The organism is Streptomyces sp. HUAS MS02 (assembly GCF_055702265.1).
Genome location: NZ_CM146747.1, coordinates 9,575,139 through 9,687,715 on the forward strand (window position 1 = coordinate 9,575,139; position 112,577 = coordinate 9,687,715).

Annotated in this window: 101 protein-coding genes and 6 pseudogenes (1 of these 107 only partly in view); 68 read left to right on the forward strand and 39 right to left on the reverse strand. The window is 71.1% G+C overall.

What is annotated here, in order from left to right:
* The first annotated feature begins 350 nt into the window (after window positions 1-350).
* From ACZ9QC_RS41360 to hypE, 22 genes are all read left to right on the forward strand, one after another.
* Window positions 351-1,316, forward strand: a complete 966-nt coding sequence (locus tag ACZ9QC_RS41360; protein WP_472917830.1) for a D-2-hydroxyacid dehydrogenase family protein — start codon at window positions 351-353, stop codon at window positions 1,314-1,316.
* 89 nt (window positions 1,317-1,405) lie between these two features.
* A complete protein-coding gene (locus ACZ9QC_RS41365; protein WP_472917831.1) occupies window positions 1,406-2,095 on the forward strand; it encodes a M24 family metallopeptidase in 690 nt (229 codons plus the stop codon).
* A 114-nt stretch (window positions 2,096-2,209) separates the two neighbouring features.
* The gene (locus tag ACZ9QC_RS41370) at window positions 2,210-2,659 is read left to right on the forward strand and encodes a spore-associated protein (RefSeq protein ID WP_472917832.1); all 450 of its coding nucleotides are present in this window, start codon (window positions 2,210-2,212) and stop codon (window positions 2,657-2,659) included.
* A gap of 169 nt (window positions 2,660-2,828) precedes the next feature.
* Window positions 2,829-3,797: a TIGR01777 family oxidoreductase gene (locus ACZ9QC_RS41375; protein WP_472917833.1), complete on the forward strand. Its 969-nt coding sequence runs from the start codon at window positions 2,829-2,831 to the stop codon at window positions 3,795-3,797.
* A gap of 142 nt (window positions 3,798-3,939) precedes the next feature.
* Entirely contained in the window at window positions 3,940-4,557 is a 618-nt protein-coding gene (locus ACZ9QC_RS41380; RefSeq protein WP_472917834.1) for a TOPRIM nucleotidyl transferase/hydrolase domain-containing protein, read from the forward strand.
* 116 nt (window positions 4,558-4,673) lie between these two features.
* Window positions 4,674-5,015, forward strand: a complete 342-nt coding sequence (locus tag ACZ9QC_RS41385) for a DUF6400 family protein (protein WP_472917835.1) — start codon at window positions 4,674-4,676, stop codon at window positions 5,013-5,015.
* Window positions 5,002-5,259: a hypothetical protein gene (locus tag ACZ9QC_RS41390; RefSeq protein ID WP_230218358.1), complete on the forward strand. Its 258-nt coding sequence runs from the start codon at window positions 5,002-5,004 to the stop codon at window positions 5,257-5,259. Before ACZ9QC_RS41385 ends, ACZ9QC_RS41390 begins: the two co-directional genes overlap by 14 nt.
* A gap of 174 nt (window positions 5,260-5,433) precedes the next feature.
* Window positions 5,434-7,251 (forward strand): hydrogenase maturation protein, encoded by a 1,818-nt coding sequence (locus ACZ9QC_RS41395; protein ID WP_472921957.1) that lies wholly within the window; start codon window positions 5,434-5,436, stop codon window positions 7,249-7,251.
* Between the two features lie 63 nt (window positions 7,252-7,314).
* Window positions 7,315-8,403, forward strand: a complete 1,089-nt coding sequence (locus ACZ9QC_RS41400) for an NADH-quinone oxidoreductase subunit B family protein (protein WP_472917836.1) — start codon at window positions 7,315-7,317, stop codon at window positions 8,401-8,403.
* Between the two features lie 85 nt (window positions 8,404-8,488).
* Window positions 8,489-10,273 (forward strand): nickel-dependent hydrogenase large subunit, encoded by a 1,785-nt coding sequence (locus ACZ9QC_RS41405; protein ID WP_472917837.1) that lies wholly within the window; start codon window positions 8,489-8,491, stop codon window positions 10,271-10,273.
* The gene (locus ACZ9QC_RS41410; protein WP_472917838.1) at window positions 10,270-10,803 is read left to right on the forward strand and encodes a hypothetical protein; all 534 of its coding nucleotides are present in this window, start codon (window positions 10,270-10,272) and stop codon (window positions 10,801-10,803) included. The genes ACZ9QC_RS41405 and ACZ9QC_RS41410 overlap by 4 nt, the downstream gene beginning before the upstream one ends.
* Window positions 10,800-11,456 carry a DUF5947 family protein gene (locus ACZ9QC_RS41415; protein WP_472917839.1) on the forward strand — a complete coding sequence of 219 codons (657 nt, stop codon included), beginning with the start codon at window positions 10,800-10,802 and terminating at the stop codon, window positions 11,454-11,456. Before ACZ9QC_RS41410 ends, ACZ9QC_RS41415 begins: the two co-directional genes overlap by 4 nt.
* Complete coding sequence (locus ACZ9QC_RS41420; RefSeq protein WP_472917840.1) at window positions 11,453-12,145, forward strand: DUF6084 family protein; 693 nt, start codon at window positions 11,453-11,455, stop codon at window positions 12,143-12,145. The genes ACZ9QC_RS41415 and ACZ9QC_RS41420 overlap by 4 nt, the downstream gene beginning before the upstream one ends.
* A complete protein-coding gene (locus ACZ9QC_RS41425; RefSeq protein WP_472917841.1) occupies window positions 12,142-13,623 on the forward strand; it encodes a hypothetical protein in 1,482 nt (493 codons plus the stop codon). The genes ACZ9QC_RS41420 and ACZ9QC_RS41425 overlap by 4 nt, the downstream gene beginning before the upstream one ends.
* Complete coding sequence (locus tag ACZ9QC_RS41430) at window positions 13,620-14,165, forward strand: hydrogenase maturation protease (protein ID WP_472917842.1); 546 nt, start codon at window positions 13,620-13,622, stop codon at window positions 14,163-14,165. The genes ACZ9QC_RS41425 and ACZ9QC_RS41430 overlap by 4 nt, the downstream gene beginning before the upstream one ends.
* An 11-nt stretch (window positions 14,166-14,176) precedes the next feature.
* Window positions 14,177-14,281 carry a DUF6893 family small protein gene (locus ACZ9QC_RS41435; RefSeq protein WP_472917843.1) on the forward strand — a complete coding sequence of 35 codons (105 nt, stop codon included), beginning with the start codon at window positions 14,177-14,179 and terminating at the stop codon, window positions 14,279-14,281.
* Window positions 14,282-14,426: 145 nt separating this feature from the next.
* On the forward strand, window positions 14,427-14,825 hold the full coding sequence (locus ACZ9QC_RS41440; protein ID WP_472917844.1) for a hydrogenase maturation nickel metallochaperone HypA/HybF: 399 nt from the start codon (window positions 14,427-14,429) through the stop codon (window positions 14,823-14,825).
* Window positions 14,826-14,828: 3 nt separating this feature from the next.
* A complete protein-coding gene (gene hypB / locus ACZ9QC_RS41445; RefSeq protein ID WP_472917845.1) occupies window positions 14,829-15,656 on the forward strand; it encodes a hydrogenase nickel incorporation protein HypB in 828 nt (275 codons plus the stop codon).
* Window positions 15,653-18,079 (forward strand): carbamoyltransferase HypF, encoded by a 2,427-nt coding sequence (gene hypF / locus ACZ9QC_RS41450; RefSeq protein ID WP_472917846.1) that lies wholly within the window; start codon window positions 15,653-15,655, stop codon window positions 18,077-18,079. The genes hypB and hypF overlap by 4 nt, the downstream gene beginning before the upstream one ends.
* A gap of 31 nt (window positions 18,080-18,110) precedes the next feature.
* Window positions 18,111-18,455 carry a HypC/HybG/HupF family hydrogenase formation chaperone gene (locus tag ACZ9QC_RS41455; RefSeq protein ID WP_472917847.1) on the forward strand — a complete coding sequence of 115 codons (345 nt, stop codon included), beginning with the start codon at window positions 18,111-18,113 and terminating at the stop codon, window positions 18,453-18,455.
* Window positions 18,452-19,579, forward strand: coding sequence for a hydrogenase formation protein HypD (hypD, locus tag ACZ9QC_RS41460; protein ID WP_472917848.1), 1,128 nt, complete (start codon window positions 18,452-18,454; stop codon window positions 19,577-19,579). The genes ACZ9QC_RS41455 and hypD overlap by 4 nt, the downstream gene beginning before the upstream one ends.
* Window positions 19,572-20,654, forward strand: a complete 1,083-nt coding sequence (gene hypE / locus ACZ9QC_RS41465; protein WP_472917849.1) for a hydrogenase expression/formation protein HypE — start codon at window positions 19,572-19,574, stop codon at window positions 20,652-20,654. The genes hypD and hypE overlap by 8 nt, the downstream gene beginning before the upstream one ends.
* A gap of 64 nt (window positions 20,655-20,718) precedes the next feature.
* Here hypE and ACZ9QC_RS41470 read toward each other — a convergent pair whose 3' ends face one another.
* The 3 genes from ACZ9QC_RS41470 to ACZ9QC_RS41480 all read right to left on the reverse strand — a co-directional run bounded on the left by ACZ9QC_RS41470 (window position 20,719) and on the right by ACZ9QC_RS41480 (window position 22,975).
* Entirely contained in the window at window positions 20,719-21,084 is a 366-nt protein-coding gene (locus ACZ9QC_RS41470) for a hypothetical protein (protein ID WP_472917850.1), read from the reverse strand.
* 112 nt (window positions 21,085-21,196) lie between these two features.
* Window positions 21,197-21,898 carry a hypothetical protein gene (locus ACZ9QC_RS41475; RefSeq protein ID WP_472917851.1) on the reverse strand — a complete coding sequence of 234 codons (702 nt, stop codon included), beginning with the start codon at window positions 21,896-21,898 and terminating at the stop codon, window positions 21,197-21,199.
* Window positions 21,899-22,084: 186 nt separating this feature from the next.
* On the reverse strand, window positions 22,085-22,975 hold the full coding sequence (locus ACZ9QC_RS41480; RefSeq protein WP_472917852.1) for a calcium-binding protein: 891 nt from the start codon (window positions 22,973-22,975) through the stop codon (window positions 22,085-22,087).
* Window positions 22,976-23,454: 479 nt separating this feature from the next.
* Here ACZ9QC_RS41480 and ACZ9QC_RS41485 point away from each other — a divergent pair, with 479 nt between their 5' ends.
* The 4 genes from ACZ9QC_RS41485 to ACZ9QC_RS41500 all read left to right on the forward strand — a co-directional run bounded on the left by ACZ9QC_RS41485 (window position 23,455) and on the right by ACZ9QC_RS41500 (window position 32,126).
* Window positions 23,455-27,723: a HAMP domain-containing protein gene (locus ACZ9QC_RS41485; RefSeq protein WP_472917853.1), complete on the forward strand. Its 4,269-nt coding sequence runs from the start codon at window positions 23,455-23,457 to the stop codon at window positions 27,721-27,723.
* Window positions 27,724-27,799: 76 nt separating this feature from the next.
* Entirely contained in the window at window positions 27,800-30,328 is a 2,529-nt protein-coding gene (locus tag ACZ9QC_RS41490) for a SpoIIE family protein phosphatase (protein ID WP_472917854.1), read from the forward strand.
* A gap of 106 nt (window positions 30,329-30,434) precedes the next feature.
* On the forward strand, window positions 30,435-30,971 hold the full coding sequence (locus ACZ9QC_RS41495) for an ATP-binding protein (protein WP_472917855.1): 537 nt from the start codon (window positions 30,435-30,437) through the stop codon (window positions 30,969-30,971).
* Window positions 30,972-31,190: 219 nt separating this feature from the next.
* Window positions 31,191-32,126 carry an anti-sigma factor RsbA family regulatory protein gene (locus ACZ9QC_RS41500; RefSeq protein WP_472917856.1) on the forward strand — a complete coding sequence of 312 codons (936 nt, stop codon included), beginning with the start codon at window positions 31,191-31,193 and terminating at the stop codon, window positions 32,124-32,126.
* 29 nt (window positions 32,127-32,155) lie between these two features.
* Here ACZ9QC_RS41500 and ACZ9QC_RS41505 read toward each other — a convergent pair whose 3' ends face one another.
* Window positions 32,156-32,899 (reverse strand): DUF4232 domain-containing protein, encoded by a 744-nt coding sequence (locus ACZ9QC_RS41505; protein WP_472917857.1) that lies wholly within the window; start codon window positions 32,897-32,899, stop codon window positions 32,156-32,158.
* Window positions 32,900-33,165: 266 nt separating this feature from the next.
* On the opposite strand from ACZ9QC_RS41505, the gene ACZ9QC_RS41510 reads away from it, so the two are divergent.
* From ACZ9QC_RS41510 to ACZ9QC_RS41520, 3 genes are all read left to right on the forward strand, one after another.
* On the forward strand, window positions 33,166-33,591 hold the full coding sequence (locus ACZ9QC_RS41510) for a hypothetical protein (protein ID WP_472917858.1): 426 nt from the start codon (window positions 33,166-33,168) through the stop codon (window positions 33,589-33,591).
* Between the two features lie 108 nt (window positions 33,592-33,699).
* Window positions 33,700-34,215, forward strand: a complete 516-nt coding sequence (locus tag ACZ9QC_RS41515) for a hypothetical protein (protein ID WP_472917859.1) — start codon at window positions 33,700-33,702, stop codon at window positions 34,213-34,215.
* Complete coding sequence (locus tag ACZ9QC_RS41520) at window positions 34,212-35,345, forward strand: hypothetical protein (RefSeq protein WP_472917860.1); 1,134 nt, start codon at window positions 34,212-34,214, stop codon at window positions 35,343-35,345. The genes ACZ9QC_RS41515 and ACZ9QC_RS41520 overlap by 4 nt, the downstream gene beginning before the upstream one ends.
* Window positions 35,346-35,409: 64 nt before the next feature.
* Here the strand turns inward: ACZ9QC_RS41520 and ACZ9QC_RS41525 are convergent, their stop codons facing one another.
* Window positions 35,410-38,352 carry an nSTAND1 domain-containing NTPase gene (locus ACZ9QC_RS41525; protein ID WP_472917861.1) on the reverse strand — a complete coding sequence of 981 codons (2,943 nt, stop codon included), beginning with the start codon at window positions 38,350-38,352 and terminating at the stop codon, window positions 35,410-35,412.
* Between the two features lie 135 nt (window positions 38,353-38,487).
* Here ACZ9QC_RS41525 and ACZ9QC_RS41530 point away from each other — a divergent pair, with 135 nt between their 5' ends.
* From ACZ9QC_RS41530 to ACZ9QC_RS41540, 3 genes are all read left to right on the forward strand, one after another.
* The gene (locus ACZ9QC_RS41530; protein ID WP_472917862.1) at window positions 38,488-39,771 is read left to right on the forward strand and encodes a tryptophan dimethylallyltransferase family protein; all 1,284 of its coding nucleotides are present in this window, start codon (window positions 38,488-38,490) and stop codon (window positions 39,769-39,771) included.
* 47 nt (window positions 39,772-39,818) lie between these two features.
* Window positions 39,819-41,192 (forward strand): tryptophanase, encoded by a 1,374-nt coding sequence (locus ACZ9QC_RS41535; protein ID WP_472917863.1) that lies wholly within the window; start codon window positions 39,819-39,821, stop codon window positions 41,190-41,192.
* A 446-nt stretch (window positions 41,193-41,638) separates the two neighbouring features.
* On the forward strand, window positions 41,639-42,268 hold the full coding sequence (locus ACZ9QC_RS41540; RefSeq protein ID WP_472917864.1) for a class I SAM-dependent DNA methyltransferase: 630 nt from the start codon (window positions 41,639-41,641) through the stop codon (window positions 42,266-42,268).
* A 25-nt stretch (window positions 42,269-42,293) separates the two neighbouring features.
* Here the strand turns inward: ACZ9QC_RS41540 and ACZ9QC_RS41545 are convergent, their stop codons facing one another.
* The 3 genes from ACZ9QC_RS41545 to ACZ9QC_RS41555 form a co-directional block, all read right to left on the reverse strand.
* Complete coding sequence (locus ACZ9QC_RS41545; protein WP_472917865.1) at window positions 42,294-43,736, reverse strand: FG-GAP and VCBS repeat-containing protein; 1,443 nt, start codon at window positions 43,734-43,736, stop codon at window positions 42,294-42,296.
* A 106-nt stretch (window positions 43,737-43,842) separates the two neighbouring features.
* Window positions 43,843-45,009, reverse strand: a complete 1,167-nt coding sequence (locus ACZ9QC_RS41550) for an NAD(P)/FAD-dependent oxidoreductase (protein WP_472917866.1) — start codon at window positions 45,007-45,009, stop codon at window positions 43,843-43,845.
* A 35-nt stretch (window positions 45,010-45,044) separates the two neighbouring features.
* A complete protein-coding gene (locus ACZ9QC_RS41555; RefSeq protein ID WP_472917867.1) occupies window positions 45,045-45,758 on the reverse strand; it encodes a GntR family transcriptional regulator in 714 nt (237 codons plus the stop codon).
* A 131-nt stretch (window positions 45,759-45,889) separates the two neighbouring features.
* Between ACZ9QC_RS41555 and ACZ9QC_RS41560 the strand changes: the two genes are divergently transcribed.
* Window positions 45,890-46,789, forward strand: coding sequence for an aminoglycoside phosphotransferase family protein (locus ACZ9QC_RS41560; RefSeq protein ID WP_472921958.1), 900 nt, complete (start codon window positions 45,890-45,892; stop codon window positions 46,787-46,789).
* 18 nt (window positions 46,790-46,807) lie between these two features.
* Here the strand turns inward: ACZ9QC_RS41560 and ACZ9QC_RS41565 are convergent, their stop codons facing one another.
* Window positions 46,808-48,388, reverse strand: coding sequence for a TIGR03086 family metal-binding protein (locus ACZ9QC_RS41565; RefSeq protein WP_472917868.1), 1,581 nt, complete (start codon window positions 48,386-48,388; stop codon window positions 46,808-46,810).
* Window positions 48,389-48,460: 72 nt separating this feature from the next.
* Complete coding sequence (locus ACZ9QC_RS41570) at window positions 48,461-49,465, reverse strand: hypothetical protein (RefSeq protein WP_472917869.1); 1,005 nt, start codon at window positions 49,463-49,465, stop codon at window positions 48,461-48,463.
* A 122-nt stretch (window positions 49,466-49,587) separates the two neighbouring features.
* Between ACZ9QC_RS41570 and ACZ9QC_RS41575 the strand changes: the two genes are divergently transcribed.
* The 5 genes from ACZ9QC_RS41575 (at window position 49,588) to ACZ9QC_RS41595 (ending at window position 53,902) form a co-directional block, all read left to right on the forward strand.
* Window positions 49,588-50,988 carry a M1 family metallopeptidase gene (locus ACZ9QC_RS41575; RefSeq protein WP_472917870.1) on the forward strand — a complete coding sequence of 467 codons (1,401 nt, stop codon included), beginning with the start codon at window positions 49,588-49,590 and terminating at the stop codon, window positions 50,986-50,988.
* 103 nt (window positions 50,989-51,091) lie between these two features.
* Window positions 51,092-51,247 carry a hypothetical protein gene (locus ACZ9QC_RS41580; RefSeq protein ID WP_472917871.1) on the forward strand — a complete coding sequence of 52 codons (156 nt, stop codon included), beginning with the start codon at window positions 51,092-51,094 and terminating at the stop codon, window positions 51,245-51,247.
* An 8-nt stretch (window positions 51,248-51,255) separates the two neighbouring features.
* Complete coding sequence (locus tag ACZ9QC_RS41585) at window positions 51,256-51,789, forward strand: AAA family ATPase (protein WP_472921959.1); 534 nt, start codon at window positions 51,256-51,258, stop codon at window positions 51,787-51,789.
* Window positions 51,790-51,878: 89 nt separating this feature from the next.
* The gene (locus ACZ9QC_RS41590) at window positions 51,879-52,358 is read left to right on the forward strand and encodes an SMI1/KNR4 family protein (RefSeq protein ID WP_472921960.1); all 480 of its coding nucleotides are present in this window, start codon (window positions 51,879-51,881) and stop codon (window positions 52,356-52,358) included.
* 155 nt (window positions 52,359-52,513) lie between these two features.
* Window positions 52,514-53,902, forward strand: a complete 1,389-nt coding sequence (locus ACZ9QC_RS41595) for an erythromycin esterase family protein (RefSeq protein ID WP_472917872.1) — start codon at window positions 52,514-52,516, stop codon at window positions 53,900-53,902.
* A gap of 260 nt (window positions 53,903-54,162) precedes the next feature.
* On the opposite strand, the gene ACZ9QC_RS41600 is transcribed toward ACZ9QC_RS41595, so the two are convergent.
* The 3 genes from ACZ9QC_RS41600 to ACZ9QC_RS41610 all read right to left on the reverse strand — a co-directional run bounded on the left by ACZ9QC_RS41600 (window position 54,163) and on the right by ACZ9QC_RS41610 (window position 57,141).
* The gene (locus tag ACZ9QC_RS41600) at window positions 54,163-55,227 is read right to left on the reverse strand and encodes a protein-ADP-ribose hydrolase (RefSeq protein WP_472917873.1); all 1,065 of its coding nucleotides are present in this window, start codon (window positions 55,225-55,227) and stop codon (window positions 54,163-54,165) included.
* 141 nt (window positions 55,228-55,368) lie between these two features.
* Window positions 55,369-56,130 carry a nuclear transport factor 2 family protein gene (locus ACZ9QC_RS41605; RefSeq protein ID WP_472917874.1) on the reverse strand — a complete coding sequence of 254 codons (762 nt, stop codon included), beginning with the start codon at window positions 56,128-56,130 and terminating at the stop codon, window positions 55,369-55,371.
* Between the two features lie 144 nt (window positions 56,131-56,274).
* Window positions 56,275-57,141 (reverse strand): SDR family oxidoreductase, encoded by an 867-nt coding sequence (locus ACZ9QC_RS41610; protein ID WP_472917875.1) that lies wholly within the window; start codon window positions 57,139-57,141, stop codon window positions 56,275-56,277.
* Window positions 57,142-57,234: 93 nt separating this feature from the next.
* On the opposite strand from ACZ9QC_RS41610, the gene ACZ9QC_RS41615 reads away from it, so the two are divergent.
* Window positions 57,235-58,191, forward strand: a complete 957-nt coding sequence (locus ACZ9QC_RS41615; protein ID WP_472917876.1) for a helix-turn-helix domain-containing protein — start codon at window positions 57,235-57,237, stop codon at window positions 58,189-58,191.
* On the opposite strand, the gene ACZ9QC_RS41620 is transcribed toward ACZ9QC_RS41615, so the two are convergent.
* The 4 genes and pseudogenes from ACZ9QC_RS41620 to ACZ9QC_RS41635 form a co-directional block, all read right to left on the reverse strand.
* A complete protein-coding gene (locus ACZ9QC_RS41620) occupies window positions 58,179-59,639 on the reverse strand; it encodes an aldehyde dehydrogenase family protein (RefSeq protein ID WP_472917877.1) in 1,461 nt (486 codons plus the stop codon). The two genes, ACZ9QC_RS41615 and ACZ9QC_RS41620, sit on opposite strands and share 13 nt — an antisense overlap.
* Before the next feature lie 103 nt (window positions 59,640-59,742).
* Window positions 59,743-59,910 (reverse strand): hypothetical protein, encoded by a 168-nt coding sequence (locus ACZ9QC_RS41625; protein WP_472921999.1) that lies wholly within the window; start codon window positions 59,908-59,910, stop codon window positions 59,743-59,745.
* Between the two features lie 95 nt (window positions 59,911-60,005).
* A pseudogene (locus ACZ9QC_RS41630) lies at window positions 60,006-60,209 on the reverse strand (alcohol dehydrogenase catalytic domain-containing protein); the annotation flags it as partial.
* A gap of 180 nt (window positions 60,210-60,389) precedes the next feature.
* Window positions 60,390-61,286, reverse strand: a complete 897-nt coding sequence (locus ACZ9QC_RS41635; RefSeq protein ID WP_472917878.1) for an IclR family transcriptional regulator — start codon at window positions 61,284-61,286, stop codon at window positions 60,390-60,392.
* Between the two features lie 110 nt (window positions 61,287-61,396).
* Between ACZ9QC_RS41635 and ACZ9QC_RS41640 the strand changes: the two genes are divergently transcribed.
* From ACZ9QC_RS41640 to ACZ9QC_RS41650, 3 genes are all read left to right on the forward strand, one after another.
* On the forward strand, window positions 61,397-61,582 hold the full coding sequence (locus ACZ9QC_RS41640) for a hypothetical protein (protein WP_472917879.1): 186 nt from the start codon (window positions 61,397-61,399) through the stop codon (window positions 61,580-61,582).
* A gap of 139 nt (window positions 61,583-61,721) precedes the next feature.
* Complete coding sequence (locus ACZ9QC_RS41645; protein WP_472917880.1) at window positions 61,722-63,224, forward strand: aldehyde dehydrogenase family protein; 1,503 nt, start codon at window positions 61,722-61,724, stop codon at window positions 63,222-63,224.
* Window positions 63,225-63,690: 466 nt separating this feature from the next.
* Entirely contained in the window at window positions 63,691-64,416 is a 726-nt protein-coding gene (locus ACZ9QC_RS41650) for a FadR/GntR family transcriptional regulator (protein WP_472917881.1), read from the forward strand.
* 32 nt (window positions 64,417-64,448) lie between these two features.
* Here ACZ9QC_RS41650 and ACZ9QC_RS41655 read toward each other — a convergent pair whose 3' ends face one another.
* Window positions 64,449-65,384, reverse strand: coding sequence for an aminoglycoside phosphotransferase family protein (locus ACZ9QC_RS41655; protein ID WP_472917882.1), 936 nt, complete (start codon window positions 65,382-65,384; stop codon window positions 64,449-64,451).
* 549 nt (window positions 65,385-65,933) lie between these two features.
* On the opposite strand from ACZ9QC_RS41655, the gene ACZ9QC_RS41660 reads away from it, so the two are divergent.
* From ACZ9QC_RS41660 to ACZ9QC_RS41670, 3 genes are all read left to right on the forward strand, one after another.
* Complete coding sequence (locus ACZ9QC_RS41660) at window positions 65,934-66,728, forward strand: alpha/beta fold hydrolase (RefSeq protein ID WP_472917883.1); 795 nt, start codon at window positions 65,934-65,936, stop codon at window positions 66,726-66,728.
* Between the two features lie 323 nt (window positions 66,729-67,051).
* Complete coding sequence (locus ACZ9QC_RS41665) at window positions 67,052-67,672, forward strand: hypothetical protein (protein WP_472921961.1); 621 nt, start codon at window positions 67,052-67,054, stop codon at window positions 67,670-67,672.
* On the forward strand, window positions 67,669-68,406 hold the full coding sequence (locus ACZ9QC_RS41670; protein WP_472917884.1) for a hypothetical protein: 738 nt from the start codon (window positions 67,669-67,671) through the stop codon (window positions 68,404-68,406). The genes ACZ9QC_RS41665 and ACZ9QC_RS41670 overlap by 4 nt, the downstream gene beginning before the upstream one ends.
* A 15-nt stretch (window positions 68,407-68,421) precedes the next feature.
* On the opposite strand, the gene ACZ9QC_RS41675 is transcribed toward ACZ9QC_RS41670, so the two are convergent.
* A complete protein-coding gene (locus ACZ9QC_RS41675) occupies window positions 68,422-69,426 on the reverse strand; it encodes a helix-turn-helix transcriptional regulator (protein ID WP_472917885.1) in 1,005 nt (334 codons plus the stop codon).
* A gap of 229 nt (window positions 69,427-69,655) precedes the next feature.
* On the opposite strand from ACZ9QC_RS41675, the gene ACZ9QC_RS41680 reads away from it, so the two are divergent.
* Both ACZ9QC_RS41680 and ACZ9QC_RS41685 read left to right on the forward strand, forming a co-directional pair.
* The gene (locus ACZ9QC_RS41680) at window positions 69,656-70,354 is read left to right on the forward strand and encodes an alpha/beta fold hydrolase (RefSeq protein ID WP_472921962.1); all 699 of its coding nucleotides are present in this window, start codon (window positions 69,656-69,658) and stop codon (window positions 70,352-70,354) included.
* A 625-nt stretch (window positions 70,355-70,979) separates the two neighbouring features.
* Entirely contained in the window at window positions 70,980-71,426 is a 447-nt protein-coding gene (locus ACZ9QC_RS41685; protein ID WP_472917886.1) for a hypothetical protein, read from the forward strand.
* A 148-nt stretch (window positions 71,427-71,574) separates the two neighbouring features.
* Here the strand turns inward: ACZ9QC_RS41685 and ACZ9QC_RS41690 are convergent, their stop codons facing one another.
* From ACZ9QC_RS41690 to ACZ9QC_RS41700, 3 genes are all read right to left on the reverse strand, one after another.
* Window positions 71,575-71,760 (reverse strand): hypothetical protein, encoded by a 186-nt coding sequence (locus ACZ9QC_RS41690; protein WP_472917887.1) that lies wholly within the window; start codon window positions 71,758-71,760, stop codon window positions 71,575-71,577.
* Between the two features lie 131 nt (window positions 71,761-71,891).
* Window positions 71,892-72,917 carry an aminotransferase class I/II-fold pyridoxal phosphate-dependent enzyme gene (locus tag ACZ9QC_RS41695; protein ID WP_472917888.1) on the reverse strand — a complete coding sequence of 342 codons (1,026 nt, stop codon included), beginning with the start codon at window positions 72,915-72,917 and terminating at the stop codon, window positions 71,892-71,894.
* On the reverse strand, window positions 72,914-74,290 hold the full coding sequence (locus ACZ9QC_RS41700; protein ID WP_472921963.1) for a radical SAM protein: 1,377 nt from the start codon (window positions 74,288-74,290) through the stop codon (window positions 72,914-72,916). Before ACZ9QC_RS41700 ends, ACZ9QC_RS41695 begins: the two co-directional genes overlap by 4 nt.
* Window positions 74,291-74,531: 241 nt before the next feature.
* Here ACZ9QC_RS41700 and ACZ9QC_RS41705 point away from each other — a divergent pair, with 241 nt between their 5' ends.
* The gene (locus ACZ9QC_RS41705) at window positions 74,532-75,452 is read left to right on the forward strand and encodes an RCC1 domain-containing protein (RefSeq protein WP_472917889.1); all 921 of its coding nucleotides are present in this window, start codon (window positions 74,532-74,534) and stop codon (window positions 75,450-75,452) included.
* A 236-nt stretch (window positions 75,453-75,688) separates the two neighbouring features.
* Here the strand turns inward: ACZ9QC_RS41705 and ACZ9QC_RS41710 are convergent, their stop codons facing one another.
* Entirely contained in the window at window positions 75,689-77,413 is a 1,725-nt protein-coding gene (locus ACZ9QC_RS41710) for an acyl-CoA dehydrogenase family protein (protein ID WP_472917890.1), read from the reverse strand.
* Window positions 77,414-77,650: 237 nt separating this feature from the next.
* Complete coding sequence (locus ACZ9QC_RS41715; RefSeq protein WP_472917891.1) at window positions 77,651-78,208, reverse strand: PadR family transcriptional regulator; 558 nt, start codon at window positions 78,206-78,208, stop codon at window positions 77,651-77,653.
* A gap of 438 nt (window positions 78,209-78,646) precedes the next feature.
* Between ACZ9QC_RS41715 and ACZ9QC_RS41720 the strand changes: the two genes are divergently transcribed.
* The 6 genes and pseudogenes from ACZ9QC_RS41720 (at window position 78,647) to ACZ9QC_RS41745 (ending at window position 83,200) form a co-directional block, all read left to right on the forward strand.
* Complete coding sequence (locus ACZ9QC_RS41720) at window positions 78,647-79,129, forward strand: hypothetical protein (RefSeq protein WP_472917892.1); 483 nt, start codon at window positions 78,647-78,649, stop codon at window positions 79,127-79,129.
* A 701-nt stretch (window positions 79,130-79,830) separates the two neighbouring features.
* Window positions 79,831-80,271, forward strand: coding sequence for a VOC family protein (locus tag ACZ9QC_RS41725; RefSeq protein ID WP_472917893.1), 441 nt, complete (start codon window positions 79,831-79,833; stop codon window positions 80,269-80,271).
* A 639-nt stretch (window positions 80,272-80,910) separates the two neighbouring features.
* Window positions 80,911-81,144, forward strand: a pseudogene (locus ACZ9QC_RS41730) (peptidoglycan-binding protein); the annotation flags it as partial.
* A 165-nt stretch (window positions 81,145-81,309) separates the two neighbouring features.
* Window positions 81,310-81,549, forward strand: a pseudogene (locus ACZ9QC_RS41735) (M23 family metallopeptidase); the annotation flags it as partial.
* A 357-nt stretch (window positions 81,550-81,906) separates the two neighbouring features.
* Complete coding sequence (locus tag ACZ9QC_RS41740; RefSeq protein ID WP_472917894.1) at window positions 81,907-82,041, forward strand: hypothetical protein; 135 nt, start codon at window positions 81,907-81,909, stop codon at window positions 82,039-82,041.
* Between the two features lie 286 nt (window positions 82,042-82,327).
* Window positions 82,328-83,200, forward strand: coding sequence for an LLM class F420-dependent oxidoreductase (locus ACZ9QC_RS41745; protein WP_472917895.1), 873 nt, complete (start codon window positions 82,328-82,330; stop codon window positions 83,198-83,200).
* Window positions 83,201-83,490: 290 nt separating this feature from the next.
* On the opposite strand, the gene ACZ9QC_RS41750 is transcribed toward ACZ9QC_RS41745, so the two are convergent.
* From ACZ9QC_RS41750 to ACZ9QC_RS41760, 3 genes are read right to left on the reverse strand one after another with little or no spacing between them, the layout of a single operon-like run.
* A complete protein-coding gene (locus tag ACZ9QC_RS41750; protein WP_472917896.1) occupies window positions 83,491-84,186 on the reverse strand; it encodes a 3-oxoacid CoA-transferase subunit B in 696 nt (231 codons plus the stop codon).
* The gene (locus ACZ9QC_RS41755; protein ID WP_215455433.1) at window positions 84,183-84,878 is read right to left on the reverse strand and encodes a 3-oxoacid CoA-transferase subunit A; all 696 of its coding nucleotides are present in this window, start codon (window positions 84,876-84,878) and stop codon (window positions 84,183-84,185) included. The genes ACZ9QC_RS41750 and ACZ9QC_RS41755 overlap by 4 nt, the downstream gene beginning before the upstream one ends.
* The gene (locus ACZ9QC_RS41760) at window positions 84,875-86,080 is read right to left on the reverse strand and encodes a thiolase family protein (protein WP_472917897.1); all 1,206 of its coding nucleotides are present in this window, start codon (window positions 86,078-86,080) and stop codon (window positions 84,875-84,877) included. The genes ACZ9QC_RS41755 and ACZ9QC_RS41760 overlap by 4 nt, the downstream gene beginning before the upstream one ends.
* Window positions 86,081-86,151: 71 nt before the next feature.
* Between ACZ9QC_RS41760 and ACZ9QC_RS41765 the strand changes: the two genes are divergently transcribed.
* The gene (locus ACZ9QC_RS41765; RefSeq protein ID WP_472917898.1) at window positions 86,152-87,090 is read left to right on the forward strand and encodes a LysR substrate-binding domain-containing protein; all 939 of its coding nucleotides are present in this window, start codon (window positions 86,152-86,154) and stop codon (window positions 87,088-87,090) included.
* Here the strand turns inward: ACZ9QC_RS41765 and ACZ9QC_RS41770 are convergent.
* The gene (locus ACZ9QC_RS41770) at window positions 87,071-87,340 is read right to left on the reverse strand and encodes a heme-binding protein (protein ID WP_472921964.1); all 270 of its coding nucleotides are present in this window, start codon (window positions 87,338-87,340) and stop codon (window positions 87,071-87,073) included. The two genes, ACZ9QC_RS41765 and ACZ9QC_RS41770, sit on opposite strands and share 20 nt — an antisense overlap.
* A 301-nt stretch (window positions 87,341-87,641) precedes the next feature.
* On the opposite strand from ACZ9QC_RS41770, the gene ACZ9QC_RS41775 reads away from it, so the two are divergent.
* Window positions 87,642-88,034: a hypothetical protein gene (locus ACZ9QC_RS41775; RefSeq protein WP_472917899.1), complete on the forward strand. Its 393-nt coding sequence runs from the start codon at window positions 87,642-87,644 to the stop codon at window positions 88,032-88,034.
* Window positions 88,035-88,179: 145 nt separating this feature from the next.
* Here ACZ9QC_RS41775 and ACZ9QC_RS41780 read toward each other — a convergent pair whose 3' ends face one another.
* From ACZ9QC_RS41780 to ACZ9QC_RS41790, 3 genes are all read right to left on the reverse strand, one after another.
* On the reverse strand, window positions 88,180-89,562 hold the full coding sequence (locus ACZ9QC_RS41780; RefSeq protein WP_472917900.1) for a hypothetical protein: 1,383 nt from the start codon (window positions 89,560-89,562) through the stop codon (window positions 88,180-88,182).
* Window positions 89,559-90,365 (reverse strand): ABC transporter ATP-binding protein, encoded by an 807-nt coding sequence (locus tag ACZ9QC_RS41785; protein WP_472917901.1) that lies wholly within the window; start codon window positions 90,363-90,365, stop codon window positions 89,559-89,561. The genes ACZ9QC_RS41780 and ACZ9QC_RS41785 overlap by 4 nt, the downstream gene beginning before the upstream one ends.
* Before the next feature lie 98 nt (window positions 90,366-90,463).
* Window positions 90,464-90,640 carry a hypothetical protein gene (locus ACZ9QC_RS41790; RefSeq protein ID WP_472917902.1) on the reverse strand — a complete coding sequence of 59 codons (177 nt, stop codon included), beginning with the start codon at window positions 90,638-90,640 and terminating at the stop codon, window positions 90,464-90,466.
* A gap of 153 nt (window positions 90,641-90,793) precedes the next feature.
* Here ACZ9QC_RS41790 and ACZ9QC_RS41795 point away from each other — a divergent pair.
* The 6 genes and pseudogenes from ACZ9QC_RS41795 to ACZ9QC_RS41820 all read left to right on the forward strand — a co-directional run.
* Window positions 90,794-91,442 (forward strand): annotated as a pseudogene (locus tag ACZ9QC_RS41795) (transposase family protein); the annotation flags it as partial.
* A gap of 114 nt (window positions 91,443-91,556) precedes the next feature.
* A complete protein-coding gene (locus ACZ9QC_RS41800; protein ID WP_472921965.1) occupies window positions 91,557-92,060 on the forward strand; it encodes a SigE family RNA polymerase sigma factor in 504 nt (167 codons plus the stop codon).
* 620 nt (window positions 92,061-92,680) lie between these two features.
* The gene (locus tag ACZ9QC_RS41805; RefSeq protein WP_472917903.1) at window positions 92,681-92,905 is read left to right on the forward strand and encodes a hypothetical protein; all 225 of its coding nucleotides are present in this window, start codon (window positions 92,681-92,683) and stop codon (window positions 92,903-92,905) included.
* A gap of 640 nt (window positions 92,906-93,545) precedes the next feature.
* Window positions 93,546-94,811, forward strand: a complete 1,266-nt coding sequence (locus ACZ9QC_RS41810) for an alpha/beta fold hydrolase (protein ID WP_472917904.1) — start codon at window positions 93,546-93,548, stop codon at window positions 94,809-94,811.
* 29 nt (window positions 94,812-94,840) lie between these two features.
* Window positions 94,841-95,935 (forward strand): alpha/beta hydrolase family protein, encoded by a 1,095-nt coding sequence (locus ACZ9QC_RS41815; RefSeq protein ID WP_472917905.1) that lies wholly within the window; start codon window positions 94,841-94,843, stop codon window positions 95,933-95,935.
* Between the two features lie 206 nt (window positions 95,936-96,141).
* Complete coding sequence (locus ACZ9QC_RS41820) at window positions 96,142-99,348, forward strand: S8 family peptidase (RefSeq protein ID WP_472917906.1); 3,207 nt, start codon at window positions 96,142-96,144, stop codon at window positions 99,346-99,348.
* Window positions 99,349-99,448: 100 nt separating this feature from the next.
* Here ACZ9QC_RS41820 and ACZ9QC_RS41825 read toward each other — a convergent pair whose 3' ends face one another.
* A complete protein-coding gene (locus tag ACZ9QC_RS41825; protein WP_472917907.1) occupies window positions 99,449-99,895 on the reverse strand; it encodes a hypothetical protein in 447 nt (148 codons plus the stop codon).
* Window positions 99,896-100,501: 606 nt separating this feature from the next.
* Between ACZ9QC_RS41825 and ACZ9QC_RS41830 the strand changes: the two genes are divergently transcribed.
* Window positions 100,502-101,362, forward strand: a complete 861-nt coding sequence (locus tag ACZ9QC_RS41830; RefSeq protein ID WP_472917908.1) for a hypothetical protein — start codon at window positions 100,502-100,504, stop codon at window positions 101,360-101,362.
* Here the strand turns inward: ACZ9QC_RS41830 and ACZ9QC_RS41835 are convergent.
* Window positions 101,355-104,267 carry a helix-turn-helix transcriptional regulator gene (locus ACZ9QC_RS41835; protein WP_472917909.1) on the reverse strand — a complete coding sequence of 971 codons (2,913 nt, stop codon included), beginning with the start codon at window positions 104,265-104,267 and terminating at the stop codon, window positions 101,355-101,357. The two genes, ACZ9QC_RS41830 and ACZ9QC_RS41835, sit on opposite strands and share 8 nt — an antisense overlap.
* 487 nt (window positions 104,268-104,754) lie before the next feature.
* On the opposite strand from ACZ9QC_RS41835, the gene ACZ9QC_RS41840 reads away from it, so the two are divergent.
* Both ACZ9QC_RS41840 and ACZ9QC_RS41845 read left to right on the forward strand, forming a co-directional pair.
* Entirely contained in the window at window positions 104,755-105,060 is a 306-nt protein-coding gene (locus tag ACZ9QC_RS41840; protein ID WP_472917910.1) for a DUF6355 family natural product biosynthesis protein, read from the forward strand.
* 293 nt (window positions 105,061-105,353) lie between these two features.
* The gene (locus ACZ9QC_RS41845) at window positions 105,354-106,274 is read left to right on the forward strand and encodes a hypothetical protein (RefSeq protein WP_472917911.1); all 921 of its coding nucleotides are present in this window, start codon (window positions 105,354-105,356) and stop codon (window positions 106,272-106,274) included.
* 36 nt (window positions 106,275-106,310) lie between these two features.
* Here ACZ9QC_RS41845 and ACZ9QC_RS41850 read toward each other — a convergent pair whose 3' ends face one another.
* The 3 genes from ACZ9QC_RS41850 to ACZ9QC_RS41860 all read right to left on the reverse strand — a co-directional run bounded on the left by ACZ9QC_RS41850 (window position 106,311) and on the right by ACZ9QC_RS41860 (window position 108,445).
* Window positions 106,311-106,475, reverse strand: a complete 165-nt coding sequence (locus ACZ9QC_RS41850) for a hypothetical protein (RefSeq protein ID WP_472917912.1) — start codon at window positions 106,473-106,475, stop codon at window positions 106,311-106,313.
* A 155-nt stretch (window positions 106,476-106,630) separates the two neighbouring features.
* Window positions 106,631-107,380: an SDR family oxidoreductase gene (locus ACZ9QC_RS41855; protein WP_472917913.1), complete on the reverse strand. Its 750-nt coding sequence runs from the start codon at window positions 107,378-107,380 to the stop codon at window positions 106,631-106,633.
* A gap of 159 nt (window positions 107,381-107,539) precedes the next feature.
* Window positions 107,540-108,445, reverse strand: a complete 906-nt coding sequence (locus ACZ9QC_RS41860) for an AraC family transcriptional regulator (protein ID WP_472917914.1) — start codon at window positions 108,443-108,445, stop codon at window positions 107,540-107,542.
* A gap of 297 nt (window positions 108,446-108,742) precedes the next feature.
* On the opposite strand from ACZ9QC_RS41860, the gene ACZ9QC_RS41865 reads away from it, so the two are divergent.
* The gene (locus ACZ9QC_RS41865; protein WP_472917915.1) at window positions 108,743-109,762 is read left to right on the forward strand and encodes an alpha/beta hydrolase; all 1,020 of its coding nucleotides are present in this window, start codon (window positions 108,743-108,745) and stop codon (window positions 109,760-109,762) included.
* Window positions 109,763-109,873: 111 nt separating this feature from the next.
* Window positions 109,874-110,011, forward strand: a pseudogene (locus ACZ9QC_RS41870) (Tn3 family transposase); the annotation flags it as partial.
* A gap of 77 nt (window positions 110,012-110,088) precedes the next feature.
* Here ACZ9QC_RS41870 and ACZ9QC_RS41875 read toward each other — a convergent pair.
* Window positions 110,089-111,390 carry an MFS transporter gene (locus ACZ9QC_RS41875; RefSeq protein WP_472917916.1) on the reverse strand — a complete coding sequence of 434 codons (1,302 nt, stop codon included), beginning with the start codon at window positions 111,388-111,390 and terminating at the stop codon, window positions 110,089-110,091.
* Entirely contained in the window at window positions 111,387-111,875 is a 489-nt protein-coding gene (locus ACZ9QC_RS41880; protein ID WP_472917917.1) for a MarR family winged helix-turn-helix transcriptional regulator, read from the reverse strand. The genes ACZ9QC_RS41875 and ACZ9QC_RS41880 overlap by 4 nt, the downstream gene beginning before the upstream one ends.
* A gap of 260 nt (window positions 111,876-112,135) precedes the next feature.
* Between ACZ9QC_RS41880 and ACZ9QC_RS41885 the strand changes: the two are divergent.
* Window positions 112,136-112,276 (forward strand): annotated as a pseudogene (locus ACZ9QC_RS41885) (IS5/IS1182 family transposase); the annotation flags it as partial.
* 163 nt (window positions 112,277-112,439) lie between these two features.
* Here the strand turns inward: ACZ9QC_RS41885 and ACZ9QC_RS41890 are convergent.
* Window positions 112,440-112,577, reverse strand: the 3' portion of a protein-coding gene (locus ACZ9QC_RS41890; RefSeq protein WP_472917918.1) for an NAD(P)H-dependent oxidoreductase. Its footprint extends 642 nt past the window's final position; only the last 138 of its 780 coding nucleotides appear in the window; the start codon falls outside the window, past its right edge; it ends in the stop codon at window positions 112,440-112,442.

A 112,577-nucleotide genomic window follows, 5' to 3' on the forward strand; every position in this document is an offset into this window, starting at 1 on the left:
GAGACGCCCGGCCGGGTCCGCGCTCGATGCGGTGTGCCTTGCGCAGGGAGCCGAACAGGTCGGCGGCACACAGGACTTGGGGGGACTCGTGCGTGGCGACGCCGCTTCCCACCGTCCGAGGAACTGAGCCCGTCTTCGACAGATCTCGCCCAGGGCGGGCACGTGACCCGAGGGACCGACGCTGCGCACGAGGCGGCGGTCCCGTCGTTCCCGCCGATCGCGGGGAACAGCGGCTCCCGGCGCACCTACCGCCCGGTGGTCACCTCTCGGCCACCCCACCCCGGCGCGCGCTCCGACTGCCGCCCGCACCCGCGCCCTTGGAGGGGCACCGCGAAAGGCAGACTGTCCGCATGACCCTCCACTGCATCGTGCTGGACGACTACCAGGACGCCGCCCTGACCCTGGCCGACTGGAGCCCTCTCGACGGCCACGTCGAGGTCCGCGCGCTCCGCGAGCACATCGCCGACCGGGACCGGCTCGTGGCCGAACTCGCCGACTGCGAGATCGTCGTGGCCATGCGGGAGCGCACCCCTTTCGACGCCGACCTCCTGCGCCGACTGCCCCGGCTCCGCCTGCTGATCACCACGGGCATGCGCAACGCCTCCATCGACCTCGCGGCGGCCCGGGCCCAGGGCGTGACCGTCTGCGGGACGGCGAGCAGCCCCACCCCGCCCGTCGAACTGACCTGGGCACTTCTCCTCGGCCTCGCCCGGCAGGTCACCGTCGAGAACCGCGCCCTGCGCGAGGGCGGCCCCTGGCAGTCCACCGTCGGCCAGGACCTGCACGGCCGCACCCTCGGCCTGCTCGGACTCGGCAAGATCGGCACCCGGGTGGCCCGCGTCGCCACCGCCTTCGGCATGGAGGTCCTGGCCTGGAGCGAGAACCTCACCGCCGAGCGGGCGGCCGAGGCGGGTGCTCGACTCGCCGCGGACAAGAAGGATCTCCTCGGCCGCAGCGACTTCGTCTCCGTCCACCTCGTCCTGTCCGACCGCACCCGGGGCCTGCTGGGGGAGCCGGAACTGCGCGCCATGCGCCCGCACGCCCACCTCGTCAACACATCCCGCGCCGCCATCGTCGACCGGACGGCACTGCTGCGCGCCCTGCGCGAGGGCTGGATCGCCGGCGCCGGCCTCGACGTCTTCGACAGCGAGCCCCTCCCCGCGGACGACCCCTTCCGCACCCTCCCCAACGTCCTCGCCACCCCGCACCTCGGCTATGTCACCGAGCGCAACTACCGCACCTTCTACGCGGAAGCCGTGGAGGACATCACCGCCTTCCTCGCCGGCGCCCCCGTCCGGCAGCTGGCGGGCGCGTAGCCACCGGCACGAACGCTGCCAACGGCTCACCCGAGGCCGGTCGGTGGAACCCCGTTGCCGACGGCGATCTCTCTCACTACGGTCGGCCCATGGCGGACGACGAGCCCACACGCGCGGCACGGCTGCTGGATGCCCAGGCGAAGGCGGTACGGCTCTTCGCGGAGTTGGAGGAGCGCGGTCTCGTCGCCCCCGGCGAGGGCGAACGCGCGGTCAGCGACCGGATCCGGGACCTGGCGAACGAACTGTTCGGCACCACCCGGCACTGGCACAAGAGGATCGTGCGCTCCGGCCCGAACACCCTGAAGCCCTACCGGGAGAACCCGCCGGACCGGGTGATCACCGCCGACGACATCGTGTTCGCCGACGTCGGTCCGATCTTCGAGGAGTACGAGGCCGACTTCGGCCGGACCTTCGTCCTCGGCGACGACCCCGTCAAGCACCGCCTCCGCGACGACCTGCCCCGCGTCTTCGCGGCGGGCCGGACGTTCTTCGAGGCCGACCCGGACATCACCGGAGCGCGGCTGTACACCGAGGTGGAGCGGCTCGCCGCGGGGGCCGGGTGGGAGCTGGGCGGCTGGCACGCCGGCCACCTGGTCGGCGAGTTCCCGCACGAGCGGATCGACGGCGCGGACGTGGAGTCGTACATCACCCCCGCCAACACCACACCGCTGCGCCGCACCGACAAGGCCGGACGCCGCTGCCACTGGATCCTGGAGATCCATCTCATCGACCCCGCAGGCGAGTTCGGCGGCTTTCACGAGGAATTGCTCACCCTCTGACCGGGCCTTCCGCCCCCTCCGCGAACCCCGATGGCAGACCGGGGCAACCATCCGCGCCTCTCGCGGGTCACATCCAGTGAGAGCAAAGCGCTCTCATGGCTACAAGGGGGAAATATGCGAAAGGTAAGCAATCTCGTGACAGTGGGGGCGTTAGCCGCCCTGGCGGTGGGCGCCTCGACCGCGTTCGCCACGACGGCCTCCGCCGCACCCAACGTCACCCCGCAGGGTGTCTGCGGCAAGGCCTACAAGACGGTGAACTCGGCGCCCGTCGGTTCGCTGGGCACCGTCTACCTGACCTACAACTCCTCGAACGGCGAGAACTGCGTCGCGACCATCCGCAAGAACCCGGGCACGCTCAAGCCCATGTCCACATGGATCTACGTCCCCGCCACCGACGAGTACGCGGGCGACGCCGACGACTACTCCTCGTACGCGGGGCCGGCCTACGTCTACGGCAAGGGCTTCTGCGTGAGCTGGGGCGGCAGCATCGACAACGTGTACGTGTCGGTGGAGAACTCCAACTGCGGTTCCCTGAAGGAGACGCGGGTCACCGAGATCCGCTGATCCGACCGATCCACTGACTCGACCGGTCAGTGGAGCCGCCCGTCACCGAGCCGTGAGTTCCCGAACCGGCCGCCTCTCCTGAGACGCACCTGGCGCGGGGACTCACGGCGCGTTGTTGAACACGTTCAAAAAGGGCTACCCTGAGGTCGAACCGATCGAGGGGGCTCAGATGAAGGTGGTACTGCCCGGGGGAACCGGACAGGTCGGTGCCGTTCTCGACCGTGCGCTGACAGCAGCGGGTCACCAGGTCACCGTGGTCACCCGGCGCCCCACGCGGGCCCACGACATCGGCTGGGACGGGGCCACGCTCGGCCCCTGGGCCACGGCGATCGACGGCTGCGACGTCGTGATCAACCTGGCCGGACGCAGCGTCTCCTGCCGCTACACCCCTGAGAACCTGCGGGCCATGATGGACTCCCGGGTGGATTCGACGCGGGTCGTCGGCGAGGCGATCGCCGCCGCCGCAAGGCCACCGCGCGTCTGGCTCCAGATGAGTACGGCGACGGTCTACGCCCATCGCTTCGACGCACCCCACGACGAGGCGACCGGCACCATCGGCGGCTCCGAGCCCGGAGTACCCGACTACTGGGCGTACAGCGTCGAGATCGCGCAGAACTGGGAGCGGGCGCAGGCCGAGGCGCCGACCCCCGCGACCCGCAAGGTGGCCCTGCGTTCGGCCATGGTGATGAGCCCGGACCGGGGCGGTGTGTTCGACGTGCTGTCACGACTGGTGCGGCTCGGGCTCGGCGGCCCGGTGGCCGGTGGCGCGCAGTACGTCTCCTGGATCCAGGACGAGGACTTCGTGCGGGCCGTGGAGTTCCTGATCGCCCGGGACGACCTCGACGGGCCGGTGAACCTCGCCTCGCCCGACCCCCTCCCGCATCGCGCGTTCATGCGGCAGCTGCGCACGGCCTGGCACGTCCCGGTGGGACTGCCGGCGACCCGCTGGATGGCGGAGCTGGGTGCGTTCGCCCTGCGCTCGGACACGGAACTGCTGTTCAAGAGCCGCCGCGTCGTGCCGGGCCGGCTGCTCACCGCCGGGTTCTCCTTCACGCACCCCGACTGGGAGAGCGCCGCGGCGTCCCTCGTGCGGCGGGCCCGATCGGGACGATCCGCCGTGCCCCGCCGGGAATCATGACGGGCTCGTGGTCCGCCGGTTCTGCTCCCGGTACCTGCTGACCGGACGCCCACGGTCCGGGAGCGGATCGCCGCGCATGAAGGCGGACAGCACCCCGAATATCGCGTGCGGTGGCGTCGGTCGGCGTAGCAGACTCCCAGGCATGGTGGACATGCGCGTGTTCCGGGACGAGGTCACCCGCTGGGCGGGCGGTGGCACCGGCGGATCGGCGAGAGAACTGGCGGAACCGCTCGGGGTGCACACGGTCGTCCTGCTGGAAGGGCTGAGCGACCTCGCCGCCGTCGAGGCGCTGGCCGAGCGCCGCGGCCGGGACCTGGCCGCCGAGGGGGTGTGCGTCCTGTCGATGGGCGGGGCGATGAGCGTCGGCCGCTATGCCGCGCGCCTCGGACCCTCCGGCCTCGGCCTGCGTCTCGTCGGTCTGTGCGACGAGCGCGAGAAGCCGTTCTTCGACCGGGGCCTCGCCCCGGACTCGACTCCGCGCCACGCCGTCTTCGTCTGCTCGGCGGACCTGGAGGACGAACTGATCCGCGCTCTGGGCCCCGAGCGGGTCGAGGAGATCGTCCACGCCGAGGACGAGTCGCGCCCCTGGCACACCTTCCTGCAGCAGCCCGCACAGCACGGCCGCCCCCGGCACCAGCAGCTGCGGCGCTTCATGAGCACCAGGAAGGGGCGCAAGATCCGCTACGGCCGCCTCCTGGTCGAAGCCCTCACCCCCGAGCAGGTACCCGCCCCGCTGAACGATCTCTTCGCACGCCTCTGAGGCGGGGGCACCGTGCCCCGCGGACCGGTCCGAGCCCGCCCGCGCGCCCCGGACCTGCTGTGACTTCGCCCACCTACTCTTGCCCGGGCCCGCTGGGCCTACCTACGTTCGGTCGCATGTCCCCCCTTGACCGCGCCCTTCCCGGCGGACCGGACGAGCCCGATCCGGACGAGCCCGAGGCGGTGGGCCATCCCATCGCGGACGGCCCCGACGCCTCCCCGACGGTCGATCTGGACATCGACCTGACCTCGCACGAGATGCTCCGGCGCGCTCATGTCCTGGAGGCCCTCGGCCCGGACTGGGACCCTGTCGCGGCCCTGCGCGACGAGCAGGCGGCGAACCGACTGCTCTACTCCGGCCTCGACGCCGACCAGCGGCGGGTCTACGACGAACTGGTCGCGGCCGGTGTGCTGCCGGGCGACGGGCCGGAAGACGGCGGCGGTCATGCTGCCGCTTGACCCGCAGGCCGACATCGGGCGCCGCGCCTGGGTGGCCTGCCCGAACTGCGCCGACCACCAGGGGTGCGCCACCTGCGAGCAGGGCCGCACCTGCTCCGCGCACTGGCGCTATCTGCTCTCCAACGTCGGCAGCCTGCTGCACCTGCAGTGCCCGTCGTGCACCCACATCTGGGCCCACGAGACCCACTTCGGCGCCACCCGCACCCCCTGGGAGCGCATCCGCAGCGGCCTGCGACGCCACTGACCCGCCCCCGCCGCTGAACCGACGGGACGGGGCCGGCCAGGTGGGGCCGGACGGCGCAGGGGCGCCCGCTTTCGGATGACCTCACCGTCTGTCGCCGGGGACGGCGCAGGGCCGTGGCCGAGGATCTCGGTCGGCGGTCATCCCTGCCTGCCGTTCGTCCGCCCGGAGGCAGCCGTGCACATCCTGCTCCTAGCCAGCGCTTTCAACAGCCTGACCCAGCGCGTCCACGCCGAGCTGCGCGACCGGGGCCACACGGTGGCGGTCGAACTGGCCGTGCCCGACAACCCCCTGCCGCAGGCCGTACGTCGTCACGCACCGGAACTCATCGTCGCGCCCATGCTCAGGACAGCGATCCCCGAGGAGGTGTGGTCGGCACACACCTGCCTCGTCGTCCACCCCGGGCCCGTGGGCGACCGGGGACCGTCCTCCCTGGACTGGGCGATCCACGAGGGCGCCGACCGGTGGGGCGTCACCGTCCTCCAGGCCGACGCGGAGATGGACGCCGGTGACGTGTGGGCCTCCGTGCCCTGCCGGGTTCCTCCGGTGGCCAAGAGCGAGCTGTACCGGGGTGAGATCGCCGACGCCGCGATCGAGGCCGTGCTGCTCGCGGTGGAGCGCTTCGCCGACGGCACGTACGTACCGCTGAAGCAGGCCGCGTCGGGCACCGCCGACGCCCACACGCGTGCCACTGTGGGCGGAGCCGCACCCTCCGGCCCCCGCACCCGTCCCCACCTCGACCAGAGCGTCCGCCGCATCGACTGGGACGAGGACTCCACCCGGGACGTCCTGCGCAAGCTGCGGGCGGCGGACTCGCAGCCCGGCGTCCTGGACGTGCTGCTCGGCGGGGAGTGGTACCTGCACGGCGGCCACGCCGAGGGGGTACTGCGCGGGCGCCCTGGGGAACTGCTGGCCACGCGCGCCGGGGCGATCTGCCGGGCCACCAGGGACGGTGCCGTGTGGATTCCCGAGCTGCGGCCCCGGAGGGTGCCCGGACAGCCGCCCACCTTCAAGCTGCCCGCCGTACTGGCTCTCGGCGACCGGCTGCCGCCGCTGCCCGAGCGCGCCCTGCCCTGCCTGCCCGAGAACCCGCGGCGCACCTGGTCGGACATCCACTACCGGGAGGAGGGGAACGTCGGCCACCTGTCGTTCTCCTTCCCCGGCGGTGCGATGAGCACCGAGCGGTGCCGCCGTCTCCTGGACGCCTACCGCGAGGCGTGCGCACGGCCCACGACGGTGCTGGTGCTGGGCGGTCAGCGGGACTTCTTCTCCAACGGGATCCACCTGGGCGTCATCGAGGCCGCCGACGACCCCGCCGCGGAGTCCTGGGCGAACATCAACGCCATCGACGACCTGGTCGAGGCGGTCCTGACGACGACCGACCGGCTGGTGGTCGCGGCGGTCGCGGGCAACGCCGCCGCCGGAGGCGTGATGCTCGCCCTGGCGGCCGACGAGGTGTGGTGCCGCTCGGGCGCCGTACTGAACCCGCACTACCGGCTGATGGGCCTGTACGGCTCGGAGTACTGGACCCTCACCCTGCCGCGCCGCGTGGGCGCGGCGACGGCCGGCCGACTGATGGATGAGGCCCTGCCGCTGAGTCCGGCGAGCGCGCTGCGGCTCGGGCTCGTCGACCGGGTCGTCGACCGAGGCCCCGACGCCTTCGCGGGCGAGGTCGCCGGCCTCGCGGCACGGCTTGCCGCTCTTCCGGCGACGGCGTCACGGATCTCCGCGAAGAAGACCGAGCTGGACCGGCTGGAGAGCACGACCCCCCTGGCCGGCTTCCGCGAGCGGGAGCTCACCCTGATGCGCCGGACCTTCGACGACGCGGACGCCCCGTACCACGCGCTGCGCCGTTCCTTCGTCCGCAAGGAGCGGCCCTCGCGCACCCCGCCGCACCTGGCGGCGGCCCGGGTTGCGCGAACCGTCCCGATGCCCGCCGCCGACGACGTCACCGGAACGGCCCCCTCTGTCGTCCCGTCGCGGTTCGACGGCTGATACCAAGAAGAACGACGGCCGAATTACAGGCTTTCATCCCTTACCTCCCCAGGAGGCGGTCCCATGACTGAGGCGACGCCGGGCACACTCGATGCCGCAGACACGGGCGCTGCGCCCGCCGACGAAACGCCCACGATCCACATCCTCTGGATCAACGCGGGCCTGAGCTGCGACGGCGACTCGGTCGCGTTGACGGCGGCCATGCAGCCCAGCATCGAGGAGATCGTGCTCGGTGCGCTGCCGGGGCTGCCGAAGATCGCCGTGCACTGGCCGCTCATCGACTTCGAATGCGGCCCCATCGGCGGCTCGGACACCTTCATCGAGTGGTTCTTCAAGGGCGAACGCGGCGAGATCGACCCGTTCGTGCTCGTCGTGGAGGGCTCCATCCCCAACGAGGCGATCAAGCCCGAGGGCTACTGGTGCGGCTTCGGGGACAACCCGGAGACCGGTCAGCCGATCACCACCAGCGAGTGGATCGACCGCCTCGCCCCCAAGGCACTGGCGGTCGTCGCCATCGGCACCTGCGCCACCTACGGCGGCATCCACGCCATGGCGGGCAACCCGACCGGCGCCATGGGCGTGCCGGACTACCTCGGCTGGGACTGGAAGTCCCACGCCGGCATCCCCATCGTGTGCGTCCCGGGCTGTCCGATCCAGCCGGACAACTTCTCCGAGACCCTCACCTACCTGCTCTACCAGGCCGCTGGCGCCGCCCCCATGATCCCGCTGGACGACAAGCTGCGCCCCACCTGGCTGTTCGGAGCCACCGTGCACGAGGGCTGCGACCGCGCCGGCTACTACGAGCAGGGCCAGTTCGCGATGTCGTACGACTCGCCGACCTGTCTGGTCAAACTCGGCTGCTGGGGGCCGGTCGTCAAGTGCAACGTGCCCAAGCGCGGCTGGATGAACGGCATCGGCGGCTGCCCCAACGTCGGCGGCATCTGCATCGCCTGCACCATGCCCGGCTTCCCGGACAAGTTCATGCCGTTCATGGACGAACCCCCCGGCGCCAAGGTGTCCAGCGGAGCCAGCGGGGCGTACGGCGCCGTGGTCCGCAGACTGCGGTCGATCACCGCCAGGACCGTGGACAAGGAGCCCAAGTGGCGCCGTACCGGCGAGAAGATCACCACCGGCTACCGGCCCCCGTGGTGAGCGACCCCCAGGAACAGCCGGCTCCCCTCCCCGCGCACCCCACCCCAACTCCCGCGCAGTGACGCAACGAAGGGCATCCACCCAGATGGCACCGAAGACGAAGACGGCCGACGACGGCAGTGGCCTGGTGGAGATGGCCTGGGACCCGATCACCCGGATCGTGGGCTCCCTGGGCATCCACACGAAGATCGACTTCAAGCAGAAGCGGGTCGCCGAGTGCTACAGCACGTCGTCGGTCTTCCGTGGCTACAGCGTCTTCATGCGCGGCAAGGACCCCCGCGACGCCCACTTCATCACCAGCCGCATCTGCGGCATCTGCGGCGACAACCACGCCACCTGCTCCGTGTACGCCCAGAACATGGCGTACGGCGTGAAGCCCCCGCACCTCGGTGAGTGGATCATCAACCTCGGTGAGTCGGCGGAGTACATGTTCGACCACAACATCTTCCAGGAGAACCTGGTCGGGGTCGACTACTGCGAGAAAATGGTCAAGGAGACCAACCCCGGTGTCCTCGAACTGGCCGAGCGCACCGAGGCCCCGCACGCCGCCGAGCACGGCTACCGCACGATCGCCGACATCATGCGCTCGCTCAACCCCCTGGAGGGCGAGTTCTACCGCGAGGCGCTCCAAGTCAGCCGCTACACGCGCGAGATGTTCTGCCTGATGGAGGGGCGCCATGTGCACCCCTCCACGCTCTACCCGGGCGGCGTCGGCACCATCGCCTCCGTCCAGCTCTTCACCGACTACATGAGCCGCCTCATGCGCTACGTCGAGTTCATGAAGCGTGTCGTACCCCTGCACGACGACCTGTTCGACTTCTTCTACGAGGCCCTGCCGGGCTACGAGGAGGTCGGCCGCCGCCGCGTCATGCTCGGCTGCTGGGGCGCGCTCAACGACCCCGAGTACTGCGACTTCACCTACGCCAACATGACCGACTGGGGACGGAAGATGTTCGTCACCCCCGGCGTCGTCGTGGACGGCAAGCTCGTCACCAACGACCTGACCGAGATCAACCTCGGTATCCGCATCCTCCTCGGCAGTTCGTACTACGAGGACTGGCAGGGCCAGGAGCAGTTCGTCACCCACGACCCGCTCGGCAACCCGGTGGACCCGCGCCACCCGTGGAACCAGCACACCATCCCGGCCCCGCAGAAGCGGAACTTCGACGACAAGTACAGCTGGGTCATGTCCCCGCGCTGGTTCGACGGCAAGGACCACCTCGCCCTGGACACCGGCGGCGGCCCCATCGCCCGCCTGTGGTCCACCGCCCTGTCCGGGCTCGTCGACATCGGCTACATCAAGGCCACCGGCCACAGCGTGGTCATCAACCTGCCCCGCACCATGACCAAGCCGGAGACCACCTTCGAGTGGCGGATCCCGAAGTGGTCCAACGCCCTCGAACGCAACCGCGCCCGCACCTACTTCCAGGCCTACGCCGCAGCAGTCGCCCTGCACTGCGCGGAGAAGGGCCTCGCGGAGGTCCGCGCCGGACGCACCCAGACCTGGGAGAAGTTCGAGGTCCCCGACCAGGGCATCGGCGTCGGCTTCACCGAGGCGGTCCGCGGCGTCCTCTCCCACCACATGGTGATCCGCGACGGCAAGATCGCCAATTACCACCCGTACCCGCCGACCCCCTGGAACGCCAGCACCAGGGACACCTTCGGCACCCCCGGCCCGTACGAGGACGCCGTGCAGAACACGCCCATCTTCGAGGAGAACACCCCGGAGAACTTCAAGGGCATCGACATCATGCGCGCCGTCCGCAGCTTCGACCCCTGTCTGCCCTGCGGCGTCCACATGTACGTCGGCGACGGCAGGACCGTGAAGTCGATGCACGTCCCCACCGGCCTGAGCGGACTGGGCGGATGAGCGCGCCGACGGCGACGGCGCCGGTGACCGCGGAGCAGACCGGACGCAGGGTCGAGGAGGTGCTCGACCGCCTCGCCGAGAGCGGCGACCCGGCCGTCACCGCGGCCGCCGAGGAACTCGTCCGTGCCCTCATGGACTTCTACGGGGCCGGCCTGGCCCGCATCCTCCACCTGCTGTCCTCCGCGCCGGGCGACCCGTCGGCACGGCTGCTCGGCGACGAACTCGTCGCGAGCCTCCTGGTCCTGCACGACCTGCACCCCGAGGACCGCGACACCCGGATCGCCCGCGCCCTCGACACCGTCCGTGAGCACACCCTGGACGTCATGGACCTCGACGAACCGACCGGCACGCTCCGGGTGCGCGCCCGGGCGTCCGGCGGCTGCGGCTGCGGCTCCGCCGCGGACGCCCGGCAGGCGGCGGAGGCGGCCCTCGTCTGCTTCGCACCCGAGGTCAGGGCCGTCCACGTGGAGACCGCCCCCGTGGAACCCCCGCTCCTGCAGATCGGCTCGGCGCCGACGGGGGCCCGATGACCACGACGACCGCCCCCACGCCGAACGCCGGTCCCGGCGCGGGCCTGCGGCGGTTCCGCACCGAGCGTCCACCGCGCCAGGAGCGGTGCGAACTCTGCGCGGTGGTCGTGCCCGAGGACCACCGCCACCTCGTCGACACCGACAGACGCGCCCTCGTCTGCGCCTGCGGCCCCTGCGCGCTGCTGATGGAACAGCCCGGCGCCGCCGCGGGCCGCTTCCGCGCCGTCCCCGCCCGCTACCTCACCGACCCCGCACACCACCTGGACGACACGGCCTGGGAGGCGCTGCAGATCCCGGTCGGCGTCGCCTTCCTCTTCCGCAACGCGGCGCTGGACCGGCTGGTCGCCCTCTACCCGAGCCCGGCCGGAGCCACCGAGAGCGAACTCGAACCGGCGACCTGGGAAACGGTCCTCGCCGGCAGCCGCCTCGCCGACCTCCTCGAACCCGACGTGGAGGCACTGCTGCTGCACCGCACCGACGGCCGCGGCGAGTGCCACCTCGTCCCGATCGACATCTGCTACGAACTCGTCGGCCGCATGCGCCTGCTCTGGCAGGGCTTCGACGGCGGAGCCGAGGCCCGCGCCGCCCTGGACACCTTCTTCGCGGACGTCGCACGACGCGCCCGGCCCGTGGACGAGGCGGTGCGGCCATGACGGAGTTCTCCTTCGCCTGCACCGGCGTCCGCGCCGACCGGTACGCCGCCGGACCCACGCTCGTCTTCCGGCTGCGCGTCACCGCCGCCGACAACGCCCATGTGCACGCCGTCGCCCTGCGCTGCCAGATCCGCATCGAACCGGCCCACCGTACCTACGAGCCGGCCGAGGCCGACGGGCTGACCGACCTCTTCGGCGAGCGCTCACGCTGGGGCAGCACCCTCCAACCGGTGCAGTTCGCCCAGGTCGCGCTCATGGTGCCCAGCTTCACCGGGGAAGCCGATGTCGACCTCGTCGTGCCCTGCACCTACGACATGGACATCGCCGCCACCCGCTATCTCACCGCCCTCACCGACGGCGAGGTCCCCCTGCTGATGCTGTTCTCCGGCACGGCGTTCACCGGCACCGGCGGCTTCCGGGTCGAACCCGTCCCATGGGACCGCGAGGCCGCCTTCCGCATGCCGGTCGCCACCTGGCGGGAGATGATCGAGCAGCACTTCCCCGGCTGCGGCTGGATCCGGCTGCCCCGCGACACCATGGACGCCCTCCTCGCCTACCGATCCCGGCACGCGCTGTCCTCCTGGGAGGCGACCCTCACCTCCCTGCTCGACGACAGCCGCGCGGCCGAAGCCCCCGCGAGGGACCCGCTGCGCGCCCTCACCGGCAGCACCGGAAGGACCGACACGTGACCCTCACCGCGTTCGCCGCCGAGACCGAGGAACGGTTCGCCCTCGCCCGGCAGGTGGCCGACGCCGTCCTCTTCGAAGGCTATGTGCTCTACCCGTACCGCGCCTCGGCGGCCAAGAACCGGCTGCGCTGGCAGTTCGGGGTGCTCGTGCCGCCCGCCTGGGGCGCCGAGTGCGACGAACACGACTTCCAGCACACCGAATGCCTGATGGAACCGAGGGCGGGCGCGACCCTCTCGGTGGAGGTGCGCTTCCTGCACGCCCGGCGGCGCACGGTGCAGCGGGCGCGCCCGGACGGCGGCTTCGACACCGTCCCCGAACTCGACCTCGACGACCGCGTGCTGGTGCCCTGGGACGAGGGCGTCGAGGAACGCGTCGAGGTGATCGCGCCGGTGGACGCGCTCCTCGGCGACGGCGTCACCCACCCCTTCCACCTCCCGGCCCGGGAGGACACCGCGCCGGTCCTGGACGCGGCCGGCCGTACCGTCGGCCGACTCCTCCGGCGCCGCGAGGAGATCCACGGGACGGTACGGCTGTCCGCCCGCGAACTCGACGGCCCCTACCGGACGTTGCGCCTGACCGCGGTCGTCGAGAACACCAGCGGCTGGACCCCGCCCGAAGGACACGGCGCCGACCGGGACGCCGCGCTGCCGCACTCCCTGGTGGCCACCCACCTGCTCATGGCCCTCAGCGCCGGATCGTTCCTGTCGATGACCGATCCCCCCGAGTGGGCCAGGGACGCGGTCGCCGCCTGCCGCAACCTGCACACCTGGCCCGTACTCGCCGGGGAACCCGGCCGCGCCGACCTCGTGCTGTCCTCACCGATCATCCTGGACGACCACCCGGCCATCGCTCCGGAGAGCCCCGGCGCGCTCTACGACGCCACCGAGATCGACGAGATCCTCGCACTGCGCACCGCGGCCCTCACCGACGAGGAGAAGCGCGAGGCCCGGGGCACCGACGATCGGGCCGCCGCCGTCATCGAGTTGGCCGACTCGATGCCGCCCGAGGTCCTGGAACGGCTGCACGGCGCGGTACGGAGCCTGCGCGAGATCACTGTCCCCGACCCCGCCGCCCCGGGCCCCGGCCTCCCGGACACCGTCGCCCTCGGCCCCGCGTTCGGCGCCGGTGTCGACGGCTTCCCCGACGAGTACGGGGTGCCTCGGCCGGACACGCCCTGGTGGGACCCCGCGAGCGACGCGGGCTACGACCCGACGCGGGACCGCGTGGTCGTCGACGGCCGGTCGGTGGGCAAGGGCAGCCGTGTCGAACTGCGCCCGGGGCTGCGCCGCACCGACGCCCAGGACATCTTCCTGCGCGGCCGCACGGCCGAGGTCGAGGCGGTGCTCCACGACGTCGACGGCGGGGTGCACCTGGCGGTCACGGTCGAGGGCGACCCGGGCGCCGACATCCGGCGCGAGCAGGGACGGTACCTGTACTTCCAGCCCGACGAGGTCACCCCGCTGGAGGACGACGCATGAGCGGCTCCACGCGCTCCGGGCCCAGAACCCTCGTCGCCGGCATCGGCAACATCTTCCTCGGCGACGACGGCTTCGGCGTGGAGACCGCCCGCCGCCTCGCCGAGCGCGACCTGCCCGGCCACACCGAGGTCGTGGACATCGGTGTGCGCGGGGTGCACCTCGCCTACCAGCTCCTGGACGGCTACGACACCCTCGTCCTCGTCGACGCCACGGCACGCGGCGAGGCCCCCGGCACGCTGTACGTGATCGAGCACGACGACACGGCGCCGGACCCGTCGCCGGGCACCCCCGCCCTCGACGGCCACCGGATGACCCCCGACACCGTCCTGGCGCTGCTGCGCACCCTCTGCGCCGGGACCGGCGGCGAGCCACCCCGCCGCGTCCTGGTCGTCGGATGCGAACCGGCCTCGGCGGACGAGCGCATCGGACTGAGCGCACCGGTGTCCGCCGCCGTGCCGGAGGCCGTCCGGCTGATCGAAGAGCTGCTGCGGAACGGCGAGCCGTCCGTGGCACGGGCCTCAACCGCTGAGGCTCCGACATGAGGAGAGACGGGATGAAGAAGATCGTCATCGGAGGAGCGGCCATGGCCGCCCTGGTCGCCGTCGCCGCCGAGCTCCTGCCGGACCTCAGGCGCTACCTGCGCATCCGACGGATGTGAGGCACGGCCGTCGGTGGGTGCGCCGAGCGGTTGCGTCGAACGGCGTACCCGCCGTGCCGTGACGGCGCGGCGGGCCGCGGGATCCGCGCGCGCACACCTGTAATGAACCCCGGCGCAAGGCAGGCTGCGGAAGGACCACAGACCCATGCACGAGATGTCCGTCGCGCTGGCCGTCGTCGACCAGGTCGCGGAGGCAGCCGGCCGGGCCGGAGACGTCACGGCGGTGCGTGCGGTCCGGCTCCAGGTGGGCGAACTGGCTGGCGTCGTTCCCGACTCCCTCGCCTTCTGCTTCGAACTGGCCTGCGCCGGAACCCTGTTGGACGGTGCCGAACTGGTCACCGAGGAGGTGCCGGGGCGGGCCCGCTGCACCCCCTGCGCCCACGAGTGGGCCGTCGGCATGCCTCCCCGACTCACCTGTCCCGCGTGCGGCGGTACGCGAACCGAACTGCTGGCGGGCCGCGAACTGCAGATCGTAGACGTGCGCTGGGAGGACGGCGGCCCCGCGCGTCCGTCCCCCCGCGAACCGATCTCCGAGGAGAGCTGAACCATGTGCCGTGTCGCCGACCTGCGCCAGGCCGTGCTCGCGAAGAACGACGCGAGCGCCCACGAACTGCGCGCCGCCCTCACGGCCCGGGGCACCGCGGTCGTCAACCTGCTGTCCAGCCCGGGCAGCGGCAAGACCGCGCTCCTGGAACAGGAACTGCTGCGGGCACGCGAGCGGTCGATCCCCGTGGCGGCGCTGAGCGCCGATCTCGCCACCGAGAACGACGCGATCCGCCTGGCGCGTTCGGGTGTGCCGGTGAAACAGGTGCTCACCGACGGACTGTGCCATCTGGAGGCCGGCATGCTCGCCGGGCAACTGGACGGCTGGTTGCCCGACGACGTCCGGCTGCTGTTCGTGGAGAACGTCGGCAACCTCGTCTGCCCCGCCTCCTACGACCTGGGGGAGACACTCCGGGTCGCCCTCGCCGCCGTCACGGAGGGCGAGGACAAGCCGCTCAAGTACCCCACCGCCTTCGGTCTGGCCCAGCTGGTCGTGGTCACCAAGACGGACCTCGCGGAGGCCGTCGAGTTCAACGAGGTCGCGTTCCGCAAGAACCTGGAACAGGTCAACCCCGGCGTCGAGGTGATCCTGACCTCGGCCCGCCGGGGGTGGGGCGTCGGGGCACTGCTCGACCGCGCGCTGGCCACCGCGGACGGCTCACCCGCCCACGCGCCGGTCATGTCCCGGCAGCCCCACCACCACGGGCACAGCCACAGCCACGGCCACAGTCACGAGCACGCTCATGGTCACAGCCACAGCCACGGCCACACGCATGGCCCCACCCCCACGCACCCGGAGGCCCCCGAAGCCATGGCCCACCCCCAGTCGTGAGCGCCCCGCAGGCCCAGGCCGTCGTCACCGAGGTCACCCGGCTGCGGCGCCGCGTCACCGTCCGGGGAGTCGTCCAGGGCGTCGGCTTCCGGCCCTACCTCTACAGCCTCGCCACGGACCTCGCCCTGGCCGGCCATGTGACCAACACCCCGGAGGGCGTCGTCGTGGAGGTCGAGGGCACCGCCTCGGCCGTGGCCCGGTTCTGCGACCGGATCGCCGCCGAGGCGCCCCCGCTGGCCCGCGTCGACTCCGTCGACCACCGCGAGGTGCCTCCCGTCGGCGGCACGACGTTCACCATCCTCGCCTCCCACTCCGGTGGACCGGCCCGCACCCTGGTCTCCCCGGACTCCGCCACCTGCGCCGACTGCCTCGCCGAACTGGCCGACGCCACCAACCGTCGGTACCGCCACCCGTTCGTCAACTGCACCCACTGCGGCCCGCGCTTCACGATCGTCACCGGCGTCCCCTACGACCGGGCCCACACCACCATGGCCAGCTTCGCGATGTGCCTCGACTGCGCCCGCGAGTACGGGGATCCGGCCGACCGGCGCTTCCACGCACAGCCGGTCGCCTGCCCGGCCTGCGGCCCCCGGCTGCGGCTGCTCGTCGCCGACGAGGGCGGCCCGAGGAGCGCCGACGGCGGGGACCCGGTCGTCGAGGCGCGCACCCTGCTGGCGCGGGGCGCGATCCTCGCCGTGAAGGGCCTGGGCGGCTACCACCTGGCCTGCGACGCCACCAACCAGGCGGCCGTCGACCTGCTGCGACGCCGCAAGGCGCGCGGCGACAAGCCGTTCGCCGTCATGACCGGGGCGACGGACGACATCCGGCACCTCGTGCGGCTCGGCCCCGAGGAGCAGCAACTGCTGGAGAGCCGGGCCAGGCCGGTGGTCCTGATGAGGCGGCGGCCACGACCGTCGTACGCCGTCGACGTCGTGCGCCCCGCCGAGGCCGTCGCGCCCGGCAGTCCCGATCTCGGCGTGATGCTGCCGTACACGCCCCTGCACCATCTGCTGCTCGGCCTGCCCGGCGACGCGGACGGCCCTCGGCTGCTCGTCATGACCAGCGGCAACGTGTCGGGGGAACCGATCGTCACGGACGACACCGAGGCACTGGAGCGGCTCGCGCACCTGGCCGACGCCTGGCTCGTCCACGACCGGCCGATCCACGTCCCGTGCGACGACTCGGTGGTTCGGGTCTGCGACGGCGAGCCGCTCGTGCTCCGCCGCTCCCGCGGCTACGCGCCGCTGCCGCTCACCCTCCCCCTGCCCGTACGGCCCGCCCTCGCCGTGGGCGGCGACCTGAAGAACGCCTTCTGCCTGGGCTCGGGCCGCCACGCCTGGCTGTCGGCCCACATCGGCGACATGGACGACCTCGGCACCCAGCGCGCCTTCGAGCACGCGACGGCGCAGCTGGAGTCGCTCACGGGGGTGCGGCCCGGGACACTGGCGTCCGACCGGCACCCCGGCTATCGCTCCGCCCGCTGGGCCGAACGGAACGCGGCCGGCCGGCCCGTCGTCCGCGTTCAGCACCATCACGCGCACATCGCCGCCGCGATGGCCGAGCACGGGCTCGACGGCACCCGGCCCGTCATCGGCGTCGCCTTCGACGGCACGGGCCACGGCGACGACGGCGCGGTGTGGGGCGGGGAGTTCCTGCTCGCCGACTACGACGGCTTCACCCGGTTCGGGCACCTCGCCTACGTCCCGCTGCCCGGCGGCGACGCGGCCGTACGGCGGCCGTACCGCATGGCGCTGGCCCATCTGCGGGCGGCCGGGATCGCCTGGGCCGACGACCTGGCCTGCACCGCGGCCTGCCCGCCCGACGAAATGCCGTTGCTGGAGCGGCAGTTGGAGCGCTCTCTGAACTGTGTCCCCACGTCCAGCATGGGCCGGCTCTTCGACGCCGTGTCCTCCCTCGCCGGGGTCTGCCACCGCGCCGGCTACGAGGCGCAGGCCGCCGTCGAATGGGAGGCGGCCGCCCTGCTCGCACCGGCCGAGGACACCACGGCGTACGCCTTCGCCCTCCACGATCCGGAGAACGGCGGGTACGGCGGGTACGGCGAGAACGGCGCGGACGGCGAGGTCGGCGCCGTACGGGCCGATGCGGCGCCCGTGCTCGCGGCGATCGTCGACGACCTGCGCGCGGGCGTCGAACCGGCCCTGATCGCGGCACGCTTCCACCGGGGCGTGGCCGCTCTGGTGCACGGCATGTGCCGGCGGGCGCGGGAGCGGCACGGGCTGGACACGGTCGCCCTCACGGGAGGCGTGTTCGCCAACACGCTGCTCTCCTCGGCCTGCGCCCGCGCCCTGCGCGGGGACGGCTTCACGGTCCTGCGGCACCGGCTGGTGCCGCCGGGCGACGGCGGGCTGGCACTGGGCCAGCTGATGGTGGCCGCCCGGACCGCTTCCACTGCCACCGACTGAGCGACGCGCGACCCACAGCGAGGAGAGGTTCATGTGCCTGGCGGTACCCGGCAGAGTGCTGGACATCGAGGAACGGGACGGCACCCGGATGGCCTCCGTCGACTTCGGCGGGGTGGTCAAGGAGGTGTGCCTGGAGTATCTGCCCGACCTGCGGGTCGGTGAGTACGCCATCGTCCACGTCGGGTTCGCCCTGCAACGGCTGGACGAGGAGTCGGCGCGGCAGACGCTCGAACTCTTCGCCGAACTCGGCATGTTGCAGGAGGAGTTCGGCGACGCGTGGGAGATGGCGGCGGCGGAGGCGGGCGTGGAGCCGGTGGGATCGGTGCCGGTGGCAGAGACGCCGGCGGTAGAGGCGGAAGAGGTGCGCGACCGGTGAAGTACATCGACGAGTTCCAGGACCCGGAGCTGGCGCGACGGCTCCTCGACGACATCCGTGCCACGGTGACCAGGCCGTGGGCCCTGATGGAGGTGTGCGGCGGGCAGACGCACAGCATCATCCGGCACGGCATCGACCAACTTCTGCCCGACGAGGTCGAGTTGATCCACGGCCCCGGCTGTCCCGTGTGCGTGACCCCGCTGGAGGTCATCGACAAGGCGCTGGAGATCGCCTCACGGCCGGAGGTGATCTTCTGTTCCTTCGGTGACATGCTCCGGGTGCCGGGCACCGGCCGGGACCTCTTCCAGGTCCGGGGTGAGGGCGGCGACGTACGGGTGGTGTACTCGCCGCTCGATGCGCTGCGGATCGCCCAGCGGAACCCCGACCGCGAGGTGGTGTTCTTCGGCATCGGCTTCGAGACCACCGCGCCGCCCAATGCCATGACGGTCCATCAGGCCCGGAAGCTGGGCGTCAAGAACTTCAGCATGCTGGTGTCCCACGTCCGCGTACCGCCCGCCATCGAGGCGATCATGTCCTCGCCGAGCTGCCGGGTGCAGGGCTTCCTGGCGGCCGGGCACGTCTGCAGTGTCATGGGCGTGGGGGAGTACCCGGAGCTCGCGCAGCGGTTCCGCGTCCCCATCGTGGTGACGGGCTTCGAGCCGCTGGACATCCTCGAAGGCGTACGCCGGGCCGTCCGTCAGCTCGAGCGCGGCGAGCACACCGTCGACAACGCCTACGCCCGCGCCGTCCGCCCCGAGGGCAACCGGGCCGCGCGGGCCATGCTGGAGGACGTCTTCGAGGTCACCGACCGGGCCTGGCGCGGCATCGGGGTGATCCCCGACAGCGGGTGGCGGCTGTCACCGAAGTACCGCGACCACGACGCCGAGCACCGCTTCGCGGTCGGTGGGATCCGCACGGTCGAGCCCGCCGCGTGCCGCAGCGGAGAGGTTCTGCAGGGGCTGCTCAAGCCGAACGAGTGCGAGGCGTTCGGCACCCTGTGCACACCGCGTACGCCCCTGGGGGCCACGATGGTCTCCAGCGAAGGAGCCTGCGCCGCGTACTACCTCTACCGGCGGCTGGACATGCCCGCCGCCAAGGCCCGGGAGGCGAGCCCCGTTGTCTGACACCACCGATCTCCCCGCCCCCACCACCCTCGACATCGAGTCGTGGACATGTCCGGCCCCCGTGCGTGACAGGCCCCGGGTCGTCATGGGCCACGGCGGCGGGGGAGCGCTCTCCGCCGAACTCGTGGAGCAGATCTTCGCACCGGCCTACGGCGGTGATGTGCTCTCCCAGATGGGCGACGCGGCCGTTCTCGCGCTGGGCGGGGCCCGGCTGGCGTTCTCCACCGACTCCTACGTGGTGCGGCCGCTGTTCTTCCCCGGCGGCAGCATCGGCGACCTCGCGGTGAACGGCACTGTCAACGACCTCGCGATGCGTGGCGCCCGTGCCGCCTACCTCTCCTGCGGCTTCATCCTGGAGGAGGGCGTCGAGCTGGATGTGGTCACCCGGGTCGCCCAGGCGCTCGGCGCGGCCGCGCGCGCCGCCGGGGTGGAGGTGGCCACCGGCGACACCAAGGTGGTGGAGGCCGGCCACGGCGACGGGGTCTTCGTCAACACGGCCGGCATCGGTCTCGTCCCGGCCGGCGTCGATCTACGGCCTCAACGGGTCGTCCCCGGCGACGTCGTGATCGTCAGCGGGGCCGTCGGCGTCCACGGTGTGGCGATCATGAGCGTGCGGGAAGGACTGGAGTTCGGCGTCGAGATCGAGAGCGACTGCGCGGCCCTCGGCGGTCTGGTCGACGCGATGCTCGCCGTCACCCCGGAGCTGCACGTCCTGCGCGATCCCACCCGAGGCGGCCTGGCGGCGGCCCTCAACGAGATCGCGGCGGCCTCCGGCACGGGGGTCGTCATCAGGGAACGCGACGTCCCTGTGCCGTCGGCGGTGGCCAACGCCTGCGCCATTCTCGGCCTGGACCCCTTCTACATCGCCAATGAGGGCAAGCTCGTGGCCTTCGTCCCGCGCGAGCACGCCGACGCGGTACTGGAGGCGATGCGCGCCCACCCCCTGGGGGCCGACTCCGTGATCATCGGCGAGGCCGTCGAGGAGCATCCCGGCATGGTCGTGGCCAGGACCGGCCTCGGCGGCACGCGGGTGGTCGACCTGCCGATCGGCGAACAACTGCCGAGGATCTGCTGACGCGGGCCGGCGGTCCCCGCCGGACCCGCTCGACACCCGCCACCCCCTGTGGTGGCCGCCCGGTCTACGGGTCCTGCGGGTCCACGCCGGTCTTCGCGGCGGCGTCCTTGGTGCCGCTGGGACGCTGGGAGCGGCCCTTGCGGCCGGTGTCGCGGCGGCCCTTCTCGTCGGCGTCGCCGTACTCCTCGCCGCGCGCCCCGTGACTCTTCGCCGTGTCACCCGGGACGGATTTCGTCTCCGCGGCGGACTTCTTCCGTCCCCGGCCCGCCGCTTCCGCGTGCTCGGCCGTACGGAAGGAGCGCGGGGCACTCGGGTTGTCCTGCTGGCGGGTCTCGTCCACATCGGGCGACCAGCCGTGCTGCTCGGTGCCCCGGTGACGGCTCGGGCCCTTGCCGTGCGGCGGTTCGGACGAACGTGGTTTCTTCGACATGGTCCGACCTGTCTGTTCGTGGGCGACGGAGGCGGCGACCATGCGTCACCGCGATGTGTCGATTGTCCCTCCTTGTCATGGTTGGAGCACATCGAGCCCGTGACGGCCGGGGTCAGGGGGTGAAGACCTCGTCGAGGCGGTCGATGGCACCGTCGTCGCCGAGGTGGTACGTGAAGACGAGGCCCGAGTTCGGGTGGGCCTCCAGCCAGTCCAGGAACTCCTGGACGCCGATGGGCTGGTTCGTGGTGCTTTCCACGATGGGCGTGGTCACGGTGATGTCGGCGGCCTGGTCCATCGGGATGTACGTCTCCTTGCCGACCGTCTCGAAGGGGGCGCCGTCCGAGTCCGGGGTGCCGCACCCCCAGTTGCCGTGCTTGACGATCAGGCTCAGGGACCCGCCTTCGGGCGTGTAGCGGTAGACCGCGATCTCGTCGGGTGAGATGGGCATCTTGTGATCGCAGTCGTCCCCGGCGTCGGTGCCCCCGCTGCCGCCCTCGCTGCCGTCCGCGCCACCCGAGTCGGAGTCGTCGTCCGCGCCGGCGGACGCCTTCGCGTCGGGCGTCCCGGCGGTGCCGCCGCTCTTTCCGTCCTCCTCGCCGCCCTCGCCGCCCTTGCCGCCCTTGCCGTCCTCGGCGTCCTCGGCGTGCGAGCCGCTCGTCGCCGTCGCGCTCGCCTTCACATCCCCGTCGGCGGCCTCCGTGCCGCCGTCACCGGAACAGCCGCTGAGCCCCAGCGCTCCGGCGACGCAGATGCCCAGCACGACCGCTCGGGCGGCGCCGGGTCTGCGGCGGGTCTTCCTCGGCGTCACGTTCATGGCTCGTCCCTCTCCTGCTTGTTCGCGATCCCCGTGAGCTCCGTCGGCTCGGGAGAAAGGGACGATTTTCGGCCGTCGGCGGTTCACGTCCTGGCCGAATTCTGCACGTCGGCCGGCGCGGTGCCACCAGCGGGGCGTCGCGGGGCCGGGCCGCGGTGCCGCGCGGTCCGGCCCCGCCGTGTCACCTCACGCCTCGCAGGCGGTCTTGGTGTCGCTCGTGTCGGCCGTGCAGGTGTCGGTGTTGGCGCCCCCGTTGAGGGAGTCGTTGCCGAACACGCCGTCCACGGCGTCGAGGGTGTCGTTCCCCGCCCCTCCGCTGTGGGTGTCGCTGCCGGCGCCACCGACCAGGGTGTCGTTGCCCGTGCCGCCCACCAGGAGGTCGTTGCCGCCGAAGCCGGACAGGATGTCGTTGACCGTGCCGCCGGTGAGCGTGTCGCCGAACGGGCTGCCGTACACGATCTCGACGTCCGTGAGGACGTTGTCGCCCTCGCCGCCGATGCCGTCGTCGGCGGCGTTGTCGATGTCGACGACCACCCCGGAGGTGCTCTCCAGGTAGCTGGCGATGTCGCTGGCGCCGCCCCCGCCGCTGAGCCGGTCCGCGCCCGTGCCGCCGATGAGGAGGTCGAAGGTGACACCACCGTTCAAGGTGTCGTTGCCCGTACCGCCGTTGAGGATGTTGCTGCCCGGGCTGGGGCCGCCGTTGATGACGTCGTTGCCGGACTCGCCCTTGAGGTCACCGCGGACGTTGCCGGTCTTGGTGATGATGTCGTTGCCGTCACCGGCGTTGACCACGACCGTGTCGGTGTTGAGGTTCACCGGGCAGGCCACCGAGCCGTTGACCTGGAGCGTGCATCCGAGACCGGCGGTCAGGGTGTCGGAGGTGTCCTGGATGACGACGTTGCTCCCGGACAGGCTGACCGTGATGTTGTTGGCGCGCCCCGCCGCGGCGTTGACGACCACGTTGGTCCCGCTCTTGGACACACCGGTGGCCGCGCTCGCGGGCCCTCCGGCCACCGTCACCGCGGAGGCGGCCGTCGCCGCGACCACCAGGACCCTGAGTAACGCTTTTCTTGCCATGGACTCCCTCTCGATTGCGTCCGTCGACCTGCCCGCGCACCGCCGGTGCGTCGGGCCGCCCCTACGGTCCCCGGCGGGCCCGGGCGGCGCATGGGGGAGGAGCCCCCATCTATCGACGGAGTCGGGCTCGGTCGGTCGGCGGGAGGGTGGCCCCTCGGCAAGAACGAGCGCCCTGGGAGACGGCCCCGCGGCGCCCGGCGGGCCACCCCTGGAGCGCGGTGGGCGGCGGCGTGAAAACTCCTCCGAGTGCCCCGCGCGCGGGCTTGTATTCCGCCTGGGACGGTATCTTTTCGGGGCGGCAGGGATCTTCGCGACCGGCTTTGGTTGTCGGACGACAACTGAGTTAACCTTCACCGGATTTTCTCATCCGGCCGATCCGTGAACTGCGGAAACCCGGCCGGTGAGCGGGCCTTGCACGGCCCGGCGCGGGTTCCGAGTCCTCGGCGCGAGGGCTCTTGGGGAGCGGAACGAGGGTGCGCATGAGCGGCAAGACGACCGAGACGGTCGAACGGGCCCCGGGAGAGCAGGAGCTACGGCAACTCCTGGCCGGTCTGACGGCCGTACGGGACGGCGACTTCGGCACCCGGCTGCCGTCCGACGGCGAGGGGCTGCTCGGCGACATCGCCACCGTCTTCAACGGCATGGTCGACCAACTGTCGGTGTTCACCTCCGAGGTCACCAGGGTGGCGCGTGAGGTGGGCACCGAGGGAACGCTCGGAGGTCAGGCCGAGGTGCCGGGCGTCTCGGGCACCTGGGCCGATCTCACCGACTCGGTCAACGCCATGGCGGGCAACCTGACCACCCAGGTGCGTGACATCGCGCAGGTGGCGACGGCCGTCGCCAGGGGTGACCTGTCGCAGAAGATCGACGTCCCTGCGCGCGGCGAGATCCTCCAGCTGAAGGAGACCGTCAACACGATGGTCGACCAGCTCTCCGCGTTCGCCGACGAGGTGACGCGGGTCGCCCGCGAGGTCGGCAGCGAGGGCCGGCTCGGCGGACAGGCCCAGGTGCCCGGTGTCGGCGGGGTCTGGCGCGACCTGACCGATTCGGTCAACTTCATGGCGGGCAACCTCACTTCCCAGGTCCGCAACGTCGCCCAGGTCACCACGGCCGTGGCGCAGGGTGACTTGTCGCAGAAGATCACCGTGGACGCGCGGGGCGAGATCCTGGAGTTGAAGAACACCATCAACACGATGGTGGATCAGCTGTCCGGTTTCGCCGACGAGGTCACGCGCGTGGCCCGCGAGGTCGGCACCGAGGGACGCCTCGGCGGGCAGGCGGACGTCCAGGGCGTCAAGGGCACGTGGCGCGACCTCACGGACTCCGTGAACTTCATGGCCGGCAACCTCACCGCGCAGGTCCGCAATGTCGCTCAGGTGGCCACGGCGGTGGCGCAGGGTGATCTGTCGCAGAAGATCACCGTGGATGCGCGGGGCGAGATCCTGGAGTTGAAGAACACCATCAACACGATGGTGGATCAGCTGTCCGGTTTCGCCGACGAGGTCACGCGCGTGGCCCGCGAGGTCGGCACCGAGGGCAACCTGGGCGGGCAGGCGATCGTCCGGGGCGCCTCGGGCACCTGGAAGGACCTGACCGACAACGTCAACGTCATGGCGTCCAACCTGACCGGCCAGGTCCGCTCGATCGCCCAGGTCGCCACGGCCGTCGCACGTGGCGACCTCTCCCAGAAGATCACCGTCGAGGCCAAGGGCGAGGTCGCCGCGCTCGCCGACGTCATCAACACCATGGTCGACACCCTCTCCGCGTTCGCCGACGAGGTCACCCGCGTCGCCCGCGAGGTCGGCACCGAGGGGCGCCTCGGCGGACAGGCCCACGTCCCCAACGTCGCGGGGACCTGGAAGGACCTCACCGACAACGTCAACTCGATGGCGAACAACCTCACCGGCCAGGTCCGCAACATCGCCCTGGTGACGACGGCGGTGGCCGGCGGCGACCTGTCGAAGAAGATCGACGTCGACGCCCGCGGCGAGATCCTGGAGCTGAAGACCACCATCAACACGATGGTCGACCAGCTGTCGTCGTTCGCCGCCGAGGTCACCCGGGTCGCCCGCGAGGTCGGCAGCGAGGGCCGGCTCGGCGGACAGGCCGAGGTGGAGGGCGTCGAGGGCACCTGGAAGCGGCTCACCGAGAACGTCAACGAACTGGCCGGCAACCTCACCCGGCAGGTCCGCGCGATCGCCGAGGTCACCAGCGCCGTCGCCGAGGGGGACCTGACCCGCTCCATCACCGTGGAGGCGTCCGGCGAGGTCGCCGACCTCAAGGACAACATCAACTCCATGGTGGAGTCCCTGCGCGAGACCACCCGGGCCAACCAGGAACAGGACTGGCTCAAGACCAACCTCGCCCGCATCTCCGGCCTGATGCAGGGCCACCGCGACCTGCCCGTCGTCGCCGAGCTCATCATGGACGAGCTCGCACCGCTGGCCTCCGCTCAGTACGGCGCCTTCTACCTCGCCGAGGACACCGAACGCGGCCCCGAACTGCGGCTGGTGGGCTCCTACGGCTACCCCGACGACACCGACCGGCCCGAGCGCATCCCCGTCGGCCGCTCACTGGTCGGGCAGGCCGCGCGCAACCGTCGTCCCATCAGCGTCGAGGAACTGCCGCCGGGCTATGTGACGATCTCCTCCGGACTCGGACAGGCCGAGCCCAGCGCCCTGGTGGTGCTGCCCATCGTGGTCGAGGACCAGGTCCTCGGCGTCATCGAGCTGGGCTCCGTCACCCCCTTCACCCAGATCCACCAGGACTTCCTCGCCCAGCTGATGCCGACCATCGGCGTCAACCTCAACACCATCGTGGCCAACGCCCGCACCGACGAACTGCTGGGGGAGTCGCAGCGGCTGACCGCAGAACTCCAGGCACGGTCCGAGGAGTTGCAGGTCCAGCAGGACGAACTGCAGCGCTCCAACGCCGAACTGGAGGAGAAGGCCTCCCTGCTGGCCTCGCAGAACAGCGACATCGAGGCCAAGAACCTGGAGATCGAACAGGCACGGCAGGAGCTGGAGACACGCGCCCAGCAGCTGGCCCTGGCCTCCAAGTACAAGTCGGAGTTCCTGGCGAACATGAGCCACGAACTGCGCACCCCGCTCAACAGCCTGCTGATCCTGGCCCAGTTGCTCGCCCAGAACCCCTCGCGCAACCTCACGCCCAAACAGGTCGAGTACGCGGGCATCATCCACTCGGCGGGCTCGGACCTGCTGCAGCTGATCAACGACATCCTCGACCTGTCCAAGGTCGAGGCCGGCAAGATGGACGTCGCCCCCGAGCGGGTCCCGCTGCGCAAGCTCCTCGAGTACGTCGAGGCCACGTTCCGCCCGATGACGTCACAGAAGAACCTGGACTTCACGGTGGCCACCGCACCGGGCACACCCGCCGACCTGCTCACCGACGACTCCCGGCTGCGGCAGATCCTGCGCAACCTGCTGTCGAACGCGGTCAAGTTCACCGAGGAGGGAGGCGTCACCCTGCGCATCGAACCCGCCGTGGACCGCGAGGTCCCCGTGGGCGTCCTGCGCGGCGGTCCCGTCGTGGCGTTCCGGGTCGAGGACACCGGCATCGGCATCCCCCAGCAGCAGCTGGAGACGATCTTCGGGGCGTTCCAGCAGGCGGACGGCACCACCAGCCGCAAGTACGGCGGCACCGGACTCGGCCTGTCGATCACCCGGGAGATCGCGCATCTGCTCGGCGGCGCCGTCACCGTCGACAGCACACCCGGTCAGGGCAGCACCTTCACCCTCTACCTGCCCGTGGCCCGCGACGACTTCGCGGAACAACTCGGCGGCGACCACCGGCAGACGGAGCACCCCGACCCCGCCGGCCGTGAACTCCCCCCGGCGTCCCGGCCGGACACCGCGTCCCCCGCGGTGCCCGAGCAGCGCCGACGCCGTCTGCTGGTCGTCGAGGACCGCCCCCGCGGACTGCTGACCCTCGTCGCCGAACGCGCGGTCGCCGACCTCGCCTCCGACGGCGACCCCCTCGGCGCGATCGACATCATCACCGCCGTCGGAGCACAGGAGGCCGCGAGCACACTGGCCGCCGAACCCTGCCACTGCGTCGTCCTCGAACTCGCCATGCCCGACGACGAGGGCGCCCGCCTGCTGCAGGCCATGGAGGGCGACTCGGCGCTCTCCGGCGTGCCCGTGCTCGTCCACACCGGCCACCGGGTGGACCTGGCGCACGAGCGGACGCTGCGCTCCCGTGCGGACGGCCGACCGCTGGACTTCCTGTCCAGCCTGGACGAACTGCGTGAACGCATCACCCTGCACCTGTCCGCCGAGGAGCCGGGGGACGTGCTGTCCCTGGTGCGCGCCGAGGAGACCCAGCGGCCGGCCGCGCAGGTCGTCGACGGCGCCTTCCGCGGCCGCAAGGTCCTCGTGGTCGACGACGACGCCCGCAACCTCTTCGCGCTGAGCGGGATGCTGGAACTCCACGGCTTCCACGTCCTGCACGCCGACAACGGCCGCCGGGGCATCGAGATGCTGCTCGCCCACCCGGACGTCTCACTGGTCCTGATGGACGTGATGATGCCCGAGATGGACGGCTACACCGCCACCTCGGAGATCCGGGCGATGCCCCAGTACGCCGACCTGCCCATCATCGCCGTCACCGCCAAGGCCATGCCCGGAGACCAGGAGAAGAGCCTGGCGTCGGGTGCGAACGACTACGTGACCAAACCGGTCGACATGGGTGACCTGATGGGCCGCGTCCGACGGTGGCTGGCCGTATGACGGGGCGTCGCACCGCCGCGCGCACCAGCCCACCGCGTGGCGTCCGGGGACGCCCGAGCCGAGGAACAGGTCAACCGTGAGCAACCCCAGCCAGTCGGCCGAGCCGCAGCACGCAGACGCCGCGCCCGACGAGCCGTCGGTCGACGCCGCGTGTGATCAACCGTCGGCCGGTGCGGCGCCGGGCGGGCCGTCGGCCGACGCCCCGCCCACGGCCGGTCCGGACGCCCTGGAGACGAAGGGGCAGTCCACGCCCGTCGGCCGGCTCGCCGCGACCGTGGAACGGCTGCGCCGCGAGGTGCAGGCCGCCCACGCGGAGGCGGACGGCCGTGCCGTGATCGAACTGGCCAAGGGCATCCTCGTCGAGCGGCTCGGCTGCGGACCGGCCCAGGCGGCCCTGCAACTCGCCGAACTGACCGAACAGGCGGGCGTGACACCCCTGGAGTTCGCCGTCGAGGTCATCAACCAGGCCGCCCGCGACCGGCTCTCCGAGATGACCACCGCCCTCCTCGCGACCACCGCGAGCCGGGACGACACCGACGACCCACCGGGCGGCGGCTCCCTCGCCGTACGGCTGCGGACCGCCGAGAGCGCCGCACTGGCCGCCCACGACGCCCAGGCCGTGGCCGACTCCCTCCTGGAACACGCCCTGACCCCGCTCGGCGCCGAAGCCGTGGCCATCTGGGCGCTGGGCGCGGACGGCTCCCTCACCCTGGCCGGCAGCGCCGGGTTCTCGGCCGCCGAGGCGACACGCTGGCGGTACGTCCCGCCGGGCGTCGTCACCGTCGCCCGTCGCGGACTCGGGGACCGAGCCGGCCAGTGGATCGGTTGCCTGTCGCAGACCGGCCTGCCCTCCATCGGCCGCCACCACCATCCCGACGGCGGCCGGGTCGCCGTCCCCGCCGGCACCGGCGGCCGCATCCACGGCGTGCTGGAGATCGTCTGGCCGGCGCCGCTGGAGGCCCAGCCCCCGCAGATCGTCCGCCAGGTCGAGGCCCTGGCGGAGCTGTGCGCCCACACGCTCGGGACTTTCGTCCCGCCCCACGGCGAAGCCGAGGCGCGGGCCGCCGGGATCCTGCCCGACGTCGCCGAGCTGATGGACCTCGCCGACGGGCTCCACGACCCCGCGCTGGTGCTCGTCCCGCACCTGGACGGCACCGGGGAGCTGGTCGACTTCCGCATCCACCACGTCAACAGCCGCTTCCTCGACCCGGCCGGCCGGCCCCGGGGCGTCGTCAACGGAGCCCTGCTTCTGGAGACGTATCCCATGGCCGCCGGCGAGAGCGAACTGTTCGAGCAGGTCGAACGTGTCTACGCCACCGGCGAGCCGTTCCGCGCCCGCCGGATGCGGCTCACCTCCCTGGTGGAGGACGTCCCGCTGGCGGCCGTCGCCGACATCAACATCACCCGCCACGGCGGCAGCGTCCTGCTCATCTGGCGCATAGAGGACGAGACCGCGCGGCTGGCGAGCCTGCTGCAGCACGCCCAACGCCTCGGCCGCATCGGCGGGTTCGAGGAGAACCTCGTCACCGGCGAGATCACCTGGAACGGCGAGCTCTACAGCCTCTACGGCAAGCCCTCCATCAGCGGACCCGTCCCGCTGGAGGACCTGCCCGCCCACGCCCACCCCGACGACGCCGTCGCCATCGGCCGGTTCCTGCGCACTCTGCTGCACCACCGTCGCTCCGCGTCCGCCGCCTTCCGGCTCCAGCGGCCCGACGGCGTCACCCGGCACATCCGTGTCGTGGCCGAGCCGGTCCTCGACTCCGACGGCAGACTCCTCGTCGTCCGGGGCGCCTACCAGGACATCTCCGCCCACCACTGGACGGAGGTCGCCCTCGCCGCCACCCGCGACCAACTCGCCCACTCCGAGCAGCAGGCGAGCGAACGCGACCGGCTCACCCTCCAGCTCCAGCACGCCATCATGCCCCCGGCCCAGGCGCCCCTGGAGGCCCCCGGACTGCGCGTGGCCGTCCGCTACCGGCCCGCCGAGACCCAGCACCTGGTGGGCGGTGACTGGTACGACGCGGTCGTGCTGCCCTCCGGGCTGGTGCTGCTGTGCGTCGGGGACGTCGCGGGGCACGGCATAGAGGCGGCCACCAGCATGGTCGTCCTGCGCAACGCCCTGCGCGGTCTCGCCGTGACCGGCGCCGGGCCGGGCCAGCTGCTGGCCTGGCTCAACATGGTGGCCCACCACCTGACGGGTTCCGTCACCGCCACCGCCGTCTGCGGTCTGTACGACCCGCACCGCCACACCCTGCGCTGGGCCAGGGCGGGCCATCTGCCGCCGGTCCTGGTACGCGCGGGCGAGGCGACACCGCTCCCCCTGATCAAGGGCCTGCTGCTCGGCGCCCTGCCCGAGGCGACGTACGAGGAACACGAACTGCAACTGGCCGTCGACGACACCCTGCTGATGTACACCGACGGCCTGATCGAACGCCGTGACCGCTCCGTGGAGGAGTCCCTGGCCCAGCTGCTCACCGCCGCCCGGACCGTGCCCCCCACCCTCGACCAGCAGTTGGACCGCCTCCTCACCTACAGCAGGTCCGACACGGACGACGACACCTGTCTCGTGGGCGTCCGGGTGGCCCAGGTCCTGCCGGCCTGATCACCGCCGACCGGGGCGACCGTCGGGCGACAGAACGTCTGCGGGCGCCGTTGGCGGGCACACGGAGTGGTAGGAGTCGGCGTCGGACGGGAGAACGGGGAAGTCGGTGACGAGCAAGAGGACGGACACCGGGGCGACGGGTGTCAGGGCGAAGGGCTGGGCGCATTCGTTCCCCGTGTCGGGAGGCGTGTACGCCGGGCGACGGTGGACACGAAGGCGGCTGGAGTTCCTTCCCTGGACCGCGGACGAGCCCGAGACGGTGGACGCCGTCGTCCTCGCCGTGTCCGAACTCCTCACCAACGCGCACGTCCACGCGCACAGCGACGCGCGTCTGATCCTCACCTGGGACGGCGACTGCCTGCACGTGAGCGTGCACGACGAGGACCCGACCCTGCCGCGCCAACGCACCCCGAAGCCGGGGGAGACCTCCGGTCGCGGCGTGGGCATCGTACGGATGCTGGCCGACACGCTGGAGGTGAGGTGCCAGCGGCACGGCAAGACGGTGTCGGCCTGCTTCCGTCCGGCGAGCACCGACGGCCCCGCTGCCGACCGCCCCGCTGCCGACCGCCCCGCTGCCGACCGGCCGGACGCCGAGCGCCCGGACGCCGATCGGCCGGGCACCGAGCGACCCGACGCGGGCTGAGGGCCGCTGCCGCACGGCGGGTTATACGATGACGTGTCTGCCGCCCGCCGTCGCGTACGGCGTACGTACGGTGAGCGGAGGGCCGGGGAGCGCCGTACGGCGGCACAGGGGGAAACCGGGGGAGAACGTGGATGCCTCCGACCTGATGAATTTGATGGACCTGATGGACCTGATGGACCTGTGCCGGCCCGGTCTTACGATGTTCGAGGTGGCGGGGCGATGAGTACGGCCAAGAGCGGTGCGCGGGAACCCTTCGTGCACCCCGCGCTGTTCTACCGGGGCAGGGAGCAGTACACGGCCGGCACGGTGCCGTTCCTGCGGGCGGGACTGTCCGCCGGCGAGGCCGTGGCGGTCGCCGTCCCGGGTCCCAACCTGGAGCTGATCAGGGCCGCGATGGGTGCGTGGGCCGCCGAGATCGAGTTTCTCGACATGACCAGGGTGGGCCGCAACCCGGGACGGATCATCCCGGGGGTGCTGCGTGCCTTCGCCGACGCCCACCCGGCCGGACGGGTGAGGATCATCGGCGAACCGATCTGGGCCGACCGCTCGGCAGTGGAGTACCCGGCCTGCGTCCAGCACGAAGCCCTCATCAACGCGGCCTTCCGGGGCCGGGACGTGACGATCCTGTGCCCGTACGACGCGGACGCCCTCGCCCCGGAGACACTCGCCGACGCCCACCTCACCCACCCCGTCGTCATCGACGCAGGCGTCGAACGGACCAGCGACGCCTACGATCCCGAGCGTGCCGTCGCCCACTACAACCGGCCGCTCGCCCACCCACCCGGGGCGGCTTCCCTCGCGTTCGACGCGGACGCGCTCCCGTGGGCCCGTTCCTTCGCGGCGCAGGAGGCCCGGCAGTTGGGGCTGACCGGCGGCCGGTTGCAGGATCTGACACTGGCCGTGGCGGAGCTGACCACCAACAGCGTGGTGCACGGCGGCGGGACGGGCACGCTGCGCGTCTGGGCCGAAGGGCCGCAGCTCGTGTGCGAGGTCCAGGACCGAGGCCGTCTCAGCGACCCGCTGGCCGGCCGAAGACCTCCGGCACGCGACCAGGTGGGCGGCCGGGGGCTGCTGCTCGTCCACCACGTCGCCGACCTCGTGCGCCTGCACACCACCGAGGCCGGCACCACCGTCCGCTTCTACCTCGACCGCTGACCGCGCGGCCCGCTCGCGGACCGTCCGGGTCAGTAACTCAGCGCGTCCTCGGCCGTTCCGAGGAAGCTGGTGACCGTGCCGTCGTTGACCGTGACGGGACCGTCGGCGATCGCCACGGTCACCGGGCTCTCGGCAGCCGTGAGCGCGATCTCCACCTGGTCGGCCGTCTTGCCGCCCTCGGTGCCGACTCCTGCGAACAGGATTCCGGCGTAGGCGATGTCGCCGGGGTTCAGCAGCCAGTCGTCGACGGTCGGGCCGCGGTGCTCCGCCGCCCCGTCGAGCGCCGGGATCGTGATGACCAGGTCGTTCGCCGCCAGCAGGCAGGGGTCGCCGCTGTTGTTGGTCGCGGTCAGCAGGGCGTGGCTCGCTTCCTTGGACGCGACGGTGACGTTGTAGCTCAGGTCGGTCGTCTCGCACATGCCCACGCCGCCGTCCTGGTCGTCGTCCGTCCCGGACCCTCCGGACCCGGATGTGCCGGATCCGGACTTCCCGGTCCCGGACTTGCCGCTCCCCGACTTCCCGGATCCGGACTTCGACGGCGGCGGGGTGCTGCCGCTGTCGGCGGAGTCGCCGCCCTCGCCACCCGGTTCGGCCGTCGCGGATGCCTCGGCGTCGGTGTCCGAACCCGCTCTGGACGGGCTCGCCGACGTTCTCGGCGAGGCGTTGTCCTTGTTCTTGTCCTTGTCACCGCCGCACGCGGTCAGTGCCACGATGCCGAGCGAGCAGGCGGCGAGTACGGCGGTGAGACGGCGCGAACGAACCGTGTGAATCATGAGGAACCCCCCGAGAGTGTGAACGTCCGGGTGATCGTGCCTCATGGGAGCGCTTCCTCCACCCGCTCGCATCGAGAGGGAACCGTCTGCGGACAGCACTGTGACACTGTGACCGAGCGGGAAGTTCGACAACGCCTGCGATCGGCGGCACGGCGGATTTCGGCCGACCTGGGCGGCCTGATCGTTTCTGAGTACGCGTACTCAGGCCCCGTGACGATCACTTGGGCAGACTGTGGCGTCCATGACAGGCGAGTGAGGGAGGGGACGTGTACCGAACGAGGGCAGCCCTGGCGGTGACGGCGCTGACGGTATGTGTGCTGGCGGGATCCGGCGTGGGGTCCGCCGCCGCGGCCGGAGATCCGCTGCTGCCCCACCCCGGCCCGGAGGGCCTGGTGTGGGTGGAGGAACAGATCGGCGACGGTGGGGTGGCGTCGGGGGGCGCCTGGGAGAGGCTGCCGACCGTCCTCACGGTGGCGTGCGAGGGCGGCGGTGATGTGCGGGTGACGATGAGTTCGCGGGAGACGGAGGTCGCCGCGTTCACGGTCGACTGCCCGGCGGGAACCGCCGGCGTCGGCTCGGTGACCATGGACCCCGGCGTGGTCCACATGGGCTCCTTCACCATCGGGGTCGATGCGTCGTCCGAGACGATCCGCTGGGCACTGACGGTGACCCAGCCGGAACAGCCGGCATAGCCGGAGCACATCGGAAGCGATCCGGGGGGCGCGCGACGGCATGAAGGTCCCATGTCCCGGCTCCCGCGCACCGGTTGGACCGTCGGCACCGCATGATGGGATGGGCGCATGAGCGATCACGAACTCCCGGCAGCGGTGGACTCGGCGGCGCTGCTCGCCCTCTCCCGAGGCCATCACGGACGCACCGTACGTCCTGTGGGCACGCGGGAGGCGGGTGGCCACCTGGTCAAGGTGTACTCGCTGGAGGCGCCGGGCCGCAGCGTCACCGAGCAGGACACGGCCGGCGCCCTGCGCGTCGCCGCGGCGCACCTCGAACTCGGGCGCGTCCGCGGGTCGCTCGGGCTCGCCACGCTGATCGTGCACGCGGGCGGCGACGGCGACTACGTCCTGGTCCACACCTGGATCGAGGGCCACATGTCCGACCTGGCCATCTTCACCGGCCCGGCCGGGCGGCCCGACCAACTCCGCCCGGGACGCGCCGGCCTCGCCCCCTGTGTCTGGGAAGCCGCCGTCATCGCCCACGAACGGGACGCGTTCTCCCGGCACGTCCTCGACGGCACCGCTCCGATCGCCGGCCGGCTGGCCGCCTGGCAGGACGACACCCTGACGGGCGGCCTCCGGTGACCGGCGCCCCGGCGCGGTGGCGCAGACATGCGTGGAGCGCGGTCGGGCTGGCCGCCCTGACCGGTGCGGCGGTGGCCCTGAGCGCCTGCGGCCCGGAGGGCGGGGAGGCCGACGCATCCGGCGACCGTGAGACGAGGTACAGACGGGTCATCGAGGATCCTCACCCCAGCCCCGCCGACGTGATCGAGGCGGCCGGGGCTCCCTCCGGTGTGGCGAGCGCGGACGACGGCTCGCTGCTGCTGACGTACGAGGCCGACAACGTCGAGGACGACGAGGGCCCGGCCGCGACCGCCTGGCGCATCGTCGGCCCCGACGGCCGTACGGTCGCCGAGCACGCGGAGCACGCCGACGCGGAGGACGTGGCGCCGGCCTTCACGGGGGTGAGCGGCGGCTTCGTCCAGGTGCCGGGGGACCGGGGAGCGTACCTCCTCGACACCCGGGGAAAGCGGCACGCGCTCACCTTGAGCGAGACCCCGTTGCGCACCCGCCCCGGCGACGTCCTGCTCTCCGGACGGGAGCCGGCCCTCGTCTACCGTCCCGCCACACGCACCGCGGCACCACCGGCCGGACTGCCGGACGAGGCCGTCGACTTCGCCGTGGACGAGCGGGGCACGGTCTGGAGCCTGGAGCAGTCGCTGTCCGAGAAGCCGCACCGCGTCGTGTGGCAGCGTGCGGGCCGCACGCTCGGCTCCGAGTCGGTCCCGACGTCGTACGGTGTCGCCGCCCTCGCCGCGCGGGGTGGCACGGCGGCCGTCGCCCTGGAGACGGACGAGGGCGTGCGCGGCCTGCTGCTGACCTCGGACGGCGGTGAACGGTGGCGCACGGTCCTCGCGGGCGGCATCCCCTGGGACGACCTGAGTCATGGCCCGGGGTTGCTGGTCCTGGAGGTGCTCGCGGACGGACGGGTCCTCGTCGGAGGGGAGGGCGGCCGCTACTGGCTGGCCGACGACCCCACCGGCGGTTCCTTCCACGAGATCCGGACCCCGGCGAAGTTCACGACGCTCACCGTCGAGGGCACCACCCTCCATGGCATCGTCGACGCTACGACGGCGACGTACGACCTGGTGCCGGACGAGGGGCTGTGGACGTCCCGCGACGGCGGACGTGCGTGGCGGCGCACGGTGGGATAGACGCACCGCGACGCCCGGCTGTCCGCCCGCCGAAGGACGCCAGGCCCCCCGTTCCGGGGCCGGTTCAGTGGCGGCCGGGGCAGGGCGGACGGTGGTCGAGGCCCGGGAAGTGGCGGGTCCACTGGGCGGGGGTGAGCGGGGCGTCGACGTGGGTGCAGGCGTGGGCGCGTACCCAGGAGACGTCGGTGTTCCAGATCTCGATCGTGTGGTCGTTGCTGAGGGTGGCCACGGTGTCGGACGCCGCCAGGGGCAGGACGACCGCGAGGCCGCCCGAGAGACCGGTCAGCAGGGCTCGTTCGCTGGGCCGTGAGCGGTCGGTCGCCTTCCACAGGCGTACGGTGCCGTCCTGTCCGGCGGTGATCACCTCACGGCCGTCCCGGGTGAACTCCACGTAGCCGATCATGCCGGTGTGGGCGTGGAGCCGGCCGAGCCTGCGGTGCGCGCGCGGATCGGCGACGTCCCAGAGGCGCGCCGTGCGGTCGTCGCTGCCGGAGACGAGCGTGCGGCCGTCCTGGCTGAAGGCGAGTCCGACGACGAAGTCGTCGTGGTCGCGGAGCACGGCGGTCGTGGAGGCGTGGCGCGGGTCGGTGACGTCCCACAGACGGACGGTGCGGTCGTCGGAGCCGGAGGCCAGGGTGGAGCCGTCGGGGCTGAAGGCGACCGGTTTGACGTTGAGCGCGTGGCCGGTCAGTTCTCCCAGGAGGCGGGGGCGGTCGGGGTCGCGGACGTCCCACAGCCGGACGGTGTCGTCGTAGCTGCCGGTGGCGAGCGTGCGGCCGTCGGGACTCACCGCCAGGGAGAACACGAAGTCGCCGTGGCGGCTGGGGGTGGTCGACCGCAGGCGCGGTCGGGCGGGGTCGGCCACGTCCCAGAGCCGGATCGCGCGGTCCTTGCCGACGCCGGCCAGTACCCCGCCGGGGCCGAAGGCCAGCGTGTGGGCGGCCTCGGGGTCGCCGTGGGCCGTGCCCAGCAGACGGGGGTCACGGGGGTCGGCCATGTCCCACATCTGGAGACTGCCGTCGTCGTGCGCGGTGGCGAGCCTGCGGCCGTCGGGGGCGACGGCCAGGGCGTGGACATGGCGGGCCAGGGTGTACGGGGCGACGCTGAGCAACCCGTTGCGGGTCGCCCGGTTCGCTTCCAACCGGTAGGCCGCCAGCGCCAGTTGGACGGCGAGCGAGCGGTCGCGGGTGCGCAGGGCCGACGCGTTCTCGACGGCCTGGAGTGCGAGGAGGTGGTTGCGCTGCGCGGTGACGGTCTGCTGGGAGCGCAGCGCGTGACCGACGGCGGCCGCGGCGCACAGGAGCAGGACGACGAGGGCCGCGACGAGGCGGCGCAGTCGGCGGACGTGGTGGCGGGCGCGCCGTGTCTGCGCCTGTTCCGCGGCCTCGCTCGTCTCCAGGAAGGCGCGTTCCCGGGCGGTGAGCGTCTCCTTCGGGAGGTCCCTGGCGGCGTCCAGACGCAGGCCCCGGTACAGGGTGTCCGGGTCGCGGTGCAGGGACTCCCAGACGGTGGTGGCTTCGGTGAGCGCGCGGTGCAGGCGCAGCCGGTCGCGGTTCTCGCCCAGCCAGCCGCCGAGCCGGGGCCAGCAGCGGATCAGGGCTTCGTGGGCGATCTCGACGTGGTCCCGGTCGACGGTCAGCAGGCGTGCCCGGGTGGCTTGTTCGAGGACGAGCGCGGTGTCGTGGCTGTCGTCGAGCTCATGGCGCGGCACACGGCGTTTGGTGTCCTCGGTGCCCTCACCCAGGGCGATGAGGCGGAGGAACAGGAGTCGGGCGACGGTCTGCTGGGAGTCGTTCAGAGACGCGTGAAACGCTTCGGCGGTCTGCGCGAGGGCGCCCTCGAAGCCGCCTGCCGCCTGGAATCCCGCGAGGGTGAGGGTGTTGCCGCGCCGACGGCGCCAGGTCTCCAGAAGGGCGTGCGAGAGCAGGGGGAGCGCCCCTGGCCGGCCGTGGGCGTCGGCGGTGAGCGCCGCGAGAAGGGCGCCCTCGACGGTCAGCCGGACGCGGGCGGCCGGCTGGACGATCGCCGCCCGCAGCTCGTCGAGCGTCATCGGACCGACGGGGACGTGCGCCTCCGCCAGGGCGTCGACGAGGGCGGGCAACCGGGTGCAGTGCGTGTAGAAGTCCGACCGTACGGCCAGTACGACGCGGCAGCGGCTGTCGGCGGCGTGCGCGGCATGCAGGAGCGCCGAGACGAACGCGTCACGTTCCTCCGCGTCGGGGCAGAGGGTGAACACCTCCTCGAACTGGTCCACGACGACGAGGAGTTCGCGGTGACGTGGGACTGGGTGCGGGTGCGGACGCGGATGCGCCTCCGGGTCGGGCTCCGGGGCCGGGTCCGGTGAACTCGCCAGGATCTGGCGTGCGACACGGTGCAGTGTGCGGGGTTCCGAGGCGAGTTCGTCCGCGACGGCTCCCGGAGTGAGACGGGCTCGGGCCGCCAGCTGGATCGCGCATTCCTCCAGGGGGCGCGCGCCGGGAGTGAATACCAGGGCCGGTTGACCGGGGAATTGGGGGAGCACGCCGGCGCGCAGCACCGAGGATTTCCCGGATCCCGAGGCGCCGAACAGAACGAGAAATCTCTTTCTGTTCAGATGTTCGACGAGTCGTCCGGTGAGATTCTCCCGGCCGAAGAAAGCGTCGGCGTCCGACTGTTGGAAAGAGGCCAGACCGACATAGGGCGAGGCGGCCGTGGTCTCCTCGACCCCGGTGGCCGCCGAGGTGGGGATGTCGCTCCCGGTGGCGCACGCGGCGGCCGTGGTGCGCCAGAACGACTCCCATTCGCGCACGTCACCGCCACAGGCGCGGACGTAGGCGAGGGTGACTGCCAGCGACGGCAGTTGACGTCCCGACGCGGCCCCGGAGAGCGCCGCGATCGAATAGTGCGCCCGCTGTGCGAGGTCTCGATAGGTGGGACTTCCCGACTGCTCCCGCAGTTTTCGCAACCGCGCCGCGAAATCCCGCAGTGGGCCGCTCTCCGCTTCCAGCGGTCGCTCTCCCCGTGGCACCCGAAAACGCACCTCCCCTTGAGCCATTCGGGATTGTTCACCATGCGTTTGTTCAGCGCCAGCCCGCCGATCGTGAACAACGCGCGGCGGCTACAAACGGAGCGTCGACTCCCCGCAACCTCTCCAGGAGGACCCATGAACGCCTACACACGGCACTGCGCCGGCCGACCGCTCGGGGGCGCGGCGACCCCGCCCCCGCTCTCCGGACCCGACCCGGTCGAGAGGACCGGGCGTCGCGACGCCCCTGACCGGCTGGGGCACTTCACCGCCGATCAGCTGGGACGGCTGTGCGAGGTGGCCGGCATCGGCGCGCGGCAGCGGACCACGCACCAACGGGTGCTGTCCGAACTCCTGGGCCCGGCCGCCGCGCTGCCCCTGACCGACCCACCGCCCTCCCCCTCCTTCGTCTCGGACGACCACACACCGGTGGAGTTCTCACTGACGTTCCCCGCCGGTGGAGAGCCCGTCCTGCGGGTGCTCGTCGACCCCGGCTTCGCCGCCCGGTCGCTGCCGGACAACGCCCGCACGGCATGGGCGGCCGTGGGACGCCTGGCCACCCGATGGGGCATCGACCTGGGCGAACTGACCCGCCTGAGCGACCTCTTCCTCCCACCGGAACCCCACGGGCCACTGACCCTGTGGTGCGCCCTCGACCTGCGCCCGGCCGGCCCCACCGGAGTCAAGCTGTACCTGAACCCGGGCGCCCGGGGCGTCGAGCGCGCGATGGAGACCGTCACCGAGGCCATGACGAGGCTCGGCCACGCCCGGGCCTTCGAACCGGTACGGCGCCATGTGGCCGCCCGCTCGCGGGAGCGGGCCGGATTCATGTTCTTCGCCCTGGACGTGGGCCCGTGGGCCGACCCTCGGGTGAAGGTCTACGTCGTCCACCCCGGTGCAACGGCCGCCGACGCGGCGGACGCGGCCCGGCTGGTGCCCGGGGCGTGCCCGGAACGGGTCGCGGAGCTGTGCCGCCTCGTCGGCGGGGACAGCCCCTTCGACCGGCTCCCGCTCGTCTCCTGCTACTCGTTCACCGGCGCGGACACCCACCACCCGACCGGCCACGGCCTCCACGTCCCCGTCCGGGCGTACGTCCGCGACGACCGGGTGGCACACGACCGGGCCGTACGGTTCCTGCGCCGGTACGGGGTGAGCAGCACGCCGCTCGACCGTGCCCTCGACGCGCTCACCGTCCGTCCCCTGACCGCGGGCGTCGGCCTCATCTCCTATCTGAGCCTGGTCCAGGCGGGGCGACAGGCCCCCCGGATCACCACCTACTTCTGCCCCGAGGCCTATCGCGTCCTTCCCCCACGGCAGGACACCGCACCGCCGAGCCCCGCGTCGGCCCCTGCCACCGAGCGGGGATCCACGGCGCCGCGATCCACCCCACAGGGCTCCACGGCCTCGCGTACGACCGGCTGAGCCCGTCCCGCCCACCCGTCCGACAGCACACGAAGGGAAGACCGACCATGGAGCCGTACCGGATCAAGGTCGTGGAGCCGATCCCCGTCACCACCCGCGAGCAGCGTCAGGCCGCCCTCGCCCGTGTCCAGTACAACCTCTTCGACCTGCGGGCCGACGAGGTCACCGTCGACCTGCTCACCGACTCGGGGACCGGAGCCCTGTCCGCCGCCCAGCTCGCCGCCGCCATGGACGGCGACGAGTCCTACGCGGGCTCGCGTTCCTTCCACCGCTTCCACGAGACCGTCCGCGAACTCACCGGCTACCCGCACATCCTGCCTGTGCACCAGGGACGCGCGGCCGAACGGCTCCTGGTCTCGACGCTTCTCGGCCCCGGCAGGATCTTCCTGAGCAACACGCACTTCGACACCCTGCGGGCCAACGTCGCCCTGGCCGGGGGAGAGGCCTGGGACCTGCCCTGCCCCGAGGCCGAGGACCTGGACAGCGCCGAGCCGTTCAAGGGGAACATCGACACCGCCCGCCTCAAGGAGGTCCTGGACGGGCCCGACGGCGGCCGAGTCGCCGCGGTGATCATGACGCTCACCAACAACGGCGGCGGCGGGCAGCCGGTGTCCATGGCCAACCTGACCCTGACCTCCGCACTCTGCCGGGAGCACCGAGTGCCGCTGATCCTGGACGCGGCACGGTTCGCGGAGAACGCCTGGCTGGTCACCCAGCGGGAACCCGGCTACCGCGACCACAGCCCCCGGCAGGTCGCCGAGGAGGCCTTCCGGCTGGCCGACGGCTGCACCATGAGCGCGAAGAAGGACGGCATCGCCCATATCGGCGGCTTCCTCGGCCTGAACGACGGCGAGCTGGCCCGGCGCTGCGAGTTGCTGCTCATCGCGACGGAGGGATTCCCCACCTACGGCGGACTGGCGGGCCGTGACCTGGACATGGTCGCCCAGGGTCTGCGCGAGGTCACCGACCCGGAGTACCTCCGCGCGCGGGCCGAGGACACCGCCTATCTGGCGGACGTGGTGCGGTCGGCCGGCGTCGACATCGTCGAGCCGCCCGGGCTGCACGCTCTCTACCTCAACGCCGGCCGTCTGCTGCCGCACATCCCGCCGCACCGGTTCCCCGGACAGGCGCTGGCCTGCCAGTTGTATCTGGAGGGCGGCATCCGTTCCGTGGAGCTCGGCTCCCTGTACCTGGGCACCGAGGACGAGTCCGGCGCCCCTCTCACCAGCGCCCCGTACGAACTGCTGCGGCTGGCCATTCCCCGCAGGACCTACACCCGCGGCCACTTCGACCACATCGGCCGTGCGCTGGCCCGCACGGTCCGCGACGCGCATCTCGTCCCCGGTCTTCGCATCATCGAACAGCCGCCCCTGCTGCGCCAGTTCCGCGCGAAGCTCGCGCCGGTGGCCCCGCGCCCGTGAGCCGCTCGCCCCGCTGATGCCGCTCGACCTGAACGGACGGTCAGTGCTCGCAGCTGTCCTTCAGGTCGTTGGCGTCTCCCGTGGCGCCGGTGATGTGGGCGGACAGATCGCCCGTCACGAGGACCGTGCCACCGAGATCCCCCATGTCGAGCGTGAGAGTGCGCCCGTCGTACGGACAGATCGTTGGCCTTGCCCGCCACGGCGGTGACGTACCTGCCCGGCGCCTCGTGCGTCGGCCCCGACGGCCCGGGCCACCCTCCCTGGTCGGCCGTTCCGCCCGGGCCGGTGACCCCGTCGGGGCCGCGCGTCCGTGAACCGTCTCCGAGGAACTGGCGGGGGGCGTCTTCCCCGAGCGGCTGCGCGCGGTGGTCGACCAGGGCCGAGCCGAGCCGGGATCCCGCACGCGCCCCCGGGCCGGCCGGGACCCCACCGCCTAAGATCCTGGCATGACCGAAGATCGCGACCGCTGGGCCGAACTGACCGGCGGACAGGCCGGGGAGGAGTACGCCCGGCGTTTCGCGCGGCTCGCCGCGTCGGGCCACGACGTCCACGGTGAGGCCCATTTCTGCGAGACGCTGCTGGCAGAGTCTGCCGCCCGGGTCCTCGACGCCGGCTGCGGCACCGGCCGGATCGCGATCCGGCTCTCCGAACTGGGGCACTCCTGCACCGGCGTGGACATCGACGCCTCGATGCTCGCCGTCGCCCGCCGGGAAGCCCCCGCGCAGGAGTGGCTCCTCGGCGACCTGGCCCGTCTCGACACCTTGGGCCTGGAACCGGGGTACGACCTGACGGTCGCCGCCGGGAACGTCATCCCTCTCCTGGCCCCCGGCACCGAGGCGACGGTCGTCCGGCAGCTGGCAGCCGTACTGCGCCCCGGCGGGCTGCTGGTCACGGGCATGGGCCTGGACGCGGCCCATCTTCCGCTGCCGGAACCGACGGTGACCCTCACCGAGTTCGACCAGTGGTGCGCCGAGGCCGGACTGACCCTCCGTCAGCGGTACGCCACATGGAGCGGCGAGCCCTACGAGGACGGCTGCGGCTACGCCGTCAGCGTGCACTCCCGTTCCACGACCTGAGCGGCCCCGGCCGTGCCCGGCGGCCTCAGCGGGCGAGGACGCTCGCGAACTTCCGGCCCTCCACCACCGGGTAGCCGAAATCCGTCGCGTTGAAGGAGGTCGCCGACGTGGTCGTCAGGCCGGCGGCCGAGCCCCGCAGCACCCATGCCGCGCCGTCGTCGTAACCGTTCGGCACGACGTCCTCGCCGTACGCGCCGATCGTGAGGTCGGCCTTGCCGTTGCCGTTGACGTCCCGCAGCCGCAGGGAGGAGCCGAAGTGGTCGCCGGCCTCGGCCGCTCCGGGCACACCCGAGGTGGCCTGGTGGAAGGACTGGGCCCCGGTCGTGGTCAGCCCGCTCGAACTCCCCTTCAGGAGCACGACGTTGCCGACGCCGCGCTTGCCGTCGACGTCCTCGCCCGGGGCGCCGATCGCGAGGTCCGCGCGCCCGTCGCCGGTCACGTCGCCGAGAGCCAGCGCGGAGCCGAAGGCGTCGTACGCCTCGTCGGTGCCCGGCACCCCAGGGCTGTCCTGGTGGTACGTGCGGCCCTTGAGCGGCAGACCGGACGCCGACCCGTACCGCACCGTGACCGAACCGCCCTCGACGCCCGCGGAGTCGGCGACGACCAGGTCCTCGTACCCGTTGCCGTCGATGTCGCCCGTCGCGACCGCCGACGACCACCATGCCACCGAGCCGGTCGTCCCGTCGTCGGTCAGGACCGTGTGCGCGGAGCCGATGTCGCCGGGCCCGCCGCGCAGCACACCCACGTACCCGGGGGCGGGGGAGCCGTCGGGCTCGGTCCGGCTGCCGTGCAGGACGTACTCGTAGCCGTTGCCGCCGTCCTTCGAGGAGAAGTGGCCGGCCACGATGCCGTCGAGCCGTACGCCGTCCGGCAGGAAGTCGACTTCGGGGGAGAGCGCGCCGTCCTGCGTGGGGCCCCCGTCGCCGTACCACCAGAACGTGTCGTCACCGACGACGGCGAGCTGGGCGGTGCCGTCCCCGTCGAGGTCGGCGAAGGCCGCCCCCTCGCCGAACCCGGTCGCCTCGGCGGTCGGGGCGGTGAGTGCGACCCCACCGGAGGTGAAGGGCTTCGCGCCGCCCCAGACGATCGTCACCGAGCCGCGCGGCTTGCCGGTCACCTCCTCGCCGGGCGCGCCGACGATCAGGTCGGCGTAGCCGTCGTGGTTCACGTCGCCGCTGGTGACGTTCTCCCCGAACTTGTCCACGCTCTCCGAGGCACCGGGCACGCCGGGGGTGTTCTGGGTGACGTTCACGAACCTGGTCCGGCTGACACCGGAGGAGGAGCCGAAGAGGACGGTGACCGTACCGCCGCTCGCCTTGGGCGTGCCGATGGCGAGATCGCGGTAGCCGTCGCCGTTGAAGTCGTCCGCCAGGCCGGAGGGTGCCGCGCCGGCCGGGGGCGCGCCGAGCACCGTGACGGCGAGGGCGAGGACGACGGCCGTGGCCACCGGCAGGGTGCGTGCGCGCAAGGTGATGCTCCTGTCTGATGATCCGACGACCGTACGACCCTCCGAGTGCGCAAAGGGTTGTAGGCGGGAGACGCCGGACGCGACAGCCCCCGTACGGCACGCGCCCCTACTGCTCGCCCAGCCCGACGGCTCGCTGGTCCACCTCGATGTCCGAGCGGGCCACACCCTGGAACCGAGTGGGCCGGAAGGACTCGAGAAGGCTCTGCTCGTGATCGGTGGTGAGCTCGGCCGTGACCAGCCGCCCCAGGATCGGTGCCAGGGTGATGCCGCTGTGCGAGACGAGGCAGTAGACGCGGGACCGCGCGGAGGCGTAGCCGGCGACGGTGTGGCCGTCCGCCGGCAGCGACCGCAGGCCCACCCGCAGGTCGATCCGCGGCTCCCGGCGGGGTCCGGGCAGCAGCGCGGTGAACCGCCGGGCGAGGGTGCGCGCGAGGTCCCCGTCGACGGTCGGAGGTTCCGCCGGGTCGACGTCCGCGTTCAGGTCCAGGGCTTGCAGGACGGTGCCCCCGCCGGCGGCGGGCCGGAGGTTGAGACCCGGGCTGTGCACCACGCAGCGCAGGTCCAGGGCGGGGGACGTGGCGTATCCGAGGAGGCCGACCGTCTGCGCCCCACGACCGGTGTCCGTCACCATCGGGATGTCGATGCCGGCCCGTGCGGCGAGCCGCCCGGTCCAGCGGCCCGCCGCCAGGACGACGCGATCGCCAGTGTGGACCTGGCCCCCGACCAGGGTGACGCCGACCGCGTCCGGCCCGTCGTCGACGGCCACGACCTCACCGACCAGATACCTGGCGCCGTGCCGCTCCGCGCCCGTCAGCAGGTTCCGCACGAAGAGCTCCGGCAGCACGTATCCCTCACCGGGGAAGTACGCGATGGAGGTGATCGTCGCCGGGACACGGAGTCCGCCCGCTGTCCGCGTGGCCTCTTCGGCCGTGACCCAGTGCACGGGGTAGCCGAGGGACCGCAGCCGTGCCACGTTGTCGGCGAGCCGCTGCTCGTTCGCGGCGTCCGCCCACTGCAGTGCCCCGCTGGGGAAGTAGGACGGCGCACCGGGCAGTCGCTCGGCGAGCCTGGCGTGTTCCTCCATACCCGCGAGGTTCAGCCGGTGGTAGGCCGGGTCGGGCTTCCTGCTGGAGTTGGTCCAGGCGAAGGTGGTCGCGCTCGCCCCCGTGCCCGCTCCCCGCTGATCGAGGAGGAGAACGTCCTGGCCGGCGACGGCGAGCTGCCTCGCGACACTCACGCCCAGGACACCGGCACCGATGATGATGACCTTCATGGTTCGCGCATCCCCTTTCCGGAGGCGACTGGTGCTCACATGGCCGGGACCGGCAGCTCCAGGAAGAACTCGGCGGTTCCCGGACGGACGAGGGTCGTGACGACCTCGATGGTGGTCGCGTCCTCGGTGCGCAGCTCCCTGCGCCGCATCAACGCCGGTGCCCCGGCCTCGCTGTTCAGCAGTACGGCGTCCTGCTCCCCGAGGACCACCGGATCGAGGTAGAGCCGGATCGCGTCGACCGGCACGCCCCTGTGCCGCAGATAGGGGAGGGTGACGAGGTCTTCGAGGTTCTCGTTCAGGAGGTCGGGGGCGGCGGCGAAGAGCACGACGTGCCGTTCGACCGACTGTGGCTCCTCGCGGACGTCCAGCTTGCGGCGGACCAGTTCCACCACGGCCGTGTCCGCTGCGGCGCCGGGGAGGGCCAGGACCGCGTCGGCGGCCCGGACGATCCGCGCGGAGACGACCTCGTGGCGGCCCGGTGTGCCCTTGGCGGCTGTCGCGGGGGTGACGAAGTTGAGCAGGTTGATCTGCCGCGCCACGTCCGCGACGAACGTACCGTGCCGCCGTCGGCGGATCGCCAACCCCGCCTCCGCGAGGTCGTTGAGGACCCGCTGCGCCGTGGCACGACTGACGCCGTGCTCGACGGAGAGATCCTTCTCGGTCGGCAACCGGGTGCCGGGCGGCAGTTCCCCGCCCCGGATCCTCGCTTCGATCTGTCGTCTGATCTGCACGTAAAGCGGCGCGGCCAACTGACCAGTCCGTTCCTCGAATCCGCCGTCCGGCGACGTGGTTCCCAGCCAGACCCCGACACATTGACCATACAATCCACCAATTGACCGGTCAATTGGTGGAGTTGCTGGATCTCGTACGCTGGCTCCGCATGACAGACGTCGAGATCGAGATCACCGCGGAGCTGGTGCGCGATCTTCTCCAGGACCAGCATCCGGACCTCGCGGGGCTGCCCCTCCGAGCGGTGGCGGGCGGCTGGGACAACCAAATGTGGCGCCTCGGCGACGAGTTGGCCGTGCGCATGCCGCGCACGGAACGTGCCCCGGATCTCCAGAGCAGGGAGCGTCGGTGGCTGCCCGACCTGGCCCCGCGCCTGCCGCTCCCGGTCCCGAGACCCGTGCGCACCGGCGAACCGTCCGCGCGCTTCCCCCGACCCTGGACCGTCATGACCTGGGTCCCCGGCGAGCCACTGGACCACAGCTCCATCAGCCGCGGGGACCACGCGGCCGACGAGTTGGCGCACTTCCTCAGGGCGCTGCACGTGGAGGCGCCCGTCGACGCGCCGATCAGTACGGACCGCGGCGGTCACCCCAGCGAGTCCACCGGAGGCTTCCACCACTTCGTCCACGCCGTGCCCCTGGGTGACACGGCCGATGAGGTCCGGGCCGTCTGGGACGACGCCGTCGCGGCCCCCTGCTGGGAGGGTCCGCCGCTGTGGGTGCACGGAGACCTGCACCCCGCGAACGTCGTCGTCACGGACGGGACGCTGGCGGGCGTCGTCGACTTCGGTGACATGTTCGCCGGCGATCCGGCATGGGACCTCGCCGCCGCCTGGGTCATCCTTCCCGACGGCGCCGCCGCACGGTTCTTCGACGTGTACGCGCGTGCCGGCGAGGCGACGATCCGCCGCGCCCGCGGACTCGCCGCCATGAAGTGCCTGTTCCTCATGCTCATGGGCCTGAACGGAGACCGGGGCCTTCCCGGCGGCAAGCCGACCTGGGGCCCCTTGGGCCGGGCGGCGCTCGAAAGGGTCACCTCCGGCCTGGGTTAGTCCACCGACGGCGTACCGCTACAACGGGATCCGGCGGCCGAGGAAAGCGGCGACGTGGTCGAGGGTGGGGGCGTTCTCGGGTGTGGGCTGCGCCGGGGCGATGGAGCCGCCTGCCGTGCGGGGCAGGGCGCCGTAGATCTCCCGGACGACCGGGAGGGCGGCACGCGCGACGTCGGGTTCCAGGTCACGGTCGAGGCCGAGGGCGGTCGCGAGGTCCCAGCCGTGGACGAGCAGTTCGACGAGGAGTTGCTCGACCACGCGACGGCCGGGAGCGGGACCGAAGGAGCGGTCCAGCATGCCCGGTCGCAAGAACGCCTCGCGGGCCCCGGAGGCGGCGGTCTCGAACGCCGCGACGTGGTCGTCGCCGAGGTGGTCCTCGGTGTGGCCGACGGTGGGGGGCGTGCCCAGGGCCAGGCCGCCCCAGATGATGTTCTCCCACACGAGGTGGTCGAGCAGGTCCCGTACGGTCCACGCCTCGCAGGGGGTCGGCCGGTCGAACCGCTCCGGCGTCGCCGCGCGCACGAGCGCGTGCACGGTGTCCTGGACACGCGTGAAAGCGTGCAGGACACCGCCCGGCCAGGGGTCGGTGTCGTCCGCGTAGAGGGCTTCGAGCGCGGCGGCGCGGGCGCCGGGCGCGGGGTTGGCGTGCAGCGCGGTGACGAGCCACCGGCCTTCCTCCGCGACGCCGGCGGGCGCGGGTCGGCCGCCCAGGACACACAGCAGTTGCCAGAAACGCTCGACGGCGGGTTCGGCCGCGGCGGTGAGCTGCTCGCACAGCAACGCGCGGGCCTGGGTGCCGTCGGCGTCCACGGCGGGGTCGGTGTTCGCGCGGCTGGGCAGCCAGGCGGCGACGACGTCGGCGACGACCTGGTCCGCGGCCGGAGAGTCCGCCGCGGTGCCGGCCCGCATCGCCTCGCGGACGCGCGCGGTCCAGGTGTCGGTGAGGGCCCGCATCTCCTCCGCGAAGGAGGCGTCCCGCACTCCCTGCTTCTGACGGGCGGCGTACTCGGCCATGCGCCGCACGGCGGGACGCAGGTCTCCGTCGGCGATGAGTTCACCCAGCTCCAGCCAGGCTTCCACCTGCTCGTCGGTGGGATCCTCCGGAATATCGGAACCGGCCGCGAGGAGCCCCTCGCGGAAGTGCGGCACCTTCAGGTCGCCGAGGGTGTCGGTGAGGAAGTCGTGGACCAGTGCGCGTCGTTCGTCGGGGGACAGGTGGGCGGTGCGGGTCATCAGAGCGAGTCCTTCGTGGGTCGTACGTCGGGTGACGGTGCGCAGGACGGCCTGGTGGGTCCGCAGGCGGCGGATCTGCGCCTCCAGTGCCTCGACGTGTGCGGCGGCCACCTCCGTGAGCCCGTCCCCCCGGTCCAGGGCGGCCCGGATGTCCCCGAGCCCCATCCCCAAGTCCCGCAGTGTGCGGGCCAGGTGCAGCCTGGCCACGCCGACGGTGTCGTAGCGGCGGTAGCCGCCGCCGGTCCGTCCGACCGGTGTCACGACGCCCACGTCCGACCAGTGCCGGACCACTTTCACGGGCAGACCGACCTGCCGTGCCACGGCCCCGATGCTCCACGTGGGCCGCGAGGCGTCGTCCCTGTGCATGCGCTCCACTCTCGACTCTCCCTCCGTGGGAGAGTCAAGCAACCCGTGGGCGGGGCCGGCAGTCGGGCCCGGCTAACCCAGCGTCTGATACACCCGAGCTGTCACAGGCGGGTGTTCGGGGGATTGCGGGCAACGGTAGATCTGCAGCTGCTCGTCACTGAGGTCGATCGTGGTCGCATCACCCACCGGCGGGTAGCGCCGCAGGTCGTCGGCATCGGCGTCCTCGATCGGACGCCAGCTGCCTCTGTTGTGCCCGTTCCACTCGCTGAGACCTACGGTGAGCAGGGGTTCGGCCGTCGCCCCGCATACGCAGCGTTCCGGCTGGCCACCGTCGCGCTCGTCCGAGTGGACGGCCCCCCAGCCGCCCGTTTTCCATCCCGGAGCCACCGCGAACTCGGTGTAGTCGTGCCCGGTCTCCTCCTGCCAGGCGCGCACCCGTGCGCGTACGTCGGCGGGGAGCTGGGGGAATGCCGGATACTCGGTCACCTGTTCCGGATGCAGGACGCAAGGCGCGGGCCAGTAGTCCTCCATTTCGATCACGGTCGGCTCCGGCGGTGGCGACAGAACCGCGGTGACCTGGTCGGCGCGGCGCCAGCGCACATGGACGCCCGGAATGTCGTCGTCATGATCCATGAACGGGCACCACAGGACCTGGAGCAGGTCCGCGCCGTCGGGTCCGTCCAGACCGGGGACGTCCCGCGCGTAGAGCTGGGCGATCGGCAGCAGGGGCACCGGATCCGTATGGGGACCGTCGGCTTTCTTCGGTGTGTTCCGGTCGAAGATCGCTTGTTCCTCGGGCGTGTGGGGCGCGTCCTCCGGACGGGAATACCAGGTGACCGTGACGTGATGGGCGGCGCGGACCGCCGCCAACTCCACCACCTCGTACACCTCGTGCGACCGGGTGCAGGTCGGCCACGGCTCCTCCCGAGGCCACAGCAACGGACCGCCCACCGAACTGTCCTCGACCGTCGGCGAACCCGAACGCGGATGCAGCCGAGTGACGTTCCGGGACAGGGTGGCCAACTCGGGAAAGAGCGTGGCCACATCCAAGGGGCGCGGTGGCGTCGTACGTGTCATGACTTTCTCCTCTTTCAGGTCATGGGGTCATGGGGTCATGGAAGCATCCGGCCTGACACGCCCCGCGGGAATGGCCTCCAAGTCGGCTTCCCTCAGGTCGAGTTGTGGCAGGATCCGATGGCATGTCGCCGTCGATCACATGGTCGGACACGTCCGGTCGCCGTCTGCTGAGTGTCCTGCTCGTCCTGCTGGTGCAGCTCCTCGCGGTCGGTCCCGGTGCGCGGGACGCCGGTGCGGCGGCCGGGTCGGGGGCGAGCGCGGCCGCGACGCCGGATCGCGCCCGCTACGACGTGTCCCTGCGCTCCGACAGCGACGGCAGTCACTGGACGGGGCGGCAGCGGGTGTCGTTCCGGAACGCCGCCCGGCAGCCGCTGCGGGAGGTGTACCTCCGCCTGTGGGGCAACGGCGAGGACCAGTGCGGCACGCCCGGAACGCCGCCGCCCGTCACCGTGTCGAACGTCGTCGGCGGCACGCCGGGTCGGCTCACCGTTCGGTGCACGGCCCTGCGCATCGCCCTCCCCAGGCCGCTCGGGCACGGGGAGCGCACCTCGGTGGCCTTCGACGTCTCCCTCACCGTGCCCGACCGCAACGCCCGCTTCGGCCGCGACGGCGCCCACAGCTTCCTCGGCAACGCCCTCCCGGTGCTGGCCGTACGCGACGCGCGGGGATGGCACCTCGACCCGTACGTGGCCCTCGGCGAGAGCTTCTACGCCCTGGCGAGCGACTTCCGGGTCCGGCTCGACCACCCCACGGCCCTGAAGGTGCCCGCGACCGGTCGCACCCGAGCGCTCCCCGGCGGCAGCGGCCGTACGGTCACGCTGAGCGTCGCGCACCGGGTGCGGGACTTCGCGTGGGCGGCGGGCCCGTTCCGCACGGCGACGGAGACCACGCCCGGGGGCGTGCGCGTGAAGTCGTACTGGGCGAGCGACACCCCTGCCGAGGGAGTACGCCTCAACCGCGCGGACGCCGTCGCCGCGATCGACCGCTTCGGCGGGGAGTTCGGCCGCTACCCGTACGGCGAGATCGACCTCGTGATGACCAGCGGCTTCGGCGGCGGCATGGAGTACCCGGGTCTGGTGCTGGTCGGCACCACCGAGGAGGGGGGCGCCGTCGTCCACGAGGTGGCGCACCAGTGGTGGTACGGCATCGTCGGCAACGACGAGTACGCCTCACCGTGGCTGGACGAGAGCTTCGCCCAGTACGCCAACGCCCGCTTCTACGGGTGGGAGACCCGCGACTGCTGGTCGGAGGTCTCCTGGCCGAGCGACACCGCCGCGCTGACCAACTCGATGGAGTATTGGTCCGAGCACCGGGGTGAGTACCACCTCGTCTACTTCGCCGGGCCCTGCGCCCTGGCGGACCTGGAACGCACCCTCGGCGCTGACACCATGGCCCGGCTCCTCAAGCGGTACGCCGAGGACCACTGGTACGGCGTTTCCACCACGGCCGCGTTCAAGAAGGCGGCCCAGGAGGCGACGGACGAGGACCTCGGCCCGTTCTGGGAGAGCCACCGCATCCGTTGACGATGCCTCACACGGGGGAAGCCCGCCGTCGCCCGGACTGATCTGAACACCGTCATCCGCACCGCCGCACTGACGGAGGAGGGTCCGCGCGTCGGCGCCGGTGGTGCCATCGTTCGCCCGTGTCGCGCCGCGCGCGTCGGCCATCGACGACGAGGGCCGGTTCTGCATGGCCTCGGCGGCGGCCGCCGTCAACAGGGACTTCGACCCGGACCGGGGACTGCCGTTTTCGCTCGCCTCCCCCGAGTCGTCGGTAGCGTGATCGTCGTGATGGTGGGCACTGAGGAAACCCGGCTGGTCGTGCTGCGCGGCAACAGTGCCTCGGGGAAGTCGTCCGTGGCGGAGGGCCTGCGGGAGCGGTTCGGCCGTGGTCTGGCTCTGGTCGCCCAGGACAACCTCCGCCGCACGGTGCTCCGCGAACACGACCGGCCGGGCGCGGCGAACATCGGCCTGATCGACCTGACGGCTCGTTACGCCCTCGACGCGGGGTTCCATGTCGTCGTCGAAGGCATCCTCTACGCCGACCGTTACGGCGACATGCTCGCCCGCCTCCGGGCCGACCATCGCGGCCCGACCCACAACTACTACCTGGACGTCCCGTTCGACGAAACCCTCGCCCGGCACGCCACCAAACCGATCGCCGAGGTCGTCGAGGAGGCCCGGTTGCGGGAGTGGTACCGGCCCCGGGACCTGCTGCCCGGCGGGATCGAGACCGTCATCGGCGCTGACAGCCCCCTGGAGCAGACCGTCGACCGCATCATGGCAGACACCGGCCTGGCCCACGTGCCCGCGGTGGACCGCTGACCGGGACTCGGTCGCGGCAGCCTTGTCGCTAACCTGTGCGAGTGACGCTCGCCGATGACCGCAGTTTTCCCGCCGCGCTCGCCGCCGCCATGGCCGCCCCGTTCGATTACGCGGGCGGCGACGGGGTCGACTTCGAACCTTTCGAAGCGTTCCTGTCCGCCGAGGAGACCACCGACTGGTTCCGGGCATGGACGGGAAACGACCAACTGGACGGCGACGCCTTCCGCGTCTTCGGCCAGGACGGCTCGGGTGGGTACGCGGCGTTCTGGCTGATCCGGCCGGGCCGGCCCCTGACGGACCAACCCGTCGTCTTCCTCGGTTCCGAGGGGGAGACCGGGGTCGTGGCGCGCGACCTGGGCGACTTCCTGTGGCTGCTTGCCGACGGCTTCGGCCCCTGGGAGGCGGCCACATCGTACGAACCTGACTGGATCCCGACCCCGGATCACGAACTGACGGCCGTCGCCGAACGCTTCGCACCGGACCGCCGCCGACCGGCCGCAGCCGTGATCGAGCTGGCCACCCAGGAGTTCCCCGACTTCGACGACACCGTCATGGCCCTCTGCCGCTGAGAGGAAGCCGCGAGGAAGCCGCATCGATTGCGGGGGCAGCCGCACGTCGGGGGCGCCATGCGGCGACGTGGTCGTGGCTCGCTCGTCCCCGCGCCGTTGCTCCGGCCGGGCGCATGTGAGGCGCGGTGCGGCACCCGGGCGGGGAGGCTGGCGTCATGACACCCTCCGTGACAAGGCGGCTCGCAGTCGTCCTGCTTCTCTTGCTCGCCGTTGTCCCCGGGGTGGTCGCGGCGTCCCCGGCCGGTGGGGGGTCCGGGGCCTCGGGCGGGTCGTCCGCGACCGTCGACGATCCACTGCCGGCATTCGAGAGGGCCGCCCATCCCTTGCGCACCGCCGATCCCTGGGGCCCCACCGAGGACCTGCGTCCTTTCGGGCAGGCGGTCGGCGACGCGGTCATGGTGGGCATCGGCGAGGCCGCCCACGGCTCCCGCGACTTCGTCACTTTCAGGCATCGTGCAGTGCGGTACCTGGTCGAGGAGAAGGGCTTCCGCTCCTTCGCCCTGGAGGCCAACTGGAGTGCGGGGCTCCGCCTGGACGGCTACCTGCTGACCGGTCGTGGCGATCCCGCCCGGATCATGTCCGAGGAGTTCCAGAACGCCTACCTGCTGCTGCACAGCCGGGAGTACCTGGACATGGTCCGCTGGATGCGTGCGTACAACGTCGCACACCCCGACGACCCGCTCAGATTCGTCGGCAACGACAATGCCTACGCCGGACCGGAACCGTACGACCGGGTCGTCGACCACGTGCGCAGGGCCCACCCCGACCTGTCGCCCCTCGTCACCGAGCTGTATCGGGGACTGCGCCCCACCCTGCCCGTCGGCGAGTGGATGCGTGCCGCCGCGTCCGCGCCGCTGGACGAGCGCCGTGCTCGGGCCGAGCGCACCGGCCGTGTCCTCGCTCTGCTCCGCGCCCGCGAACCCGCCGAGGCGGATGCCGACGGCCACGCCTGGGCGGTCCAGCACGCCACCGCCGTCGACCAGGTGGCGCGCATGTACGCCTTCGATCTCACGGACCCCGGCGCCGTGCGGGAAGCCATGGCCTACCGCGACACCGCCATGGCGGAGAACACCCTGTGGTGGCATCGCCATACAGGTCACCGGCTCGTGGTCGGCGGACACAACAGCCATCTGTACACCAGCAGTTCCACGCCCAACCTCCCCCTCACCCAGGGCACGGTGCTCCGGCAGCGACTCGGCGGGGGCTACCTGGCGGTGGGGCTCTCCTTCGACCGGGGCGCCGTGCACGCCACCGAACAGGGCCTGCAGGACCCGGTCGACGAAGACGTCAAGCGCTTCGAGGTGGAGCCCGCCGCCCCGGGTTCGGTCGAGCACACCCTGGACCGGGTGAGTCACCGCGACTGGTTCCTCGATCTGCGCACCGCGCCACCCGCCGCCCGAGCCTGGCTGGACACCCCCCGGCCGAAGCGGGAGATCGGCACGGACTTCCCTCCGCCCGACGACCAGGTCAACCTGCTGAGGTCCGCGGACCTGCTGGTGCACCTGCACGAGATCCGGCCGAGCCGCCCGCTTCCACGCGACTGATCTCCCGAGGGCACGCGCCCCCTGAGCGCCCAGCCGTTGGACGCGAATCGTCCCGCCCCTCACCGATCAGCTCGTCGACGCCCTGCTCGGTGACCGATGGCGCCCGCGACAGTGCGGCTGGACCGAGGTCGTGCCTGCCGACGAGGCCGTGTCAGCCGACCATGTCGCAGCAGGCCGGGCCTCCGCGAAGCGGTCTGCGGGCAGGTCGTTTCGCTCGCGGCGGATCTCGCTCGCGGCGAGCAAGATCGGCTGAAGCGTTCCTACGGTCCCGTCGAGGGAAGCGGGCCCTCGGTGTCTGCGCGTACCGTGCGCCCGTCCGCGCCGAGGGCGCTGCGGTAGGCCCGTTCGTCGTCCTCCCCGAACACCGTGAAGATCACGCGGTCGAAGCGACCGGGATGCGCTGCGAGCCAGTCGGCGACGGTGCGCAGCGCGACGGGTGCCGCCTCCTCCTTGGGGTAGCCGAAGACGCCGGTGCTGATGGCACACAGCGCGAGTGTGCGGATGGTCTCCACCTCGGCCGCGAGGTCCAGGCAGGCTCGGTAGGAGGAGGCGAGCAACCGGGCGTCCCGTGCCTGCGGACGGCCCCGCACGACCGGGCCGACGGTGTGCAGGACGTACCGGGCCGGCAGGTGGTATCCGCGGGTGATCTTGGCCGTGCCGGTGGGTTCGAGGGCCCCTTGCGCCGTGACGATCGTGGCGCAGTCGTCACGCAGGCGAGGTCCGGCGGCGCTGTGGATGGCGTTGTCGATACAGGGGTGCAGCGGGCGGAAGCAGCCGAGCAGCCGGCTGTTGGCGGCGTTGACCACGGCGTCGGCGGCCAGTGTGGTGATGTCTCCGCGCCACAGCACGGTCCCGGCTGCGCCGGGGTAGGCCGTTCCGTTGAACTCCTCACCGATGGTGGGGAGTTCGTGTGCCGGGACGGCGGGGCGTAGGTCCCGCTCGGCGCCGAGGATCGCGTCCAGATGCCGGTCCACTTCCTCCGGCAGCGGACCGGGATCGCGTACGGTCAGCAGGGTGCGCAGCACTCGACGGGCCGTGGCGGCGTCGGTGCCGGTTTCGGTGTCGGCACCGGTTTCGCCGTCCGCATCGGTGAGGCGCCTCAGCGTATCGGCCCGCAGCCCCGAACGGGACACGGCCGGGTCGGCGGCGAGCAGGCGCAGTGCAGAGCGCACATGAGCGTCCAGCCGAGCGGCCGCGGCAGGGGCGGACGTCGGACGGAAGGGCTCGTCGAGGGCGACGGCGGATCTGTATGCGGCCAGGGACAGCGAGGAGGACCGGGTCTCCGTCCCGGTGACGGCATCTGATCCGACGCGGATCGGCATCATCGAAAGCTCCGGGTGGTGCGGGGGGCGAGGTTCGCCGGTGGCCGGCCCCGCGCGTGGGCGCGCGAGGCCGGCCACCGGCCGGTGACTCACACTTCTTCGCGTGTGCTGACGTGTGGTCGAGCCGGGCGGTGTGCGGGCCCGTCAGAACAGGCCGTTGCCGTGCGGCAGTTCGGCCGGTACGGGGGCGATGACATCCCAGTGCTCGACGATCCTGCCGTCCGCGACACGGAAGAGGTCGTAGTACGCGACGGGCACACCGAACTCGCCCTCGGACTGGGTCAGGACGAACTCGCCCTCCGCGACGATCCGGTGGACCTTCTTGTAGACGAGGTTCTTGCCCTGCTCGGCCCATTTGGCCGCGGCCGCCCCGAAGCCGTCGAGGCCGTCGGCGGCTTCGGTGTTGTGCTGGTGGTAGGTCTCCGTGGAGATGTAGTCGGTGAGCACCGAGTAGTCGGCGCCGACGAGGACCTTCTCGGCGAACTCGGCCACCAGGGCGCGGTTGGCGTCGGTCCTGTCGGTCTCGGTGACCGCTGCGGGGCCGTCGGTCTGGGAGCGGCCGGAGACGGTGTCCTGGACCAGCGGGGTCAGGGCGTCCCAGTGCTCGGCCAGCTTGCCGTCGGCGTCGATCCGGAAGATGTCGAAGCCGACGAGCGGGTCCGGACCGAAGCCGTGGTAGGTGCCGTGCAGGGCGACGAGGTCACCGTCGGCGATGACGCGGGCGCCCTCGTAGCGGAAGTCCTCGCCCAGGCCGGCGACCAGTTTGCGCAGGGCCTCGGGGCCGTCGGCGGCGAGCGCGCTGTGCTGCTGGTAGTCCGCGGCCACCCAGCGGTCCACAGCCGTGGGGTCCTTGTCCCCGAAGAGTTCGGTGGCGGCCTGAAGGACGGTGTTCTTCGCGTTGCTCATGACTGGCTTCCTTGTTCGGGGACCTGGCCGGGACGGTCGAAGGCCCGGCGGGCATGTGTTCAAACTATGCCAACGACCTGAGATTTCCCCGCAGAAACGGGGACCAGTGATGTTCAAAAAACGACACGCTGGTCTCTGCGTGCGTCAGCGGGCCACGGCGCGGACCACGTGGGCGAGGGGAGTGGCGGGACGGCCGGTGAGGCGGGGCACGGCATCACTGACGCCGTCCAGTTCGCCGGAGGCGATGGCCGTGTAGGTGGACACCCAGGCGTCCAGCTGCCAGTCCGGAGCGCCGTAGGAGGCACGGGAGGCGTAGGCCTCCTCGACGGTCTCCTCCCGGTAGGTGACGGCGCGTCCGAGCTGCTCGGACAGGACGGCGGCCGCGTCGGCCAGCGAGAGCGACTCGGGTCCGGTCAGGTCGTACGTCACGCCCGCGTGGTCGTCCGGCCGGGACAGCACCGCGGCGGCCGCGTCGGCGATGTCGTCCTGGGCGACGAACGCGGCGCGCCCGCTGCCGGCCGGGCCGCGGATGGCACCGTCCTCGCCGACGAGGTCCGGGACGAACTCCGCGTAGATGTTGTCCCGGAGGAAGGTGTACGCCAGCCCGCTCGCGCGGATGTGCCGTTCGGTGTGGAAGTGGTCGCGCGCCAGGGTGAAGGTGGCGTCGGGCGCCGCACCGTAGAACGAGAGGTACACCAGGTGCCGTACACCCGCCTCGGCGGCGGCGTCCACGAACGCCTTGTGCCGGGCGAGCCGGTCGGCGCTCTCGGACGCGGAGACCATGAAGAGCGTCCGTGTTCCCGCGAGGGCGTCCAGCACGGCGTCCCGGTCGGCGTACTCGCCGCGCACGGCGACCGTCCCGGGCAGCCGAGGGGCGCGCTCCGGGCTTCGCACCAGGAGTTTCTGCGGCAGTCCTCGCTCCGCCAGACACCGGGCGACGCGGCCGCCGAGCCGGCCGGTGGACCCGGTGACGACGGTCGTGGGGGTGGATGCGGCGGTTGTTCCGGACATGTGGGCATGCCTTCCTGCAGACGTTCCGTTTCCCCCAGTGGCACTGTCAACATACGGAGAGAGCTGGGAGGAAGCCGGATAAACTTGCGACTGATGATGGCCAAAAACCGACACGACTCCCCACGCGACATCCCGGAGATCCTCTTCGCCGCGCCCGCCGGGACACCCGCCGGCATCGAGGTCATGTCGCTGGCCGAGCTACGGCGGCGCGTCCCCGAGGAGGACCTCGCCCGGCCCCGACGCCCCGGCTTCCATCATCTGCTCACGCTCACCTCGGGCGATCTCCGGCACGTCGTCGACTTCGACGGCTACGCCCTGAGTCCGGGCTCCTGGCTCTGGGTGCGCCCGGGGCAGGTGCACCAGTGGGGCGACCTCGCCCACGCCGAGGGCACCCTCATCCTCTTCCAGCAGGACGTGCTGGACCCGGGCACGGCGACAGCCGCGAGGGTCGACGATCCGTACGCACCGGTCGTCACCACTCCTGGCGCGGCCGACGCCGAGGCGGTGGCCATGGCCGCGGACCACCTGAGCCACGAGTTCCGGTCCCTCGGCCGTCTGCCTCTCGACATGCACATCGCGGCTCTGCGGCACCTGCTCGCCGTCCTCCTGCTGCGGCTGGCCCACCTCACCGGCCCGGCCGACGGTCCCGCTCCGGAGCCCGACGAGACCTACCTGCGCTTCCGGGACGCGGTCGAACGGCACTTCACCGCCACCCGACGGGTGGAGGACTACGCCCAGATGCTCGGCTACTCGGGGCGCACGCTGGCCCGGGCGACCCTGTCGGGCGCCGGGCTCAGCGCGAAGGAGTTCATCGACCGCCGGGTCGTACTGGAGGCGAAGCGTCTGCTGGCGCACAGCGACGACAGCGCGGCGCAGATCTCGGACCGCCTCGGCTTCGTCACGCCCTCCCAGTTCAGCAAGTTCTTCATACAGCGCACGGGCCGTACCCCGATCGACTTTCGCGTCGGGGTACGGGGGCGTGCGGCGGGCTCGGAGCCGTCGACGGCCCCTGGCAGGGGCGCCGACGGGCGGACGGATCAGAACGGGTAGTGGGCCTGCTGGGTCGCGATGGTCACCCAGCGGGTGTTCGAGAACGCCTCGATGCCCCACCGGCCGCCGAACCGGCCGTAGCCGGAGGCCTTGACGCCGCCGAAGGGGGCCATCGGCTCGTCCGCCACCGACTGGTCGTTCACGTGCACGATGCCGGTACGGATGCGGCGCGCGACGGCCAGTCCGTGGGTGGCGTTCTCGGTGATGATGCCGCAGCTCAGACCGTTGTCGGTGTCGTTGGCGACGGCCACGGCGTCCGCGTCGTCGCCGAACGTCTCGACCACGCAGACCGGCCCGAAGGCCTCCGCGTAGTACAGGTCGGCGTCCTTGGTGACGCCGGAGAGCACGGTCGCCGGGTGCACCGCGCCCTCGGGCCGTCCGCCGCCCGTCAGCACGGTGGCGCCCTTGGCGACCGCGTCCTCCACCAGCGCGGCGACGCGCTGTGCGGCGGAGGCGCTGACCAGCGGGCCCACCACGGTGTGCGGATGCGCGGGGTCCCCGGCCTGGAGCCCGGTGACCTTGGCGGTGAACTTCTGCGTGAACTCCTCGGCGAGGGACTCGTGGACGAGGATGCGGTCGCCGGACATGCAGATCTGCCCGGCGTTCATGAAGACGCTGAAGGTGACGGCGTCGACCGCGTAGTCCACATCGGCGTCGTCGAGCACGATCACGGAGTTCTTGCCGCCCAACTCCAGCACGGCGGGCTTGAGATGACGGGCCGCGTGCTCGCCGATGATCCGGCCGACGCCGGTGGAGCCGGTGAAGTTCACCGCGCGCACCCGCTCGTCGGAGATCAGCGCCTCCGCGATCTCCGCGGCGTCCTCGGGGGCGTTGGTGACGACGTTGAGCACGCCGTCGGGGAGGCCCGCCTCGCGGAACACGTCCGCGACCAGCAGACCGCAGGCGATCGGCGCGTCCTCGCTGGGCTTGACGACGACCGTGTTCCCGGCGGCCAGCGGCGCCGCCACGGCCCGCACCCCGAGGATGACGGGCGCGTTCCACGGCGCGAACGCCGCCACCACGCCCAGCGGTTCACGCACCGCGAGACCGAGCGCGCCCTCCTTCTGGCTGCTGAGGACCTCGCCACGCGGCGCGGTGATCGCGGCCGCCGCCTCACGCAGGATGTTCGCCGCGAGCGCCACGTTGAAGTACGCCCACGGCCGGGTGCCGCCGGCCTCGTGGGCCATGATGTCGGCCACCTGCTCGGCACGCGCGTCCAGCAGATCCGCTGCCTTGAGGAAGATCGCGCGACGGGCGAACGGCGCGAGCGCGGCCCATGCGGCGAAGGCCGCGTCGGCCGCGTCGACGGCCAGGGTCACGTCCTGCGGGCCGGCCGCGGCGACGGTCGCGTAGACCTCGCCGGTGTAGGGGTTGACGTCCTCGGCGGTACGGCCGGAGAGAGCGGGGACGTCCTTGCCGTCGATGCGGAGTTCACGGGTGAGAGACATGAAGGGCTTCTTTCGGTACGGGCTGTCGTGGCGGGCCACGGGGTGTGCGGGCTACGGGGGGGCGGGCTACGGGGTGTGCGGGGGTTGGAGCAGCTTGCGAATCTCAGGCGGGCATGCGGACGATCGGCTTGATGACGTCGCCGGCGTACGACGCCTCCAGTGCCTCCTCGATCCGGTCGAACGCGAACCAGGAGACGAGGCGATCCATGGGGAAGCGACCCTGGCGGTACAGGTCGATGAGCGCGCCGATGAGCGCCCAGGTGCCGAGCATGCCGACCGAGTCCGCTGCCGGCGTACGACGGAGATGATGCCGGTGCCCACGACGTGGTCGCCCTCCCGCGCCGACGTGACACCGGCACCCACCGCGGTCACGACCCCCGCGCCCTCGTGGCCGAGCACTCCGGGGGAGGGGAAGGGGAGATCACCGTGACGTGCCAGGCCGTCGGTGTGGCAGATACCGGTGGCCGCGATCCGCACGACCACCTCGCCGGCTCCCGGCTCCTCCAACTCGACGTCCTGAAGCCGGAACGGGCCGTCCTGCTCGTCGAAGACGGCGGCTTGTATGCGCATGGCGGCCTCCCGGGCACAGGGAACAGCACTGTTCTCCTGGTGAACTTAGATCCACAGACTGCGGCGGCGTGAGTCTGCGCCTGTCCGGACCCGGTGTCAATGAAACGAGGCCGAGCAGTTTCGTATCTGGAGACCAGCGTTTTGACTATTCAAACAAGATCGTCCGGCGCCCCCTCCCGGTCAGGACTGCGGCCGATGGCCGAGCCGGCCCGAGATCTCCGTCGTCGCTCGCCGCAGGGGAGCTTCCAGACGTGCCATGACGGATTCCATCGAGACGTTCCACACCGTGAGGTGCACCGCGACATTGACCGCGGCCACCACGGCGCCGGAACGGTCCCGCACCGGCGCGGCCAGCGACCGCAGCCCTGGCGCCAGTTCCTCGTCGCTGACGGCGAATCCGGTCCGCCGGACCCGTGCCAGAGCCACCATGAGCTGCTCCCGCGCGGTGATGGTCTTGGGCCCTCGCCGGGCGAGATCCGTGCGATCGATCAGGTCACGCAGTACGGCCGGCTCCCGGTGCGCGAGCAGGACCTTGCCCATCGAGGTGCAGTACGCCGGAAGGCGGGAGCCGACATGCAGGTGGAGCCCCAGGGCGAAGGTGCCCGCGCGTCCGCTGCGCCGCCGGTCGACGTAGACGATGTCCGGGCCGTCGAGCACGGCCATGCTCACGGTGTAGCCGGTCTCGTCCGACAGGGCCTGGAGGAGCGGCCCGGCGACGCGGGTGATCTCCATGGAGTTGATCGCCGCGAATCCGAGATCGACGACCTTGGGCCCCAGGGAGTACTTCCGGGAGTCCGGGTCCTGTTGCAGATAGCCGAGTTTGGCGAGTGTGGCCACGTACCGGTACGCCGTGCTGCGATTGAGGCCGACCGCGCGCCCCAGGTCGGAGATGCCCAGCACGGGGCGGTTCTCGCTGAACGAGGACAGGATCAGCAGGCCGCGTTCCAGCGACTGGGAGAACCCGGCGGCGACCGCCGCCTTCGGGGGCGCCACCGTGTCCTCGGTGTCCTCGGTGTCGTCGGCCGCGAGGGGAGGCTGGGGCTCGTCGGATGCCGACGGCGGTGTCCGGGAGGTCATGTCGCATCGTAGCGCCGAGTGTTTGAACTATTGGAACACGCTTCGACAGACCGGATGATCACACCCGTACGCTGCGAGCCGTTGCCCACGCGGCCGGCATCTCGACCAGCATGGCCGCCTGGCGACGTGTCTTCGAGGTCGACCTCACTCGTCGACGTGACGCCCCTCCGCCGCACCGGCCGCTCGGAGGAGGTCGCGGCCGTCTCGCGTTCATGCTCTCCGACGAGGCGAGTCTCCTGAACGGCGTCGACATCCTCGTCGACGGCGGTGCGCTCGCCGCCGTCCGCGACAGGTGACGGCACGCGCAGAGGTGGGGGAGCGGCGTGCCGGGGAGCGGGCTGATCGACTGGTTCGCTCTCCAGCCGCTACCCCTCGGTTACCATCTGCCGCGGCAGGGGGCCCCTCCCCGGTCGTCGAAGAGGGAGACTTGGCCAGGTGAACGTTCCCGACCCCACGGCGACGGACGCGGGCCCGCCGGCCCGGCCTGTCACGGTGCGCCACCACATCGGCGGCGCGTGGACCGATTCACTGGGCGGAGGGACCTACCCCGATCACGACCCGTGGTCCGGAGCCGTCATGGCGACGGTCGCCGCGGGTGACGCGGAGGACGCCCGCCGGGCGGTGGACGCCGCCCAGGCGGCCTTCGCCGGGTGGGCCCAGGCGCTGCCGGCCGAGCGACAGCGGGTCCTGCTGAGTGCGGCGGACGTCCTCGACCGCCGCCGCGAGGAGGTGATCGGCCTGCTCACGACGGAGACGGGGTGCGGCCGCCACTACGCGACGGTGCAGGTCGACTTCGGCGTCTCGCTGCTCCGCCAGGCCGCCGGACTTCCCTACACCGCTGTCGGACAGGTGCTGCCCTCGGACATCCCCGGGACCCGGGCGCTCGCCGTTCGTGGGCCGGTCGGAGTCGTCGCCGCCATCGCCCCGTGGAACGCCTCGCTGGTGCTGTCCGGTCGCGGCGTCGTCGCCCCGATCGCCCTCGGCAACACGGTCGTCCTCAAGCCGTCCGAGGAGTCCCCTCTCACCGGCGGCACCCTCTGGGCGGAGATCTTCGCCGAAGCCGGGCTCCCGCCAGGCGTCCTCAACGTGATCACCCATGCCCCCGGCGACGCCGGTGCCATAGCGGACGCGCTCCTGTCCCATCCCTCGGTACGCCGCGTCAATTTCACCGGCTCCACGCCCACCGGCCGCCGTCTCGCCGAGACGGCCGGCCGCCACCTCAAGCGCGTCGTCCTCCAGCTCAGCGGCCAGAACCCGTTGCTCGTCCTCGCCGACGCCGACCTGTCCTACGCGGTCGACGCCGCGATCTACGGCGCGTTCGTGCACCAGGGACAGGTGTGCATGTGTGCCCGCCGGATCTACGTGGAGCGACCGATCGCGCAGGAGTTCACGCGCCGCTTCACCGAGAGGGCGGCCGCGCTGCCCGTCGGTGACCCGCACGACCCGCGCACCGTGGTCGGACCGGTGATCAACAAATGGGCGCTGTCCCTCCTGGACCGCCGTGTCGAGGAGGCCGTCTCGATGGGCGCCCGCCTGTTGACCGGGGGAGTGGCCGAACCGCCGTGCTACCCGCCCACCGTCCTGACCGACGTCCCCGAGGACGCCGAACTCGCTTTCGACGAGACCTTCGGCCCGGTTGTGATCCTGGAGACGGTCGACGACGCCGACCACGCGGTGGAGCGCGCGAACGCATCCCGCTACGGGCTGACCGCAGGTGTGCTGACCGGCGACGTCCATCGTGGACTGGACATCGCCCGCCGCCTCCAGGCGGGGATAGTGCATGTCAACGACCAACCGGTCAACGACGAACCGAACATGCCCTTCGGCGGCGTGAAGGAGAGCGGCTGGGGCCGCTTCGGCACGGGGTTCGCGGCCGAGGACTTCACCGAACTCCGCTGGATCACACTGCGCGGCGAGCCCCGCGACTTCCCGTTCTGACCGCCTGATGGTTCTGACGTCGGTGCTGACGGGCAGTTCTGCGTCCGGCCCGTTCTGCGTCCCCTTCTGCCGGGCCGAGGGAGGACGACGCGGCGCCCGGCCGGTCGCGGGACGTACCCGCGCACCGAACCCTACGACGTCCACCCCGCGGGGAAGCCGCCCATCGCGGGCGGTGACCTGACCGACCGGGAACGACAGATCCGCCTGCTGGCCGGGCACCCGCAGGCGCGCCGTACCGGCTGGGGCCCGGCCTGGCGCGCCACGCGGCACCCGCGAGGTGGAGTCGGCACCCGCCCGAGCCAGCGACGAGGTTCCCGTTCGCACGTCCCCGTATCATCAACTGCGCGCTCGGTATGCGTGACGGTGACCCGGTCCCTCGGAGCGGCCGGACCGCACAGTCGACGCGTCCTCGAGGTCCCGACGGACCGGAGGTACCGGAACCGCACACGCACGAAGAGGGGGCACGGTGTCCCTCACGGACAAGGCCATCGAGCAGATTCGGGAGCTGATCCGGACCGGCGAGCTGCCGCCCGGTTCGAAGCTCCCTCCCGAGCCGGATCTGGCGGCTCAGCTGGGGCTGTCCCGCAACCTGGCGCGCGAGGCGGTCAAGGCGCTGGCGGTCGCCCGTGTGCTGGAGGTCAAGCGGGGCGACGGCACCTACGTCACCAGCCTGCAGGCGAGCGTGCTGCTCGAGGGCCTCGGCGGTGCCGTGGAACTGCTCCAGACCGACGCGGGCGCGCTGCTGGACCTGATGGAAGTACGGCGGCTGCTCGAACCCGCCGCCACCGGGGTCGCTGCCACCCGCATCACCGACGAGCAACTGGCAGGTGTCAAAACCCATCTCGACGCGATGCGGGAGGCCCGCGACGACGTCGAACTCCTCAACGCGCACGACGCGGCCTTCCACCGCGCCGTCGTCGAGGCCACGGGCAACGAGTCCCTGCTGGCACTGCTCGAAGGCGTCTCCGGCCGCACGCTGCGCGCCCGCGTCTGGCGAGGCCAGGTCGACGCGCAGGTCGCGGCCAGGACCGTCATGGAGCACGAGGCGATCTACGAGGCGCTGGCCGCCCGCGACGCCACGCTCAGCCAGGCAGCCGCGCTGCTGCATGTGAGCAGCACGGAACAGTGGCTGCGCGAACACCTTGAGTCCGAAGGTGCTGCTCCCTCGGCCACCGAAGCGAACTCCGGCTGAGAGCGGGACGATCGCGGTGACGGGCATCCGCTTCAGGCGCTGAACACGGCGTTGCGGCGGAGCAGCTGCGCGCACCACCGGAAGTGCCCGTCGCGTTCGTCCAGGCCGAAGAGGTCATAGGTGATGAGTGCGTATGCGGCCTGATAGGTGGTGAGCGTCGCCGGCGGGTACCCCAGCTCGTGGGCGAAGAGCGCGGTCAGCTCAGCGGTGTGCTCTGCGGCGTACGGCCCGTACATGTCGTGGACGGCGGCGGTGACGCCGGCCTCGAAGGCCGGGTCGCCGGCGGTCGTGCAGAAGCCGAAGTCGAGCAGGGCGACGGGCCGTCCGGTCGCGTCGACGTGGATGTTGGGCGGGACGAGATCGCCGTGGATCACGGTCACCGGGGCGTCGGGGAGCGAGAGCAGTGCCTCCAGCGTGCGTTCGACCCCCGTGTCGAAGTCCGGCACGTGGGCGGCCAGGGCGGCACCGTGCCGGCCCGCGGCCCGGGCGACCAGGGCCGCGAGGGCGTCGCGGAAGCCGTCGCGGTCCCGCCACAGCGGACGGTCGTCACCCTGGACCGTCAACGCACGCATGGCGTCGGTGCCGGGCACGGAGGCCAGGCCTCGAAGCACGGCGAGGAGTGCGTCCTTGTGCGGGGTGGGCAGGTCGCGCTCGTAGGCGGCGTGCGCGGAGTCGACCCGCATCGGGCCCCCGGGGAGTGCACGCTCGTACGTCACCAGGACGCCCTCGTGGTCCTCGACGTCGAAGATCTCCGGGGTGGCGAACGGCAGGGAGTGCCGCGCGATGTCCGCGTACACCTGGCGGGTCAGGTCGAGGTCGACCGCTGGCCGACCGCTCCACACCTTGGCCGCCCGGCCCTGGCCCAGCCCGTAGACGACGCCCTCGACACCAGCACCGATGCGACGGACACCGGTGTGCCCGCGGTCGGCGAAGTACGCGAGCCATGGGTCGGAGAGTGAGGCTTTCATGTCCAGGATCTTCTCCATCCGAGCATGAGACCGGCAAGGGCCCCGCCCGCCGTCGGATCCCAGCGGATTCGGCTGTCCCGACGCCGTGGCCGCGTACACCAGCGCGGGCAGATCGGCGCCGGCGATCAGACCTTCGAACAGCTTCCCGTAGTGGCGTGCCTCCACGCTGACCGTAGATTTGCCCCGTGCCCACGACGGGGCAGGGGACGGAACGGCTGGAGACACCTGTGCGGGACGGTTTTTCCGAGGGATTCCTCACGCGGCTGGCGCACGACGCGCATCCGGTGGACCTGATGTGTCTCTGTCCGCTGCACGGCTCGGTCGACCGGATCCCAGGTCTGTTGGAGGCCGTTCTCCGTGCCGTTCATGACGACGTATCCGCCCGCGTCCTTCACGGTGCCCACGTCCTCACCGGGGACGCCGACCACCAGTCAACAGGCGTGCTTGGTGTGAGGGGCGCCGGAGCCGTTACCTACTGGCGAGCTCCGCGACATCCGTCGGCGGATCAACGCGTACCGAACACTGCTGTGGTCGCTCTAGATTCGGCTCATGGAAGAGATCAGCTACCAGGCGGCCGACGACTGCACCCTGTACGCCACCGTCACCGGAGAGGGGCAGGCCCTGGTTCTCCTGCATGCCGGTGGCCCTGACCACAAGAGCATGCTCCCGCTGGCCGAGCGTCTTGCCGATCGCTTCACGGTCGTACTGCCCGACCTGCGAGGCTACGGCCGGTCGGTCTGCACGGACCCGGCCCGCCATACCTGGGCCCAGTACGTCGAGGACGTCATGCGACTCCTGGACCACCTCGGTATTGCCCGTGCCGTACTGGCCGGCGCGGGCCTGGGCTCCACGATCACGCTTCGGACGGCCGCCGCGTACCCGGAGCGGGTCCTGGCAGCTGTGCTCATCGGGGTGGAGGACATCGAGGACGACGAGGCCAAGAAGGCCGAGATCCGCTTCCTCGACGAGTTCGCCGCCCGCGTCGAGGCTGACGGCATCGAGGCGGGCTGGGAGCCCATCCTCGCCGGATTCCCTCCCGTTGTCGGTGCCATGGTGCGCGACGCCATCCCCCGATCGGACCCCGCCAGCATCGTGGCCGCAGCCGCCATCGGCCACGACCGTTCCTTCCGGAGCGTGGACGAGCTCGCGACGATCACCGCACCGACCCTCATCTTCCCGGGCACCGACCCACGCCACCCCACCGCTCTCGCCGAACAGGCCGCCGAGACCCTCCCCGACGGACAGCTGGCCATGATCCCGATCGGCGACGACCTCAGGACCGCCGAGGACCTCGCCCGCGCCACCGCTCCCGCCATCCGCGAATTCCTGACCGGTCGATCCTGAGGGCCAAGAAAGCAGGGGGTGCCGGATGGGGCTGATTCCTTTCCCGGGCGACGGACGCGTCAACAGTTCGGATGTCTCCTGGTCCTACAGCGGTTCTGCCGAGGTCAGCCGCCGTCTGGCCGAGACCGGAGGGTTTGTCCCGGGGCAGAGAACGCGCCCGCGTCCTGAAGCAAGAAGGGCATCCGCTGGGGGCGGACGCCGCCGCAGCCACGGCCTGAACGACCTCTGCGACCCGGACGGTCGGAGCCCGCCTTGAACCTGATGCGCAGCGAAAGCCCGTGGTGGTGCGGCCGTGGGTCCGGCATCATCGCCGTGTGATCGTGATGCAACCCGTCCTGGAGATCGTCGCCGCCGACGGCTTCGCGCTCTGGCCGATCGGCGAGCACGAGTCGTACGGCTGTCTCGCGCTGCACGGCCAGCTGACTCCGGAGCAGGTCGGGACGGCGATCATGCGGATCGCCGAGTGCAACGACTTCGAGCCGGAGGAGGAGTACGGGCCGTGCCCGAGCGACCCGATCGGCGTGTTCCTGCACGGGATGCTCACCATGCCCGACCTGTTGGCCGCCGGCGGATTCCGGGTGACCGACGACGCCACCGGAACCGTCTTCATCGACCCGGGCTGCTGCAACGGCCTGGAGACATGGAGGGAATGGCTGGAGGTGCTCGACGGCACCGGCTGGGCGTCATTCGGACACGACCCGTCCTCGATGGCCGAACGCGTCGGCGACACCGTCCGGTTGACGCTCGACGCCCACGCGGGGGACGACAGCCCGGTGATCGACCTGCCGGTGGACGAGGTGCGCGCCCTGGTCACCGGCGCCCAGCAGGACTTGCGGGACTTCCACGACCTCGCCGGAAGCTGGGCCGCGGACCACCTGCCCCCGTACGCCACCGCCGTCACCGCCGCCTTGGCCCGGGCCTTGGACCTGGAACTCACACAGTGACCAGCTTCCTGACCCACCGGGCGCGCGTGCACGACGCCCGGCTCCCCCTGCACCGCCGGCACAGCGCGTTGCGGACCTGTCTCACCGTCTTCGCGCCCTACGGCCTGCGGGCCACGTACCACCACCTCACGCTCAGCGCCGCGATTCCCCGGCGGCTGGAGGCCGATCCGGACGCGCTGGTGCGGGCGGTGGAGGAGCTGCACGAGGCGCGGGTGCTGTGGCTCGCGCGGGCCAGGGAGTATGCCGGGCAGCGCCGGGCGGAGAAGCGTGCCGGGCGGCGGGCTGTGCCGAACCCTCGGCCGTGGTGGCTGCGGTGCTGGTGGGAGGGATCGGAGCGCGCCTGGTACGACGAGCCGTTCCGCCACCCGCCTCTGCGGCTGCCCGAGTACGTTCGGCGGCAGAACGCGCTTCTCGACGGAGCTGAGCTGCCGGGTTGCCCGGCGTGCGGGGACGAGGGACCGCTGGAGCCGCATTCGACCGGGCACGGATGGGTGGAGCTGTGCGGCTGCTGCGCGTGGGCGCCGACGCCGTGTCCGTGCGGGCGGCGCCACCAGCTCGTGCCGACGACCCCGTACAGCTGGAAGGCACTGTGGCGGCGGGCGCACATGAACGATGACGGCACTCCGAACCCCCATTGGCCCGCGGGCCGACCAGTCGAACACGGCGCGGCGGGCACTCGGGATGCGCACCTCCCCTGTGGGGTTACTGGGTTCTTCTCCGCGCGGCACGAGTAGGAGGCGTACGCGAACTCATGAGCAACCTGTGTGAGGTTGGCTCCGGCACGTCGACGTGCGTGCGGGGTCGGCCACGGCTGCCGTGAACCGCGTCGCGACCGCCGCGACCGCCGCACGCAGTTCTTCGCCGCCCTCGACCCGGAATGCGAACGGCAGCCTCGCGAGCCATTCCTGCGCGTACATGGCCGGGTTGCGCGTGCTGCCGACCAGCACGCACCCGCCTCCCAAGGGTTCGAGCCGTCCCATGGGCGGCTGGATCCAGGGGGCCACCTCGGTCAGCGGGAGGTCGAACACCACCCGCGTGGAGAATTCCCATCCGAGGCCCAGGTTCTCCTCCAACACCGCCACCGGATCGAGATTTTCCGGCGGTTCGAACCCGTGCCCCATCCTCCGGACGGCGTGGACCCGGTCGACCCGGTACGTGCGGATCGCGTTCGCGCGGTGGGAATGGCACAGCAGGTACCAGCGCCCGTAACGGACGACGAGGGACCAGGGATCGACCTCCGCCTCCCACTCGTCGCCCGCCTCGCTGCGGTACGTGACCGACACGCGCTCCCGGGCGGCGACGGCACCGACGAGCTCGCCGGTGACGGCCGGATCCGGGCGGGCCGAGTACGGGTCCGGTGCGGCCGACGCGTACTCCCGCAGCATCGCCGCGTGGTGGCCGACGCTCTCCGGCAGCGCCTTGACGACCTTGCCCAGGGCGGTGCTGACCAGGTCGTCGGCGTCGGCCGCGCCCGGCTGGCCGCTGAGTACGGCCATCACCAGGCCGAGGGCCTCCGCCTGCGTGAAATGCACGGGGGGCAACCTCGTCCCGCGCCCCAGCCGGTAGCCGCCGTGCGGCCCCCGGGTCGACTCCACGGGGATGTCGGCCTCCCGGAGTATCCCGACGTAGCGGCGCGCCGCCCGCTCCGTGACGCCCAGCCGTTCGGCGAGTTCACCGGCTGTCGTACCGGGCCGGGTCTGGATGATCTCCAGGGCACGCAGGGCTCGCGCGGTGGGGCTGAGATCGTTCGGCACGCAAGCAGGCTAGTCCGCTCCGCTGCGCCCGGGCAGACGAGTCCGTGGGAATCCCCGGCCCCGTGAGGAGCGAGGGCGCGCGCAGGACGGTGCGTTCCCCCTCGGCCCGCACGGGACTTCGGCGGGCGCTCGGGTGATCGCCGTACGAACCGGCAGTGGATCGTCCGGATCTCCTCCTACGGTGACCTTCGTGCGGCACAGGAGTGCGGCGGAAGAAGGGGAACTGACCATGAACATCCTGCTCATCGGTGGCCTGTGGCTGGACGGATCCGTGTGGGGCCGTGTCGCCTCCGCGCTGGAGGCACTCGGCCATCGCCCGGTGCCGCTCACCCTCCCGGGCCAGGGGGACGGCTCCACGTCCGCCACGCTCGACGACCAGCTGGAGGCGGTGCTCGCCGCAGTGGACGCCGCGCCCGGCAGGCTGATGGTGGTGGGGCATTCCGCCGCCTGCTCGCTGGCCTGGCTGGCCGCCGACCGACGGCCGGGGCGGCTGGCCAAGGTCGCCCTCATCGGCGGCTTCCCGTCCTCCCACGGCCAGTTGTACGCCGATTTCTTCGAGGTACGGGACGGCGTCATGCCCTTCCCGGGCTGGGGCCCGTTCGAGGGGCCGGATGCCGCCGACCTCGATGACGAGGCCCGGCGGGAGCTGGCGGCTGCCGCGATCCCCGTACCCCAAGGTGTGGCCCAAGGCGTGGTGCGGCTGGCGGACGACCGGCGGTTCGACGTCCCGGTCGTGGTCGTATGCCCGGAGTTCACGCCCGCGCAGGCTCAGGAGTGGATCGACGCCGGCGACGTCCCGGAACTCGCCCGGGCCAAGCACGTCGACCTCGCCGACATCGACTCGGGCCACTGGCCCATGATCACCCAGCCTGCCGAACTGGCCCGGATCCTGGCCACGGCAGCCGACGCGGCGGCCGATGGAACGTGAAGTGGCCCGGCCCGCCGGTGCACTGACCGTACGGAAAATACGGCCGCTGGCGCCGGGACGTCGCGCCGCGTTGACCATGCTCGTCACGCTGCTCAAGCCGGCGGGCGCCGCTTACTCTGGGCGTCACCGCGACGGGCCGCGAGGATTGAGCTGCCCCAGCCGGTCATGCGCCCGCGGTGAACGCCGGCCGCTGGTCGGTCCGGCGGGACACGGATCGGTCGGCCGTGACCATGTTCTTCCCGCTGCCGACAACCCGACTCGCCCCCATCACCGGCGCCCCCACTGCCCCGAGTCCCGCCACCACCACACGCCTGCCGACGTCCATACTCCGGCAAATGGGAGCAGTGCCCGGCTGCGGTGGTAGCCCCTTGCGCAACTCATACGGTGACGTGAAGACAGTCCTTGAGTGAGTGTCAGGTCCATCATGCCTGTTCGGAGGTGGTTTTCGGTAGGACACAGCGCACGTCCGTTTGTTCTTGTGGCAGTTGGTGCCGCGCGTCAGACTCGACGTCATCCACTCTCCGGCCAACGTGTCGGCAATCGTGCTCGGTTGTCGGCGCGGTCGGCGTGCTGTCTCACCGTGTGACGTGCATGGGCAGGGGGGTGGCGTGATGGAGGGGGATCGATGGATCAGGACATGGTCGTGCTGGCGAGGGTCAAGCTGCTGAGTGCCAACAGGCGGGTGGTGCGTGGCGCCGAGGGGCTGTGGATCTACCGTCTGCTGACGCAGGTCGAGCCGGAGACGTACGGGTCGAAGCTGGCGTACGTCCTGGTGGAGGCAAGCGCGTCGCCGCTGCTGCGGGAGTTGGCTGAGCGACGCCTGGCCCTGTTGGACGAGGCCGTGGAGGTGGCGAAGGCCCTCGATACGTCGAACCCTTACCGGGCGAAGATGCTGGCGAGGGCGCTGGCTGCCAGGGAGTGGGAGGTGAAGGGCCGGGCGGCGGAGCCGCTCGCGTCCGAGTCGTCTGAGTCATTTGAGCCGTCCGAGGTGTTCGAGGTGTCCGAGGTGTCCGATGCGGTAGGGCGGGAGCCCCGAGTGGCGTCTCATGGGGAGTCGCGACAACTCGCATGACCGCGGTAGTCCCCTGATGCACGGCCCGCGGTGTGGGGTTCCGACGGTGGTGGGAACCCCACGCTCGCGACGCCCGGCGCTGAATCGCAGCTCTGGTTTTGAAGGACGAGCCTTGCCGTCCTGCGGCCTGGGGGACCGCCAGGACCAGTCACTGGCCCTTCTTGTTGAACCAACCGAGTGACTGGACGACGGACGCGCCGATGACGAGGATGCCGATCGGAACGATCGTGAACCAGGTGGCGTCGGCCTGCGTGGCCGCGAGCAGGGCGATGGCGCCGATGGCCAGTGCCAGGAGCACGAGCATGCCGACAAGGACACGAATCTTGGAAACCACCGCAGAACTCTCCCCTGTTCAGCTGAACTCATTGACTGGACAGAGTCTCTCCACGCTGCATTCCGGAGGCGCCAGTAGAACTACGTAATCGCATACGTACGTTCCCCAGCCAGGGCTGGGCGCTGCGACGGTCATCCGTGATGGTGTGCCGCAGCGAAGGTGTCGGCAAGGCTGGTCAGGATCGAGCCGGACCAGTCGCTCTCCCCGAACACGCTGACCGGCATGGCTAGCACGCCGTACTCGCGCCGAAGTGTCTGCGCAGGGATCTCGACGGGGAAGAAGTAGTTGCCGGGACAGGTCCGGCTCGTCTCGGGAATCGCACCGAGCACTTCGTTCGGCAGTCGTTCGAACAACTGCTCAGCTCGTGCGGTCAGTTCGTCGATGACCTGCCGGGGCACGTCGCCGTGCTCGGTCAGCAGACGGTCGGCGAGCCTCAGCTGAGCCGGCGTCGGCGGATCCGCTCTGAACGCTTCGGCCAGTTCGGTCTGGCCCCGGCCCAGCAGGACCACGCCGAACGTGCGTGGCCACAGCCATCCCTTGGTCACCGAATGCAGCAGGACCGCACGACCGGTGTCGAGCAACCGTCGTGTGCCGGCGGCGAGCGGGGCTCCCAGGTCGTAGACGCTGTCGATCAGCAAGCGGCGGCTCGGTGATTCCCGCAACCACCTGGTCACCGCCGCGCACTCCGCATCGGACAGGTAACGGCCCAGCGGCTTGCTGGGGTTGGCGAGCAGCAGGTACTCGGGGCGGTTGTCCGGCGTCGGCGACGTCGGCAGGATCGGCGCCGGCAGCGTCGGGTAGGACAGGGGCTCAAGACCGGCGGTCCGGGCCAGCTCGAAGTAGACCGGGTAGACGTCGCCGGGCAACCACAACCGCGCTCGCACGGCGCGCAGCCAGGGGAACACCACACCGAGTCCGTGCCGGACCCCTCGGCAGACCATGGCGTGGCCGGACCACTCTTCCGGCAGCTCGAAGCGCCGCAGCCAGGCACGGGCGAGATCGCACCGGTGCACCGTACGCACGTCGGTCGGGGGCTCCGGCCGCAAGGGTGCGAGGGCTCTGTACACGTTGGTCTCGGCGGCGTCCAGCAGTGCCGAGGAGGCGCCGAGCTGTCGCTGCCGGAATTCCTGGAACTCCTGGAACCCCTCGAACCTCATGCCGCCGCACCTTCCGGCACGATCTCGCTGGCCCGGTCCTCCAGGGAGGCGTAGCAGCGTCCGTCGGCCATGACGTTCCAGCTTCGTGCGATGCCGTGGGTGCGTTCCCAGAGCAGGCTGGGCTCGGTGTAGGCGGCGATCCGGATCGGCCGTCCGTCCCAGCTGCCCTGGTAGACCGGCGCGCCCCAGGGCAGGCGGCTCGCCAGTGCGAAGCCGTGCCGCTCGGCGAACCCGGTGACGACGGACAGCGAAACCTGGTGGTCTCGGCTCCAGACGTTGGCCGTGCGGTCGAAGTACAGCGACTCGGTGCTGGTGGATACGTAGAGTTCCTTGAAGCAGACTTCCTCGACACCGAGAGCCACGGCCCACGAAAGGTAGTCGGCGACCCCGGCCGCGTCGGCGACACCGCCGTGCTGGAGCACGCAGATCAGTCTCATCCGCAGCCCCGGCCAGCGGTCCCGTTCCACACGCCAGGTGTCGATGACAGAGCTCACCGGCGTGCGCAGCATCATGAGCCGCTCGTTGACGGTGTCGTCGTGATGGTGCCGGGAGACGGCGAGCACGCTCAGCCCCGCGGTGCTGAGGGCTGCGAGGCGGTCGGCCCGGTCGGCTTTCTCGGCTTTCGCGAGGGTGTGCGCGTTGGTGATCAGGACGACCTTCGGGAAGGCCGCGGAGCAGGCGGACACCAGCCGCACCTGCTGGTCGAACGGTATGAGCGTGGGCTCCCCGCCACCCGTGATCACCGCACGCTCGGCACCTGCCGCACGGGCGCGCTCCAGCCAGAGGGCGACCGCGTCCCACGGGACCCGTGCCGGCGCCTGGTCGCTGGAGATCGAAGCGGAGGAGAAGCAGAACGAACACCGGGCCTGGCAGGCGGAGGCGACCGGAAGGATCGACACCGAGCGAGGTCGCGTGTCGGCGTAGCGACGCAGCGCCGAACCCTGCAGGTGCAGGGAGGCGGCCATCGCGTCCTCGACGGTGGTCGGGCGCAGGGTGAACTCGTCGCTTGCCGCATCTGCTGCGCTTGCCGCGTCTGCACTGCCCGCTTCGTCGAGCTCGTGGACCGCTGACAGCCGGATGCGAGCCTCGTGCAGCTCCATGCCGAGGCCGGTCGAGACGTTGGGCACCAGCTCGTCGGGGTCCACCATGGTTTCCAGCACCAGCAGCCGGTCACCGGGAATGGCCAGACGGTCGAGCAGACGTCGCGCCTTGCCTATGCCGATTCCCAACTCCGTACGCGTCAGCAGATGAAACCGGTCGGGATAGGTGCTTTCCGGAATCCCCGCCTTGCCGTAAGCGAACGCGTACTTGTCGAATCCCTTCGCGAAGTTCGACAGCACGATGACGTGGAAGCGCTGGTCGCTGTGGTTCATCCCGTCATCATGCTTGACAGCCTCTATTGTCTGAAAGCGGGTTAATCCAGCGATCGACGCAAGGCCCGCGCCGCGTTCGGGAACCAGCTGGTGCCGCATCAGGCATCGTTCGCCCGGTAGCGAGGCACCATCTGCCGACGGCTTCGAGGCGTCCGTGCGATGGCACTACCGGCGTGTAGGGCCGGATCACGGACAGGAACCAGAAGACGCACACGGATACGGATACGGACACGGAGGCAGAGTGCTCGCCAATCTTTCGGCGCTGGCGGCCGGCAGGCGTCATTCGGTCGGGCGGCGCTGGGACGGGACCGTTCTTGCTGTGGGTCATACCGCAGCCGATGAATGCCGTGTCGAGCGCTGGGCGGATGTCGTCGCGGTGGCGGCCGGGAACGTCCATACGGCGAGGAACACGGGCAAGTCCCATACGGTGGGACTCCGGTCGGACGGCACGGTGCTGGCCACGGGGTGGAACGGCGACGGGCAGTGTGATGTCGCCGGATGGCGTGGAGTCACAGCCGTGGCCGCGGGATGGCGCCGTACGCTCGGGCTGCTCCGGGACGGCCGCGTGCTGGCAGCCGGCCGGAACTCGGAAGGGCAGCGCGACGTACAGTCCTGGCGAGAGATGGTCGCCCTGTCGTGCGGTGACTGGCACTCGGTCGGCGTCCGGTCGGACGGTACCGCCCTGGCGGTGGGCAACAACCGGCGACGTCAGTGCGCCGTTGACGAATGGCGTGACCTCGCCGCCATTGCTGCCGGGTATGTCCACACCGTGGGCCGCACGGCCGACGGGAGGGTGGTGGCGACCGGAGACAGGACCACCGGGGCGTGCGAGGTCGATGCGTGGGAGGAAGTGGTCGCGCTCGACGCGGGCAGCTACCACACCGTCGGGGCCACTGTGTCCGGGCGAGCCCTGGCAACGGGAGACAACAGCCACGGACAGTGCGAAGTCGGCGATTGGTGCGACATCATCGCCGTGGCGGCCGGTTCGACGCACACCCTCGGCCTGCGTGCCGACGGCACGGTCGTGTCGACCGGGAACGACGCCGACGGACAGTGCGCGGTCGAATCCTGGTCCGGAGTCCGGGTTCCCCAAGCCTCCGTGCCGCACCTGCGGAGCGCCCCCAGAACGCCGATGCCACGGGCTCGTCGGTCACCTTCTTGACGGCGCGCAGGCCGCCCGCCGGCACGTACACCGCCGGTCGATTCGCCGGTGGCGAGGTAGTGGGGGGAGCCGCCGGGCGAGGAGATGTCCGGCGGGGTGAGTCGGCCGGGACCGAGGGCTGGGGACCTGGATACATACAACTCGCGCGGCGCCACGCCGGGTTGGTCGCACGCACGCGCACGCGCCGCGGAGGACGGGGCGCCCCCCCGTCCTCCGCCGACGTGTCCGCCAAGGCGTCACGGCATCATCTCGTACGCCTCCGACAGAGCCTCCACGCGCTGCCAGACCCGCTCCGAACGCGCCCCGTCGACGACAGGGCGCCGAACCGCGCCGAGCGCCCAGCGCTGCTGCTCCTCGGTCGCGGAGTCCTTGCCGTGCAGTTCGACGGCGTGGGCGGAGAAGTCCCGCACGAGGACGGCGAACAGCTCGTCGAGCACGTCCGCGTCGAGCTCCGACAGGGCCGCCTGCTCCAGGACCAGCTGCCCGTGCACGACGAGCGCGAAGAGCTGGCCGACGGCGAGGAGCAGGTCGAGGTCCCGGCTCTGCCTCTCGTCGGGCGCGGCCGTGAGGACGAACTCGCAGAGCGCGTCGGCCTGTTCGCGGAACCGGGCGACGTTGGGCAGGTGGGCGTACGTGTCGAAGGCCGGCCGCCAGTCGTGGAAGCGCACCGAGCCGAGACCTCGGGCCGGGCCCTGCCGGAAGAGGAAGGCGTCGTCGGCCGCGTCGAGGCGGGTCGGGACGGGCTCGTACGCCACCGGGTCGAGGAGGTGGTTGCGCATGAACTTGAGGATCAGCGCCAGGTTGACGTGGACGGTGCCCTCCAGCTTCGGCAGGCCGCGGATCTCGACGGCGGCCTGCGCGAAGTAGTTGTCCTTCTCGAAACCCTTGGCGGCGATGACGTCCCACATCAGGTCGATGACCTTCTCGCCCTCGGTGGTCACCTTCATCTTCGTCATCGGGTTGAAGAGGAGGTAGCGGCGGTCGTCGGGGCCGGCGGTGCGGAAGTAGTCGACGGCGCGGTCGCTGAACAGCTTCATCCCGACGAGCCGGACGTACGCGTCGGTCAACTCCCGCCGCACGTGCGGGAAGGCGGTCACGGGGCGGCCGTACAGGATGCGGTTCTGCGCGTGGGTGACGGCCTCGTACATGGCGTGTTCGCAGATGCCGATCGAGGCGGTGCACAGGTTGAACTTGCCCACGTTGACGGTGTTGAGAGCGGCGTCGAAGGCGGCGCGGCCGGTGTGCAGGACGTCGTCCGGGGCTACGGGGTAGTCCTCCAGGCGGAACTCGCTGACGAACTTCGACGAGTCGACGACGTTCTTGACCAGGTGGTACGCCGGGTGACGGCTGTCGGCGGCGAAGAAGACATAGCCGTCGGGGCCCTCGATGTCGGTGCGGCGGCCGAAGACCGAGACGAGCCCGGCGGCGTTGCCGTTGCCGATGTAGTACTTGGAGCCGGTGGCCCGGAAACCGCCCGTGCCGTCGGGCTCCAGGAGCATGTCGGTGGAGTAGATGTCGGCGCCGTGCGCCTTCTCGGACAGGCCGAAGGCGAACACCTCGCCCTGGGAGAGAAGTTCGGCGGCGCGGGCACGGGCGGCGGGGTTGTCGCTCTGCCAGACCGGGCCGAGTCCGAGGATGGTGACCTGCCAGGCGTACCAGTAGTCGAGGCCGTAGAAGCCGAGTATCTCGTTGAGCGCGGCGATGCGGGCGGTGTCCCAACGCTTGTCGTGCTGGCCCTCCGCGGCGGCGGAGGCGGGCGTGAGGAACGTCGCGAAGAGCCCTTCCTTGGCGGCGAAGGCGAGGAAGTCGCCGAGCCAGGCACGGGTCCGGTAGTCCTCGATCAGTCGGCGCTTGCCCCGTTCCTCGAACCAGTCGACGGTGGCGCGCAGCAGCCTGCGGGTCTCCGGGTCGAAGTGCGCGGGGTCGTAGGTCCGCGGGTTGAAGAGCAGCGCGTCGGCCATGGATGCCGCCTTTCGGCTGAGGGGTGAGGGTGGGTGCGGACACGGGTTCCGGCTTACGCCCCCGGTCAAGTCCGGGGCCATCCGCTCGGGTCGTGCCCTGGGGTTGAGTCGTTCGGTTACGTCCCGGCGGTCGGCGCGGTCGGCGCGGTCGGCGCGGTCGGCGCGGTCGGCGCGGTCGGCGCGGTCGGCGCGGTCGGCGCGGTCGGCGCGGTCGGCGCGGCCGGCTCGGTCGGCCGCTCAGTGACCGGGGGCGAAGCCGGCGAGTGTGGCGAGTACGTCGTCGAGCCAGGCGATCATCATGCGCTCGTACGCGATGCCGCCGCGCAGCACGACGTGCTGGAGTTCCCGTTCGGCGTCGAGCGGGCCGTCCACCGGGGGGTCTCCGAAGTCGCGGGCCGCGCCCGCGAGGTAGTGGTCCAAGCGGTCCGTGTGCGCCTGCCGGTGCCGTTCGACCTCGCTGATCAGGGCGGCCGGATCGTCGAAGGCGGCGCCGCGGATCTTCACCGCGAGGTCGTGGCGGACGCTGTCGGGCTCGGTCGGTTCGTGGAGCCACCCGGAGAGGGCGTCCCGTCCTGGCGCCGCGACGGAGTACTCCTTCTTGTCCGGACGCCCGTACTGCGGGACCTCCCGGACGTCGACCCAGCCGTCGCTCTCCATCCGCTTCAGTACGCGGTAGATCTGTTGGTGGGTGGCGGTCCAGAAGTACCCGATGGACCGCTCGAACCGCCGGGCCAGCTCATAGCCGGAGCCCGGCTTCTCCAGCAGGGAGACGAGAATCGCGTGCTCGAGCGCCATGTGCACGATCCTGCTATGCACCTCGTTGCATAGCAACGCCGTGGCGGTGAGACGCCGCTCACCCGGTGTGGGTCGGGCTGACCGTCGCCTTCGGAAGGCGTCCGTGACGTCACGCGTCTGACTCGCTTCGGTCTGACGGTGGCCGCGGAGGCTGACGCGGCGGCGGCTTCGGTTCGGTGCGGTGCGGTTCGGTTCGGTCCAAGGTCGGCCCGCATGCCATCACCGTCCCAGAGGGCGGAGAAACGTCCAGGTCACAGTGGGTGGCTCATCTCAGCGTCCCAGGAGACGCCGGTGCGCTTGCCGTCCTTCGGAGGGGACCCCGATGCTGATCCGCGTAGGGCAGTCGGGGAGCGGCGCGGTGCCGCTCCCGCTCCCTGCCGACGGTCACGCCGGGGGCGGGCCGAGTCGGCACGTACACAGGAATGGAACTGCATACGCATGATGAAGTCCCGAACGAACCGGACTGCCTTGGCCATCGGCACCGCCGTCCTCATGGCGTCCGGCATGGTCGTCGCGGGGGCTACGACCGCCTCCGCCGATGCTTGCGGGGGTCCCGGCAAGTACCTCTGTGGTGCGGTGAAGAACAGGACCGGCAAGCCGATGCACTACACGATGAGGCTGGGGAGCGGCCCGCACCTGTGCGACGTGTGGAACATCGACGGTGGCACCACGAGCAAGTGGGACCAGACGGAGTGCGAGCAGCAGTCGTTCAACAGGGGGACGATAGGCGGCAACGGCACCGGCCAGGACGTCGATGCCTTCACCTTCGCCACCCACGGCTACCACGAGCGGTTCTCACGTGTCGGCACGTGGCACTGGCGAAAGAAGGGCGTCTGGACGAAGATCCGAAGCGGGGAGATCGCCGACTGCGGCATCGGTGACAACAACGAGGTCTGGTGCACCGTGCTCGTCCAGGTCTGACACAGCCCCGGGCGGTGACGTAGGTGGTGACGCAAGGGCGCGGGCAGCTGGTCCGCGCCCACGGAGCCGACAACCGTCAACAGGGCGTCCCGCTCCGCCTCCGGACCGTAGAACGTCGGCGTCCTTCGACCGGCCGCTGGAGCAAACGCTCGCGAACGGTCCGGACGCCCCCATCGACTACCGGCTCAAGGCGCCGAAGTGGCAGTTCCTGTGCCATGTGGCGGACGGCGGCAGACTGCTGTTGCACGGCTCTGGCGTCCCGGCGATCAGCCGCTTCGGACCCCGACAGCCGGACGACCGCAGCGCGTTCGTCAACCGGCGAGCCGTCTGCGGTCTTCGCCGCCGGCGACGGGCTCTGGCGCTTCGAGTTGTCCGTTCCTGGCCCAGATCCGCGGTCATGACGATGAGCGCGTCCGGATCCGTGCCGCCGCGCACCCGCATGACCTTCCCTGGCACGAAGAGGTGTGACGTGCTGGATCGGGTTGTGCGCGAAGCCGGCGACGGGCTGCAGGACGTTGCCCCGGTGCAGGCCAGGCAGAGCACGGCGGTGAGGGGAGGGCGGGTCAGGCGCGTGTCAGTGGACTCCATCGGAGTCGGCCGGACTGAGGATGTCGAGAAGGCGCCACCGGCGCCGTCCCAGGTGCACATCACCAGCCATCACCGGCCACCGCCGGCCGCACGTGGAAGAAGGAGCAACCAGCATGGCCGTTCAGCGGATGGACAACGTCGGCATCGTCGTCGCGGACTTGGACGCCGCCGTCGCGTTCTTCCTGGAACTCGGTATGGAACTGGAGGGCAGGGCACAGATCGAGGGCCTCGTGGCAGACCAGTGCACCGGACTCGACGGCGTTCGCTGTGACATCGCGATGGTCCGGACCCCGGACGGCCACGGTCGACTCGAGCTGGCGCAGTACCGCAGCCCGGAAGCCATCAGCGCCGAGCCGCGCGACCGGCCGCACAACGTCCTGGGCACGCACCGCGTCATGTTCGCCGTCGACGACATCGAGGACACGGTTGCCCGCCTGCGCCCTCACGGTGCCGCACTCGTCGGCGAGATCGCCCGGTTCGAGGACAGTTATCTGCTCTGCTACGTCCGCGGCCCGGAGGGCATCATCGTCGGACTCGCCGAGCAGCTGGGCTGAGATGGCGGAACCGAGCCGGGAGGTCGGACGCTCCGAGCGTCGACAGTGTGGAGGCGCACTTGGGCACTGCTGAGGCAACTCGGCGACCCGGACCATCGAGACTGCCGACCGGCACTGCGTCTACGGCGAACTCGAAGCGCTCGGCAACGTCCCAGTCTCCGTGCACCTGCTGTGGACTCGATACGACGCCGGCAGCAACCTCGGATCCCACTACTCCGCATACCCCGATGTGGTGGACCCGCCTCTTTGATCGGCTGTGAGAAACCCTCGCAACGGCTGGCCCCGCGCCTCGCGTTCGGCGACGACGATGACGACAGAAGCTGCACGTCACCAGATTGCGCACGCTTCCCATGGGGCCCATGATGGAGACAGAGCGAGTGTGTCGGAAAGCGGCGCACACCCCAGAGCCGTGCACCTTCCCGGCAGGCTCACTCATTGACGGCCTCCAACGCTCTCAAGGTCAAGGCCGTTCAGACGGCGCTGGTAGCAGCCGGAATGAAATTCCCCGAGTTGACTGTAGTTCGGGGCTGCCTGTTGGCGAAGCCGCGGCCCGCACGTCTGCCGAGCAGACGTGCGACGCGCCCCACGCACCCCCGACGCGGTCCCTCACTGAAAGGAGGGAGCGCTATGTCTGCGTTGGCGCCCTTCCCAGGAGCGACATTCTTCCGCAAGGGACAACGCAGTCCCGTGATCAGCGCGATGGGTAAGCGCCTGGTAGCGGAGGGGTGCGGGAAGTACCGGGAGGGCCCCGGTCCCGTGTGGACCGAGGCCGATCAACAGTCGTACGCCGCCTGGCAGCGCAAGCTCAAATTCGCGGGGGCCGATGCCAATGGCATTCCAGGAAAGACCTCCTGGGACCGGCTCCGCGTCCCGAAGGCTGTCGCGCCCCCAGCTCCTGGCGGCCGCGTCGCATCCCCTGTACCGGGAAAGGGCGTCACCACCCCCTACCGGAAGAAAGGGCCCCATTGGAGCCTCGGTTACCACACCGGCGCGGACTACGCTGCTCCGAAAGGCGCGCCATGCGTCGCGGTGCGCAGCGGTTCCATTGTCCGCAGCGGGAACGACGGCAGTTTCGGCCTCTTCCTCGTGCTACGCGTCGGCGGATTCGACTTCTGGTACTGCCACCTCTCCAAGCAGATGGTGACCCGGGGTTCCGTGAAAGCCGGCGACAAGATCGGAGAGGTCGGCGACACCGGAAATGCCACCGGCCCTCATCTGCACTTCGAGAAGCGCCCGGCCGGAGGCGGCTTCGGCTCCGACGTGGCCCCCACCTGGTAGTCGGCGGAAGAGCCGTCACGCGGTGCCGTTCGGACAGCCGTCCCACTCGGAGTAGCGGGGCGGAGCGTGCTCCGGTCCCGGATCTCGGTGTTCGCCCGGGGACTCGCAGATGGCAGGACCCCCCCGCCGGACCTGCCACCTGCCGTGCGACGCGAACTCCCTGGTCCGCCCGGTGGTTCTGGGACAGGTTCCGCACCAAGCGGTCCCCACCGTGTGCAGTGCCGGCTGGGTGTAGATGTACTCCCGCTTGGTGAGCCCCTCCACCGAGTCCGACCAGCCCGGCCAGCCACTCATCGAGCTGGACGCGGCGAGGGCGGGCGCGTAGGGCGGGTGGGTGTTGCACTTACGGCTCACCGGGTGGACCCCCTCCGTGATGATCTCTCCGAGTCCCCACCCGGCCTGCTTCAGCCAGGCTCCGCGGTCCTCGGGGTCGCGGACGGAGGCGTGGCCCCGGATCAGGTCGTCCTGGCCCTGGTCGGCGAGGACCTGTGACGCCGTGGCGACGAGTTCGCGCGGTTCTTCGGATTTGTCGAGTTCCTTTTGGTCGGCGGCTCATGGAGCGTGGGTGACGCGAGAGCGCCCGAGCGTTGGTGACCTCAGGTCGCGCTGGCGCGCGGTCCGGCCATGCCCTTGCCATGCGCGAGTTCGACGTCGTGAGAGTTGCTGGTGCGTTCTGCAACTGCATATCCCTGAAGGGTCGCGGGAAGATCCGGAGGAGTCCTCCGGTTGTCGCCGATGCACGCCTGCCATGCACGCTGACCGAAGGGAAAAGTCACTCATGCCCGACACCTTGAAGGAAACCGTCGGACGGTACGGCATCTGGAGCGGCGCCCTCCGCTTCGGGGACCCGTCCCGCGACGGTGAACTCGCCGAGTCGGCAGCAGAGTTGGAGGAACTGGGCTACGGCGCCATCTGGCTCGGCGGCAACACCTCCGCCCGTGACGCCGCCCCGCTGATCGAGGCGACCTCCCGGATCGTGGTCGGCACCAGCATCCAGAGCATCTGGGAGCACGAGCCCGCGGCCTCCGCCGCGAGCTTCTCCGAGCTGGACTCCGCCCACCCCGGCCGCTTCGCCCTGGGTCTCGGCGTCAGCCATGCCAGGTTCGCGGAGCAGTACCGGCGCCCCTACTCGGCCCTGGTGTCCTACCTGGACGCCCTGGACGAAGCCGGCCACCCCGCCGACCGCCGCCTCCTCGCGGCCCTCGGCCCGAAGACCATCGACCTCGCCAGGGAGCGGGCCGCCGGCTCCGTCCCGTACCTGGTCACCGCCGACCACACGGCCGCGTCCCGCGAGCGCCTGGGCGACGCTCCGCTGCTGGCTCCGGAGCTGAAGGTCGTCCTGGAGTCGGACCCGGCCCGAGCCCGCGCCGTGGCCCGCGACTTCCTCGCCATGTACCTGACGCTCCCCAACTACACCAACAACTTCCTCCGCAACGGCTTCACGGAGGACGACCTGGCGAACGGGGGCAGCGACCGCCTCATCGACGCGGTCTACGCCTGGGGCGACGAAACGCGGATCCGCGCCCGCATCGACGAGTACATCGACGCGGGCGCGGACCACGTGGCCCTCCACGTCGTGGACGACGGCACGCCTTCGAGTGCGACTCTTCCGAGGGAGGCCTGGAGCAAGCTTGCTTCTCTGCTGACGTGAGCGAGCCGTCTCAGGTGCCCGGCACCCGGTGACATGCCTATGTGATGGCGGCCGCCAACTCCTGGGTGGCCGCCATCAACCTGTCGTGAAGATTCGAAAACCTAGGAGTGGCCATGACCTGACGGCGTTCATGCCGGCCTCGTCCCGGCTCTTGCGGACATCCAGTCGGCCGACAACGAAAGCGAACTCGTAGGGCCGTCGCTGTGCGCCGACCCGGCCCTGATCGGCGCACTGCGTTTCGCCCTCGCGTCGCAGGACACCGCCTACAGCCGGGGTCGTTGAACATCCTCCTACGGTGTGATGCCACTGCCACTGCCAGTGCCCATGTCCATGCCTGTGCCGAGGAGCTGGGCGAGTTCGTCGGCGCTGATGCCGTACGTCTCCCGGATCCGTACTCCCTTCGGGCCGACGTCGAAGACGCCGTGGTCGGTGTACACGCGGCTGACGCAGCCGACGCCGGTGAGCGGGTAGGTGCACCGCGGTACGAGCTTGGGTTCGCCGGAGCGGGTGAAGAGGGTCATCATCACGTAGACGTCCTTGGCACCGATGGCGAGGTCCATGGCGCCGCCCACGGCGGGGATGTCGTCGGGCCGGCCGGTGTGCCAGTTGGCGAGGTCGCCGTCGAAGGCGACCTGGTAGGCGCCGAGGACACAGACGTCGAGGTGGCCGCCGCGCATCATCGCGAAGGAGTCGGCGTGGTGGAAGTACGCCGCCCCGGGCAGTTCGGTCACCGGGACCTTGCCGGCGTTGGTCAGGTCGGGGTCGATCGCGTCGGCCTCCGCCTTCGGGCCCATGTGGAGCATGCCGTTCTCGGTGTGCAGCACCACTCCGGAGTCGGCCGGCAGATGGTCGGCGATCTTGGTGGGCTGCCCGATGCCGAGGTTGACGAAGGAGCCGGCCGGGATGTCGCGAGCGATGACGGCGGCCAGCTCGTCCATGGAGAGCCGGTGGTCGGCGGACGCCTGGGTGCTTGAGGTCATGGTCATCGTGCCCCCTGCACGGTGTAGTGGCGGGCCGTCACCTGGACGATCCGGTCGACGTAGATGGACGGGGTGACGACGGCCTCGGGGTCCAGCTTGCCGGCCTCGACGACCTGGTCTACCTGGACGATGGTCGTCGTCGCGGCCGTGGCCATGACCGGTCCGAAGTTGCGGGCCGTCTTGCGGTAGACGAGGTTGCCCAGGGTGTCCGCGACATGGGCGCCGATCAGCGCGTAGTCGCCCTTGATCGGGTATTCGAGCAGGTAGGTACGGCCGTCGATCTCCCGGACCTCCTTGCCCTCGGCCAGCGGCGTGCCGACCGCCGTCGGGCAGTAGAAGGCGCCGATGCCGGCCCCTGCCGCGCGCATCCGCTCGGCCAGGTTGCCCTGCGGCACGACCTCCAGCTCGATCTTGCCCGCGCGGTAGAGGTCGTCGAAGACCCAGGAGTCGGCCTGACGCGGAAAGGAGCACAGCACCTTGCGCACCCGGCCGGCGGCGAGCAGCGCGGCCAGTCCGACGTCGCCGTTGCCGGCGTTGTTGGACACGATGGTGAGGTCCTTGGCGCCCTGCCGGATGAGCGCGTCGATCAGGTCGAACGGCATCCCGGCCAGGCCGAACCCGCCGACCAGGACGGTGGAGCCGTCCTCGATCCCGGCGACCGCGGCATCGGCGCTCTCGACGATCTCCGCCCGGCTCATCGGGACGCCTCCGTGGTGTCGCAGTTCTCCAGTACGACGGCCAGGCCCTGGCCGACGCCGATGCAGATCGCGGCGACGCCGTAGCGTTGCCGTGTCTCGCGCAGCACCTTGGCCAGCGTGGCGAGGACACGTCCGCCCGAGGCGCCGAGCGGGTGGCCGATCGCGATGGCGCCGCCCTTCTGGTTGACGACGGCGGGGTCGATCTTCCACGCGTCGACGCAGGCGAGCGACTGCACGGCGAAGGCCTCGTTGAGTTCGACCGCGCCCACCTGGTCCCAGCCGATCCCGGCCCGGGCCAGCGCCCGGTTCGCCGCCTCCACGGGGGCGTAGCCGAAGGCCTGCGGTTCCAGGGCCATCACGCCGCGGCCGGCGATACGGGCGATCGGGTCGGCCCCGATCGTGGCGGCGGCTCCCTCGCTGCCCAACAGCACCGCGGAGGCACCGTCGTTGAGCGGGCTGGCGTTGCCCGCGGTGATGGTGCCGCCCTGTTCCGGGGTGCGGAAGACCGGCTTGAGGCCGGCCAGCACCTCCGGCGTGGACCCGGGGCGGATACCCTCGTCGCGGGTCAGGTCGACTCCTGCGACCGGTGCCACCAGGTCGTCGTAGAAGCCCGACTCCCAGGCGGCGTGGGCGAGTCGGTGGGAGCGGGCGGCGAACTCGTCCTGCCGCTCGCGGGAGATGCCGAAGCGCTCCTGCAACTGCTCGTTGGCCTCGCCGAGGCTGACCGTCCACTCCTTCGGCATCCTCGGGTTGACCAGCCGCCAGCCCAGGGTGGTGGAGACCGCGGTGACGTCACCGGCCGGGAACGGCTTCGCCGGCTTGGGCAGCACCCACGGCGCCCGTGTCATCGACTCGACGCCACCGGTCAGCACCACCTCCGCGTCGCCGGACTCGATGGTCCGGCTGGCCGTGATCGCCGCGTCGAGGCTGGAGCCGCACAGGCGGTTCACCGTGGTGCCGGGCACGCTCACCGGAAGGCCGGCGAGCAGCGCCGCCATGCGACCCACGTTGCGATTCTCCTCCCCGGCGCCATTGGCGTTGCCCCACACCACGTCGTCGATGGCGGCGGGGTCGAGACCCGGCACCCTCGCGAGCGTCGAGGTGATCGCGGCGGCGGCGAGGTCGTCGGGGCGGACGCCGGCCAGCGCGCCGTTGAAGCGGCCGAACGGTGTCCGTGTCGCGGCATAGAGGAAAGCGCTCATGGCAACGACGTTAGATCGCCGTCGCGATATTCTGAAGTACGCATATGGAAGCTGATTGATATGGACGAGATATGGATCTGCGGCACCTGCGGTACTTCGTCGCCGTGGCCGAGGAGCGCCACTTCGGCCGCGCCGCCGAGCGGCTGCACATGGCGCAGCCGCCGCTGTCCCAGCAGATCCGTCAGCTGGAGACGGAACTCGGCGTGGAGCTGCTGCACCGCACCACACGGCGCGTCGACCTGACCGAGGCGGGTCTGGCCTACCTGGAACGGGCGCGCGCGATCCTCGCCGAGGTCGACGAGGCCGCCCACCACGCACGGCTCGTCGCGGCCGGCTCGGTGGGCCACCTCGCGATCGGGTGTGTCGGCTCGGCGACGTACAGCCTCCTGCCCGCGCTCTCGCGCCGGCTCACGGAGGAACTCCCGGGCGTCGACTTCTCCTTTCGCGGTGAGATGCTCGCACCCGACCAGGTAGAGGCGCTGCGCACCGGTGCGATCGACGTCGCGCTGCTGCGCCCGCCCGCGGCCGACCTCTCCCTCACGGTGCACACCCTGCGCCGGGACCGCCTCGTCGTCGCCGTGCCGGTCGACCATCCGCTCGCCCGCCGGAAACGGCTGCGGGTCACGGACCTCGCCGGTGCCGACCTGATCGTGCACTCGGCCGACCGCCGGTCGGTGATGTACGACGTGGTGCTGGGCCTGCTGCGTGACGCCGGCATCGAGCCGCACATCCGCCACGAGGTCGGCGAGACCTCGACCCTCGTCACGCTGGTGGCAGGGGGCCTCGGCGTCGCCGTCGTACCGGAGCCGGTCACCGCGCTGACGCTCGACGGTGTGGCCTACCTGCCACTGGCCGGGGCCGACGCGCGGGTGGAGCTGGCGGTCGCCCATCGCGCCGACCGCGCCGAGCCGCATCTGGCGCGCACGGTGGGGGTCATCCGGGCGACGACGACGGAGGACCGTTCCCCCGGTGCCGGAGGAGTCGTGTCGCCTACGCGACGATCTTCGTGACGGACTCCCGGGCCTGCCGCGCGATGCGGTCGTCGATCACGTCGTCCGCTCCGCCCACGCCGACGGCGCCGATGACCTCCCCGTCGGCCGTGACGATCGGCACGCCGCCCCCGACCGGCAGCAGGTTCGAGTCGACCGGATGAGGAATGCGCGACCAGCATCTCGGGCAGGCGGCGAATGCTGCGAACTCGGCGGTTCCAGCCGACCGGGGGCTGGCCGGAGGGCAGTGATTCGACTCGGCCACCACCATCACCACTTCGAACGGGTCCTACCGGCGCGGCCGGCAGCGCGGCCGCTGTCTCCACGACGTTGATCGAACTCATTGCATGCCTCCCAGCGGGCTGCTCGCACCACGGCCCAAGCAGCCCGCACCTCACATTCAGCGGATGTCGGGAAGCCATCCGGGCAGGGGCGATCGTTGGTCGACCGTTCGGCAAAACCTCCAGTTGTTCACCTTGAATCGGTGCTACACAGCCGTCCTCCCAGAACCGGATCCCGGTAGCCCCGCACTGGGACGTGTGGGCAGGGCCGCGGGGAGGTAACAACAGCCCATGCGCTGGGGAGAGCTCGTCATTGCCGTGATCGGAGTACTGGTCGGGGTGCTGGCCACCGAAGGAGTTCACTACTGGCGAGGCCGCCTTGAGAATCCGGCTGTCAGGTTGACGGTGAGGGCCGGCGACGCCAGGGGAGATTTCACCTTGAGCAACCTTGGCTACACGAGTGCCTACCGTGTCGGGGTGTCCGTCGGATGGGAGACGCCAAGGGGGCACTTCCGGCCGTCCCATCACATCAGACAGTGGAAAGAGGTGCCCCCCGGTGCCGAGCTGCGGTTCTCGGCCCCGCCGGTCTACATGAACGGCAGCGAGACCGTGATGGTCGTTGCGTGGCGTGAGGGCAAGGAACCGACAAGCCGACGGCGCATGCAGTTATGGCCGCTGGTATGAACCGGCTGTGACAGCTACGGATCACGCGGCCTGGACGGCTGCTGTCGGTCGGGGGACTGCGGCGGTGGGGTGGGCGGGATGCCGGGCGAGACGGCGGGTCGTGAGGGTGACGGCCGCGCTGGTGAGCATCGCTTCTCTCTCATCGTCACGCACCGCCGCCCAGCGCGGTGAACGGATCGCCCTTGCACGCGACCGCGGCGAGGTACATCGTGGTGACCCGTGAACGCTGTTCGGCGCGTGGGAGTCCGGTGAGTTCCCTGTACACCTCACGAATCTCCTGCTGTTGATCGCTCGAAAGGTAGGCCATGCCGCTGCTGTGAGGCTCGGGTTCACCGAGAACCCAGCTCGCAGCGACGCTCTGCGCCGAGACATCACTGCTGCTGGCTGTGCCCGCGTATGCGGAACACCTCGGTACCAGGCTGTTGGCAATGAGAGCCCTGGTGAGTTCCTCCCCCTCGGTGGCGGCGAGTTCATCGTCCGCGAAGTCGAAAAGAGCGGTCCGGCGGGACCGGTGCGGTCCAGAGCCGTCCGGCCATACTTCGGTGTTCTCCCGGATAGAGGTCGGTGCCTGGTCCCCCAGGGCGTCGCCCATCATGCGCAGTGCGTCCTTGGCAGGGCTCGCGAAGTCGTCCAGCCGTGCCTGGTGGGTGTGGGTCACGCATACCGGGCCGTCGCACACCAGCCGCGCTGCGGCCTTGTCGACTACGTACACCTGACGCGGGTCGGAGGGGAGAACGAGGAGGGCTATCACCGCGCCCGCAAGGACCGGCGCCAGCGCCAGGAGCCGGTTACGGAGGCTTGCGGCGGTGAGCAGTGCGAAGCCGGTCGCGGCCATGCCGCACAGCCAGATCGTCTGTCCGACGTGCACGGGTACGGAGAGTGTGAGGAGTACGTCGCGCGCTTCCTGTGCCGCCGGCGACAGCAGCGAGAACAGGTTCGGCTCCGAGCCCGGAATTCCCGTCGCCGCGTCCACCTTCGTCAAGGACATGTCCGCGAGCACCGTGAGTACCAGCATGCCCACGGCCACCGCAGGAGGCGTGAGCAGGAAGGGCAGGGCGCGCCCCACCCCCATGCCCAGGACGGCCCCGGAGACAGCGGTCAGTGCCCCCACCAGTGAAATCGGCAGCCAGCCGAGGTGTGTATAGCTGGTGTTGGCGAGAACCTGCACCCCGCCGACGAGCACGACGGCCGCGAAAGCTGCGGCCAGTGTCATCGCCATCGCGGCCGACAGCACGGCCGCGCGGTGCGAGGTGGGGCGTGGTGTGCTGGCCAACAGTTCGGATGTCCTGGAGCGGTGGTCACGCAAGCCCTGTAGCGCCCCGAGCCCCGCAGCCAACGACCACACGAAGTTGAGCAGGCGGCGGGTCTCCAGGGCCATGGAGGTCCACTGATCCGTCCATCCAGTGATGGTCGGAACATCCGAGTCGAAAATCAGGTACAAGAAGGCCAGTGTCATCGTCAGGGCCGCGGCTCCGGCCCACGGGGCGACGGAGCGCTTCAGCTCGATACGCAAGATGCGTGCGTTCACCAGGATCCTCCGTGCTTGCCGGGGCCCCGCAGCAGAGCCGAGTAGCCACGTTCCAGAGGACTGTCACCGACGTGCTCGGGGCCGCCCGCCGCGGCCAGCTCGTCCGGGAACCCCTGGAGGACCAGTCGCCCCTCGGCGAGGAGCACCACGTCGGTGCAGGCGGCGGCGACGTCCTCCACCAGGTGGGTCGAGACGACCACGCAGGTGTCCGTGCCCAGCTCCTGCAGCAGCTCACGGAAGCGCAGCCGCTGCGCGGGGTCCAGACCCACCGTCGGTTCGTCAAGCAGCAGGACGGCCGGATCGTTGACGAGGGCCTGGGCGATCCCGACCCTCCGCACCATGCCCCCCGACAGAGCCTTCGTCCTCTCGTCGGCGCGGTCGGCCGGGCCCACCCGTTGCACGGCGCGCTTCACGGCCGCGGGGATGTCCGCCCTGGGCACTTCCTTCAACCAGGCCATGTACGCGACGAACTCGCGCACCGTGAAGCGCTTGTAGTAGCCGAACCGCTGCGGCAGGTAGCCGATCCGGCGGCGCAGCGCGCGGTGCTCGCTCAGGCCGCCGATGAACTTGCCGAGCAGTTCCAGGGTGCCCCCGGCGGGGCGCAGCACGGTGGCCAGCGCCCGGACAAGGGTGGTCTTGCCCGCCCCGTCGGGGCCGAGGAGGCCGTGTACGCCGGTGCCCAGCGACAGGTCGAGCCCGTCGGCGGCCATCCGTCCCCTGCCGACTCCGACCTCCAGCCCGACGGCACGGATCTCCCATGCGTAGGCCGTCGGTGCGATGTCGGCCGCGTTCACAGCAGGCATCACTGCTTCCTTTCCCATGGTCACTGATGGTTCTCCAACACGGAGTAGGCGCCCTTGCGGGCGATGGCGACACTGACGCCGAGCCCGAGGATCAGCCCTCACACGGGCAGACCGTCCGCCTGCAGGGCGAAGGCCGTAAGGCTGGTGGCCAGGGTCGGTGCCACGATCACGGCGGCCCGTACGGCGTTCAGCACGACGGCGGCGCGGGTCACGCCGACGGCACCGCCGAGCGCCGGGGCCGCCGAGGTGAAGCTCCTCGAACGCCGCACGGTCACCCATGGCCACCAGCCTGATGAGGCCTTCCTCGTCCGGCTCGCCCGGTGTCTTCCTCACTGGTCTCACACCCTCTAGACGCCGGGTGCAAGGAAGCGGGCTTTCGGTTGCCTGTGATCCACATCACCCCGAACATCGCGAAGGCGCGTCAAGTCCCGCACCGGCGGGCGCTTGCCGCGCCGGTGTACCTGCACCTCCACGACACCTTCATGAGGATCGCCGCACCCGTCGTGATGTCCGCCGGCACCGCCCAGGCGTAGGTCAACGCCGTGACAGGCCTGCTCGCCGAACGGGCCCCGGGCCTGCTCAGGACTTGGCGCGAGCACGACCCGGAGTACCGTCCTGCCGGAGGGGAGGGGACCCTCGCCGAATGCGACCGCGTCGGCGACGGCCGAGCCGACGACTTGCCAAGCACCGCCGGCACGGCGTGAACGCCCGGGCCGTCACCGATCCCACCGGTGAGGTGCTGTGGATCTCGCCCGCACTGCCCGGCCGCACGCACGACCTGACCGCAACCCGCAACCACCGCATCATCCGGATCTGCGAACGCCAGGGCGTCCCCGTCCTCGCCGACCGAGCTCACCAAGGCGCCGGAACCTGGGTCACCACCACGGACTCGGACGGCTACCCGGCGGTGCACTCACCCCCACCCGGCGCACCGTCAACCGGGCCCGGACCGCGGTGTGAGCACCGGTCGAACACGGCATGGCCCGGCTGAAGTCCTGCCAGATCTTCCGCAGGTCCCGGATCAGCTCCAACCGCATGACCGTCACCACCAAAGCCGTCCTCACCCTGGGGAGGCAACACGGACATCGCGCACTGATCCGTACGGCGCAGGAAAAAGTCGGGGCGCGGTGTCAACCGGGTCCACATCCCGGGGCGTATAGCTCATGCAACGTGACCAGCACCGGGGAGCCCATGACCGTCGAGGAGTTCGAGGAGTTCTACATGCATGCTCGGCAGTCCCTGGTGGGGCAGCTGTACCTGATGACCGGTGACCTCCACGAGGCGCAGGACGTCGTGCAGGAGGCATTCGTGCGCGCCTGGGTCAGGCGTGGGCGACTCGACCGGGACGCCGGGCCCGAGGCGTGGATCCGGACTGTCGCCTGGCGGCTCGCTGTCAGCAGGTGGCGCCGGCGGGGCAGGTCCCTGGATGCCTGGCGGCGCCATGCGGGCGGGGAGGCGGGCAGCGCCGCAGGCCCCGATCCCGGCACGGTCGCTTTGGTGGCCGCACTGCGGCAGTTATCCGAACGACAGCGCCGGATCGCCGTCCTGTACTACGTCTGCGACCTCAGCGTCGAACAGGTCGCCGCCGAGACCGGCATTGCGACCGGCACGGTCAAGGCCTATCTCTCTCGGGCACGCGCCGCCCTCGCTTCCCCTCTGTCCGAAGCCGAGTTCAAGGAGGACCACGGTGTCTGAGCCTTACGAGCCCCATGAATCGGGCCAGGACCTCGCCTTGGCTCCGGCCCTCAAACGGGCCGCCGACGTCCGCGGTCGGCTGGTGCCCGTGCCGGTCGCCCGCATCAAGGCCCTCGGTGTCCGTCGTCGGCGCCGGGTCCTGGCCGCCGCTGCCGCCTGCGTGGTGTGCGTGCTGGGCGGGGGCGGTGCCCTGGCCGCCGCGCAGCTCGAACCGGACCCACGCCCCGGCGCTCCGGCAGTCGAGCCGACACCGACACCCAGCTGTCTCACGGCCTCTCCGCCTGATTCACCCATGCCGGGTTCAGCGGATTCGCCGGCTTCCTCTGCGGTGAAACCTCTCGTCGGCTCCGGTCCCATGGCCGACGCGGATTCCGCACGACCAGCGTCGAGCAACACGACGTCCAGCTCGGTCACCATCAGACAGCGCTCAGGGGCGGCGACGAACGCGCCGTCCGCGGACAACTGTGACAGCGCCGCCACCGCCCCGGACGCCCCCTCTTCACCGACGGGCGCCGCGGAAAAGTCCACGGCAGCGGTCATACCGCCTTCCGGCTTGTAAGGACACCACCTCCTGTGCCCAAGACTCCGCAGGACGACACCGCGAAGAGGGCGGCCTGCGCTTGGCAGCCCTCAGCGTCGCTGCCACTGCCCGTCACCGTCGCCGGGGCCGCGCTGGCTTCTGGGTCGGCAACACCCATGGCGTCACCCCCGACTGGATAGCCCTGGACAGCATCGGCAAGTGGATCGACGTCCCGCAGACGTACACCCGCCAACTCCACCCGGGCACCCGCTACACCATTGCCGACGCCGCCTACGGCCACATCGTCCTCGGACGTACCGCGTGATCGTCAAGCGCACGCGGCGTCGGGACGACGTAGCGGTCCACCCGGACCGGCGCCGCCTGCGAGTCGGCGTCGGAAGCGGGCGCCGATCACAGGCTGTCGGTCACCGGAGCGAATGCCTTCTTGCCGACGGCGGCCGGTCCGATGTGGGGGGAAGGGCACGTCTTCGAAGACGTGGCACGAGACCGGGACTCCCCACTCCTGCCGGGCACCGAAGTCGGCCATCCGAGAAGGCAGACCTCTCCCGTGTGACGGGCGTCACCACACCTGCGGACCGCTCCGGGCGTCTCAGAAGTGTTCCGAAACCGCGTTTCTGTCAGTCCACCAAGGAGAACGAATGCTGAGACTCCGACGGCGACATGCCACCACACCAGCAGTGAGTCCTCACCTGCTTCAGCGTCAGCAGGCCCGAAGAGAAGGTCTGTTGTCTTCACCGCGCACGACTCGGCAGCATGACTGGGCACTGCGGCGCCGGCTGCTGGCGGTCGCGGCATGTGTGCTGCTCATGGCCGGCACCGCCGAGTCGGCTGTCGCATCGTCCGGCCCCCTGGCGTGGGCACCGTGTGCCGACCGCCCTGAATTTGAATGCGGCACCCTGACCAGGCCAATCGACCCCGACCGCCCAGGCGGTGACACATTTCCTATGGCCTTGGCCCGCCACCGTGCGACTGATCCCGACCGCCGCATCGGTGTGCTCGTGATCAACCCGGGCGGCCCTGGCGTATCCGGCGTCAACTTCACGTTCGGCGCACCATCCTATTTCAGCCCGGAGGTGCTGGCGCGTTTCGACATCGTCGGTTTCGACCCGCGGGGCGTCGGACTCAGCCAACCGGTGCGCTGCTCCTCCGAAATGTATTTCGGCGGACCCACGACACACCCCGCCGACCAGGCCGGATTCGAGAGGCTGCGCGAGCACGGTCGGCAGCTGCGCGAGGACTGTGCCCGGCGCTCCGGGCCGATCGTGGACCACGTCTCCACCGACGACGTCGTGCGCGACATGGACGCCCTGCGTGAGGCTCTGGGAGAACGGAAAATCAGCTACTACGGACTGTCCTACGGCACCGTCATCGGCCAGCGCTACGCCGAACGCTACGGCGACAACCTGCGCGCGACGCTGCTGGATTCGGTGGTGGACCGGGGCCTGAACGCCCAGGACTATGTGGCGGTATCCGCCCGAGCCGCCGGTGACGTGTTCGAGGAGTGGGTGCAGTGGAACACCCGCACCCCTTCCTCACCGCTGCACGGGCAGAACGTCGAAGCCCTGTGGGACGGCCTGATGGCCAGGGCGGCCCGGGGCGAGCTCGTCGATCCGGGCGCTCCGGACAGCCGCATCACCGTGTACGACCTCAGCGGCTATCTGATCGCATCGGCCTATGGTCCGGACTGGGCCGACGTCAGCTCATGGGTCCTGGCATTGCACGAGGGCAATGCCATCACGCCGCAGGCCGGACGTTCGGACGACCCCGATGACACCCCGTTGTACGCCACCGCCTTCACGGCCGTCTCCTGTGCCGATCTGAGCTTCCGCATACGCAATTTCGCCGAGTACGAGGCGCTGACGCGGGTGGAGAAGCAGATTTCTCCCCGCACGATGGGATCGATCCACGGCAACGCGGCACTGACCAACTGCCTCGGCAGCCCCGAAGCCCGCAACCCGCAACGGCCAGGCACCATGCGCACACAAGTGCCCGCCCTGCTCCTCAACAGTAGGCACGACCCCGCAACTTCACACGAGAACGCTACTGCCGTGCAGCGCCAGCAGGGCAAGGCGGTTGTACTCGCGACCTACGAGGGGTCCGGGCACGGCACGTACGACCGAAGCGACTGCACCCGGCAGGTCAGCGACAACTACCTGCTGAAGCTGACCGTGCCACGCAACGGGCTCTCGTGCCCTTCAGCAGACCAGTAACGCCCACACCTACGACGGGACACATCCACATGCGATTCGGCAGGCTGAAAATCCTGGGGCTCGCCGCGGCGATTCTGACCGCCCTGATCATCACCCCGGCGCCGTCGGGGGCGGCCGCAGCGCAAAACAGCACCTCTCGGATCGAGTACACGCTGGGAGACACGGCCTTCACCGTTCCGGGATTCCTCGACGAGGAACGGGAGAAGGAGGCCAAGATCGAGTTGACTGCTGTCGTCCACTATCCGCAGTCCTCACGGGGGCCACGCCCGGTGGTGATGCTCGCGCACGGTTACTGGGACACATGCGACGATGACGAATCGCTGCCCTGGTCCTGGCCCTGCCCGGCGGGAACACCGCCGATCCGGAGCTACACGGGTTACGACTACCTTGCGAAAGCGCTCGCGGAACAGGGATTCGTCGCCGTCTCGGTAGGCGTGAACGGTATCAACGCGGGTGAACTGGGACCACCCTCCGACATGGCGCGCGCCACACTGGTGAACAAGCACCTGGAGATGCTCCGTGACGGGAACGTCGGCAAAGGCCCTCTGGCCGAGCGACTGCGGGCGTTGCGTGGTCGGCTCGACCTGACCAACGTCGGGCTGATGGGACATTCCCGTGGCGGCAGGGGTGTGGTCTGGCAGGCAGCCGACATCCACGCGGCTGACCTCCCCCACGGAGTCCGCCTGCGGGCAGCCGTCCCCCTCGCTCCTGCCGACTACCACGTTTCCGATCCGGATTCACCCGAGCACCTCAACTACCGCATCACAAAGATCCCGTTCGCTGTGCTGGCCGGGGACTGCGACGGGGGCGCGTCCATGAACCGTCGCACTTTCGCGAAGAACGCGGCCGGGCGGAACAAGGTCCCCTTCTACGAGGTGGACCTCGCCGGCGCGAACCACAACTTCTTCAACTCCGAGTGGGCGCACGACAACGACACCGGTTGCGCCCCGGAGGACACCTGGAGCGTGCCCCAGGTGCAGGACGCCACGAGCCGGTACATCGTCTCTTTCTTCCGGCTCCACATCCTCGGTGACCAATCCGTCAAGAACACCGTCCTCAAAGGATTTTCGGGGGTCCGGGTCACCACCCATCAGCCGGTGAGCCGACTGACCTCCAGGAGGTAGCAGCAAGGTCTCCTCGAAACCTGTCCACGTACCTGAACAATGGAGGAGTTTTGCGCGCAAACAGGAATAGGGCGGGCGCGGCCATGGTGGCCGCTCTGCTGACGGCCGGGCTTTTATCGGGTGCCACCGCGGCGGCCTCGGGGAGCGGTGGGACCGCGGCGGGGACGTCAGGGGCGGTGGCAGGGCAGGCGCGGACGAGCGTCTCCGTGGTAACGCTGATCACCGGTGACCGGGTCCACGTCGACGGCCGGGGCCAGGTGACGCGGGTGCAGCCCGCGGAGGTCCGCAGGGGCGTCGGGATGCGGATCAACCGTGTCGCCGGGCAGGTGTATGTGATACCGGACGACGCCGCGCGCCTGGTTGCCGAGAAGAGGGTGGACCTGCGGCTGTTCAACGTCACGGGCCTGCTGAGGGCTCGTTACGACGACGCGCACCGGGCGTCGCTGCCGATCATCGTGTCGTACGGGAAGAACGCGGAGCGCAGGGCGGAGGCGAAGTCGGCCATCGCCGAGGCGCACATCTCGGTGCGGCGGAGCCTGCCCACGCTGCGTGGTGAGGCGTTGACGGCGCCCAAGGACGACATGCCGGAGGTCTGGGAGGCGCTGACCGCCGGGGGTGACTCGCGGACCGGGGGCCGGGAGACCGCCGCGGGGATCGAGCGGGTCTGGCTGGACGGCAAGCGGCAGGCCATGCTGGACAAGAGCGTGCCGCAGATCGGCGCGCCGGCCGCGTGGGAGGCGGGGTACGACGGCAAGGGCGTGAAGGTCGCCGTCCTCGACACCGGGGTCGACGCGGAGCATCCCGACCTCAAGGGCGTCGCCGTCCGGAGCAAGGACTTCTCCGGCTCCGGCAGCACCCTCGACAACCAGGGTCACGGTACGCATGTCGCCTCGACGGTGGCGGGTTCCGGGGCGAAGTCGGGCGGCACGTACAAGGGCGTCGCGCCCGGCGCGACGATCATCAGCGCGAAGGTGCTGGACGACTCCGGGTACGGTCAGGACTCCGGGATAGTCGAGGGCATGCAGTGGGCCGCCGACCAGGGCGCGAAGATCGCGAACATGAGCCTCGGCGACGTCGACACCCCGGAGATGGACCCGCTGGAGATGGCGGTCGAGAGGATCTCCGAGGAGAACAACGTCCTCTTCGTCATCGCCGCGGGCAACGCCGGACCGACCCCGGACACCATCGGCTCGCCCGGCAGCGCTCCCTCCGCCCTGACCGTGGGCGCGGTCGACAGCAAGGACGGGATCGCCGACTTCTCCAGTGTGGGCCCGGCGGCGGACGGTTCGCTGAAGCCGGATCTCACCGCGCCGGGTGTGGACATCGTCGCGGCGAGGTCCACGACCGGCCGGCTTTCCTCGCGCGGGGCGCCGGACGGTTACCTCGCCCTGTCCGGTACGTCGATGGCGACTCCGCATGTCGCGGGTGCCGCGGCGATCCTGGCGCAGGAGCACCCGGACTGGAGCGGGCAGCGCATCAAGCAGGCGCTGACAGCTTCGGCCAAGCCGTCCGCCGGGCTGACCGTGTACCAGCAGGGCACCGGCCGTGCCGACCTGGCGAAGGCGGTCGGGCAGACCGTCGTCAGCGAGCAGACCTCGGTGAACTTCGGCCTCCAGCAGTGGCCGCACAGCGACGACAAGCCGGTGACCCAGCAGATCACCTACCGCAACACCGGCACCAAGGCGGTCACCCTCGACCTGTCGCTGGAGACCACCGGTCCCGACGGCAAGGCGGCTCCCGGCGGCTTCTTCACCCTGGACGACCGGCAGATCACCGTCCCGGCCGGCGGCACGGCGAGCGTCCCCCTCGCCGCGGACACCAGCGTCGGCAGCACGGACGGCGGCTTCACCGGCGCGGTCGTCGCCATGGCAACCGACGGCGGCCAGAGCGTCCGTACGACCTTCGGTGCCGTCCGTGAGATCGAGTCCTACGACATCACGCTCAAGTTCTTCGACACCGAGGGCAAGCCCTCCGCGTCGGACGCCGTGATCTTCGGCCACGATGTCGACTTCTGGAAGAGCGCGGCCGACAGGGACGGCGACGGGGTCGCCAAGATCCGGGTGCCCAAGGGCACGTACATCCTCGACACCGTGATCCAGACCCCGCGGGCGAACTCCGAGCCGGACCAGGCCCTTATGGTCCAGCCGAAGCTGGTGCTCACCGAGAACACCACGGTCACCTTCGACGCCCGCAAGGCGAAGCCGGTCAGCATCACCGTGCCCGGGTCCGCGAAGCTCGTCGGCGGGCTCTCGAGCTGGACCATGAGGGCCACCCCCTCCGCGTCCTCGCGCACCACGGGCAGGGTGACTCCCATGTTCCCCGAGTACTGGGAGAACGCCCGGTTCGGCCAGGTCGGCGCACCGGTTCCGGCGGACATGTTCAACGCACAGGTCGGCGGTCTCTGGCAGAAGGGCAGCACCACCTACAGCGCGATGTACAACCGCACCGGTTCGTTCTACACCGGGTTCACCCACAGGGCCGCCGAGAGCGAATTCGCCCTGGTGAACCTCAAGCTCGGCACCTCCGCCAAGAACCGCAAGGCCACGTTCGTGCCTTTCTGGGCAACGGACGCGGGAGAGCTCGGTGCGAGCGCCGAGCCGTTCGCCGTGCCCGTCGTCGCGAAGGCCTATGTCTCCTCGCCCCAGGGCCTCGGCTTGAGGTTCGGCGCCCAGGTCGACGAGGAGGAGCAGTTCACCGAGGTTACGCAGGAGGGTGCGGAGCCGAAGACCTACGAGGCGGGGAAGACGTACACGGAGCCGTTCAACGTCGGTGTGCTCAGCCCGCGGGTGACTCCGCTGGACGAAACCGAGCGGATCGGTGACGAAATGATCTTCTGCATGGGTGAGTTCTCCGACAGCGCCAGTCACTTCGGCAGGTCGCCGGCCGCCACGCAGCGGTCCACGCTCACCGTCGACGGAAAGAAGATCATCGACGAGGAGGGCAAGCCGTGTCTTCTCGCCGACGGCCTTCCCGCCGAGTCCGCCACGTTCAAGGTCAGCACGGACGCGACACGATCCGCGTCGGTCGCGGGTGTCTCCACCCGGGTCGCGGCGTCCTGGACGTTCACGTCAAAGACGGTCACGGGCGCCAAGCCCGCCAAGCTGCCGCTCTCCGTGGTCGCCTTCAACCCGGAGCTGGATCTGACGAGCACCGCGAAGGCGGGCAAGAAGCTCACTGTCCCGCTCTCCATTCAGGGTCCGGCAGCGAAGAACTTCAAGTCTCTGAGCGTGCAGGTCTCTTACGACGGTGGCAAGAAGTGGGCCGAGACCGAGGTCACCGCTCAGAACGGAAAGCGCACCATCTCGCTGCACCACCCGAAGGAGGCCACGTCGGTCTCCTTCAAAGCGAAGCTCGTCGACAAGAGCCGCAACACGTACGACGTCACCATCGAGAAGGCGTACCTGCTCAAGTAACGCCTGCTCCGCGGAGTGCCTGCTCCGCTCAGCCGGCCGGTGTGCCGGTCGGCCCGCCACGCGCCCGGGGACACCCCATGTCCTCGGGCGCGTGGGCATCTCAGCGGGAGCGACGAAAGTGAATCGGGCGCCGCGGGCAAAGGCGGCCGCCCCGCTCAGGACCACCGGCCCTGTCCGGGGGTCCTGTCAGGTCGAGGCATCTCTCCATGGCGTCTTCAACGGGCGTACGGCTCGGTCGGCGGCAGCGGCGGCCGAGCCGCTTCCAGCGCCGGCCCCGGAAGGCGGGGCCCGCGCTTCGCGCGGACGACGGGACTTTCAAGGAGTCCAGCCTGTTGCCGCTCCGGGCGATCAGTGCGTCGCGGTAGGGGAGGGCCTGGGGTATGGCCCCGTGCTTGCCGGCGTCGACGTGACCGCGCCAGATCCGCTCGCCCGTGTTCGCGTCGAGGCCGGACAGATCGCCGTCGGGGCCGAAGAAGTACACGACGTTCCGGTGCGGCGACACCACCGGTTTCGCCAGGTCGGGCCAGTTCACCTCGCTGTCGTGCACATGACGTCCCTCTCTCCTGGACAGTCCCATGGAGCCCGGTCGGACCAGGCCGACCGAGGGAAGGACGCTCGATGCTCGCGGAAGCACAACCGGGCCCGGCCCTCTGCTGTCCCACCGTCCGTTGCCGGTGTTGTGGGCGTGCGGCGGGACGCGCCGACTCTTGGCGCGTGGACGACCTGGGCACCTGGTGAGGCCGTCGCGGACGCGCGGCGCCGACGCCGCGCGCAGGGAACATCGACGACACGTACGTACATGGATTACGTGTTCCTACCGACGCGATCCTGACAGCTGTGGCGTTTCCTTGCGTTCATGACGACAGCGGGCGGGGAGGCGCGGGTGCCGGGTGGGCGGTGGCCGGGGCGGCGGGGTGGGCCGTGCCGACCGTGACGGTCGGTGCGCCGGCGGGCGTCGGGCTCGCCTTCGCCTGGCTACGGGGGTCTCCTTCCCGCGGAGGCCGGGAGCCGGTGCGGTCAGTGAGGCTGCGCTCCCGTCCGGCAGGGGGCCGGCCGGGCTCCGGCCGGTGCGTCGATCACCCGCGCGTCATATCAACAGGCCCCGCGACCACGGCAGTCCGGCGGGGCGCCCGACCTCATCCTGGGGAACCACATGCGCATACACAGCATCGCGGCGACCGTCCTTTCCGGCGTGGCCGTCCTCTCGACCCTCGTTCTTCCGGGCACCGCCCAGGCGGCGGGGCACTCCGGGGCGGCGAGGGACCTCAGAGCTCTCACCTCCGAGCGCGTCCGGCCGCAGGACGCGGTCGGCGGCACCACCTTCACCAACGGCGTCGTCAACAAGGGCAAGGACGTCGTGCTCGGCGTCACGGGCAAGAAGGCCGTTCCCGTCACCTTCACCGCCTTCGACGAGGAGGGACTGGCCCTCACCCAGGCCTTCCTGTGGCAGGGCACCGACAGTTCGGACACGGACACCATCACCGGCGCCCTGGGGTCGGACGACTACCCCGCCTGCACGGAGACATCCGTCCAGGGCGGCTACCGCTACAGCTGCCGGACGGTCTTCACCATCGACCCCGCCGTCGCCTTCAAGGACGGCAACGGCACCGCGGGGACCTGGAAGCTCTTCCTGGGCGCCTACGACCTCTACGCGAACGTCAGCGTCGACGACGACGTCGCCCGGGCCAAGATCAAGCGTGCGGCGAAGCTGACCACCGACGCCTCCCCGGAACCGGTGACGGCAGGCAGGAACATCAAGGTCACCGGCAAGCTGAGCCGCGCCAACTGGACCACGGGCAAGAACGCGGGATACGCGGACCAGCCGGTGCAGCTCCAGTTCCGCAAGCGGGGCACCAGCACCTACACCACCCTCAAGACGGTCAGGACCAGCAGCAGCGGCACCCTGAGCACCACCACCCGGGCCCGCTCCGACGGTTACTTCCGCTTCGTCTTCGCCGGCACCACCACGACCGGCTCCGCGACCGCCCCCGGCGACTACGTCGACGTCAGGTAGTCGGCCCGGCGTCCCCGAACCGGCCCCCGGCGCGGCGGCGGGCCATCAGCGCGGCCAGGGCCGTACGGGAGGAGACCCCGGTCTTGCGGAACGTGCGGGAGACATGGGTCTCGACGGTGCGCCGACTGACGAACAGCCGGTCCGCGATGGCCTGACTGGTGAGCCCCTGCGCCACCAGTTCGGCTATCTCCAGCTCCCGGACGGTCAAGGTGGCCAGCCGTTCGGTGAGTCCGGCGCGGTCCGGGGAGCCGTACGGCGTCTCCGGGCCGCCTTCGGGCGGGCGGGTGGCGTCGGCGAGGCCGACCAGCATGCCGCTGCCGCCCGCCTCGGCGAGCCGGCGCCCCCTGAGCCAGGCGTGCGTGCCCGCCCGACCGCGGCCCGCCGCCGCGTCGAGCGGGGCGCCGAGCAGCAGGGAGTGGGCCTCCCAGAAGACCGCGCCGCAGCGGGCGCTCTCCGCCGCGGCCTCCGCGAACAGGTCCGCCGCCGCAGCGGTGTCCCCCTGCGCCAGCGGCAGATGGGCGGCGCTGCGCAGCGCGGACGCCCGCTGCATCGGCAGCCCCAGCTGTTCCGCCTCCTTCCGGGCCCGCTCGGCCCAGGCGCGGGCCTCCTCCGGCATCCCTGTCAACAGAGCGGCCGTGACCAGGATTTCCAGGTAGAGCGGCCGCATCGAGGGCTGGATCCGCTGCAGTTCGGGGCCGCCCGCCTGGAGCATCGCGTCCCGGGCCCGGACCGGATCGCCGGCCATGAGCGCGGCCCAGCCGAAGATGCACCAGGCGGTGGAGGCCCACCAGTCGACTCCGCTGCCGGCCGCGGCCACCGCCTCCTCGGCGACGGCGAGGGGGCGTGGATCGCCCGGCGGGCAGCCGGCGACCAGCGCCGCGGCCCTGCTCGCCAGGACGAACGCGAGCAACTGGTCGCTGCCGATCCCGCGCGCGATGTCCTCGGCCCGGTCGGCGAGTTCCAGTGCGGAAGGGATTCGGCAGGTCTGGACCCGGACATGGGACAGGCACAGCAGCAGATGGGGCACGACATAGAGCTGGCCGCTGCGGCGGGCGATGTCCAGGCCGCGCTCGGCGTGCCGCTCCGCGTCCGGGTAGTGCTCCAGGAACGCCTCCGCCCAGCCGAGCCGGGCCAGCGGCTCACACAGCGCGGTGAGGTCGTTGTCCGGCAGGGAGTCGACCAGGGCGGCGGCCTGCCGGGCGAGGTGGTGCGCCGCGCTCATGTTGCCCTCGTAGGCCTCTCCCAGGGCTGCGACGGCGAGGACGCCCGCCTCCCCGACCTCGTCCCCCGTGGACCGGGCCGCCGCGAGGGCCGCCTCGACCTCCGTGCGCACCCGGGCGTAGGAGGTCTCGCTGTCCAGCGGCGCGGCCGAGCCGAGCTCCAGGCCGAGCCGTACCACGTGGGCCGGTGCGGGGTGGCGGGCCAGCTCGCGGCGTAACACCGCGACAGCCTCGGTGGAACGCCCCAGATGACGCTCCACCACCGCGCACAGGACGACCGCGCGCACTCTGAGGCCCTGATCCTCGCCGTCCGTCGGCCCGTCGGGGGACCGCGGTGGGGTGGCGATCAGCTCCTGGAGCAGATCGCGGCTCTCGCGCAGGCCACCGCACGCCGCCAGTGCGCGGGCCCGCCTCAGGATCAACTCCCGGCGCCGGGAGGTGTGTTCGGGGGTGTGCGGGAGGTGGCGCAGCGCCACGTCGAGCCAGTGGGCCGAGCTTGCCGGGGCCGTCCGGGCCGTCTGCGCGGCAGCCTCGTCGAGTACCGCCACCGCCGCCGGGTCCCAGGCGGTCAGCGACCGTTCCACGTGATGGGCCCGCTCGGCGGCCGAGGCGCCGACGCGGGCCAGTTCCCGCGCGGCGAGCCGGTGGATCTCGGCGCGCCTCAAGAAGGGCGTGTTCTCGTGCACGAGGGTGCGCACGACCGGATGCCGCAGGGTCAGCAGGCCCTGTGGGGTGGTGCGCAGCAGGTCGCGGCGGGTGAGCGCGTGGACGTCGTCGGCGAACGCGGCGCCGGGCCGGCCCGTCACATGGCTCACCATCGCGGGGGTGGCGTGCTCGCCCAGGACCGCCACGGCCTCGACGATGCCGCGCCGGGCGGGGGAGAGCACGGTCAGCTCGTCCAGCAGCAGGGTGCCGAGCCCCGGCGGTGCCGAGAACTCGGGCGTCGTACCGTCCCGGCGGGCCTGGAGGAGGGTCAGAAAGTAGAACGGATTGCCCTCGCTCGCGGCGTGCAGCGCGGCGGTCTCGGCGGGCGGCAGACCGGGGCCGGCCAGTTCGGCACAGTCGCCCGCGCTGAGCGGTCGCAGGCCCAGCCTGACGACCGTGCCGGTGTCGACTCCCCGGGTGAGCCCGGCGGCGAGGGACTCGGGCCCCTGCCGGTCCCGGCGTGTCAGGGCCAGGACGACGGGGGCGTGCGGAGGATGCCGTACGAGATGATCCAGCAGCTCCAGTGACGCAGGGTCAGCCCAGTGCAGGTCGTCGAGGGCCAGCAGCAGCCCGGACGGGGCGGCGAGCCGGGCGAGCAGGGCGACCGTGGACCGGTGCAGTCCGAACCGGTCGACCGCACCGCTCCGCCCGAGGAGGGGCGCCACCGCGTCGGTCTCCCGGAGGCCGTCCGGGGCGCCCGGGTCGAGGTGGGCGAGAGCGTCAGCGAACACCTGGAAGGGCACGCGCCGTTCGTACTCCGTGGCCCTGCCGCGCAGGACCGTCATCCCGCGTCGGCGCGCCCGTGCGCAGACCTCGCCCAGCAGTCGGCTCTTGCCGATACCCGCCTCGCCGGTGATGTCGACGATCCGGGAACGCGCGCCGTCGCGGAACTCCTCGCCCTTCGCCGTTCGGCGAGCGCCCGCCGCCGCACGGTCGAGCAGCGCGTCGAACCGGGCGAGTTCGGAGGAGCGTCCCAGCAAGGGGGTTCCGTTCCCGCCCGCCCCAACTTCCGCTTCAGCTGCCACAGTTGCCCCTTCTCTTCACATCCCCCTCACATGTCATTCTCTCCTGTTGATCGTCGCAACCGCCGCGCGGGGGAGTACCGGAACGGACGGAGTCGGGAGTTCCTGCGAGATCACCGACGTCGCCGCCCTGGAGGCCAATCCAGAGGCAGCTGAGGACGCATAAGCATTCGCTGTTCGCGTTCGCCGCTTTCCAGAGCGCACAACAGGCCCTCCGGGAGTACCAGGACTGGAGCAACTGCGCGAGAAGAGCCTGACGGAGCGTCCCGCCGGGCCGCCCCGCCAAAACGCCGCCACATCCGCGTTCGCCCCCAGCCCCCTCCACCTGCAGGTTTCGACACCCGTCGAAAGCCCTGGTGCCACCTTCTCTTGCCCGGACACCCTGGTGACGTCCGCAGGACCTCGTCCTCTTCGCAGAGACAACCGTGAGCCCAGGAGGCCTTTCTTGCATGCACGTGTGAAGATTCTCGGCGCCGTGGCCGCTGCCGTGATGTCCGCGGTCGCACTGCCCGGTTCGGCGTCGGCGGCAGGAACGTCGGTCAGGGCGTGCGGCTACTACGAGACGCAGTCGGACGCGTACTACGGTCACTGCACCAGCGCGCCAGGACCGACCAACGGCGCGTACATCAAAATCGACTGGGACTGGACACCGTTCGACAGCTACCGGTGCGTGCGACCTGGCGAGACCCACCTGGGCTCCACCAGTGACATCGACGGCGCGTATTGGACCGCCGTCTGCACACCGGCATGACGCACAGGCCTGGCGCGCCCCGGGGCCCACACCTCGCCCAGGGGCACGCCAGGCCTTCCCGAAGCACGCCGGGTCCCAGCAAGGCATGCGAGGGGCCGATCAACAGGACGCTGTGAAACGGAGGACCGTACCGCTCTCGAGGCCCAGCCGAAGCCGCCCAGGAGAGTCGCGATCCGCACCTGGTGCTGCTGCGTCACTCAACTCCTGCCCAGAGCCTGCCGCCGATCAACGAGGGCGACGTGCTGAGTACGCGTACTCATGTCCGCCGGAACCCGGGCTGGCAGCCTTCAGCCATGACGAGTGGCAGAGGGGCACTGACGGCATTTCATCTTCTTCTGGTCTGGGCGACGATGACGGCCGCGGTGCCGGTACTCGGCTTCGGGCTCCTGATGACGGGCTGGGGCGGCGGCACCGGTGCGGCCGCGTTGTTCTTCGTGCTGGGCGTGCCGCTGACGGTGCTCCTGCTGACCACGGCGGGCTTACCCGCGAGGTCGGTCGTGCCGTTGTGCGCCTCCACGTCGCGTCCCTACGGCTGGGCGACCCTGGTGTTCGTCCTCGGCACGCTCGGCGTCCTGGCCGGCCTGGCCGCCTACGGCAGCGACGTCGACCTGGGGAGCGTCGGCACACGGATCGCGCTGACGGGGGTGCCGTACGCCGTCGCCGCGGCGTTCTTCGTATCGAGCCGGTGGGTGCGGCTCGGGGCGATGGCCGTGCTGGGCGCAGGCGTGGTCTACGGGGGCTTCGTCGGCCCGGAGCAGGCGCAGCAGCGTCGGCACAGCGCCGAGATCGCGCGGTACCGGGAGAGGCCGGAGCTGCTGTATCTGGGGGACACCCCGCCGGGGATGCAGGTCTCCCGCGCTGTGGTCGGGCCCGGCCGGTTCCATGTCGACTACGGCCCTGCCCAGCCGGACGAGATCGGATACGTGGGCCTGACGGTCCGCTCGCCGCACTCGCCGAAAGCGCGCTGCGCTCTGTTTGTGCAGAAGGACGTGACCTGCACTGTGGACAAGCGGGGCGAGATGCGGATCGTCAGTGATCTCCCCGGCGGGCGCAGCGACATCAGACTGATCCGTCCCCACCACGGCGCTGAGGCCGAAGTCTCCAGCCAGGTGCTCGACGAGCCGGGTCTTCGTCACCTCCTCGACACACTGCACCCGCTGTCCGACGACGAGCTGGAAAAGATGATGCGAGAGAAGACGATCGCCGAGGGCTGAGCGCGCGGCCTGTCGAGTGCGGGGCCGCAGACTCTCCTACGAACCGTCGGCGCTGTCGGCGCCCCAGCGCTCGGAGTCGAGGCCGCCGTCGTTGGCTGCGGTGGCGGTGGCGGTGGCGGTGGCGGTGGCGGTGGCGGTGGCGGTGGCGGTGGCGGTGGCGGTGGCGGTGGCGGTGGCGGCACCTCGATCAGGTTGACGCACGGGACGTCGCCACCGAGCACGCATGTGACTGCTGGATACTGCCCGAGCACGTCACCCACGCGCCGACCACGGCGGCCACGCCCGGCCCGGCCCAGCGCATGCGTGCGCGGAACCGGGTTCTGGCGTCAGCACATGTCACCTTGCCTGCTGGTCGGTCACTTCGCCTGGGCGAGCCAGACCGCGTCGGGACCGGCCGGGAACCGCAGCTGGCCGGTCGTGTCGTGCACGGCTCGCCACACCGCCTCGGCGACATCGGTCTCCTCGGTGAACAGGTCCTGGCCCGTGAAGGAGTCCATGGCCTTCTTCGCCCACGCTGCATAGGGCGCCGGGACCAGCTCGTCCAGTGAGGCGCCGTTCGTCGCCCTGGTGGCGAAGTTCGTCGTCAGGCAGGCGCCTGGCTCGACCGTCTTCGCCTGCACACCGAACGGCGCGAGTTCGAGCGCGAGTGACGAGGTGAACCCCTCGATGGCCATCTTGCTCGCCTTGTAGACGGCTGAGAGCGGCATGTGGCCCAGCACCACGCTGGAGGTCACGTTGACCACCACGCCGGAGCCGCGCTCGCGGAACTGGGGCAGCACCGCCTGCGAGGTCGCCATCACACCAAAGGTGTTGGTCTCGAACACCTCCCGCACCTGGGCCATGGAGGTGCCCTCGAACACACTGATCGAAGGGACGCCCGCATTGTTGACCAGGACGTCGATGGGGCCCGCCGCCTCAAGCGCGGCCGTGATGCTCGCGGGCTTGGTCACGTCGAGTTCGACGACACGGAGCCGGTCCGATTCGGGCAGGACGCCCGCACGGGGAGTGCGCATCGTGGCGATGACGTTCCACCCCTGCGCGTGGAAGTGGAGGGCGGTCGCCCGGCCGTATCCGGACGACGTGCCCGTGATCAGAACTGTCTTCATGCTGTGCTCCTCGGCGATGTGATGGGATCCGCGGAGCGCAGTCACTTTCCTGCTCCGCGGAAGAGCGGGTAATCCCATTGAATCGCTCTGACCTGCAAAAACAGTAGAACTATCCTCTCTCGCTCTTGCATAATCCTCTTCTGTGGCCGCAGTCCCTGCTCAGGGCAGGACACCGGCGGAGGCACGCACGCCATCGCGCAGACGGGCGGCGTCCCGGCTGGGTGGCGCACCGAACTGGCGGCGGTATTCACGGCTGAACTGTGACGGGTTGTCATAGCCGACGCGCTGACCGACCCCGGTGACGTCGCCCGGCCGGGTGGCGAGCAGCAGCCGGGCCTCCTGCAGCCTGATCTGCTTCTGGAACTGGATGGGGCTCATCGCGGTCACCGCCTGGAAGTTGCGGTAGAAGGCGGAGACGCTCATGCCGGAAAGGCGTGCCACGTCCTCGACCCGGAAGGGCTGCGCGTAGTGCTCGCGAATCCAGCGCACGGCCCGGGAGATGTGGCTGAGGCTGCTGTCGGCCAGGCCGAGCTGGCGAACCGTCGCACCCTGCTCGCCGGTGATCAGGCGCCACAGGATCTCGCGCTTGACCAGCGGGGCCAGCACAGCCCGGTCGCAGGGCTCGTCCAGCAGGCGCAGCAGCCGGACCACCGCGTCGAGTATCGGTACCGAAGCGTCGCTGACGGCGATCCCCGACGGTGTGCCTCCACCGGAGCGAGGAGTGTCTCCGGGCCCGGCCTGCAGCAGCAACTCGGCGACGGTGGACGGTTCCAGCACGAGACCGAACCCCAGTGCCGGCAACTCGGGGTCGGCCTGGGTGAACTGTCCGGTGACGGGCAGGTCGACGGATGCGACCAGGTACTGCCCTGGGCCGTACTCGTACACCCGGTCGCCCAGAGCGAGTCGTTTGGCGCCCTGGGCGATGACCGCCAGCACCGTGCCCGTCATCGAGGGCGACGGCGGATCGGACCGGTCGACCTTCGAGATGAGGACGCCGTCGATGGCGGTGGTCCAGTCGGGCCGGGCATGCCGGTCCAGGAGGGTGCGGAGCTCTTCGAGGCACATGCCTCCATTGCAGCACCATTCGCCACCACTGCTCCCATGGTCGAGAGGATCGTGCAACTACGTGGGAGCATCGCTCTAACGTTTTCGCAGGTCACACGGATTGAATGGAATCACCTCACTCTTTCACTGCAGAAGAGAAATCCGTGATCGCCAACTCCGGCTTCATCGCCACCTGACCGCCGAGCCCCGGCTGGGCGACCGGCTTGTCGACCTGCCGCTGACCGGACCGAACGAGGGCAGCCCCGGCGCGACTCTTCTCGCCCGACCGTCCGTCACCACCGAACGAAAGGCAGCACCATGACCACGGCACGACCCGCCCTCGACCCCGAACTGCGTGAACTGCTCGCCGACATGCCCCTGATGAACCAGCTCAGTCCAGAAGTACTCGCGCAACTGCGCCGACTACCGTCAACGCCCATCGAGTCCCTCCTCGCCCACCGGCACGTCGACCGGCTCGAGATCACCGTGCCCGCCAAGGACGGTGCCCCCATCCCCCTGTCCGTCTTCAGCCCCGCCACCGAACGCACCACCGCCGCACCCTGCATCTACTGGATCCACGGCGGCGGAATGGTCATGGGCGACCGCTTCTCCCAGATCGACATCCCGCTGGAGTGGCTCGACCGGTTCGGCGCGGTCGTGGTCTCCGTGGACTACAGACTCGCACCCGAGGCCACCGGCGCCACCCTGGTCGAAGACTGCTACGAAGGACTGCTCTGGGTCGTTGATCACGCCGTCGAGTTGGGCATCGACCCCGCCCGGATCGTCGTCGCGGGCGCCAGCGCGGGCGGCGGCCTCGCCGCCGGAGTCACCCTGCTGGCCCGCGACCTCGGCAGTCCGGCGATCGCCGCGCAGATGCTGATCTGCCCCATGCTCGACCACCGCAACATCAGCGCCTCCAGCCGCCAGTACTCCGGCGTGCCCGGCGTCTGGACCGGTGAGATGAACGCGTTCGGATGGAACTCGGTCCTCGGTGACCTCACCGACGCCGAGGTGTCCGAGTACATCTCACCGGCGTTGGCCGGGGATCTCTCGGGTCTGCCGACCACGTACATCGACACAGGCTCCGCAGAGGTCTTCCGTGACGAGGACACCGACTACGCCAGTCGCATCTGGGCGGTGGGTGGCCAGGCCGAACTCCACGTCTGGGCAGGAGGCTTCCACGGCTTCGACGCCCTGTACCCGCAGGCGCACATCTCGATCACAGCCCGCCGAACCCGCACGGACTGGCTCGCCCGACTCCTCGGACTGCGCGGCACACCGTCTCCTTCGGTGTCCCAGACGCTGAGGGAGCGGCCCGCTCCGCAGCGTTGTCCTTGATCGACGAGAGGATGCCGGGCCTGATGAGCTGCCGACGGTTCAGCGGGCTGTAGTAGACCCAGGCGGTTCCCTCGTCGAGGGACCACTCCTCATGCGGCTGCGGCGCGGAAGAAACCAGGGCGGCCCACCCCGCTCGGCGACGAGATCGCGCACCACGGGCGGATCGCCCAGACCCTGCACATCCTGCGCCTGGCCGACGAGCCCGGCTACCGGCGGCAGATCAAGAGCCAGGCCAACCTCCAAGCGGGCGCCCCGCGTGCCCCGCCTGTCCCCGTTCGTCGGCCGTCACAACGTCCCCTCTCACCGGGCCCAAGGCTGGAGGCGAATCAGGAAACCTGGCCAGGGGCCGCCGCCGCGTCGGCGACCCCTGGGACGGCCGGCTTCGCGGCAGCAGGCGGCGTGCGGTAGGCACGAAGGGGTGCGTTGGTCGCGGCCACGGCGGCGATCGCCAGGAGGGCGGACAGTCCGCCGAAAACCAGCGAGAAGGAGGCGGAGGTGGCCGACGCCAACAGGCCACCACGGAAGTTGCCCAGTTCGGGGCCCGCGACACCGATGACGTGTTCTACCGAGGAAACCCGTCCCCGGTACGCGTCCGGGGTCTCCAACTGGACCAGCGCACTGCGGGTGACGACAGACACGGTGTCGGCGGCACCCGCTACGGCCAGGCATCCGAGCGCCAGCCACAACGGCCCCGCCAGACCGAAACAGGCCAGCGACAGGCCCCAGACACCGGCCGCGGACAGCTGGACCAGGCCGCCACGGCGCCAGCGCGTCACCGTACCGGAGAGCAGACCAGCCGTGATCCCCCCGACCGCGACGGCCGAGAGGAACAGGCCGAGGGTCTGCGGGTTTCCCCCGAAGCGGATCTCGTTGACCAGGGGGAAAAGCGCGATGGGCATGGCGAGCAGCGTTGCGGACAGGTCGGTGGCCATCGAGCCCCACAGCGTCGGACGGCGCAGGACGATCCGCCAACCTCCCCGCTCCGGCCGGCGCCTGCCGCCTGCCGCGCCCGCGCCTTCGGGCCGCATGGCAGGCAGGCGGATCACCGCGAGCATCGAGACTGCCGTGGCCACGGCCTGGGTCGCGTATGCGGCAGGGAGGTCCCAGCGGGCGATGATCAGCCCGGCCATCGCAGGGCCGGTCAGCATCGCCGCCTGGAAGGAGACGTTGGTCAGCGCAAGACCGGCCGCGACCTGGTCGGCCGGCAACAGCCGGACCGGGAAGGTGCGCCGGGCGGGGGCGCCGAGAGCGCCGCAGCTCGTCCCCACGGCTACCAGGGCGAGCAGCAGCAGCACGCTCCGGTTGTCCGCCAGGGCCTGGGCACACAGCCCTGCGGCGGCCAGCAGTTGGCCCGCGGTGGTGGCCCGTACCACCGTACGGCGGTCAAAGGCGTCGGCCAACGTGCCGCCGAGCAGCCCGAACAGCACCATCGGCAGGCCAGTGGCGAGGCCGATGGCACCGGTGCCGACGGGGCTGCCGGTCAGGTCCCAGACCTGGGCCAGCACCGCCACGTTGGCTATCTGTCCACCGACTTGAGAGACCGAGGTGCCGATCCACAGGTCACGAAACGACTGACTGCTCCGCAGAGGGCGGGTGTCGAGGAACCGGGCACGGACGCGCCCCCTCACCGCGGTGGCTCGACGAGGTGGTGGAGGATCCGCTGCCGCATCGACCGGCGTTCCAGGGCCCGCCGCACCTCTTCGACAACGGTGGTCATCGCGTACGGGATCTCGCCGTCCAACTCGGCGACCGTCGCGTGGGTGGCGCGCCATTCCGCCTCCAGGAACGGCACCAGCGACCGCCCGCGCTCGGTGAGGTCGATCCGCCGGGTGCGGGCGTCGGGCCCCGGCTCGGAGGTGACCAGATCCTCCTTGCGCATGGCGGCGATGGTCTGGCTGATCGCGGAGTGCGAGCGGCCCAGGGACTTCGCAAGTTCGCGAATGGTCAGTGGTCCGGTGTGGGCAAGCCTGATCAGCGGATAGGCGAACCGAGGCCGCACCCCCTCGATGCCACGCTCGAGGTAGACCTGCTCGATCTCGGCGTCCATGGCTGCCAGAAGCTCGTGCAGGGAGTGCCAGGGATCGGGGAGCGCTGTGGGATCTGAAGATGTCACAGCGCTAATATAACAGTGCTGCGACAATCGGGCTCGTGATCGAAACCAGGGTCTGCGGCTGTACCGCTGATCCCCCAATTCTGGGAAGGCACCCCGCCCGCGGTCAGCGTGGCGATCGCCCCGCGAGAGCAGGCTGGTGAGAGTCTCGCGAAGCTGCGGGTCGAGCACGCCCCGCCCGCCCCCCTCCCAGCACACTCTGCGCGGAGGTCACCCGGCGCGTACCGCCGGAACTGCGCGTTGTGGGGGGAGTGGGGAAGCCCGAGGTGAGGGCAGGGGTAGGGGCTGCGGTATGCCGCTTGAAGACCTGGAAAACCCTCCGCGACTGCCGCCTGAAGGGCGACGGCGTTCACCACGCCATGCTTGGTATCGCCCGCCTCCACAACCTCGCCCTGACCGGGTAGTGGATCCATGTCGACGGCTGAGAGGAGCACGTCTGAGATCACGTGCGGGACAGCCCTTAGGGCGGCCGCGAGCAGGTAGCCGGCCGCGTCGGCCGCCACCGCCCTCGAGCTGCTCCTCGGGTTCGCGGCCCAGCTCGTCCTGTTCATCGCCGGTGGCCGGTGGTCAGCCGCGCACGTGCAGCCCAAAACCGGTGCGGCCTGCCGGTTCCAGTCCCTGCTTCAGGTGCAGCGAGGGGATCTCGTAGTCGCCGAAGTTCTGGGGTCGGAACGCGATCGGCTCGGTCGACTCCAGGGTGAGCAG

Excerpts from the sequence above, each read along its gene's own strand:
- ACZ9QC_RS41360 (WP_472917830.1), top strand. The coding sequence starts at position 351 with ATGACCCTCCACTGCATCGTGCTGGACGACTACCAGGACGCCGCCCTG.
- ACZ9QC_RS41365 (WP_472917831.1), top strand. The coding sequence starts at position 1,406 with ATGGCGGACGACGAGCCCACACGCGCGGCACGGCTGCTGGATGCCCAG.
- ACZ9QC_RS41370 (WP_472917832.1), top strand. The coding sequence starts at position 2,210 with ATGCGAAAGGTAAGCAATCTCGTGACAGTGGGGGCGTTAGCCGCCCTG.
- ACZ9QC_RS41375 (WP_472917833.1), top strand. The coding sequence starts at position 2,829 with ATGAAGGTGGTACTGCCCGGGGGAACCGGACAGGTCGGTGCCGTTCTC.
- ACZ9QC_RS41380 (WP_472917834.1), top strand. The coding sequence starts at position 3,940 with ATGGTGGACATGCGCGTGTTCCGGGACGAGGTCACCCGCTGGGCGGGC.
- ACZ9QC_RS41385 (WP_472917835.1), top strand. The coding sequence starts at position 4,674 with ATGTCCCCCCTTGACCGCGCCCTTCCCGGCGGACCGGACGAGCCCGAT.
- ACZ9QC_RS41390 (WP_230218358.1), top strand. The coding sequence starts at position 5,002 with ATGCTGCCGCTTGACCCGCAGGCCGACATCGGGCGCCGCGCCTGGGTG.
- ACZ9QC_RS41400 (WP_472917836.1), top strand. The coding sequence starts at position 7,315 with ATGACTGAGGCGACGCCGGGCACACTCGATGCCGCAGACACGGGCGCT.
- ACZ9QC_RS41405 (WP_472917837.1), top strand. The coding sequence starts at position 8,489 with ATGGCACCGAAGACGAAGACGGCCGACGACGGCAGTGGCCTGGTGGAG.
- ACZ9QC_RS41410 (WP_472917838.1), top strand. The coding sequence starts at position 10,270 with ATGAGCGCGCCGACGGCGACGGCGCCGGTGACCGCGGAGCAGACCGGA.
- ACZ9QC_RS41415 (WP_472917839.1), top strand. The coding sequence starts at position 10,800 with ATGACCACGACGACCGCCCCCACGCCGAACGCCGGTCCCGGCGCGGGC.
- ACZ9QC_RS41420 (WP_472917840.1), top strand. The coding sequence starts at position 11,453 with ATGACGGAGTTCTCCTTCGCCTGCACCGGCGTCCGCGCCGACCGGTAC.
- ACZ9QC_RS41430 (WP_472917842.1), top strand. The coding sequence starts at position 13,620 with ATGAGCGGCTCCACGCGCTCCGGGCCCAGAACCCTCGTCGCCGGCATC.
- ACZ9QC_RS41435 (WP_472917843.1), top strand. The coding sequence starts at position 14,177 with ATGAAGAAGATCGTCATCGGAGGAGCGGCCATGGCCGCCCTGGTCGCC.
- ACZ9QC_RS41440 (WP_472917844.1), top strand. The coding sequence starts at position 14,427 with ATGCACGAGATGTCCGTCGCGCTGGCCGTCGTCGACCAGGTCGCGGAG.
- hypB (WP_472917845.1), top strand. The coding sequence starts at position 14,829 with ATGTGCCGTGTCGCCGACCTGCGCCAGGCCGTGCTCGCGAAGAACGAC.
- ACZ9QC_RS41455 (WP_472917847.1), top strand. The coding sequence starts at position 18,111 with ATGTGCCTGGCGGTACCCGGCAGAGTGCTGGACATCGAGGAACGGGAC.
- ACZ9QC_RS41470 (WP_472917850.1), bottom strand. The coding sequence starts at position 21,084 with ATGTCGAAGAAACCACGTTCGTCCGAACCGCCGCACGGCAAGGGCCCG.
- ACZ9QC_RS41475 (WP_472917851.1), bottom strand. The coding sequence starts at position 21,898 with ATGAACGTGACGCCGAGGAAGACCCGCCGCAGACCCGGCGCCGCCCGA.
- ACZ9QC_RS41480 (WP_472917852.1), bottom strand. The coding sequence starts at position 22,975 with ATGGCAAGAAAAGCGTTACTCAGGGTCCTGGTGGTCGCGGCGACGGCC.
- ACZ9QC_RS41485 (WP_472917853.1), top strand. The coding sequence starts at position 23,455 with ATGAGCGGCAAGACGACCGAGACGGTCGAACGGGCCCCGGGAGAGCAG.
- ACZ9QC_RS41500 (WP_472917856.1), top strand. The coding sequence starts at position 31,191 with ATGAGTACGGCCAAGAGCGGTGCGCGGGAACCCTTCGTGCACCCCGCG.
- ACZ9QC_RS41505 (WP_472917857.1), bottom strand. The coding sequence starts at position 32,899 with ATGATTCACACGGTTCGTTCGCGCCGTCTCACCGCCGTACTCGCCGCC.
- ACZ9QC_RS41515 (WP_472917859.1), top strand. The coding sequence starts at position 33,700 with ATGAGCGATCACGAACTCCCGGCAGCGGTGGACTCGGCGGCGCTGCTC.
- ACZ9QC_RS41530 (WP_472917862.1), top strand. The coding sequence starts at position 38,488 with ATGAACGCCTACACACGGCACTGCGCCGGCCGACCGCTCGGGGGCGCG.
- ACZ9QC_RS41535 (WP_472917863.1), top strand. The coding sequence starts at position 39,819 with ATGGAGCCGTACCGGATCAAGGTCGTGGAGCCGATCCCCGTCACCACC.
- ACZ9QC_RS41540 (WP_472917864.1), top strand. The coding sequence starts at position 41,639 with ATGACCGAAGATCGCGACCGCTGGGCCGAACTGACCGGCGGACAGGCC.
- ACZ9QC_RS41550 (WP_472917866.1), bottom strand. The coding sequence starts at position 45,009 with ATGAAGGTCATCATCATCGGTGCCGGTGTCCTGGGCGTGAGTGTCGCG.
- ACZ9QC_RS41560 (WP_472921958.1), top strand. The coding sequence starts at position 45,890 with ATGACAGACGTCGAGATCGAGATCACCGCGGAGCTGGTGCGCGATCTT.
- ACZ9QC_RS41565 (WP_472917868.1), bottom strand. The coding sequence starts at position 48,388 with ATGCACAGGGACGACGCCTCGCGGCCCACGTGGAGCATCGGGGCCGTG.
- ACZ9QC_RS41570 (WP_472917869.1), bottom strand. The coding sequence starts at position 49,465 with ATGACACGTACGACGCCACCGCGCCCCTTGGATGTGGCCACGCTCTTT.
- ACZ9QC_RS41575 (WP_472917870.1), top strand. The coding sequence starts at position 49,588 with ATGTCGCCGTCGATCACATGGTCGGACACGTCCGGTCGCCGTCTGCTG.
- ACZ9QC_RS41585 (WP_472921959.1), top strand. The coding sequence starts at position 51,256 with ATGGTGGGCACTGAGGAAACCCGGCTGGTCGTGCTGCGCGGCAACAGT.
- ACZ9QC_RS41590 (WP_472921960.1), top strand. The coding sequence starts at position 51,879 with ATGGCCGCCCCGTTCGATTACGCGGGCGGCGACGGGGTCGACTTCGAA.
- ACZ9QC_RS41595 (WP_472917872.1), top strand. The coding sequence starts at position 52,514 with ATGACACCCTCCGTGACAAGGCGGCTCGCAGTCGTCCTGCTTCTCTTG.
- ACZ9QC_RS41600 (WP_472917873.1), bottom strand. The coding sequence starts at position 55,227 with ATGATGCCGATCCGCGTCGGATCAGATGCCGTCACCGGGACGGAGACC.
- ACZ9QC_RS41605 (WP_472917874.1), bottom strand. The coding sequence starts at position 56,130 with ATGAGCAACGCGAAGAACACCGTCCTTCAGGCCGCCACCGAACTCTTC.
- ACZ9QC_RS41610 (WP_472917875.1), bottom strand. The coding sequence starts at position 57,141 with ATGTCCGGAACAACCGCCGCATCCACCCCCACGACCGTCGTCACCGGG.
- ACZ9QC_RS41615 (WP_472917876.1), top strand. The coding sequence starts at position 57,235 with ATGATGGCCAAAAACCGACACGACTCCCCACGCGACATCCCGGAGATC.
- ACZ9QC_RS41620 (WP_472917877.1), bottom strand. The coding sequence starts at position 59,639 with ATGTCTCTCACCCGTGAACTCCGCATCGACGGCAAGGACGTCCCCGCT.
- ACZ9QC_RS41625 (WP_472921999.1), bottom strand. The coding sequence starts at position 59,910 with ATGCTCGGCACCTGGGCGCTCATCGGCGCGCTCATCGACCTGTACCGC.
- ACZ9QC_RS41635 (WP_472917878.1), bottom strand. The coding sequence starts at position 61,286 with ATGACCTCCCGGACACCGCCGTCGGCATCCGACGAGCCCCAGCCTCCC.
- ACZ9QC_RS41640 (WP_472917879.1), top strand. The coding sequence starts at position 61,397 with ATGGCCGCCTGGCGACGTGTCTTCGAGGTCGACCTCACTCGTCGACGT.
- ACZ9QC_RS41655 (WP_472917882.1), bottom strand. The coding sequence starts at position 65,384 with ATGAAAGCCTCACTCTCCGACCCATGGCTCGCGTACTTCGCCGACCGC.
- ACZ9QC_RS41660 (WP_472917883.1), top strand. The coding sequence starts at position 65,934 with ATGGAAGAGATCAGCTACCAGGCGGCCGACGACTGCACCCTGTACGCC.
- ACZ9QC_RS41665 (WP_472921961.1), top strand. The coding sequence starts at position 67,052 with ATGCAACCCGTCCTGGAGATCGTCGCCGCCGACGGCTTCGCGCTCTGG.
- ACZ9QC_RS41680 (WP_472921962.1), top strand. The coding sequence starts at position 69,656 with ATGAACATCCTGCTCATCGGTGGCCTGTGGCTGGACGGATCCGTGTGG.
- ACZ9QC_RS41685 (WP_472917886.1), top strand. The coding sequence starts at position 70,980 with ATGGATCAGGACATGGTCGTGCTGGCGAGGGTCAAGCTGCTGAGTGCC.
- ACZ9QC_RS41695 (WP_472917888.1), bottom strand. The coding sequence starts at position 72,917 with ATGAGGTTCGAGGGGTTCCAGGAGTTCCAGGAATTCCGGCAGCGACAG.
- ACZ9QC_RS41700 (WP_472921963.1), bottom strand. The coding sequence starts at position 74,290 with ATGAACCACAGCGACCAGCGCTTCCACGTCATCGTGCTGTCGAACTTC.
- ACZ9QC_RS41710 (WP_472917890.1), bottom strand. The coding sequence starts at position 77,413 with ATGGCCGACGCGCTGCTCTTCAACCCGCGGACCTACGACCCCGCGCAC.
- ACZ9QC_RS41715 (WP_472917891.1), bottom strand. The coding sequence starts at position 78,208 with ATGGCGCTCGAGCACGCGATTCTCGTCTCCCTGCTGGAGAAGCCGGGC.
- ACZ9QC_RS41720 (WP_472917892.1), top strand. The coding sequence starts at position 78,647 with ATGATGAAGTCCCGAACGAACCGGACTGCCTTGGCCATCGGCACCGCC.
- ACZ9QC_RS41725 (WP_472917893.1), top strand. The coding sequence starts at position 79,831 with ATGGCCGTTCAGCGGATGGACAACGTCGGCATCGTCGTCGCGGACTTG.
- ACZ9QC_RS41745 (WP_472917895.1), top strand. The coding sequence starts at position 82,328 with ATGCCCGACACCTTGAAGGAAACCGTCGGACGGTACGGCATCTGGAGC.
- ACZ9QC_RS41750 (WP_472917896.1), bottom strand. The coding sequence starts at position 84,186 with ATGACCATGACCTCAAGCACCCAGGCGTCCGCCGACCACCGGCTCTCC.
- ACZ9QC_RS41755 (WP_215455433.1), bottom strand. The coding sequence starts at position 84,878 with ATGAGCCGGGCGGAGATCGTCGAGAGCGCCGATGCCGCGGTCGCCGGG.
- ACZ9QC_RS41760 (WP_472917897.1), bottom strand. The coding sequence starts at position 86,080 with ATGAGCGCTTTCCTCTATGCCGCGACACGGACACCGTTCGGCCGCTTC.
- ACZ9QC_RS41765 (WP_472917898.1), top strand. The coding sequence starts at position 86,152 with ATGGATCTGCGGCACCTGCGGTACTTCGTCGCCGTGGCCGAGGAGCGC.
- ACZ9QC_RS41770 (WP_472921964.1), bottom strand. The coding sequence starts at position 87,340 with ATGGTGGTGGCCGAGTCGAATCACTGCCCTCCGGCCAGCCCCCGGTCG.
- ACZ9QC_RS41775 (WP_472917899.1), top strand. The coding sequence starts at position 87,642 with ATGCGCTGGGGAGAGCTCGTCATTGCCGTGATCGGAGTACTGGTCGGG.
- ACZ9QC_RS41785 (WP_472917901.1), bottom strand. The coding sequence starts at position 90,365 with ATGCCTGCTGTGAACGCGGCCGACATCGCACCGACGGCCTACGCATGG.
- ACZ9QC_RS41800 (WP_472921965.1), top strand. The coding sequence starts at position 91,557 with ATGACCGTCGAGGAGTTCGAGGAGTTCTACATGCATGCTCGGCAGTCC.
- ACZ9QC_RS41810 (WP_472917904.1), top strand. The coding sequence starts at position 93,546 with ATGGCCTTGGCCCGCCACCGTGCGACTGATCCCGACCGCCGCATCGGT.
- ACZ9QC_RS41815 (WP_472917905.1), top strand. The coding sequence starts at position 94,841 with ATGCGATTCGGCAGGCTGAAAATCCTGGGGCTCGCCGCGGCGATTCTG.
- ACZ9QC_RS41830 (WP_472917908.1), top strand. The coding sequence starts at position 100,502 with ATGCGCATACACAGCATCGCGGCGACCGTCCTTTCCGGCGTGGCCGTC.
- ACZ9QC_RS41845 (WP_472917911.1), top strand. The coding sequence starts at position 105,354 with ATGACGAGTGGCAGAGGGGCACTGACGGCATTTCATCTTCTTCTGGTC.
- ACZ9QC_RS41855 (WP_472917913.1), bottom strand. The coding sequence starts at position 107,380 with ATGAAGACAGTTCTGATCACGGGCACGTCGTCCGGATACGGCCGGGCG.
- ACZ9QC_RS41860 (WP_472917914.1), bottom strand. The coding sequence starts at position 108,445 with ATGTGCCTCGAAGAGCTCCGCACCCTCCTGGACCGGCATGCCCGGCCC.
- ACZ9QC_RS41865 (WP_472917915.1), top strand. The coding sequence starts at position 108,743 with ATGACCACGGCACGACCCGCCCTCGACCCCGAACTGCGTGAACTGCTC.